Origin of the sequence: Erwinia persicina NBRC 102418 (assembly GCF_001571305.1) — a bacterium.
GTDB classification, from domain to species: Bacteria; Pseudomonadota; Gammaproteobacteria; order Enterobacterales; family Enterobacteriaceae; genus Erwinia; species Erwinia persicina.
In genome coordinates, this window is sequence record NZ_BCTN01000012.1 from 1 (window position 1) to 113,460 (window position 113,460).

At 54.9% G+C, this 113,460-nt stretch carries 108 protein-coding genes and 1 pseudogene (1 of these 109 only partly in view); 50 read left to right on the forward strand and 59 right to left on the reverse strand.

Going from position 1 to position 113,460, the window contains the following annotated elements; translation table 11 throughout:
* The first annotated feature begins 144 nt into the window (after positions 1-144).
* Complete coding sequence (gene xthA, locus EPE01S_RS13845) at positions 145-957, forward strand: exodeoxyribonuclease III (RefSeq protein ID WP_062746115.1); 813 nt, start codon at positions 145-147, stop codon at positions 955-957.
* A gap of 54 nt (positions 958-1,011) precedes the next feature.
* Here the strand turns inward: xthA and EPE01S_RS13850 are convergent, their stop codons facing one another.
* The 4 genes from EPE01S_RS13850 to EPE01S_RS13865 are packed head-to-tail and all read right to left on the reverse strand — an operon-like array spanning position 1,012 to position 4,879.
* Positions 1,012-1,329, reverse strand: a complete 318-nt coding sequence (locus EPE01S_RS13850) for a YnjH family protein (protein ID WP_062746116.1) — start codon at positions 1,327-1,329, stop codon at positions 1,012-1,014.
* On the reverse strand, positions 1,329-3,251 hold the full coding sequence (locus EPE01S_RS13855; RefSeq protein WP_062746119.1) for a DNA topoisomerase III: 1,923 nt from the start codon (positions 3,249-3,251) through the stop codon (positions 1,329-1,331). The genes EPE01S_RS13850 and EPE01S_RS13855 overlap by 1 nt, the downstream gene beginning before the upstream one ends.
* 18 nt (positions 3,252-3,269) lie before the next feature.
* Complete coding sequence (selD, locus tag EPE01S_RS13860; protein WP_062746121.1) at positions 3,270-4,316, reverse strand: selenide, water dikinase SelD; 1,047 nt, start codon at positions 4,314-4,316, stop codon at positions 3,270-3,272.
* Positions 4,317-4,327: 11 nt separating this feature from the next.
* Positions 4,328-4,879 carry an NAD(P)H nitroreductase gene (locus EPE01S_RS13865; RefSeq protein WP_062746123.1) on the reverse strand — a complete coding sequence of 184 codons (552 nt, stop codon included), beginning with the start codon at positions 4,877-4,879 and terminating at the stop codon, positions 4,328-4,330.
* 193 nt (positions 4,880-5,072) lie between these two features.
* Between EPE01S_RS13865 and sppA the strand changes: the two genes are divergently transcribed.
* From sppA to pncA, 3 genes are all read left to right on the forward strand, one after another.
* Positions 5,073-6,929 carry a signal peptide peptidase SppA gene (sppA, locus tag EPE01S_RS13870; protein ID WP_062746125.1) on the forward strand — a complete coding sequence of 619 codons (1,857 nt, stop codon included), beginning with the start codon at positions 5,073-5,075 and terminating at the stop codon, positions 6,927-6,929.
* A 102-nt stretch (positions 6,930-7,031) separates the two neighbouring features.
* The gene (gene ansA / locus EPE01S_RS13875; RefSeq protein WP_062746127.1) at positions 7,032-8,045 is read left to right on the forward strand and encodes an asparaginase; all 1,014 of its coding nucleotides are present in this window, start codon (positions 7,032-7,034) and stop codon (positions 8,043-8,045) included.
* Positions 8,046-8,047: 2 nt separating this feature from the next.
* On the forward strand, positions 8,048-8,662 hold the full coding sequence (gene pncA, locus EPE01S_RS13880) for a bifunctional nicotinamidase/pyrazinamidase (protein WP_062746129.1): 615 nt from the start codon (positions 8,048-8,050) through the stop codon (positions 8,660-8,662).
* 74 nt (positions 8,663-8,736) lie between these two features.
* Here the strand turns inward: pncA and EPE01S_RS13885 are convergent, their stop codons facing one another.
* Together EPE01S_RS13885 and msrB are read right to left on the reverse strand one after the other, a co-directional pair.
* A complete protein-coding gene (locus EPE01S_RS13885; protein WP_062746132.1) occupies positions 8,737-9,015 on the reverse strand; it encodes a YeaC family protein in 279 nt (92 codons plus the stop codon).
* Between the two features lie 8 nt (positions 9,016-9,023).
* On the reverse strand, positions 9,024-9,434 hold the full coding sequence (msrB, locus tag EPE01S_RS13890) for a peptide-methionine (R)-S-oxide reductase MsrB (protein WP_062746134.1): 411 nt from the start codon (positions 9,432-9,434) through the stop codon (positions 9,024-9,026).
* A 341-nt stretch (positions 9,435-9,775) separates the two neighbouring features.
* Here msrB and gapA point away from each other — a divergent pair, with 341 nt between their 5' ends.
* Together gapA and EPE01S_RS13900 are read left to right on the forward strand one after the other, a co-directional pair.
* The gene (gene gapA / locus EPE01S_RS13895) at positions 9,776-10,771 is read left to right on the forward strand and encodes a glyceraldehyde-3-phosphate dehydrogenase (protein WP_062746136.1); all 996 of its coding nucleotides are present in this window, start codon (positions 9,776-9,778) and stop codon (positions 10,769-10,771) included.
* Positions 10,772-10,841: 70 nt separating this feature from the next.
* On the forward strand, positions 10,842-11,720 hold the full coding sequence (locus EPE01S_RS13900) for a D-hexose-6-phosphate mutarotase (RefSeq protein ID WP_062746403.1): 879 nt from the start codon (positions 10,842-10,844) through the stop codon (positions 11,718-11,720).
* Between the two features lie 27 nt (positions 11,721-11,747).
* Here the strand turns inward: EPE01S_RS13900 and EPE01S_RS13905 are convergent, their stop codons facing one another.
* Both EPE01S_RS13905 and EPE01S_RS13910 read right to left on the reverse strand, forming a co-directional pair.
* Positions 11,748-12,599: an aldo/keto reductase gene (locus EPE01S_RS13905; RefSeq protein ID WP_062746139.1), complete on the reverse strand. Its 852-nt coding sequence runs from the start codon at positions 12,597-12,599 to the stop codon at positions 11,748-11,750.
* An 83-nt stretch (positions 12,600-12,682) separates the two neighbouring features.
* Positions 12,683-13,432, reverse strand: a complete 750-nt coding sequence (locus tag EPE01S_RS13910; protein WP_062746141.1) for a MipA/OmpV family protein — start codon at positions 13,430-13,432, stop codon at positions 12,683-12,685.
* 430 nt (positions 13,433-13,862) lie between these two features.
* Here EPE01S_RS13910 and yeaG point away from each other — a divergent pair, with 430 nt between their 5' ends.
* The 5 genes from yeaG to EPE01S_RS13935 all read left to right on the forward strand — a co-directional run bounded on the left by yeaG (position 13,863) and on the right by EPE01S_RS13935 (position 22,455).
* Positions 13,863-15,797 carry a protein kinase YeaG gene (yeaG, locus tag EPE01S_RS13915; RefSeq protein ID WP_062746143.1) on the forward strand — a complete coding sequence of 645 codons (1,935 nt, stop codon included), beginning with the start codon at positions 13,863-13,865 and terminating at the stop codon, positions 15,795-15,797.
* A 70-nt stretch (positions 15,798-15,867) separates the two neighbouring features.
* A complete protein-coding gene (locus EPE01S_RS13920; protein ID WP_062746145.1) occupies positions 15,868-17,148 on the forward strand; it encodes a YeaH/YhbH family protein in 1,281 nt (426 codons plus the stop codon).
* 335 nt (positions 17,149-17,483) lie between these two features.
* A complete protein-coding gene (locus EPE01S_RS13925; protein ID WP_062746147.1) occupies positions 17,484-19,211 on the forward strand; it encodes a potassium/proton antiporter in 1,728 nt (575 codons plus the stop codon).
* Positions 19,212-19,636: 425 nt separating this feature from the next.
* Positions 19,637-21,106, forward strand: a complete 1,470-nt coding sequence (gene wbaP / locus EPE01S_RS13930; RefSeq protein ID WP_062746149.1) for an undecaprenyl-phosphate galactose phosphotransferase WbaP — start codon at positions 19,637-19,639, stop codon at positions 21,104-21,106.
* 158 nt (positions 21,107-21,264) lie between these two features.
* Positions 21,265-22,455: a multidrug effflux MFS transporter gene (locus EPE01S_RS13935; protein ID WP_062746151.1), complete on the forward strand. Its 1,191-nt coding sequence runs from the start codon at positions 21,265-21,267 to the stop codon at positions 22,453-22,455.
* A 2-nt stretch (positions 22,456-22,457) separates the two neighbouring features.
* On the opposite strand, the gene dadX is transcribed toward EPE01S_RS13935, so the two are convergent.
* Together dadX and EPE01S_RS13945 are read right to left on the reverse strand one after the other, a co-directional pair.
* Positions 22,458-23,528, reverse strand: coding sequence for a catabolic alanine racemase DadX (gene dadX / locus EPE01S_RS13940; RefSeq protein WP_062746154.1), 1,071 nt, complete (start codon positions 23,526-23,528; stop codon positions 22,458-22,460).
* Between the two features lie 29 nt (positions 23,529-23,557).
* The gene (locus EPE01S_RS13945) at positions 23,558-24,859 is read right to left on the reverse strand and encodes a D-amino acid dehydrogenase (protein ID WP_062746157.1); all 1,302 of its coding nucleotides are present in this window, start codon (positions 24,857-24,859) and stop codon (positions 23,558-23,560) included.
* A 510-nt stretch (positions 24,860-25,369) separates the two neighbouring features.
* Here EPE01S_RS13945 and EPE01S_RS13950 point away from each other — a divergent pair.
* On the forward strand, positions 25,370-26,908 hold the full coding sequence (locus EPE01S_RS13950; protein WP_062746159.1) for a SpoVR family protein: 1,539 nt from the start codon (positions 25,370-25,372) through the stop codon (positions 26,906-26,908).
* 88 nt (positions 26,909-26,996) lie between these two features.
* Here the strand turns inward: EPE01S_RS13950 and fadR are convergent, their stop codons facing one another.
* Positions 26,997-27,716 carry a fatty acid metabolism transcriptional regulator FadR gene (gene fadR / locus EPE01S_RS13955; protein WP_062746161.1) on the reverse strand — a complete coding sequence of 240 codons (720 nt, stop codon included), beginning with the start codon at positions 27,714-27,716 and terminating at the stop codon, positions 26,997-26,999.
* A 309-nt stretch (positions 27,717-28,025) separates the two neighbouring features.
* On the opposite strand from fadR, the gene dsbB reads away from it, so the two are divergent.
* Entirely contained in the window at positions 28,026-28,556 is a 531-nt protein-coding gene (gene dsbB / locus EPE01S_RS13960; RefSeq protein WP_062746163.1) for a disulfide bond formation protein DsbB, read from the forward strand.
* 104 nt (positions 28,557-28,660) lie between these two features.
* On the opposite strand, the gene ycgN is transcribed toward dsbB, so the two are convergent.
* The 4 genes from ycgN to EPE01S_RS13980 all read right to left on the reverse strand — a co-directional run bounded on the left by ycgN (position 28,661) and on the right by EPE01S_RS13980 (position 31,323).
* Entirely contained in the window at positions 28,661-29,110 is a 450-nt protein-coding gene (ycgN, locus tag EPE01S_RS13965) for a cysteine cluster protein YcgN (protein WP_048915888.1), read from the reverse strand.
* Between the two features lie 76 nt (positions 29,111-29,186).
* Positions 29,187-29,846, reverse strand: a complete 660-nt coding sequence (locus EPE01S_RS13970) for a fumarylacetoacetate hydrolase family protein (protein WP_062746165.1) — start codon at positions 29,844-29,846, stop codon at positions 29,187-29,189.
* Between the two features lie 69 nt (positions 29,847-29,915).
* Entirely contained in the window at positions 29,916-30,959 is a 1,044-nt protein-coding gene (locus EPE01S_RS13975; RefSeq protein ID WP_062746167.1) for a lytic murein transglycosylase, read from the reverse strand.
* A gap of 88 nt (positions 30,960-31,047) precedes the next feature.
* Positions 31,048-31,323, reverse strand: a complete 276-nt coding sequence (locus tag EPE01S_RS13980; protein WP_062746169.1) for a YcgL domain-containing protein — start codon at positions 31,321-31,323, stop codon at positions 31,048-31,050.
* Positions 31,324-31,479: 156 nt separating this feature from the next.
* On the opposite strand from EPE01S_RS13980, the gene minC reads away from it, so the two are divergent.
* The 3 genes from minC to minE are packed head-to-tail and all read left to right on the forward strand — an operon-like array spanning position 31,480 to position 33,306.
* On the forward strand, positions 31,480-32,172 hold the full coding sequence (gene minC / locus EPE01S_RS13985) for a septum site-determining protein MinC (protein ID WP_062746171.1): 693 nt from the start codon (positions 31,480-31,482) through the stop codon (positions 32,170-32,172).
* A 42-nt stretch (positions 32,173-32,214) separates the two neighbouring features.
* Complete coding sequence (gene minD / locus EPE01S_RS13990; protein WP_062746173.1) at positions 32,215-33,027, forward strand: septum site-determining protein MinD; 813 nt, start codon at positions 32,215-32,217, stop codon at positions 33,025-33,027.
* Positions 33,028-33,030: 3 nt separating this feature from the next.
* Positions 33,031-33,306 carry a cell division topological specificity factor MinE gene (gene minE / locus EPE01S_RS13995; RefSeq protein ID WP_062746175.1) on the forward strand — a complete coding sequence of 92 codons (276 nt, stop codon included), beginning with the start codon at positions 33,031-33,033 and terminating at the stop codon, positions 33,304-33,306.
* A 51-nt stretch (positions 33,307-33,357) separates the two neighbouring features.
* Here minE and rnd read toward each other — a convergent pair whose 3' ends face one another.
* The 5 genes from rnd to yoaA form a co-directional block, all read right to left on the reverse strand.
* Entirely contained in the window at positions 33,358-34,467 is a 1,110-nt protein-coding gene (gene rnd / locus EPE01S_RS14000) for a ribonuclease D (RefSeq protein ID WP_062746406.1), read from the reverse strand.
* 118 nt (positions 34,468-34,585) lie between these two features.
* Positions 34,586-36,271 carry a long-chain-fatty-acid--CoA ligase FadD gene (gene fadD / locus EPE01S_RS14005; RefSeq protein ID WP_137269693.1) on the reverse strand — a complete coding sequence of 562 codons (1,686 nt, stop codon included), beginning with the start codon at positions 36,269-36,271 and terminating at the stop codon, positions 34,586-34,588.
* A gap of 213 nt (positions 36,272-36,484) precedes the next feature.
* A complete protein-coding gene (locus EPE01S_RS14010; RefSeq protein ID WP_062746179.1) occupies positions 36,485-37,081 on the reverse strand; it encodes a Slp family lipoprotein in 597 nt (198 codons plus the stop codon).
* Between the two features lie 59 nt (positions 37,082-37,140).
* On the reverse strand, positions 37,141-37,842 hold the full coding sequence (gene tsaB, locus EPE01S_RS14015; RefSeq protein ID WP_062746182.1) for a tRNA (adenosine(37)-N6)-threonylcarbamoyltransferase complex dimerization subunit type 1 TsaB: 702 nt from the start codon (positions 37,840-37,842) through the stop codon (positions 37,141-37,143).
* Positions 37,843-37,875: 33 nt separating this feature from the next.
* Entirely contained in the window at positions 37,876-39,810 is a 1,935-nt protein-coding gene (gene yoaA, locus EPE01S_RS14020; RefSeq protein WP_062746184.1) for a DNA repair helicase YoaA, read from the reverse strand.
* A gap of 133 nt (positions 39,811-39,943) precedes the next feature.
* On the opposite strand from yoaA, the gene EPE01S_RS14025 reads away from it, so the two are divergent.
* Positions 39,944-40,288, forward strand: a complete 345-nt coding sequence (locus EPE01S_RS14025) for a RidA family protein (protein WP_062746186.1) — start codon at positions 39,944-39,946, stop codon at positions 40,286-40,288.
* 35 nt (positions 40,289-40,323) lie between these two features.
* Here the strand turns inward: EPE01S_RS14025 and EPE01S_RS14030 are convergent, their stop codons facing one another.
* Positions 40,324-40,554: a YoaH family protein gene (locus tag EPE01S_RS14030; protein ID WP_062746189.1), complete on the reverse strand. Its 231-nt coding sequence runs from the start codon at positions 40,552-40,554 to the stop codon at positions 40,324-40,326.
* Positions 40,555-40,669: 115 nt separating this feature from the next.
* On the opposite strand from EPE01S_RS14030, the gene pabB reads away from it, so the two are divergent.
* From pabB to pdeD, 4 genes are all read left to right on the forward strand, one after another.
* The gene (gene pabB / locus EPE01S_RS14035) at positions 40,670-42,037 is read left to right on the forward strand and encodes an aminodeoxychorismate synthase component 1 (protein WP_062746191.1); all 1,368 of its coding nucleotides are present in this window, start codon (positions 40,670-40,672) and stop codon (positions 42,035-42,037) included.
* Positions 42,027-42,602: a CoA pyrophosphatase gene (locus EPE01S_RS14040; RefSeq protein WP_062746408.1), complete on the forward strand. Its 576-nt coding sequence runs from the start codon at positions 42,027-42,029 to the stop codon at positions 42,600-42,602. The genes pabB and EPE01S_RS14040 overlap by 11 nt, the downstream gene beginning before the upstream one ends.
* 191 nt (positions 42,603-42,793) lie before the next feature.
* Entirely contained in the window at positions 42,794-44,158 is a 1,365-nt protein-coding gene (locus EPE01S_RS14045) for an L-serine ammonia-lyase (RefSeq protein WP_062746194.1), read from the forward strand.
* Between the two features lie 242 nt (positions 44,159-44,400).
* Positions 44,401-45,963, forward strand: coding sequence for a cyclic di-3',5'-guanosine monophosphate phosphodiesterase PdeD (pdeD, locus tag EPE01S_RS14050; protein ID WP_062746196.1), 1,563 nt, complete (start codon positions 44,401-44,403; stop codon positions 45,961-45,963).
* A gap of 68 nt (positions 45,964-46,031) precedes the next feature.
* Here the strand turns inward: pdeD and EPE01S_RS14055 are convergent, their stop codons facing one another.
* Positions 46,032-47,594: a TerC family protein gene (locus EPE01S_RS14055; protein WP_062746198.1), complete on the reverse strand. Its 1,563-nt coding sequence runs from the start codon at positions 47,592-47,594 to the stop codon at positions 46,032-46,034.
* 516 nt (positions 47,595-48,110) lie between these two features.
* Between EPE01S_RS14055 and manX the strand changes: the two genes are divergently transcribed.
* The 4 genes from manX (at position 48,111) to EPE01S_RS14075 (ending at position 51,321) form a co-directional block, all read left to right on the forward strand.
* Positions 48,111-49,073 carry a PTS mannose transporter subunit IIAB gene (gene manX, locus EPE01S_RS14060; RefSeq protein ID WP_062746200.1) on the forward strand — a complete coding sequence of 321 codons (963 nt, stop codon included), beginning with the start codon at positions 48,111-48,113 and terminating at the stop codon, positions 49,071-49,073.
* Between the two features lie 57 nt (positions 49,074-49,130).
* Positions 49,131-49,931, forward strand: coding sequence for a PTS mannose/fructose/sorbose transporter subunit IIC (locus EPE01S_RS14065; RefSeq protein WP_062746202.1), 801 nt, complete (start codon positions 49,131-49,133; stop codon positions 49,929-49,931).
* 15 nt (positions 49,932-49,946) lie between these two features.
* The gene (locus EPE01S_RS14070) at positions 49,947-50,798 is read left to right on the forward strand and encodes a PTS mannose transporter subunit IID (protein WP_062746204.1); all 852 of its coding nucleotides are present in this window, start codon (positions 49,947-49,949) and stop codon (positions 50,796-50,798) included.
* 64 nt (positions 50,799-50,862) lie between these two features.
* Positions 50,863-51,321, forward strand: a complete 459-nt coding sequence (locus EPE01S_RS14075) for a DUF986 family protein (protein ID WP_062746410.1) — start codon at positions 50,863-50,865, stop codon at positions 51,319-51,321.
* On the opposite strand, the gene rlmA is transcribed toward EPE01S_RS14075, so the two are convergent.
* The 5 genes and pseudogenes from rlmA to EPE01S_RS14095 form a co-directional block, all read right to left on the reverse strand.
* Positions 51,302-52,159 (reverse strand): 23S rRNA (guanine(745)-N(1))-methyltransferase, encoded by an 858-nt coding sequence (gene rlmA, locus EPE01S_RS14080; protein ID WP_062746206.1) that lies wholly within the window; start codon positions 52,157-52,159, stop codon positions 51,302-51,304. The genes EPE01S_RS14075 and rlmA overlap by 20 nt on opposite strands.
* Before the next feature lie 174 nt (positions 52,160-52,333).
* Entirely contained in the window at positions 52,334-52,543 is a 210-nt protein-coding gene (gene cspE, locus EPE01S_RS14085; protein ID WP_001062678.1) for a transcription antiterminator/RNA stability regulator CspE, read from the reverse strand.
* A gap of 85 nt (positions 52,544-52,628) precedes the next feature.
* Positions 52,629-52,700: pseudogene (locus EPE01S_RS23485) on the reverse strand (DUF2627 domain-containing protein); the annotation flags it as partial.
* A gap of 551 nt (positions 52,701-53,251) precedes the next feature.
* Complete coding sequence (locus EPE01S_RS14090; protein ID WP_062746209.1) at positions 53,252-54,250, reverse strand: MBL fold metallo-hydrolase; 999 nt, start codon at positions 54,248-54,250, stop codon at positions 53,252-53,254.
* 18 nt (positions 54,251-54,268) lie between these two features.
* Positions 54,269-54,544, reverse strand: coding sequence for a YebO family protein (locus EPE01S_RS14095; protein WP_062746412.1), 276 nt, complete (start codon positions 54,542-54,544; stop codon positions 54,269-54,271).
* Positions 54,545-54,770: 226 nt separating this feature from the next.
* On the opposite strand from EPE01S_RS14095, the gene EPE01S_RS14100 reads away from it, so the two are divergent.
* Positions 54,771-55,007 carry a YobH family protein gene (locus tag EPE01S_RS14100; protein WP_062746211.1) on the forward strand — a complete coding sequence of 79 codons (237 nt, stop codon included), beginning with the start codon at positions 54,771-54,773 and terminating at the stop codon, positions 55,005-55,007.
* Between the two features lie 38 nt (positions 55,008-55,045).
* Here the strand turns inward: EPE01S_RS14100 and kdgR are convergent, their stop codons facing one another.
* Positions 55,046-55,837 (reverse strand): DNA-binding transcriptional regulator KdgR, encoded by a 792-nt coding sequence (gene kdgR, locus EPE01S_RS14105; RefSeq protein ID WP_062746214.1) that lies wholly within the window; start codon positions 55,835-55,837, stop codon positions 55,046-55,048.
* 187 nt (positions 55,838-56,024) lie between these two features.
* Between kdgR and EPE01S_RS14110 the strand changes: the two genes are divergently transcribed.
* Positions 56,025-57,398, forward strand: a complete 1,374-nt coding sequence (locus EPE01S_RS14110; protein ID WP_062746414.1) for an MFS transporter — start codon at positions 56,025-56,027, stop codon at positions 57,396-57,398.
* A 48-nt stretch (positions 57,399-57,446) separates the two neighbouring features.
* Here the strand turns inward: EPE01S_RS14110 and htpX are convergent, their stop codons facing one another.
* From htpX to msrC, 4 genes are all read right to left on the reverse strand, one after another.
* Positions 57,447-58,328, reverse strand: a complete 882-nt coding sequence (htpX, locus tag EPE01S_RS14115) for a protease HtpX (RefSeq protein ID WP_062746218.1) — start codon at positions 58,326-58,328, stop codon at positions 57,447-57,449.
* A 184-nt stretch (positions 58,329-58,512) separates the two neighbouring features.
* On the reverse strand, positions 58,513-60,558 hold the full coding sequence (gene prc, locus EPE01S_RS14120) for a carboxy terminal-processing peptidase (RefSeq protein ID WP_062746220.1): 2,046 nt from the start codon (positions 60,556-60,558) through the stop codon (positions 58,513-58,515).
* A 19-nt stretch (positions 60,559-60,577) separates the two neighbouring features.
* Positions 60,578-61,270: an RNA chaperone ProQ gene (proQ, locus tag EPE01S_RS14125; RefSeq protein WP_062746221.1), complete on the reverse strand. Its 693-nt coding sequence runs from the start codon at positions 61,268-61,270 to the stop codon at positions 60,578-60,580.
* A gap of 96 nt (positions 61,271-61,366) precedes the next feature.
* The gene (gene msrC / locus EPE01S_RS14130; protein WP_062746222.1) at positions 61,367-61,867 is read right to left on the reverse strand and encodes a free L-methionine (R)-S-oxide reductase MsrC; all 501 of its coding nucleotides are present in this window, start codon (positions 61,865-61,867) and stop codon (positions 61,367-61,369) included.
* Between the two features lie 222 nt (positions 61,868-62,089).
* Between msrC and yebS the strand changes: the two genes are divergently transcribed.
* From yebS to rsmF, 3 genes are all read left to right on the forward strand, one after another.
* The gene (gene yebS / locus EPE01S_RS14135) at positions 62,090-63,334 is read left to right on the forward strand and encodes a membrane integrity lipid transport subunit YebS (RefSeq protein ID WP_062746224.1); all 1,245 of its coding nucleotides are present in this window, start codon (positions 62,090-62,092) and stop codon (positions 63,332-63,334) included.
* Positions 63,303-65,936, forward strand: a complete 2,634-nt coding sequence (locus EPE01S_RS14140) for a PqiB family protein (protein WP_062746226.1) — start codon at positions 63,303-63,305, stop codon at positions 65,934-65,936. Before yebS ends, EPE01S_RS14140 begins: the two co-directional genes overlap by 32 nt.
* A gap of 158 nt (positions 65,937-66,094) precedes the next feature.
* The gene (gene rsmF, locus EPE01S_RS14145) at positions 66,095-67,534 is read left to right on the forward strand and encodes a 16S rRNA (cytosine(1407)-C(5))-methyltransferase RsmF (RefSeq protein WP_072277464.1); all 1,440 of its coding nucleotides are present in this window, start codon (positions 66,095-66,097) and stop codon (positions 67,532-67,534) included.
* A gap of 285 nt (positions 67,535-67,819) precedes the next feature.
* Here rsmF and yjbD read toward each other — a convergent pair whose 3' ends face one another.
* Positions 67,820-68,113: a DUF3811 domain-containing protein gene (yjbD, locus tag EPE01S_RS14150; protein ID WP_062746228.1), complete on the reverse strand. Its 294-nt coding sequence runs from the start codon at positions 68,111-68,113 to the stop codon at positions 67,820-67,822.
* A 303-nt stretch (positions 68,114-68,416) separates the two neighbouring features.
* On the opposite strand from yjbD, the gene EPE01S_RS14155 reads away from it, so the two are divergent.
* Together EPE01S_RS14155 and EPE01S_RS14160 are read left to right on the forward strand one after the other, a co-directional pair.
* Positions 68,417-69,205 carry a spermidine synthase gene (locus EPE01S_RS14155; protein WP_062746418.1) on the forward strand — a complete coding sequence of 263 codons (789 nt, stop codon included), beginning with the start codon at positions 68,417-68,419 and terminating at the stop codon, positions 69,203-69,205.
* 115 nt (positions 69,206-69,320) lie between these two features.
* Positions 69,321-70,499, forward strand: a complete 1,179-nt coding sequence (locus tag EPE01S_RS14160) for an AI-2E family transporter (protein WP_062746230.1) — start codon at positions 69,321-69,323, stop codon at positions 70,497-70,499.
* 58 nt (positions 70,500-70,557) lie between these two features.
* On the opposite strand, the gene EPE01S_RS14165 is transcribed toward EPE01S_RS14160, so the two are convergent.
* From EPE01S_RS14165 to copC, 6 genes are all read right to left on the reverse strand, one after another.
* On the reverse strand, positions 70,558-70,917 hold the full coding sequence (locus EPE01S_RS14165) for a bleomycin resistance protein (RefSeq protein WP_062746233.1): 360 nt from the start codon (positions 70,915-70,917) through the stop codon (positions 70,558-70,560).
* Positions 70,918-70,924: 7 nt separating this feature from the next.
* Positions 70,925-71,179, reverse strand: coding sequence for a hypothetical protein (locus EPE01S_RS14170; RefSeq protein ID WP_062746234.1), 255 nt, complete (start codon positions 71,177-71,179; stop codon positions 70,925-70,927).
* 402 nt (positions 71,180-71,581) lie between these two features.
* Complete coding sequence (locus EPE01S_RS14175) at positions 71,582-72,622, reverse strand: TIGR04086 family membrane protein (RefSeq protein WP_062746235.1); 1,041 nt, start codon at positions 72,620-72,622, stop codon at positions 71,582-71,584.
* 595 nt (positions 72,623-73,217) lie between these two features.
* Positions 73,218-73,556 (reverse strand): YebY family protein, encoded by a 339-nt coding sequence (locus EPE01S_RS14180; protein WP_062746237.1) that lies wholly within the window; start codon positions 73,554-73,556, stop codon positions 73,218-73,220.
* A gap of 65 nt (positions 73,557-73,621) precedes the next feature.
* The gene (gene copD / locus EPE01S_RS14185) at positions 73,622-74,500 is read right to left on the reverse strand and encodes a copper homeostasis membrane protein CopD (RefSeq protein ID WP_062746240.1); all 879 of its coding nucleotides are present in this window, start codon (positions 74,498-74,500) and stop codon (positions 73,622-73,624) included.
* 1 nt (position 74,501) lies between these two features.
* A complete protein-coding gene (gene copC, locus EPE01S_RS14190; RefSeq protein ID WP_062746242.1) occupies positions 74,502-74,864 on the reverse strand; it encodes a copper homeostasis periplasmic binding protein CopC in 363 nt (120 codons plus the stop codon).
* Positions 74,865-75,029: 165 nt separating this feature from the next.
* On the opposite strand from copC, the gene EPE01S_RS14195 reads away from it, so the two are divergent.
* From EPE01S_RS14195 to exoX, 3 genes are all read left to right on the forward strand, one after another.
* The gene (locus EPE01S_RS14195) at positions 75,030-75,260 is read left to right on the forward strand and encodes a DNA polymerase III subunit theta (RefSeq protein ID WP_062746245.1); all 231 of its coding nucleotides are present in this window, start codon (positions 75,030-75,032) and stop codon (positions 75,258-75,260) included.
* Positions 75,261-75,327: 67 nt separating this feature from the next.
* Positions 75,328-76,086 carry a carbon-nitrogen hydrolase family protein gene (locus EPE01S_RS14200; RefSeq protein ID WP_062746246.1) on the forward strand — a complete coding sequence of 253 codons (759 nt, stop codon included), beginning with the start codon at positions 75,328-75,330 and terminating at the stop codon, positions 76,084-76,086.
* A gap of 12 nt (positions 76,087-76,098) precedes the next feature.
* Positions 76,099-76,764, forward strand: coding sequence for an exodeoxyribonuclease X (gene exoX, locus EPE01S_RS14205; protein ID WP_062746249.1), 666 nt, complete (start codon positions 76,099-76,101; stop codon positions 76,762-76,764).
* Here the strand turns inward: exoX and EPE01S_RS14210 are convergent.
* Together EPE01S_RS14210 and EPE01S_RS14215 are read right to left on the reverse strand one after the other, a co-directional pair.
* Positions 76,761-78,818, reverse strand: coding sequence for a S9 family peptidase (locus EPE01S_RS14210; RefSeq protein WP_062746252.1), 2,058 nt, complete (start codon positions 78,816-78,818; stop codon positions 76,761-76,763). The two genes, exoX and EPE01S_RS14210, sit on opposite strands and share 4 nt — an antisense overlap.
* Positions 78,819-78,946: 128 nt before the next feature.
* Positions 78,947-79,600, reverse strand: coding sequence for a tellurite resistance TerB family protein (locus EPE01S_RS14215; protein WP_062746254.1), 654 nt, complete (start codon positions 79,598-79,600; stop codon positions 78,947-78,949).
* A gap of 200 nt (positions 79,601-79,800) precedes the next feature.
* Between EPE01S_RS14215 and EPE01S_RS14220 the strand changes: the two genes are divergently transcribed.
* Positions 79,801-80,622 (forward strand): sugar phosphate isomerase/epimerase family protein, encoded by an 822-nt coding sequence (locus EPE01S_RS14220; protein ID WP_062746256.1) that lies wholly within the window; start codon positions 79,801-79,803, stop codon positions 80,620-80,622.
* A gap of 104 nt (positions 80,623-80,726) precedes the next feature.
* Here EPE01S_RS14220 and EPE01S_RS14225 read toward each other — a convergent pair whose 3' ends face one another.
* Positions 80,727-81,032, reverse strand: coding sequence for a YebG family protein (locus EPE01S_RS14225; RefSeq protein WP_062746258.1), 306 nt, complete (start codon positions 81,030-81,032; stop codon positions 80,727-80,729).
* Positions 81,033-81,171: 139 nt separating this feature from the next.
* On the opposite strand from EPE01S_RS14225, the gene purT reads away from it, so the two are divergent.
* Positions 81,172-82,350 (forward strand): formate-dependent phosphoribosylglycinamide formyltransferase, encoded by a 1,179-nt coding sequence (gene purT / locus EPE01S_RS14230; RefSeq protein ID WP_062746260.1) that lies wholly within the window; start codon positions 81,172-81,174, stop codon positions 82,348-82,350.
* 41 nt (positions 82,351-82,391) lie between these two features.
* Here the strand turns inward: purT and EPE01S_RS14235 are convergent, their stop codons facing one another.
* The 3 genes from EPE01S_RS14235 to zwf all read right to left on the reverse strand — a co-directional run bounded on the left by EPE01S_RS14235 (position 82,392) and on the right by zwf (position 85,609).
* Positions 82,392-83,033: a bifunctional 4-hydroxy-2-oxoglutarate aldolase/2-dehydro-3-deoxy-phosphogluconate aldolase gene (locus tag EPE01S_RS14235; RefSeq protein ID WP_062746262.1), complete on the reverse strand. Its 642-nt coding sequence runs from the start codon at positions 83,031-83,033 to the stop codon at positions 82,392-82,394.
* 471 nt (positions 83,034-83,504) lie between these two features.
* A complete protein-coding gene (locus tag EPE01S_RS14240) occupies positions 83,505-83,909 on the reverse strand; it encodes a hypothetical protein (RefSeq protein WP_062746265.1) in 405 nt (134 codons plus the stop codon).
* A gap of 224 nt (positions 83,910-84,133) precedes the next feature.
* Positions 84,134-85,609: a glucose-6-phosphate dehydrogenase gene (gene zwf / locus EPE01S_RS14245; RefSeq protein ID WP_062746267.1), complete on the reverse strand. Its 1,476-nt coding sequence runs from the start codon at positions 85,607-85,609 to the stop codon at positions 84,134-84,136.
* Between the two features lie 386 nt (positions 85,610-85,995).
* Here zwf and EPE01S_RS14250 point away from each other — a divergent pair, with 386 nt between their 5' ends.
* From EPE01S_RS14250 to EPE01S_RS14260, 3 genes are all read left to right on the forward strand, one after another.
* On the forward strand, positions 85,996-86,868 hold the full coding sequence (locus tag EPE01S_RS14250; RefSeq protein ID WP_062746269.1) for a MurR/RpiR family transcriptional regulator: 873 nt from the start codon (positions 85,996-85,998) through the stop codon (positions 86,866-86,868).
* Between the two features lie 130 nt (positions 86,869-86,998).
* On the forward strand, positions 86,999-88,441 hold the full coding sequence (gene pyk / locus EPE01S_RS14255) for a pyruvate kinase (protein ID WP_062746271.1): 1,443 nt from the start codon (positions 86,999-87,001) through the stop codon (positions 88,439-88,441).
* A gap of 207 nt (positions 88,442-88,648) precedes the next feature.
* On the forward strand, positions 88,649-89,875 hold the full coding sequence (locus EPE01S_RS14260) for an MFS transporter (protein WP_062746273.1): 1,227 nt from the start codon (positions 88,649-88,651) through the stop codon (positions 89,873-89,875).
* Positions 89,876-89,920: 45 nt separating this feature from the next.
* On the opposite strand, the gene lpxM is transcribed toward EPE01S_RS14260, so the two are convergent.
* From lpxM to znuA, 3 genes are all read right to left on the reverse strand, one after another.
* Positions 89,921-90,892 (reverse strand): lauroyl-Kdo(2)-lipid IV(A) myristoyltransferase, encoded by a 972-nt coding sequence (lpxM, locus tag EPE01S_RS14265; protein WP_062746275.1) that lies wholly within the window; start codon positions 90,890-90,892, stop codon positions 89,921-89,923.
* Between the two features lie 135 nt (positions 90,893-91,027).
* Positions 91,028-92,353 (reverse strand): murein DD-endopeptidase MepM, encoded by a 1,326-nt coding sequence (gene mepM / locus EPE01S_RS14270; RefSeq protein ID WP_062746277.1) that lies wholly within the window; start codon positions 92,351-92,353, stop codon positions 91,028-91,030.
* A gap of 12 nt (positions 92,354-92,365) precedes the next feature.
* Positions 92,366-93,325 carry a zinc ABC transporter substrate-binding protein ZnuA gene (gene znuA, locus EPE01S_RS14275; protein WP_062746279.1) on the reverse strand — a complete coding sequence of 320 codons (960 nt, stop codon included), beginning with the start codon at positions 93,323-93,325 and terminating at the stop codon, positions 92,366-92,368.
* Between the two features lie 77 nt (positions 93,326-93,402).
* Between znuA and znuC the strand changes: the two genes are divergently transcribed.
* Both znuC and znuB read left to right on the forward strand, forming a co-directional pair.
* Positions 93,403-94,161 (forward strand): zinc ABC transporter ATP-binding protein ZnuC, encoded by a 759-nt coding sequence (gene znuC, locus EPE01S_RS14280; RefSeq protein WP_062746421.1) that lies wholly within the window; start codon positions 93,403-93,405, stop codon positions 94,159-94,161.
* Positions 94,154-94,939, forward strand: coding sequence for a zinc ABC transporter permease subunit ZnuB (znuB, locus tag EPE01S_RS14285; protein ID WP_062746280.1), 786 nt, complete (start codon positions 94,154-94,156; stop codon positions 94,937-94,939). Before znuC ends, znuB begins: the two co-directional genes overlap by 8 nt.
* Before the next feature lie 92 nt (positions 94,940-95,031).
* Here znuB and ruvB read toward each other — a convergent pair whose 3' ends face one another.
* The 6 genes from ruvB to aspS all read right to left on the reverse strand — a co-directional run bounded on the left by ruvB (position 95,032) and on the right by aspS (position 100,391).
* The gene (gene ruvB, locus EPE01S_RS14290; RefSeq protein ID WP_062746282.1) at positions 95,032-96,039 is read right to left on the reverse strand and encodes a Holliday junction branch migration DNA helicase RuvB; all 1,008 of its coding nucleotides are present in this window, start codon (positions 96,037-96,039) and stop codon (positions 95,032-95,034) included.
* A gap of 12 nt (positions 96,040-96,051) precedes the next feature.
* Positions 96,052-96,666 carry a Holliday junction branch migration protein RuvA gene (gene ruvA, locus EPE01S_RS14295; protein ID WP_062746285.1) on the reverse strand — a complete coding sequence of 205 codons (615 nt, stop codon included), beginning with the start codon at positions 96,664-96,666 and terminating at the stop codon, positions 96,052-96,054.
* 96 nt (positions 96,667-96,762) lie between these two features.
* Complete coding sequence (gene ruvC / locus EPE01S_RS14300; protein WP_062746288.1) at positions 96,763-97,284, reverse strand: crossover junction endodeoxyribonuclease RuvC; 522 nt, start codon at positions 97,282-97,284, stop codon at positions 96,763-96,765.
* Between the two features lie 31 nt (positions 97,285-97,315).
* Positions 97,316-98,059, reverse strand: coding sequence for a YebC/PmpR family DNA-binding transcriptional regulator (locus EPE01S_RS14305; RefSeq protein ID WP_062746291.1), 744 nt, complete (start codon positions 98,057-98,059; stop codon positions 97,316-97,318).
* Between the two features lie 110 nt (positions 98,060-98,169).
* Positions 98,170-98,604 carry a dihydroneopterin triphosphate diphosphatase gene (gene nudB, locus EPE01S_RS14310; protein WP_062746294.1) on the reverse strand — a complete coding sequence of 145 codons (435 nt, stop codon included), beginning with the start codon at positions 98,602-98,604 and terminating at the stop codon, positions 98,170-98,172.
* Positions 98,604-100,391 (reverse strand): aspartate--tRNA ligase, encoded by a 1,788-nt coding sequence (aspS, locus tag EPE01S_RS14315; RefSeq protein WP_062746296.1) that lies wholly within the window; start codon positions 100,389-100,391, stop codon positions 98,604-98,606. Before aspS ends, nudB begins: the two co-directional genes overlap by 1 nt.
* Before the next feature lie 311 nt (positions 100,392-100,702).
* Here aspS and EPE01S_RS14320 point away from each other — a divergent pair, with 311 nt between their 5' ends.
* The 6 genes from EPE01S_RS14320 (at position 100,703) to EPE01S_RS14345 (ending at position 105,750) form a co-directional block, all read left to right on the forward strand.
* Positions 100,703-101,272 (forward strand): hydrolase, encoded by a 570-nt coding sequence (locus tag EPE01S_RS14320; protein ID WP_062746423.1) that lies wholly within the window; start codon positions 100,703-100,705, stop codon positions 101,270-101,272.
* A gap of 114 nt (positions 101,273-101,386) precedes the next feature.
* Complete coding sequence (locus EPE01S_RS14325) at positions 101,387-102,211, forward strand: DUF72 domain-containing protein (RefSeq protein WP_062746299.1); 825 nt, start codon at positions 101,387-101,389, stop codon at positions 102,209-102,211.
* A gap of 76 nt (positions 102,212-102,287) precedes the next feature.
* Positions 102,288-102,683 carry an MAPEG family protein gene (locus EPE01S_RS14330; protein WP_062746301.1) on the forward strand — a complete coding sequence of 132 codons (396 nt, stop codon included), beginning with the start codon at positions 102,288-102,290 and terminating at the stop codon, positions 102,681-102,683.
* 84 nt (positions 102,684-102,767) lie between these two features.
* Positions 102,768-103,508, forward strand: coding sequence for a carboxy-S-adenosyl-L-methionine synthase CmoA (cmoA, locus tag EPE01S_RS14335; RefSeq protein WP_062746303.1), 741 nt, complete (start codon positions 102,768-102,770; stop codon positions 103,506-103,508).
* A complete protein-coding gene (gene cmoB / locus EPE01S_RS14340) occupies positions 103,505-104,473 on the forward strand; it encodes a tRNA 5-methoxyuridine(34)/uridine 5-oxyacetic acid(34) synthase CmoB (protein WP_062746425.1) in 969 nt (322 codons plus the stop codon). Before cmoA ends, cmoB begins: the two co-directional genes overlap by 4 nt.
* Before the next feature lie 179 nt (positions 104,474-104,652).
* Positions 104,653-105,750 carry a glycerol dehydrogenase gene (locus tag EPE01S_RS14345; protein ID WP_062746305.1) on the forward strand — a complete coding sequence of 366 codons (1,098 nt, stop codon included), beginning with the start codon at positions 104,653-104,655 and terminating at the stop codon, positions 105,748-105,750.
* Between the two features lie 42 nt (positions 105,751-105,792).
* Here EPE01S_RS14345 and EPE01S_RS14350 read toward each other — a convergent pair whose 3' ends face one another.
* Together EPE01S_RS14350 and cutC are read right to left on the reverse strand one after the other, a co-directional pair.
* The gene (locus EPE01S_RS14350; RefSeq protein ID WP_062746308.1) at positions 105,793-106,632 is read right to left on the reverse strand and encodes a hypothetical protein; all 840 of its coding nucleotides are present in this window, start codon (positions 106,630-106,632) and stop codon (positions 105,793-105,795) included.
* 218 nt (positions 106,633-106,850) lie between these two features.
* On the reverse strand, positions 106,851-107,606 hold the full coding sequence (gene cutC, locus EPE01S_RS14355; RefSeq protein ID WP_062746427.1) for a copper homeostasis protein CutC: 756 nt from the start codon (positions 107,604-107,606) through the stop codon (positions 106,851-106,853).
* 100 nt (positions 107,607-107,706) lie between these two features.
* Between cutC and EPE01S_RS14360 the strand changes: the two genes are divergently transcribed.
* Positions 107,707-108,852 carry a MalY/PatB family protein gene (locus tag EPE01S_RS14360; protein WP_062746310.1) on the forward strand — a complete coding sequence of 382 codons (1,146 nt, stop codon included), beginning with the start codon at positions 107,707-107,709 and terminating at the stop codon, positions 108,850-108,852.
* Here the strand turns inward: EPE01S_RS14360 and EPE01S_RS14365 are convergent.
* Positions 108,849-109,418 (reverse strand): VOC family protein, encoded by a 570-nt coding sequence (locus EPE01S_RS14365; RefSeq protein ID WP_373279682.1) that lies wholly within the window; start codon positions 109,416-109,418, stop codon positions 108,849-108,851. The two genes, EPE01S_RS14360 and EPE01S_RS14365, sit on opposite strands and share 4 nt — an antisense overlap.
* Before the next feature lie 657 nt (positions 109,419-110,075).
* Between EPE01S_RS14365 and argS the strand changes: the two genes are divergently transcribed.
* On the forward strand, positions 110,076-111,806 hold the full coding sequence (gene argS, locus EPE01S_RS14375) for an arginine--tRNA ligase (protein ID WP_062746316.1): 1,731 nt from the start codon (positions 110,076-110,078) through the stop codon (positions 111,804-111,806).
* Positions 111,807-111,988: 182 nt separating this feature from the next.
* Here argS and flhE read toward each other — a convergent pair whose 3' ends face one another.
* Together flhE and flhA are read right to left on the reverse strand one after the other, a co-directional pair.
* Positions 111,989-112,417 (reverse strand): flagellar protein FlhE, encoded by a 429-nt coding sequence (flhE, locus tag EPE01S_RS14380; protein ID WP_062746319.1) that lies wholly within the window; start codon positions 112,415-112,417, stop codon positions 111,989-111,991.
* Positions 112,417-113,460, reverse strand: the end of a protein-coding gene (flhA, locus tag EPE01S_RS14385; RefSeq protein WP_062746322.1) for a flagellar biosynthesis protein FlhA. The gene runs 1,047 nt beyond the window's last position; 1,044 of the gene's 2,091 nt are visible here — the last part of the coding sequence; its start codon lies beyond the right edge, outside the window; its stop codon occupies positions 112,417-112,419. Before flhA ends, flhE begins: the two co-directional genes overlap by 1 nt.

The window sequence follows — 113,460 nt, forward strand, 5'->3', positions numbered from 1 at the left end:
CTCGATGGGAAGGATGAGAAGCGTCGCCCCGAAGGTTTATGTCGAGCGCAGTAAGGCCACGCCATGTCTCACAGCAATATTTCTTTCTCTGCCTGAAACCTGCTACCATTCCGCCCTCTTAATTCACGCAAAATGGCCTGCGCTATGAAATTTCTTTCTTTTAATATCAATGGGCTGCGTGCTCGACCTCATCAGCTTGAAGCGATTGTTGAGCAGCATCAGCCGGACGTCATCGGTCTGCAGGAAACAAAAGTACACGACGATATGTTCCCGCTTGAGGACGTGGCTAAACTCGGCTATCACGTGTTTTATCACGGGCAGAAAGGCCACTACGGCGTCGCCCTGATGACGAAAGCAGAGCCTGTCGCCGTCCGCCGTGGCTTTGATGGCGATGATGAAGAGGCCCAGCGCCGGATGATTATGGCAGACATCCAGACCCCATCGGGGATTGTCACCGTGCTCAATGGCTATTTCCCGCAGGGAGAAAGCCGCGACCACCCGACGAAATTCCCGGCGAAAGAGAAATTTTATCGCGATCTGCAAAACTACCTTGAGCAGCAGCAGACTGCCGACAATAAAGTATTGATCATGGGTGATATGAATATCAGCAGCACCGACCTGGATATTGGTATCGGCGAAGACAGCCGTAAGCGCTGGCTGCGTACCGGGAAGTGTTCTTTCCTGCCGGAAGAGCGCGAGTGGATGGATCGCCTGATGAACTGGGGCCTGGTCGATACCTGGCGCGCCCAGAACCCGGACGTCAACGACCGCTTCTCATGGTTTGACTATCGTTCAAAAGGCTTTGATGACAACCGCGGGCTGCGTATTGACCTGGTGCTGGCCAGCCGACCGCTTGCAGAGCGCTGTGTGGCCACCGGGATTGACTATGCGATCCGCAGCATGGAAAAACCCTCTGACCATGCGCCGATCTGGGCAGAATTCAACCTGTCATCCTGACGGGTCAGCGTCGGGACGGGGAGCAACGCCCCCCCCTTCCCGACGCACTCCACGCTATTTTACAATCCGCCAGATAAGATTATTGGTGCCCAGTGACTTTTCGTCGCGCACGCACTGCAGCAGGACACCCTCACTTTTCAATACCGCGCCTTCGGTATAGCTGCGGTTCTCAAAGGTACAGCAGCGCTGACACGCGGGTGCACTGTCACGACCGCCCTGCGTCCAGACTTCTGGCGGCATATCCACCACCACGTCAGCATTACCGCCGCCACCGTATTGACCACTGTCGCCGTGACCGTTACTGATGTAACGCTCTGCCAGCGACGGGGCGCTGATGGCACACAGCAGCAGCATAGCCAGATGCACTTTCATCACTCACTTTCCTTCTCTTTCGCCGCCTTGCGTCGCGGCTTTTTCGCTTTGTTCGTTGCCGGAGCAGGCAGGCCCCGGAATGCGTGCGCAGCCGGCTGCTGCCGCGCCTGGTGGATCAGACTGTGCAGGGTTTCCACCAGCGGGAACATAAAGTCCTGATAGCGGCACTGCTTTTCACTGATTTTGGTCAGGGTAGACTCCCACTGCGCCGTCATATCTGGCCGCGCGGCCATCTCCGGCAGTGAATGAATCAACGCGCGCCCCGCCGGGCTGGAGTGAATATAGCGCCCCTTTTTATACAGGAAGGTGCGTTTAAACAGCAGCTCGATGATCCCGGCACGCGTCGCCTCAGTTCCTAAACCATCGGTCGCACGCAGCACTTTCTTTAGATCTTTATCCTGAACAAAGCGTGCAATCCCCGTCATGGCTGACAGCAGCGTGGCATCAGTGAACGGTCGCGGCGGCTGTGTTTGCTTTTCCACCACTTCCCCCCGCTCGCACAGCAGCTCATCATTTTTCTTTACCACCGGCAGCGGCGTGCCGTCATTCTCTTCATCGCGCTCTTTGCTGCCCAGCAGCGCACGCCATCCGGCTTCGGCAAGAAAGCGTGCCTTTGCGACAAATTTACCGCCAGCAATATCCAGTTCAATAACACATTTGCGGTACACGGCGTCCGGGCAGAACTGCATCAGATACTGCGTGGCGATCAACCGATAAATCTGCTGCTCATTATCGCTCAGATTCACCCGGCTGCTGCGGGCAGTGGGTACAATCGCATGGTGGGCATCGACCTTTTTATCATCCCAGCAGCGGTTCTTCTGGTCACTGTTGAAATCTGCCGGTGGCGCTAAATCCGGCTGATGTACCTTGATTGCATTCAGTACTGCCTGACGTCCGGCAAAGTGCTCATCTGGCAAATAGCGGCTGTCAGAACGCGGATAAGTGATCAGTTTGTGAGTTTCATAAAGTCGCTGGCAGGTGTCCAGCACCGTCTGGGCGCTCAGGCCGAAACGCTTCCCCGCCTCAATCTGTAAAGCCGACAGGGAAAAAGGCAGCGGTGCCGTGTCATTTTCCCGCTTATCGTTATAGCTGGTCACGTGGGCGGGCTGCCCGCCAATGCGCCCCACTACATGGTCAGCAAGAGTACGATGTAGCAGGCGTCCTTCTTCATCCTGATAAGGCTCACAGGCATCACTGGGCTGCCACAACGCCACAAAACGCTCATCCTTCGGGGTGATAATGTGCGCTTTAACTTCAAAAAAATCTTTGGCAACAAAATTTTCGATCTCTTCATCACGACGCACGACCAGCCCGAGCACCGGCGTTTGCACGCGGCCGACCGAGAGCACGCCATCATAACCCGCATTGCGGCCCAGCAGCGTATAGGCACGGGTCATATTAATGCCGTACAGCCAGTCAGCGCGGGATCTGGCCAGGGCAGAGACACAGAGCGGAATAAATTCGCGGTTTTCACGCAGGCGATCGATCGCACGCTCGACGGCCTGCGGGTTAAGATCGTTGATCAGACAGCGCTGCACCTGCGCCCGCTTTTCGGCGGGCAGAGTCAGGTAGTCCAGCACTTCATCGACCAGCAGCTGCCCTTCACGATCCGGGTCACCGGCATGGACCACCACGCTCGCCTGTGCCAGCAACCCTTTGATGACGTTGAGCTGCTTCGCTACGGAAGGCCGCGGCTGTAACTGCCATTTTTCCGGCACAATCGGCAGGTCGGCCAGCGACCAGCGGGCGTAGCGGCTATTATAACTGTCAGGCTGTGCCTGCTCCAGCAGGTGCCCTACGCACCAGGTCACCACCTGGTCCTGGCCACAGGCAATGTAACCGTCGCCCCGACGGTGGGGTTTTGGCAGGACATCCGCAATAGCACGGGCAAGACTGGGTTTCTCGGCAATAAACAAACGCATCCGGGGGTGAATTCCTGCTCAGGGTTTGACTTCAATAACGGCCCTGCCGGCCTGCGCCGTCAGGAGTTCGCCAATAGGTGTTAGCGAAATAGCGTGCGCAGCGGCAATAGCCTCGACCTCTGCCTCTGAACCGGGCAGCACCGCCAGCAACAGGCCGCCGGAGGTTTGCGGGTCACACAGCAGCTGACGTTGAGCGTCGCTCATCGTACCCACCAGATGCCCGTAGCTGGCAAAATTGCGTTCTGTCCCGCCCGGGACGCAACCGAGGGCAATATACTCGTCCACCCCCGACAGGCGTGGAATGGCGCTGAACCAGAGGTCGGCGTGCAGACCCGCGCCCTGGCACATCTCGCTCAGATGCCCCAGCAGTCCGAAGCCGGTCACGTCGGTCATCGCGCTGACGCCCGCAGCCGGGGCAAATGCTGCCCCAACCTGATTGAGCTGGCACATGGTTTCTGTCGCCACCCCGGTATGTTCAGGCCGCAGCAACGCTTTTTTCTCGGCGGTAGTCAGCACGCCGATGCCGAGCGGTTTGGTGAGATACAGGCGGCATCCCGGGCGTGCCTCGCTGTTGCGCTTGACCTGGTCAGTGGCCACGATGCCCGTCACTGCCAGCCCGAAAATCGGTTCCGGGGCGTCAATGGAGTGCCCGCCCGCCAGGCTGATACCCGCCTGCTCGCAGACACTTCGGCCTCCCTCAATCACCCGGCGGGCAATCTCCGGGGCCAGAACGTTGACCGGCCAGCCGAGAATAGCAATGGCCATAATCGGTTTGCCGCCCATCGCCCAGATATCACTGATAGCGTTGGTGGCAGCAATACGGCCAAAGTCGAAAGGATCATCGACGATCGGCATAAAAAAGTCGGTGGTACTGATCACCGCTGTTCCGTTACCGAGGTCGTAAACGGCAGCATCGTCACGGGTCTCGTTCCCCACCAGCAGGTGAGGATCGTGGCGCAGAGGGTGATCGCTGTGCAGAATTGTATCCAGCACCCGGGGGGATATTTTACAACCGCAGCCGGCTCCATGGCTGTACTGCGTCAGACGAAGGGGGGTTTCGTTCATCTTTCCATTACTCAGAAATAGCTGACAAACGGCGCAGTGTCGGACGGCAATACATTTGTCGAAGATTTAAGCTGCGGTGTGCCAAGGTAAAGGAAGCCCACGATGGCGTCCTGTGGGCGGCAGTGGAAGGCCTGACGCACGGCGTCGTTTTCTGTCCATGCCCCTGTTCGCCAGATGCCGTTAAACCCCTGTGCGGCTGCCGCCATCTGCATCGCCATCACGGCACAGCCGGCAGAAACGACCTGTTCCCAACGGGGCACCTTGTGATGTTCTTCGCAGTGCGCCACCACCGTAATGATCATCGGCGCGCGGAACGGTGCCTGCCGGGCTTTCTCGATGGCCTTATCGTCAAGTTGCCCCTCACGGGACACCTTTTCCAGCAGTGCGCTAAAGCGATCGCGCCCTTCCTCTTCGATAATAATAAAGCGCCACGGCTGCAGTGTGCCATGGTCGGGAGCACGCATTCCGGCGCGCAGAATATTTTCCAGTACCTCACCCGCCGGGGCGGGCGCGGCCAGACGGGATGCAGAACGACGGTTAACCAGCAATTCCAGAGCGTCCATTACTTCCTCCTGATAATGATTGGTATCCCGCTGAAACTAGCACAGGATGATGTTTTGTTACAGCATTGCACTTTTTCCTGCTGACAATTACGCCACTGCTAATTAGGATGTGGTCTATTACTGCCCGGTTTAGCGGTTACGTTGTCACCAACACGTGCCGCACCGGGCATTTCATTGCGATTATGGAGAGTGTATGCGCGTCTTGTGGCGAATTATCGCTAATATTTTCAGGTGGACATGGCGGGTGCTGAATTTTGTACGCGAATTTATTCTTAACCTTTTCCTTGTCCTGCTGATACTGGTCGGGGCCGGTGTCTGGTTCCAGTTTAACAGTGCAAACACCCCGGCCGACGTGCAGAAAGGAGCGCTAACCGTTGACCTCAGTGGTGTCGTGGTGGACAAACCCTCCGTCAGTAGCACCATGAGTAAACTGGGCCGCGAGCTTCTGGGCTCCAGCAGCGATCGTCTGAAAGAAAATTCCCTGTTTGACGTGGTCGATGCCATTCGCCAGGCGAAGGGTGATGCGAAAATTACCGGTATGGTGCTGGATTTACGTAATTTTGCCGGTGCTGACCAACCCTCACTGCAATACATTGGCAAGGCGTTACGCGAATTCCGCGACAGCGGTAAACCCATCTATGCGACGGGCGACAGTTACACGCAGGCGCAATATTATCTCGCCAGCTATGCCAGTAAGATCTACCTTTCGCCTCAGGGTACGGTAGACCTGCACGGTTTTGCGACCAACGGTCTTTACTATAAAACGCTGCTGGACAAACTTAAGGTCAGCTCGCACGTGTTCCGCGTTGGCACGTATAAGTCCGCCGTAGAGCCGTTCCTGCGTGACGATATGTCACCGGCAGCGCGTGATGCAGACAGCCGCTGGGTCGGTGAACTGTGGCAGAACTATGTTAATACGCTGGCGGCAAACCGTCAGATCACCGCCGATCAGGTCTTCCCGGGCGCCCAGGGGGTTCTTGATGGTCTGAATAAAGTCGGCGGCGATACAGCGCAGTATGCGAAGGACAGCAAACTGGTGGACGAGCTGGCTTCCCCATCCCTTGTCGATCAGCAACTGGTGAAAACCTTCGGCTGGGACAAGCAGGCAAAAGATTATAACGGCACCAGTATTTATGATTATCCGCTGAAAAATGCCCCCACCACCGATGGCAACATTGCAGTGATCACGGCAAACGGTGCCATTATGGATGGCGAAGAAACACCGGGTAGTGTCGGAAGCGATACCACCGCACTTGAGATCCGTGACGCCCGCCTTGATCCGAAAATCAAAGCCATTATTTTCCGCGTCAACAGCCCGGGTGGCAGCGTGACGGCATCAGAGATGATACGGGAAGAACTTGCCGCAGCGAAAGCCGCTGGTAAGCCGGTGGTCGTCTCTATGGGGGGAATGGCAGCATCAGGCGGCTACTGGGTTTCTACCCCGGCTAACTACATCATTGCCAGCCCGAACACCCTGACCGGATCTATCGGTATCTTTGGCGTGATTAACACCGTGGAAAATTCGCTGGATGCGATTGGCGTCCATACCGATGGCGTGGCCACCTCCCCGCTGGCAGACGTTGCCAGTACCAAGGCACTGCCGCCAGAAGTCCAGCAGCTGATGCAGTTAACCATCGAAAATGGTTACAAAAACTTCATCGGCTTAGTGGCGAAGTCACGCAATAAAACGCCGGAACAGATTGATCAGATCGCTCAGGGACATGTCTGGACCGGCAGTGATGCGAAAGCGAATGGCCTGGTGGATGCACTGGGGGACTTCGACGATGCCGTGGCGAAAGCCAAAGAGCTGGCGAAGCTGAACGAGGTGCAACTTGACTGGTATCAGAGCGAACCGGGGCTGCTGGAAGCGTTGTTCAGCCAGGTGGATGCTTCCGCACATGCGGCGCTGCCAGAGGCGCTGAAAGCGTACCTTCCCGCCCCGATGCTGGACGTCATGAAGGCTATGAAAGCGCAGCCAGGATTGATGGGAGAGTTAAATGACCCGCAGAACCGCTACGCTTTCTGTCTGACCTGCGGTAACGTCAAGTAGATGTGACCCGGTTCACTAATCAGCCCGACGCCATCTGGTCGGGCTGTTTTTCCTCCCGTTTCCCCTTATACTGCGCTTTTTTGGCAAGTCCTGAGTTTACTAATGCAAAAGAAATCCATTTATGTCGCCTATACCGGCGGGACGATCGGTATGCAACGCTCCGAACACGGCTTTGTTCCTGTGTCAGGCCACCTGCAGCGCCAGCTGGCGAACATGCCCGAATTTCACCGACCCGAGATGCCAGATTTCACCATCCATGAGTACCAGCCGCTGATTGACTCATCGGATATGACGCCGCAGGACTGGCAATCGATTGCTGATGATATTCGCCTGAATTATGACCACTACGACGGCTTTGTCATTTTACACGGCACCGACACCATGGCCTTTACCGCCTCAGCGCTGTCGTTCATGCTGGAAAACCTGGCCAAGCCGGTCATCGTCACCGGCTCTCAGATCCCGCTGGAGCAGTTGCGCTCCGACGGTCAGCAAAATCTGCTGAACGCCCTTTTCGTTGCGGCGAACTATCCGATCAATGAAGTCACGTTATTCTTCAACAATACCCTGTATCGCGGTAACCGCACCACCAAGGCTCATGCCGATGGTTTCAACGCCTTTGCTTCCCCTAACCTTGCCCCCCTGCTGGAAGCAGGTATCCATATTCGTCGCCTGAATACGCCGCCGGCCCCGGCAGGCCAGGGGGAGTTGATCGTTCATCCGATCACACCGCAGCCGATTGGTGTGGTGACGATTTACCCGGGCATTTCGGCTGAGGTGGTGCGTAATTTTCTGCAACAACCGGTTAAGGCCCTGATCCTGCGCTCTTATGGCGTGGGCAATGCGCCACAGAATAAGGAGTTCCTGCGGGAGCTGAAAGAGGCATCCGATCGCGGCATTGTCGTCGTCAATCTTACCCAGTGCATGTCGGGTAAGGTCAATATGGGCGGCTATGCCACGGGGAACGCACTGGCACATGCCGGGGTGGTGAGCGGGGCTGACCTGACTGTAGAGGCAACGCTGACCAAACTGCACTTTCTGCTCAGTCAGGATCTCTCCAGCGATGACATTCGCCGGTTGATGATGCAGAATCTGCGCGGCGAACTGACCCAGGACTGATCATGCGTGACCGCCAGGCACTGTTATTAATCGATTTACAAAATGATTTTTGCCCCGGCGGTGCACTGGCGGTCAGCGAGGGTGATCAAACGATTGCTCTCGCTAATAGGCTGGCTGCAACCTTCCACCAGCGCGGGCAGCCGGTCATTGCCACGCTCGACTGGCACCCCGCAGAACACGGCAGTTTTGCCAGCAATGCCGGTACACAGCCGGGAACGTGGGGCGAGCTGAACGGCCTGCCTCAGGTGTGGTGGCCGGACCACTGCGTGCAGCTCAGCCCGGGGGCTGAACTGCACCCCGGGCTCGATCGTTCACTGTTGACACTCCAGGTGCGCAAAGGCGAGGATCCGGATATCGACAGCTACAGCGCCTTTTACGATAACGGCCAGCGTCAGCAGACGCTGCTGCACGGATGGCTTCAGGCGCGGGGGATCACCGCCCTGACTGTCATGGGTCTGGCCACTGACTACTGCGTAAAATTCAGCGTCCTGGACGCTCTGACGCTTGGCTATCAGGTTGAGGTGATCAGCGCAGGCTGTCGCGGGGTCAATCTTCGGGAAAATGACAGTGAGCGGGCGCTGGCAGACATGGCGATGGCCGGGGCCGGGATCGTCTAGGACGTGACTAAACCGGCACGCAATAACGTGCGTCCCGGTGAAATAATAGCGCCGTTTATTCCTGCAGGAATAATTTATTGCAGTTTAATGCGCGTCACGGCATCGTCGGGGATGCCAAACTCTTCTTTCAGCTGTTTTTTACTTTTCGTCACTATCTCTCCCCCCCTGGCGATGGTCATATGTTGCGGATTGTCGTTGTGACGTGCCTGCCAGAGTAACACCAGTTGCAGGCTGTTCTCTTTCTGTTCCGGCGTCAGCGCCACACCATCGCCCCACTTGCCCGTTTCCACGGCCGTCACCAGTCGCTGGTACACTTCCGGCGTCATGCTGGCGATCATCTCTTCCAGTTCCATCGTGACTCCTAACCCTGAGTGCTGTGGCCGTCGTCGTCGGTGAAACTCAACGAGGCGGAATTGACGCAGAAGCGCTCACCGGTCGGCTGGGGACCGTCCGGAAAGACGTGGCCAAGGTGCGAATCGCAGCTTCCGCAACGAATTTCAATACGTTGCATACCGTGGGTGTTATCTTCCACGTAGCGGATTGCCTCATCGTTATAAGGCTGATAAAAGCTCGGCCAGCCACAGCCTGAGTCATATTTCGTTTTGGAAAGGAACAACGGCGCCTGACACACCAGGCAGTGATAGATGCCTTCGTTTTTGTTGTGCAGCAGTTTTCCCGAGTATGGTGGTTCTGTGCCGCGCTGCTGGGTGACATAGCGCTGCATCTCGGTTAACTCATTTTCGGGTGAGAAAGGTGTATTATCTTTAGCCATGCTAGACTCTCTGGCAGTGTTATTCTGAAAATATCGGTTAGTATTCTAACAAATACTTAACAAGATCAGGTGATTTTTTCTCATCGTCAGCACATCGTGATCCAGTCCACTCTGATTTTGTGACGCAGATCACCCTTTAAGGTGCTGACCCCTTTATATTCAGGCAACATGCCCCAAGATCAATGTTGTTCGTGCGTCAAGAATAAGGTTTTGTGTTGAATAATTCCTGTTCGACAGTTTGATTTGTCGCAACAATTGACACGATTCCGCTTGACGCCTGGTATGGTTTTTGTAATTTTACAGCCAACCTTTTATTCACTATCAACAAGCTGGTGGAATATATGACTATCAAAGTAGGTATCAACGGTTTTGGCCGTATCGGTCGCATCGTTTTCCGTGCTGCTCAGGAACGTTCTGATGTAGAAATCGTTGCAATCAACGATCTGCTGGACGCAGAGTACATGGCTTACATGCTGAAATACGACTCAACTCACGGCCGTTTCAATGGCACCGTGGAAGTCAAAGACGGCCATCTGGTTGTTAACGGCAAAACCATCCGTGTTACCGCTGAGCGCGACCCGGCTAACCTGAAGTGGGATGCAGTAGGCGTGGATGTGGTTGCAGAAGCGACCGGTATCTTCCTGACCGACGAAACTGCACGTAAACACATCGAAGCGGGCGCGAAGAAAGTTGTTCTGACCGGTCCATCTAAAGATGACACCCCAATGTTCGTTATGGGTGTAAACCACAAGTCTTACGCTGGCCAGGATATCGTTTCAAATGCTTCCTGTACCACCAACTGCCTGGCACCGCTGGCAAAAGTGATCAACGACAACTTCGGTATCGTTGAAGCACTGATGACCACTGTACACGCAACAACTGCGACTCAGAAAACCGTTGATGGCCCGTCTCACAAAGACTGGCGCGGCGGCCGCGGCGCATCTCAGAACATCATCCCTTCTTCTACCGGTGCAGCTAAAGCGGTAGGTAAAGTGATCCCTGAACTGAACGGTAAACTGACCGGTATGGCGTTCCGCGTTCCTACCCCTAACGTTTCCGTTGTTGACCTGACTGCACGTCTGGCTAAACCTGCTTCTTACAAAGAAATTTGTGCTGCAATTAAAGCCGCTGCTGAAGGCGAAATGAAAGGCGTTCTGGGTTACACCGAAGACGAAGTGGTTTCTACCGATTTCAACGGTGAAACACTGACTTCAATCTTCGATGCTAAAGCCGGTATTGCCCTGAGCGACACCTTCGTTAAACTGGTTTCCTGGTACGATAACGAAACTGGCTACTCCAACAAGGTCCTGGACCTGGTTGCTCACATCGCTAAATAAGCGACGTGAAATGATGATGAGGGCGACGATGTCGCCCTTTTTTTATGGTTAAATTTCAGAAGGCTGAATGATGAACGAAAAAATTTTTTCACTGCCGGTGATTAACCAGATTACTCCTTATCTCTCCCAGCGACAGATGGGCGACCTGCCCGTGGTGGTGGTGGCACATCCTAAAGTGCGTGCCGCGGTGACGCTACAGGGCGCGCAACTTATTGCCTGGCAGCCTGCCGGTGAAAAACCCGTCATCTGGTTAAGCGATAAAACGGCGTGGACACCGGGCAAGGCGATTCGCGGCGGCGTGCCGATCTGCTGGCCATGGTTCGGTCCCGCCGGTGAACCGGCACACGGCTTTGCCCGCACGCTCCCGTGGAACTTAACGGCGCATGATGAAAATGAGAGCAGCGTGATGCTGACCTTTGAATTAAAGAGCAGCGAACAAAGCAGGAAACTGTGGCCGCACGACTTTACGCTTCTTGCCCGCTTCCGCCTGGGTGACCGCTGTGAAATTGAGCTTGAAGCCCACGGAGACTTTGAAGCCACCGCCGCCCTGCACAGCTATTTTGCCGTGGCAGATATAGACGGCGTGGAAGTCAGCGGCCTGGGGCAGAGTTATATCGACAAGGTGAATAACGGCGTTACCGGCACCTCTGCGGACGGTAAGCAGACCTACCCTCAGCGCATCGACCGTATCTATACTCAACCTTCAGACTGCAGCGTGATTGAGGATAAGACCGGGCAGCGGGTCATTGAAGTACATCATCACTATCAAAGTGACGTTGTCACATGGAACCCCGGAGCTGAACTCTCCTGTAGCATGGGAGACATGGCGAATGAGGGCTTTAAAACGATGGTCTGCGTTGAAACGGCACATGTCAGCAAACCCATGATCAGCGCGGGTGAGCAACCCGCCCGCCTGGCCACCACCTTCCGCGTGCGTAACAGGCGTTGAGCATTATCGCTGCCCGGTCATGGTGCTTCAGACAACGTCCAGTGGCAGCTTTGAAGTGGGGGGTGGAAAAGCCTGATTCATCAGCGCCAGCTCCTCACTGCTGAGTGAGACGTCCAGCGCAGCGGCATTGTCGTCCACGTGCGCGACAGTGCCTGCTTTCGGGATAGCCATCACCCCTTCTTTACGGATCACCCATGCCAGCAGCAGACGGACGACGCTGATGCCCTTCTGCCGGGCCATGTCGAGAAGCAGGGGATGGTTCATCAGTTCACTGCGCAGTCGTCCCGCCTGCGCCAGTGGGCAGTAAGCCATCACCGGCATTGCCAGTTGCTGGCACTCTGGCAGCAAATCATACTCAATCCCCCGCGAGCCAAGATGGTAAAGCACCTGATTGGTCGCACAGCGCCCGCCCCCGTCCTCGGCCAGTAACTCCTGCAGATCGTCCGTATCAAAATTCGACACGCCCCAGCGACGGATCTTACCCTGCTGCTGCAGGGCTATCATGGCGCGTATTGTCTCTTCCAGGGGAATGTTACCGCGCCAGTGCAGCAGATAAAGATCGAGATAGTCGGTATTTAAGCGTGTCAGACTGCGTTCACAGGCTTCAACCGCATCAACCACACTGGCATTCCACGGATAGACTTTTGACACCACAAACGCGCGATCGCGACGCCCTTCAAGGGCCTTCCCCACCACCCGTTCGGCCCCGCCATCAGCGTACATTTCCGCCGTGTCAATCAGCGTCAGCCCGCGTTCAAGGCCGGCCTGCAGCGCGGCCACTTCCTGACCTTGCTGACCCGCGTCTTCTCCCATAAACCAGGTGCCCTGGCCTATCGCAGGCAAAACGGTACCATCGGCAAAAGTAATTTTCCGGTTCATTCGACTCTCCGTGCACGGTTTTAGCGCAGTTCATCTGACAAAAAGGGCGCAGAGCGCCCTTTTTTGGTGCAGAGCGATCAACCTCAGAAGGTATAGCTTACGCCGGTCCACAACAGCATTTGTGAACTGGTATCGACCATCGGGCTGTCTTTGATCTCATCACCCAGGCGGCTGTAACGGCCAGCCAGCGTGGCATTCCAGTGTTCACTGATGTTCCAGCCGGCGGTCAGCTCAACGTACGGGCTCCAGCTGCTGTCCGGATCGTAGCGATCCAGACCGCTGCGTCGTGATTCCGCAGACGAGATACCGTAATAATAGTTGTTCTGATTGGCGCTGCTCCACAATGCGCCAATCCCTGGTGTCAGGCTGAACTGGCCGAACTCGAAGCGATAAAGGTAGGTCAGATCCCAGATAATGCCGTTGCTGTTATCGAGCATATCCCCCACCAGCGTGGTGCGGACAATACCCCAGTCAGCGCTGTGACGGTAAGCCACACCGCCCATCAGAGTCATATGACGCTTACTCAATGACTTCATGTCACCGTCATCGGCGTCATCAGGATCGTAATTTTGCGGTGAGCCCAGCACGGTCAGAGAAAGCTGATCCTGCTGGTCTTTCCACAGATAGTAACCCGCCTGAAGACTGCGAATATAGAAGCTGTCCCCTTCGTAGTTAATGATCGGTACAGGGTAGTAACGATCCTGCCCACTTTTATAGGGGCTCTGGCTATAAAGAAGTGATGCGCCCAGCGTCAGCGGGTTAGCTTGTGCGAGGGGTGCAGCAAAACAGACAGGTATCAGAACAGTTAGCGCTGTAAGTTTGAATTGGTTCACAATTTATTCATTCCATTAATATAACAATCAACTAAACATTTTAAACAGTATGGGCGAAATGAGTCATAAATTCACATCATTCGTAGCACATATAATCAATTACCGACGCCATGCCTGACGTCTGGAGTTGTTGTTATTTTTTTATAAAGCCCTGTCAGGCCGCATCACACAAGGCATTTGTTTTGCTGATTTATGACTTTGTTATTGAAATTTCATCGAAAATGGCTGGCAGGTCAGGAAATTTCCTGAATGCGATCTACGCTTAATTATAAGACGCTAAATTCCAACGAGTAGAGTGAGCGGCAATGTTGTGTAGCCCGATAGCAAGTCAGGTTGGCATAAGGGTTGCTGTACTCACTTAAGTTCCTTCAGGAGCTCGCTCTTCTTAGGCTCCTGGTACCTGTGCTAAAAAAGAAAGGACGGGCATCCCATGAATATATTCGATCACTATCGTCAGCGTTATGAAGCTGCCAAGGACGAAGAGTTCACACTGCAGGAGTTTCTGACCATCTGTCGCCAGGATCGCAGTGCCTACGCCAACGCGGCAGAGCGACTGTTGATGGCCATTGGAGAGCCAGTGATGGTTGATACCGCGCTGGAGCCCCGGCTTTCCCGGCTGTTCTCAAACCGTGTAGTGGCCCGTTATCCAGCGTTTGAAGAGTTTTATGGCATGGAAGATGCCATTGAACAGATCGTTTCCTACCTGAAACACGCGGCACAGGGGCTGGAAGAGAAGAAACAGATCCTCTACCTGCTGGGGCCCGTCGGCGGAGGGAAATCTTCCCTCGCTGAACGTCTGAAATCTCTGATGCAGCGCGTGCCAATTTATGTGCTGACGGCGGACGGGGAACGCAGTCCGGTGAATGACCATCCGCTCTGCCTGTTCAATCCGCAGGAGGACGCCAATATTCTGGAAAAAGAGTACGGCGTACCGCGCCGCTACCTTGGCACAATTATGTCGCCGTGGGCGGCAAAACGCCTGCACGATTTCGGCGGCGATATCACCCGCTTTAAAGTCGTTAAAGTGTGGCCATCCATTCTGGAACAGGTTGCAATAGCAAAAACAGAGCCCGGAGATGAGAACAACCAGGACATCTCTGCCCTGGTGGGTAAAGTGGATATCCGTAAGCTGGAAAATCACGCGCAGAACGATCCGGATGCTTACGGCTACTCCGGGGCGCTGTGCCGGGCCAATCAGGGCATCATGGAATTCGTGGAGATGTTTAAAGCGCCGATTAAGGTGCTGCATCCCCTGCTGACGGCAACGCAGGAAGGGAATTACAACGGAACAGAGGGGATCTCAGCCCTGCCGTTCAACGGGATTATTCTGGCACACTCCAATGAATCAGAATGGGTGACTTTCCGTAATAATAAAAACAATGAGGCCTTCCTTGACCGTGTTTACATTGTCAAAGTCCCTTACTGCCTGCGGGTATCGGAAGAGATTAAGATTTACGACAAACTGCTGGTGAACAGCGAACTGACCCACGCACCGTGCGCGCCGGGCACGCTGGAAACCCTGGCCCGTTTCTCGATTCTGTCGCGCCTGAAAGAACCTGAAAACTCCAGCACCTATTCGAAGATGCGCGTGTATGACGGGGAAAGCCTGAAAGATACCGATCCTAAGTCGAAATCTTATCAGGAGTACCGCGATTATGCGGGCGTGGACGAGGGGATGAACGGTTTATCCACGCGCTTTGCCTTTAAAATTCTTTCCCGTGTGTTTAACTTTGACCACGCTGAGGTAGCGGCAAACCCGGTCCACCTGTTTTATGTGCTCGAACAGCAAATCGATCGCGAACAGTTCCCACAGGAACAGGCTGAAAAATATCTTGAGCATCTGAAAGGTTACCTGATCCCAAAATACGCTGAGTTTATTGGTAAGGAGATCCAGACGGCTTACCTGGAGTCTTATTCCGAGTACGGCCAGAATATCTTCGATCGCTACGTCACTTACGCGGATTTCTGGATCCAGGATCAGGAGTACCGCGACCCGGATACCGGCCAGCTGTTTGACCGTGAGTCCCTGAACGCGGAGCTGGAAAAAATCGAGAAGCCAGCGGGGATCAGTAACCCGAAAGATTTCCGTAATGAGATCGTCAACTTTGTGCTGCGTGCCCGGGCGCATAATAATGGCCGGAATCCGAACTGGACCAGCTATGAGAAACTCCGCACCGTTATTGAGAAGAAAATGTTCTCGAACACCGAGGAGCTGCTGCCGGTTATCTCCTTTAACGCGAAAACATCCACCGATGAGCAGAAAAAACACGACGATTTTGTCGACCGTATGATGGAGAAAGGCTACACACGTAAACAGGTTCGCTTGCTGTGTGAATGGTATTTGCGCGTGAGAAAATCATCCTGATTCGGAAGTCGCACCCGTCCGGGCCCGGGCAGCACAGGGGGGCCGGACGGCAACACTGTTTGGGGGAGCTATGGCCTATTTTATCGATCGGCGTCTTAACGGTAAAAACAAAAGCGCAGTGAACCGACAGCGCTTTTTGCGCCGCTATAAATCGCAAATCAAACAGTCGATTTCCGAGGCCATCAACAAGCGTTCGGTGACTGACGTAGACAGCGGTGAATCCGTCTCTATTCCTGTGGAAGATATCAACGAACCGGGATTTCATCAGGGCCGGGGCGGCGAGCGCCATCGTGTTCATCCCGGTAATGACCATTTTGTACAAAATGACCGTGTTGAACGCCCTCAGGGCGGTGGCGGCGGGAGCGGAAGCGGCCAGGGCAATGCCGGAAAAGATGGTGAAGGTCAGGATGAATTTGTTTTTAATATTTCCAAAGATGAATACCTGGATCTCCTGTTCGAGGATCTGGCCCTGCCAAATCTGAAAAAGAACCAGCACCGCCAGCTCAATGAGTATAAGACCCACCGGGCCGGATATACCGCGAATGGCGTGCCTGCCAATATCAGCGTGGTACGCTCACTGCAGAATTCGCTGGCGCGCCGTACCGCGATGACGGCGGGTAAACGTCGTCTGCTGGCTGAGCTTGAAGCCTCACTGCTGCGGGTGGAAAACAGTGAACCGGCGCAACTGCTGGAAGAGGAACGGCTCAGGCAGGAAATTGAGGAACTGCGCGCCCGCATCAAACGCGTCCCCTTCATTGATACGTTTGATCTGCGCTATAAGAACTTTGAAAAACGACCGGAACCTTCCAGCCAGGCGGTGATGTTCTGCCTGATGGATGTTTCAGGCTCGATGGATCAGGCCACTAAGGATATGGCTAAGCGCTTTTATATTCTGCTGTATTTGTTCCTCAGCCGGACGTATAAGAACGTTGATGTGGTGTATATTCGCCACCATACGCAGGCAAAAGAGGTCGACGAACAGGAGTTTTTCTACTCGCAGGAAACCGGCGGGACGATTGTCTCCAGCGCACTCAAACTGATGGATGAAGTGGTGAAGGAACGTTACGATCCGGCCCAGTGGAACATCTATGCGGCTCAGGCATCGGATGGCGACAACTGGGCAGACGATTCTCCTCTGTGCCATGAAATTCTGGCGAAGAGTATCCTGCCGGTGGTTCGTTACTACAGCTACATAGAAATCACCCGGCGCGCCCATCAGACGCTGTGGCGCGAATATGAACATCTGCAATCCACCTTTGACAACTTTGCCATACAGCATATTCGTGAGCCGGAAGATATCTATCCGGTGTTCCGTGCCCTGTTCCATAAACAGGTCGAAGAAAAATACTGATCCTGCCCTCAGCCGGCGCCCCTGTCGGCTGAGCTATTTCCACCCTCGCTTCGCATTAATAGCTGACCAGCAGCTGACACGTGGCATAATGTCTATTGTCAGCAGTGTTATCGCGTTTTAACCCCGTTTACTCAATGGCTCAGCGCTAATTCGTTAATTAAAGGCCATTTTGGTGACACTCAGCGGCATTTACTTCTGTCTGTTTTACGATATTTTATCCACACTGATATTTTTTCTGTCTGCACACGACGTGCGTTCAGATTTTGACCCTTTACCGGGGCGTTCCCCGCCCTGGTGAAACCGGTTTTTTTTACACGTCACAGGAGAGGTGCCTTTTGGAAGCCAGCGCGATTTATAGTCTGTTTATTATTGGTTCTGTGCTGGTTGCGTCGAGCATTCTCCTGAGTTCCTTTTCCTCCCGGCTGGGCATTCCGATTCTGGTGATCTTCCTGGTGCTGGGCATGCTGGCCGGTGTTGATGGCATCGGCGGGATTGCATTTGATAACTATCCCGCCGCCTATCTGATCAGTAACCTTGCGCTGGCCGTGATCCTGCTGGATGGAGGGATGCGTACTCAGGCCAGCTCCTTCAAAGTGGCGTTAGGTCCTGCACTGTCGCTGGCTACGGTGGGCGTGCTGATCACCGCCGGTCTGACCGGGCTGGCCGCGGCCTGGCTGTTCGATCTCAATCTGATGAACGGTTTTCTGGTTGGCGCCATTATCGGCTCCACGGATGCCGCTGCGGTATTTTCTCTGCTGGGTGGTAAAGGACTGAACGAGCGCGTCAGTGCCACGCTGGAAATTGAGTCCGGCAGCAACGACCCGATGGCTGTCTTCCTCACCATCACCCTGATTGAGATGATTCAGAATGGTGAAAGCGGCTTAAGCTGGATGTTTGTCGTGCATCTGGTGCAGCAGTTTGGCCTGGGCATCGTGCTCGGTCTGGGCGGCGGCTGGGCCCTGTTGCAGCTGATTAACCGCGTCTCTCTGGCGAGCGGCCTCTATCCTCTGCTCGCCGTCAGCGGCGGTATTCTGGTGTTTGCGCTGACTACCGTACTGGAAGGCAGCGGTATCCTGGCCGTTTATCTCTGTGGTTACGTACTGGGCAACCGGCCGATCCGCAACCGGCATGGCATTCTGCAAACCTTCGATGGTATGGCCTGGCTGAGCCAGATTGGCATGTTCCTGGTTCTTGGTCTGCTGGTCAATCCGACGGACCTCTGGCATATCGCCATCCCTGCCACCCTCCTGTCGCTCTGCCTGATTCTGGTTGCCCGCCCGCTGTCCGTGATGATCGGACTGCTGCCGTTTCGCGGCTTCAATATCCGCGAGAGGGTATTCATCAGCTGGGTCGGGCTTCGTGGTGCAGTGCCGATCATCCTCGCGGTCTTCCCGATGATGGCGGGGCTGCCCCATGCTTCACTGTTCTTTAATATCGCGTTCTTCGTTGTGCTGGTGTCGCTGATGGTACAGGGAACCTCATTGGGCTGGGCGGCGCGCAAGGCGCGCGTGGTGGTGCCGCCGATGGCCTCGCCCATTTCACGCGTGGGCCTTGATATCCACCCGGAAAACCCGTGGGAGCAGTTTGTTTATCAACTCAGCGCGGATAAGTGGTGTGTGGGTGCCGCGCTGCGCGACCTCGTGATGCCGCGGGAAACGCGCATTGCTGCCCTGTTCCGTGACAACCTGCTGTTGCACCCAACGGGCAGCACACGCCTGAGAGAGAACGATGTACTTTGCGTCATTGGTCGTGAGCGCGATCTCCCGGCGCTGGGTAAGCTCTTCAGTCAATTGCCGCCAGTTTCACTCGATCAGCGCTTCTTTGGTGACTTTATTTTGCAGGCCGATGCCCGCCTGCATGATGTCTCAGAGATTTACGGTATTGAGCTGGATGAAGACGCCGACACGCATCAGACGCTGGGCCAGCTGGTGCTGGGCCTGATTGGTGGCGCGCCTGTCGTGGGTGACCAGGTGGAGTGGAAAAACATGATCTGGACGGTGGCAGAAAAAGAAGCCAATGAAATTGTGAAGATTGGCGTCAAGGTTCAGGAAGAGAAAGAATAACCCCCTCCGCACCTCTGCCCGCTGTGAGCGGGCAGAGGTGCCTGGTCTTTAGAAAAAGTCTTAAAAGCCGACTATTTATCAATGTTTTTATCAGATTCATCAATCCGCCTTTATTCATTTATCACGCTGTCATAATTTTTATTTATTACGTTCTGGTTAAGATTAATCTGCTGTTTGATTTTTCACCTGCTTTTAGGATTATCCTGTATTACCTAAAACAAATAACTCCGGCATACTCGAATCTTGATTATGCGGCGGAATAGCGTGGCACCCTCTTTAACCACCACTTCGCTGCCCCGAAACCGTAACGATAATGGCCACATCACGTCAGTCTGATAAACCCACAGGGGTTAATGTAGAGACGCCTTGATACGGGGATTGCCCTCGACAGGTTATTGATTTCTCATTAAAAGAGAGCAGGCATTATGGCAAGTACTCTGGTACTCAACGACAGCCGCCGTACGTTTAGCGGTACACGTAAGAATGTTATTGCGAAAGTTGCGTTAAGTTTTTCAGATTTACTCTCAATCAATCTGGCCCTGTTTTTATCCGCTGCAACACTTCAGGGTATTTGGGGCACTCTGGATATTTTTATCCCGCCCCAGGAAGTCGATATTCGTTTTATTGCGCAGTTCGTGATGTCGGTATTATGTACCGCCTGGTTCTGGATGCGTCTGCGACATTATACTTACCGCAAACCTTTCTGGTTTGAATTAAAAGAAATTATTAAAACGCTGGTCATTTTTTCACTGTTAGATCTGGCACTGATTGCGTTTTCCAAATGGGATTTTTCCCGCATGTTATGGAGCTTCACCTGGCTGTATGCCTTAATCCTGGTGCCCCTCCTGCGCTCCTGCGTCAAGAATGCCATCCTGAAAGCCGGGCAGTGGCAGAAACACACGATTATCATTGGTTCCGGTAAAAATGCCCGTGAAGCCTATGCGGCGCTGCAAAGTGAAGAGCTGCTGGGCTACGACGTTAAAGCGTTTGTCGCCGCTTCCGGGGAGAAGGACAGCGCGGAGTCGTTCAACGGCATTCCCGTAATCACCCATAAGGATATCGTCTGGGACAGCGTCGACCTGGATAACACCCAGTTCATCGTTGCCATGGAGAACGACCAGCGCGCCAGTAGGGATAAATGGCTGAAGCTGCTGTCGAAGAAAAAATGTCGTTCTGTCTCAGTAGTGCCTACCCTGCGTGGCGTTCCCCTGTATGGCACCGACATGTCCTTTATCTTCAGCCATGAAGTGATGCTGCTGCGCGTCAGCAACAATCTGGCGAAACGCTCGTCGCGATTCCTCAAGCGTACCTTTGATGTCATCGTGGCCTCTTTACTGCTGCTGTTTCTGGCACCGGCCTTTGGCCTGATCTGCTGGATGGTCAGCCGTGATGGCGGCAGCCCGATTTACGGCCATGAGCGCGTCGGCCAGGACGGTAAAAAGTTTAAATGCCTTAAATTCCGATCGATGGTGATGAACTCCAAAGAAGTGCTGGAAACGCTGCTGGCCACCAGCGAAGAGGCGCGGGCCGAATGGGATAAGGACTTCAAACTGAAGAACGATCCCCGCGTAACAAAGATCGGTTCGTTTATGCGCAAGACCAGCCTGGACGAGCTGCCACAGCTGTGGAATGTGATCCGCGGAGAAATGAGTCTGGTGGGGCCGCGTCCGGTGATTGAGGCGGAGCTGGAACGGTACGCCGGGGATGTTGATTACTATCTGATGGCAAAACCTGGCATGACCGGACTGTGGCAGGTCAGTGGCCGCAATGATATCGATTATGATACCCGGGTTTACTTCGACTCCTGGTATGTCAAAAACTGGGCGCTATGGACAGATATTGCCATTCTGTTTAAAACCGCCGGGGTGGTGCTTCGCCGCGATGGTGCCTATTAACCGGCGACCAACCGACTTTCCTTCTGCGATCGTCATTGCCCTTCACTGGCAATGACGATTGACACCCTTCCCTCCCGCGTTTATCACTTTCCCCTTTTCTTTTCTGCCGGTTATCTTTACCCTGTCCGGCTTGCTTTACTCTGGACGCCTCACCTGCCATGCAAAAATTTACACTATTACTCCTCAGCCTGGTGCTGCTTGCGCCACTGGGTATTGATCTCTATCTGCCCACGCTGCCCGATATCGCTGTCGGTCTGAACACGCCGGTTTCTGCTATCCAGACCACCATCCCGCTGTTTTTACTGGTGATGGGTCTGGGTCAGATTATTGCCGGTCCGCTGGTCGATAATCTTGGCCGTAAACCTGTCGCGCTGACGGGGCTGCTGCTGTACGTCGTGGGCAGCGTGCTGGCGGCCACGGCCAGCGGCTGGCCCCAGTTCCTCAGCGCCCGCGTCATTCAGGGTTGTGCCGTATGCTGTACCGCCGTCGTGGCGTTCAGCGGCGTACGCGACCGTCTTAATGGCGATGAAGCTGCACGGGCCTATGGCTTTTTAAACGGTGCTCTGAATATCGTTCCGGCGCTGGCCCCTTTACTGGGTGGCGTGCTGGCCGGCGCGTTCGGCTGGCGGGCGAATTTCTGGTTTCTGACCGGCTATGCGCTGTTCATCACCCTGCTGGTGATCGTTTTCCTGCCGGAAACCCGTCCTGCCGATACACAGAAGGTGAAAAGCCTGCCGGTTCGGCAGTACTGGCAGATCCTGCGTCAGCCGCGCTTCCTTGCCTTCGCCTTTGCTAACGCCGGGGCACTCGGAATGGTACTGACCTATGTTTCCCTGGCCCCGCAGGTGCTGATGACCGAAGGGAAACTCAGCGCACTGCAGTTCTCTATTGCCTTCGGGGCCAACGGGTTCTGGATCATGCTGGTGAGCGTACTGGTGAATAAGATGATCCGCAAACTCGGTCGTCCTGTCTGCCTGGCAACAGGTGCGCTGGCGATGACGCTGGGGGCTGTGACATTAATGGCAGGAGTGATGCTGTTCCCTGTCGCCGCACAGACGCACTGGGCGCTGTATATGCTGCCCGTCGCCATCTCCGTTGCGGGGCTGGCCTTTACCGTAGGGCCGGCGACCAGCTATGCGCTGGAGCCTTACCAGCAGCAGGCGGGCGTCGCCTCGGCGCTGGCAGGCTTTATTCAAATGGCGGGCGGTTCGGCCGCCGGGCTGCTGGTTATGGCGCTGCCCATAGCAGAAAAATCTGCGCTGGCTCTGATGATGGTGGCCGGTGCCCTGCTGGCACTGACCGCATGGCGGATGAGTAAAAAAGTGCGCGGTACACTGACCGCGCTCTGAGATCAGACAACCTTCACCGGCACTCGGGGGGCGAGCGCGCACATGAGCTCATACCCTACGGTGCCGGATGCCGCAGCCACCTCATCAATCTTCACGTTATGCCCCCACAGCTCCACCTGACTGCCGATGCCCGCCTGTGGGCATGGCGTTAAGTCAACGGTGATCATATCCATCGAAATGGCACCCACAACCTGTGTTCGCACCCCATCCACCCAAACTGGCGTGCCGGTGGGGGCATGCCGGGGATAGCCGTCTGCATAACCACAGGCCACCACACCGATACGCTGCTCAGCCGTTGCCCGATAGCGACTACCGTAACCGACGCCACTACCGGCCGTCAGTTGCTGGATGCCGATGATCTCAGACGTCAACGTCATCACCGGCTGCAGACCGCTGCTGGCAATGTCCTGCCACTGCCCACTTGGGGAGGCACCATAAAGAATAATACCCGGACGAACCCAGTCGTGGTGGGTGTGAGGATGCCACAGCGTGGCGGCAGAATTGGCCAGTGAACGTGGACAGTTCAGGCCTTCGGACGCCTCATTAATACGCCTGACCGGTTCGGCAATGCCTTCCGCCGTTTCTGCTTCTGCAAAATGGGCCATCAGCGTCATCTCACCGACGTTATCGAGCGAATGCAGCTTCTGCCAGGCGTTGTGTACCTGGCCGGGCTGAAAGCCCAGTCGGTTCATCCCACTGTTCATTTTCAGATAGATATCCACAGGGGCAGAGAGGCTGGCTTTCGCCAGTGCCTGAATCTGCCAGTTACTGTGCACACTGGTGGTCAGGCGGTAGCGATCGATAATCGTCAGGTCTTCAGGATGGAAGAATCCCTCCAGCAGGAGGATCGGCTTTTTCCAGCCGCCCTCCCGCAGCAGGATCGCCTCTTCAAGATTTAACAGGGCGAAACCATCCGTTTCCGCCAGACTCTGCCAGACGCGGTCAATTCCATGCCCATAGGCATTAGCTTTCACGACTGACCACAGGCGTGAACGGCCCGCAGCCTGACGCGCTACTGACAGATTTTGCCGCAACGCGGCGCGGTTAATCGTTGCGACAATCGGACGAGCCATACCCTCTCCTTGTATAACAATGCAATAGGTTAACGAACGTTGGCACTGTGCAGCGTGCGCGCCGGGGTTGGAATAAACCCGGGCAGGTAGCGCATCACGGACAAATCATCAGCAGAAATCGCCGGAGTCACACCGGAAATAATATCCGCCAGAAGCTGCCCTGAACCGCAGGCCATCGTCCAGCCAAGAGTACCATGACCGGTATTAAGGAACAGGTTTTTCAATGGGGTACGCCCTACAACAGGGGTCCCATCCGGCGTCATAGGACGTAAACCGCTCCAGAACGTCGTCTGCTCAATGCTGCCGCCCTGGGGAAAAAGATCGCCGACCACCATCTCCAGTGTCTGACGCCGTGCAGGTAACAGCCGGGTATTAAAACCGACGATTTCGGCCATACCCCCCACGCGGATACGGTCATCAAATCGGGTGATGGCGACTTTGTAGGTTTCATCCAGCACGGTAGAAACCGGTGCAGCATCGGCATCCTTTATTGGGATCGTCAAAGAGTACCCTTTTAAAGGATAAACCGGCACGTTCACTATCCCGTCGAGCAGCGCCGTCGAAAATGAACCAAAGGCCACAACGTAGGCGTCAGCAGTGATCCGTTCGCTGCCACATCTGACGCCGGTGATACGATTCCCCTCCTGTTCCAGAGCATCCACTGTAGTGTTGTAACGGAAAGTCACTCCCGCCTCCGCCGCCATGGCTGCCAGACGCTGGGTGAAGAGCTGGCAGTCTCCGGTTTCATCATTCGGTAATCGCAGGCCGCCGGTCAGCTTATGCTGAGTGGTCGCCAGCGCCGGTTCGGCCTGTCGCAACTGTGCCGCCTCCAGCAGTTCATAGGGCACTCCTGCCTCTTTCAGTACGGCGATATCCTTCGCCGCACTCTCATACTGCTGGGCAGTGCGGAACAGTTGCAGCGTGCCGCCCTGCCGCCCCTCATAGGCGATGCCGGTTTCCTGACGCAGTGTTTTCAGGCAGTCGCGGCTGTATTCTGCAATGCGCACCATACGGCTTTTATTTAACTGGTAATGGGACATATCGCAGTTGCGCAACATCTGCCACATCCACGCCAGCTGGAATCGGCTGCCGTCCAGGCGGATGGCGAGGGGAGCATGACGCTGAAACATCCATTTTACGGCTTTCAATGGCACACCCGGGGCCGCCCAGGGGGCGGCATACCCTGGTGAGATTTGTCCGGCGTTGGCCGCGCTGGTTTCCAGCGCAGCGGCGGGCTGGCGATCGATAACTGTCACTTCATGTCCCGCCTGCGCCAGATACCAGGCGCTAGCCACGCCCACGACCCCACTACCCAAAATCACCACTTTCATAACCACCTCTCAGGGAGCCATTATAGAATTATTCACTGGATTTTACGCACGCAAGCGGAGTAAAAGACCGCCATCATCTTTTCACATTACGCTGACATATTTCACACATTCTTCACCTTAAAGCCGATTAAAAACAAGATGCCGCTCCCACTTCAGCTGATGAAACTGATTTTAGCCCTTTAAAAGCAGATAATTTTTTTTAAATAGCATAATCCATCAAGCACCAGCACAAACACGCCCTGCCATAACATTAGATTATAAACAGAATATTATGCTGTAAAAAGGCCGTCTGGTTGAATTTATCATTACGTAAAATTATTTTTTTAAACACGTCTGAATTTTATACCGAAAAATTCAATTGTTTTAACGAGAGGGATAAGAGACAGTGAACTATCATTGAGATATTGGCTTTAATTCCAGGCTTATCCGCGCCGCTGGCGTACGGACAGGTCGAGATGAAAACGGACATTCTGCAGCAGGATAATCCGGTTTTATAAAAAGGAGTGCGCTATGACCACGATCTTTGACGTTCCGATTAAGGACAGCAAACGCCTCGATGATGGACCAGACTGGACCTTCGACCTGCTTGACGTATATCTCAGCGAGATTGACCGCGTCGCAAAATCTTACCGACTGGATACCTATCCTCATCAGATAGAGGTCATTACCTCTGAACAAATGATGGATGCCTACTCCAGTGTAGGGATGCCCATCAACTATGCACACTGGTCGTTTGGTAAGAAATTTATCGAAACCGAACAGCGTTACAAGCATGGTCAGCAGGGGCTGGCATATGAAATTGTCATTAACTCCAATCCCTGTATCGCCTATCTCATGGAAGAAAACACGATGACCATGCAGGCGCTGGTGATGGCCCACGCCTGTTACGGTCACAACTCGTTTTTCAAAAATAATTATCTGTTTCGCAGCTGGACAGACGCCAGCTCTATTGTTGATTACCTGATTTTTGCGCGCAATTACATCACCGAGTGTGAAGAGCGTTACGGCGTGGAGAATGTCGAGCGTCTGCTGGACTCCTGCCATGCGTTAATGAACTACGGCGTTGACCGCTACAAACGTCCACAGAAAATCTCTCTGCAGGAAGAGAAAGCCCGGCAGAAGAGCCGCGAGGAGTACCTGCAAAGCCAGGTCAATATGTTGTGGCGTACCCTGCCGCGCCGTGAGCGCGAGGAGATTCACTCTGCCAGCGCGCGCTATCCTGCCGAGCCGCAGGAGAATTTGCTGTATTTTATGGAAAAAAATGCCCCGTTGCTGGAGCCCTGGCAGCGTGAGTGCCTCCGTATTGTCAGGAAGGTCAGCCAGTATTTTTACCCGCAGAAACAGACCCAGGTGATGAATGAAGGCTGGGCCACTTTCTGGCACTACACTATCCTGAATCATCTTTACGATGAAGGTAAAGTGTCTGAACGCTTTATGCTGGAGTTCCTGCACAGTCATACCAATGTGGTATTTCAGCCGCCGTACAACAGCCAGTGGTATAACGGTATTAACCCTTATGCACTCGGCTTTGCGATGTTCCAGGATATCAAGCGTATCTGCGAAGCGCCAACGGAAGAAGACCGCCACTGGTTCCCGGATATTGCCGGTTCAGACTGGCTGGATACGCTGCATTTTGCCATGAAGGAGTTCAAGGACGAGAGCTTTATCAGCCAGTTCCTGTCCCCCAAAGTGATGCGGGACTTCCGTCTCTTTACCGTGCTGGATGATGACCGCAATAACTTCCTGGAAATTGCCGCTATCCATGATGAGGCGGGATACCGGGCGATACGCCAGCAGCTTTCCGCCCAGTATAATCTGAGCAATCTGGAACCCAATATTCAGGTTTATGATGTCGACCTGCGCGGCGATCGTTCCCTGACGCTTCGCTACGTGCCACATCATCGTGCGCCTCTGGACAAGAGCCGCCGCGAAGTCCTCAAGCATGTGCACCGGTTGTGGGGTTTTGATATCACTCTGGAACAACAGAATGATGATGGCACCGTTGAGATCCTTGATCGCTGCCCCCCTCGTCCGGGTACGCCAATCTGATCGTCATTGGCGGGGACGTATACCGTTTAGAGGGATCTAAAAAAGGGCCGATCGTCATAACGAGCGGCCCTGTTAACACTGACGCGAATTAACGCCGTGCAGGGGGGAGATCGGTAGGCATACTGGTTTGCATGGAATGCCAGATTTCACCGCTGCGGCGGCCATAATCGCGGACACTGTCCAGAATTTTATCGTGCTGTTGCGTCTGCAGGATAGAAAGAAGCTGCTGATAAAAAGCCTGTGCCAGAGAGCGTGCTTCCGGGTTAGAGAAGTAATGGCGGCCCACGCGCGTATACAACCCTTTTAGCCCGTTAATGATCAAACCGTAAATGGGGTTACCTGAAGCGAACGCCAGACCACGAAAAATGTTGTAATCCAGATGCGTGTAGGCCTCTGCATGATCTTCAACGTGATTGGCGGTTTCCAGCACCTCTCGCGCTTTATCCGGGTAAGTGCGTATTGCACGACGGATAAAAATTGAGGAAATGTTGGTGCGTACGGAGAGCAGATTGTCCACCAGTTGCGGCACACTGTCATGATCGAGACGGGCCAGGGTTTCCAGAATACTGAGCCCGGAGGTCTCCCAGAAGTTATTCACCCGGGTCGGCTTGCCGTGTTGTATTGTCAGCCAGCCGTCACGTGCCAGTCTCTGTAAGACTTCGCGTAATGTGGTTCGGGTGACGCCTATCAGCTCGGAGAGTTCACGTTCAGCAGGTAAGATTGACCCCGGAGGGAAACGGCTGTTCCAGATACTTTCAATAATGTACTCTTCAGCGAAACCCGCCGGGCTCTGCGCCTTAATGACCATAGCGTTCTTTTTCCGTTGCGTTCATTTCTTCAATATTCAGCTCATCATACCAGACGCCCCAGGCATCACCTAGCTCACCCGGGAGGGAAAAGCCGATCGTCTGCAAAAAACTGACTATCTCTACTGCCCTTCAGACGATCGTTTCGGCCCTCCCCTCTGTGGCATTCGTCACAGCAAAGAAAAGCGACATTTATTCTCACCAGAATTATTTTAAGTCATTTTCCTGCTTAAATTTTTTATCTGTGCTGGCTGGATTGCGGCGGCTTTTCGTTTACACTGCCGTTTATTCTATTTTAGACGGACAGACGAATGTTGAGATATCTGAATAGCTGCTCTCGCGGCCGGGGTGCATGGCTGCTGATGGCACTGACCGCCTTCGCACTTGAGATGACGGCGCTCTACTTTCAGCATGTCATGATGCTGAAACCCTGTGTCATGTGTATTTATGAACGTTGTGCCCTGTTTGGCATTATGGGTGCTGGCATTGTGGGTGCTATCGCCCCCAGGACGCCGCTTCGCTGGGTGGCTATCCTCATCTGGCTCTACAGCGCCTGGCAAGGCGTACGGCTGGCATGGGAGCACACCATGATCCAGCTGCATCCGTCACCGTTCGCCACGTGTGATTTTGCCGCCCGCTTCCCGACCTGGCTTCCTCTGGATAAATGGCTTCCATCGGTCTTTGTTGCCAGTGGTGACTGTGCTGAAAAGTCCTGGTCATTCCTGACGCTGGGAATGCCGCAATGGCTGGTGGGGATCCTGGCTGCCTATCTGGTTATCGGGATACTGGTGCTGATCAGTCAGCCCTTTAAGCCGAAACGACGCGATCTGTTCTCTCGTTAATCACTACAAACGGGCGGTCGCCCACCTGTTGTGCCCTTCGATGAAGGGCACAAAAAAAGCCCCGACTCAGCGGAGCTTTCCCATCCAGTTCCAGTCCTGCCTGGTTATTTACCGTACCAGCGTGGCCGGTTAATAATGTGTTCCTCCCAGTCAACCACTTCACTTTCATGCACGGCGATATGACGCACCGAGATACGTGCGGCATGCATCGCGGCACGCGATCCGCTGCGCAGAGGGTGCCACGGCGGTAGCGTTTTCCCTTCAGCCAGCACGCGATAAGCACAGCTCGGCGGTAGCCACTGGAATGTCGGCAAATTATCGCGCGTCAGCTTGATGCAATCCTCTTCCAGTTCGAAGCGGGTTTCGTAGTTGCGGCACTGACAGGTCTTAATATTCAGCTGATTGCAGGCGACATTGGTAAAGTAGATCTCATCGGTGTCGGCATCCTGCAGTTTATTCAGGCAACACTGGCCACAGCCATCACATAAGGACTCCCATTCCTCGTCGCTCATTTGTTCCAGCGTTTTCCGCTGCCAGAAAGGGGTTTCAGTCATGTTGGGTGTCCGGTAAAAGTAAAAAGCCCCGCCCTTATAGAGGGTTTGGGCTTCAGTTGCAAGTTTTCAGCGGTCTTTATAGTACGCGGGTCGCAACACCGTGGCCGCCCAGCGACACTTCGAGGCGATCGCCTGAGACCATTGGCCCCACCCCTTCCGGGGTGCCGGTAAGGATCACATCGCCCGCGCGCAGGGTAAAGAACTGGCTCATATAAGCGATGAGTGGCAGAATTTTATGGATCATATCCGCCGTTGAACCCTGCTGGCGTACTTCTCCATTCACCGTCAGTTTCAGTTCCACATTCTGCGGATTCTGTTTAAATTCGCTGAGCGGAATAAACCCTGACAGTGGGCAGGAGTTATCAAAGGCTTTCGCTTTTTCCCACGGCTGCCCGGCTTTTTTACAACCCGCCTGAACATCGCGCAAGGTTAAGTCCAGCGCTACACCATAGCCAGCAATCGCCTGAGCGACATGCTGCTCTGTGGCCTGTTTCAGCGTGGAGCCGATCAGCACCGCCAGTTCAATTTCATGGTGTACTGCACCCAGATGTTTAGGGATGGAGAGTGGCTGGCGGATATCACAGATGGCACTCTCTGGCTTGATAAATAATACCGGCTCTGTCGGCGTAGCGCTGCCCATTTCTTTGATATGGTTAGCATAGTTGCTGCCCACACACACCACTTTACTTACCGGAAAATCTAACAGTGCACCCTGCCAGTTATGATGCTGATACATGCTTTACCTCTGCTGAGTGAGCGTGGCTGCGCTGGCATTATGCCATCGCAGCGATGGCTGATTGTCATGTTACTGCGCGGCAATGGCGTCTGCCATCATGCCAATACTGATAGCGAAATAGTATGAGCGATTCCAGTGCATCAATGTACGGAAATTGTCATAAACCATGAACGAACGCCCGCCGCCATCCTGAGGGGTGATAATCCAGGCCCGTTCGCCTGGCGCCCTATTCTTTGCAGGATCGATGACCTGAATCCCCATCTGCTGCCACTGGCCCGGGGTTTTCGCCTGTCCGGTTTTCAACCCGGTCTGCTGCGTATCAAATTCTGCGGGTAGCGTGACTTCAGTCCCCCAACCCTGCCCGGCACGCCAGCCTTCCCGTTGCAGATAGTTAGCTATGGAAGCAAAAACATCATCCAGGTTGTTCCAGATATCAATTTTGCCATCACCATCGCCATCTTTACCGTAGTTAAGGAAGGAGCTCGGCATGAACTGGCTTTGCCCCATAGCGCCAGCCCAGGATCCTTTCAGATCAGCGGCGGTGATCTGCTGACGTTGAATAATACGCACGGCGGCCATTAATTCTTTAGTGAAAAACGCTTCACGCCGCCCTTCAAACGCCAGCGTGGCCAGCGCAGACACCACCTCTTCTTTACCCTGTATCTTGCCGAAGTGGCTCTCCAGCGCCCACAGGGCAACGATATACTGCGACTGTACCCCTGATGCAGAAGCGATAGGCTGCAGGGCATTCTGATACTGTTGCCGGTACTCCCGGCCCTGGGCAATTTTTTCCGGGGTCAGCACCCTGGCAAGATAATCATCCAGTGTCACCTTATTCTCAAGCTGGCCACGGTCTGATTTAATCACCCGGTCGACAAAATGTATGCCGTCAAACGCCGTGTCGATGGTCGCCTGATCGAAACCCTGCTGCCGGGCCTGCTCTTTGAGCTGTAGCACATAGGCAGGAAACTGAGCGGGATCGCGCCCCTGCTCTGCCAGCGTAGTGCCAGAAGAGGCGGTACTGCCGGGCGGGTTGAGAAAACTGGCTTGGCTGAAAGGGCTGACTGCCACCATCACAGAACATACGAGGAACTTCAGGGCTAACGGCTTCATGCGGGCATCCTTTTATCGCTATCTCCACCGGCATTTATAATAAAAACGAATGCTGACGCGTGGAGATATATTTGCAGATGATTCCGAATTAATCTTTTTTTACATCGTTAAGATGTGTCTTAAGCAGACTTTCGAGTGGAGGCGGAAGTTGTAAATAAAAACCGTCTTCACGCAGCGCTGTTTTCACTTTCTCAATATCTGCCCCTACCAGCTTCTTACTCCCGTCCAGTGGCAACACCATAGCAAGCTTAGGTTTACCAAAGCCCTTGAGCAGCGCCTCCGGCACGCGAGAGAAATCGTCTTTTTTTTCAACATAGAGATAAGTCTGGTCGCGCTGGGGACTTCTGTAGATCACACAAAACATATTTTTTACTCGAATTAACAGGGATGGTCACTTGCCTGAATATTACAGTAACTATAACATGCTTGCAGAACTTCGGAATATTGCCTGTCTTGATTAAGCACCTGAAAGTGGTGCTGATTTAGCCGGGACAGGAAATAACAGGACTGAGCGGGACAGATGTCACAATCGCCAATCGAGTTAAAGGGCAGCAGTTTTACGCTGTCGGTCGTTCATTTGCATCACACCGATCCTGAAATCGTGCGTAAAGCTATCGAGGAAAAGGTCAGTCAGGCCCCGGCATTTTTGAAAAATGCCCCGGTGGTGATCAACGTTTCCTCGTTAACCAGCGATGTTAACTGGCGCCAGATGCAGCAGGCGATAGTCTCAGCGGGTTTGCACATTGTTGGCATCAGCGGCTGCAAAGATGAACAGTTAAAGCGGATGATTTCGCGCTCCGGGCTGCCCGTTTTAAATGAAGGAAAAGAACAAAAGCGCAACGCCGAGTTAAAGCCCGTGGCTATTCCCTTTGAACAGCCCGCTACGAAAACCCGGCTTATCGCTTCCCCGGTCCGTTCCGGACAGCAAATTTATGCAAAAAACTGCGATCTGATTGTCACCAGCAGCGTGAGCGCAGGTGCCGAACTGATTGCAGACGGTAACATCCACATCTATGGCATGATGCGCGGTCGCGCTCTGGCGGGTGCTTCAGGCGATAAAAACTGCCAGATATTTTGCACCAGTTTATCTGCAGAGTTGGTCTCCATTGCCGGAAACTACTGGCTGATGGATCAGATTCCTGCTGAATTTTTTGGAAAAGCGTCGCGTCTTTGTCTCAAAGACGGCGCATTGACTATACAAACACTGAACTGAGCCAGGCTCTCGAGCCCTTTCTTTTCTTAAGGAAATTATTATATGGCACGCATTATTGTTGTTACATCGGGTAAGGGAGGCGTTGGGAAAACCACGTCCAGCGCGGCCATCGCTACCGGCTTAGCGCAGAAAGGTAAAAAAACCGTCGTTATCGACTTTGATATCGGCCTGCGTAATCTTGACCTGATTATGGGTTGTGAACGCCGCGTAGTGTATGACTTCGTTAACGTCATTCAGGGTGATGCCACGCTGAATCAGGCGCTGATTAAAGATAAGCGTACGGAGAACCTGTTTATCCTTCCGGCTTCCCAGACTCGGGATAAAGATGCGCTGACCCGTGAGGGCGTTGAAAAAGTGCTGGATGATCTGGCGACCATGGACTTTGAGTTCATCGTCTGTGACTCCCCGGCCGGGATCGAAACGGGCGCGCTGATGGCGCTGTATTTTGCCGATGAAGCGATCATTACCACCAACCCGGAAGTCTCCTCCGTACGTGACTCCGACCGTATCCTTGGCATTCTCTCTTCCAAGTCACGCCGCGCGGAACGAGGCCAGGATGCAATTAAAGAACACCTGCTGCTGACCCGCTACAACCCGGGCCGCGTTAACCGTGGTGACATGTTAAGCATGGAGGACGTACTGGAAATTCTGCGTATCCCTCTGGCAGGCGTGATCCCGGAAGACCAGTCAGTATTACGTGCCTCGAACCAGGGTGAGCCTGTGATCCTGGATGCCGAATCTGACGCTGGTAAAGCCTATGCTGATACCGTTGACCGTCTGCTCGGTGAAGAACGCCCCTTCCGCTTCATTGAAGAAGAGAAGAAGGGTTTCCTGAAACGCCTGTTTGGGGGATAAACCATGGCCTTACTCGATTTCTTTTTATCCCGAAAAAAGAGCACAGCCAACATTGCCAAGGAACGGCTACAGATTATCGTGGCGGAACGCAGGAGGGGCGATAGCGAGCCCCACTATCTGCCACAGTTGAAAAGGGACATTCTGGAAGTAATCTGTAAATACGTGAAAATTGATCCGGAGATGCTGAGCGTTAAGCTGGATCAAAAAGATGACGATATTTCTATTCTCGAACTGAACGTGACGTTGCCGGAAACGGAAACGGAAGAAACACCGAAATGATCTTCTCCTGCTCATGATTTTCCCCTGCTATTGCAGGGGAAAATTGCAGGCCTACTCCGCCGCTAACAGTGCAGCGATGCCCTCTCCCAAGAGTGCCCCACGCCAGCCATCTACCAGTTCCGGTTTACCCGCTTGTGGCTTCAGCTTCCAGTGCCAGTTCAGCAACTGATTAATCTGACGACGTGATGCCAGCAGTTCCTGGCTGACGCCGTGCTTTTCTGCCGTTTCTGCCACCAGCGCCTTCAGACTTTTGAAAACCTGTTTGTAATGGGGATAATCGATCAGGTTTGGCACCGGCTCGGGCAGCCGATCCTCAGCCATTGCACTGGCTTCGGCCACCATGGCCACCATCGCTTTCCCATGGAAACGAATCTCCTGCCCTGGCAGACCCAGGTGGTCCAGTTCACCCAGAGAACCCGGCATATAGCGTGCCACCTTCCACAGGTTTTCTTCACGTACGACAAAATTAACCGCCATGTCCTTCTCACGGGCCAGCGTCAGACGCCAGGCCGCCAGCAGGCGCAGTGCGGCAAGCTGACGGGGACGCAGTTGCCAGGCATTGGTAATATCGCGATACGCCTCCTGCGGGTCTGTCACCGTGGTACGACGCTGGCACAGCAGTCGGCACTCATCAAGTGCGGCGGCCATCTGCCCTGCCGCTTCGGTTTCCGCCATCAGCTTTTCCGCTACGGGCAGCAAATAGAACACATCTGCGGCCGCATAGACGCACTGCTTTTCCGTTAACGGACGCGCCAGCCAGTCCGTGCGTGACTCGCTCTTATCCAGTGCGATGCCGGTAAAAGACTCAACGATGGTCGCAAAGCCACAGGACAGCGGACGACCGCTGAACGCCGCAAGGATCTGGGTATCAATCATCGGCTGCGGCAGGACGCCAAACTCGTGCTGGAACACTTCCAGGTCTTCGCTTCCCGCATGAAGATACTTGACGATTTGCTGATCCAGCAAAAGATCGCGAAACGGCGTCCAGTCTGTGATCGGCAGCGGGTCAATCAGAGAGATGGTTTCCCCGTCAAACAGCTGGATCAGGCCCAGGCGAGGATAATAGGTGCGGGTACGAACAAATTCAGTGTCCAGCGCCAGCGCGGAAACCTGACGGGCACGCTGGCACACGTCGGCCAGCGCTTCATTGGTGGTGATCATCATGTAATTCAAAATAGCGTTCTCTCGCCGCGGGCAGACAGGCCTGCGGTCAGTGGTCAGTGCGCAATAAAAATGCCGGGTAGCCCGGCATGATTCGTTATCGGTAAAACAGCCGTTGTCAGACGGACGGCTGTGGTGTTTTCATCGCTTCCTCGCGCAGTTCGCGGCGCAGGATTTTACCGACGTTCGTCTTCGGCAGCTCGTCCCGAAATTCAACAATTCGGGGGATTTTATACCCTGTCAGATGACGTTTACAGTGGGCGATCAGCTCGTCTTTGGTCAGTGAGTCGTCTTTCTTCACGACACAAATCTTCACTGTCTCACCCGCCGCGTCATTCGGCACGCCGATCGCGGCGGCTTCACGGACTTTCGGATGCAGCATCAGGACATCTTCAATCTCGTTAGGATAAACATTAAACCCGGAGACCAGAATCATATCTTTTTTGCGATCGATAATGCGCAGGAAACCTTCGTGGTCAACGGTAACAATATCACCGCTACGAAGCCATCCATTTTTTAAAACTTCCTCCGTCGCATCCTGTCGTTGCCAGTAACCCGCCATCACCTGTGGCCCTTTAATACAGAGCTCACCGGGTTCTCCCTCGGGCATCTCGTTACCTTCATCATCGACCAGCATAATATCCGTCGAAGGTACCGGCAGCCCGATGCTGCCGTTGTGGCACTGAATATCATAAGGGTTGACCGATACCAGCGGCGAGCACTCGGTCAGGCCGTAGCCTTCCAGCAGATAATGGCCGGTAAGTTTTTCCCAGCGTTCCGCCACGGCTTTTTGCACCGCCATTCCCCCCCCGGCTGACAGCGTCAGCGTTGAGAAATCCAGCTTGTTGAACCCCTCATCATTCAGCAGCGCGTTAAACAACGTGTTAACGCCGGTAATCGCGGTAAAGGGATACTTGCTCAACTCTTTGACCAGGCCTGGAATATCACGCGGATTAGTGATCAACAGATTCGCGCCGCCCAGCTCAATAAACAGCAGGCAGTTCACGGTCAGGGCAAAAATATGGTAAAGCGGCAGTGCCGTCACCACGGTCTCTTCTCCCGCCTTTAACAGAGAGCCGTAGGTGGCTTTGGTCTGTTCAAGATTCGCCTGCATATTACGGTGGGTAAGCATGGCGCCTTTCGCAACGCCAGTGGTGCCGCCGGTATATTGCAGAAAAGCGACATCCTCGTTCAGGATCTCCGGTCGGGTGTAGGTCATCTGCGCGCCGTTTTGCAGCACCTGACGAAAGGAAATGGCACCGGGCAGATAATATTTCGGTACCATCTTCTTAATATATTTCACCACGAAGTTCACCAGCGTGCCCTTCGCGGGAGAGAGCTGGTCGCCAAGGCGGGTCAGGACAACGTGTTTTACTGCAGTTTTAGCCACCACTTTTTCCAGCGTATGGGCAAAGTTGGAGACAATGACAATCGCACTGGCCCCGCTGTCGTTTAGCTGATGCTCAAGTTCGCGTGGTGTATAGAGCGGATTGACGTTCACCACAATCATACCGGCACGAAGCACGCCAAACAGCGCGATGGGATATTGCAGCAGATTGGGCATCATCAGCGCCACACGGTCGCCTTTCTTCAGCCCGAGGCCCTGTTGCAGATAAGCAGCAAATGCCCGGCTGCGCTCGTCCAGCTGGCGAAAGGAAAGGCTTTGTCCCATGTTAATAAAGGCGGTTTGCGCCGCGTAACGGAGCGCTGCATGCTCGAAAAGGTCAATTAAGGAGCCGTAACGATCGGGATTAATCTCAGCCGGAACATCGGCGGGGTAGCGGTTTAACCAAACCTTATGCAAGGAATCACCTCGAAAATTATTATTTGTTGTCATCGCAGCCTCGACCAGTCGGCATCTGTTAACATTATTTTAACTCAGCGTACCAGTTTGCTCAGGTCTCTGTTTTGAGGTTGCGAAGTCCATCACTAAATTTCTCTCGTCCGGAGAGGATCAAAAAAAAAGGCCGATCCGCTGAAATCCAGCGGACCCGCCGATTAATGTCTGACTTTTGATTTACTGGGTAAGGATGGTCTGTACCTGTGCCGGGCCGGTATTGTAGAAGCCCCAGGGGGCCGGCCCCCAATAGCCGCCGCGGTGACGTCCGTATCCCGGGCCATACCAGATCCACGGATCGATAGGCTGAGGCGGGGTCACAATCTGCTGCGTCATGTGCCAGCGCTGATAACCCGTTACGCTAATCACCAGGAACTGATACCGGGCTTCACCGATTTTACCCTTTTCCGTCCCTTTGATGGTGCCAACAACAGTGACCATCTGCTGGTTAAAGTCGACCGGGTCGATAAAGCCATTCACATCGGCAAAAATGCGGCCCATGGACGGTGAGCCCAGAATGGGCCTGGCCCCGTCGTCCAGCGGCATCGCGGCGATTTCCAGACGGGTCATCCCGTTGCGATTATCCACCTTGATCACTTTACCGCCAAAGCGTGACTCCTGGCCGGTAAACACCTCAGGCGCACTGAGCACCCGCACCAGATCCTGCTGTGGTGTCTCCGAGTGCCCCTTGATGGAGTCGGGCACGGTGACGCAGCCGCTTAACACCAGCGACGCTAAAAACAGAATGCTGCACTGCCAGACACTGGATTGACGCATAGACGCTCCCACGTTGTTATCCTACTTCGACTGTTGCCGGTTCAAATAGTTGCTCTGTACTACTCACGTCCGGGTAATTTTTTCCATGTCACTTCGTTACGAAGGTAGGTTGGCTCCGCATGTTCCGGCGCAACGGTCATGCCAGCGGCCAGCGCCTGCTGCGCCAGCGGCAGCATATCTTCCGCACAGGGCAACGTCACGTCCGAAGGCGTCAGTACCAGGCCACTGTTTTCCCCCATGAGCGGCCAGGCCTGCCAGCCCGTCCCCACGCAGGTCCACTCCCCGCTCAGGACTGCCATCCGCGCGGCTGCCGCTTCGGGTTTCAGCACGGCTTCGCTCGCCTCACCCACCCAGTTCCCCTGCCCGTCGCGCTGATATTCGGCCCAGTAAACCTCGCCCATCCGCGCATCAATGGCAGCCAGCACCCGGGTCGCCCCGTGCAGTCGCCACGCGCTTTGCGCCATGGTCATCAGTGTGGAGAGGCCAATTAGCGGTAACCCGGCTCCCAGTGAAAGGCCCTGCGCAATGCCAATGCCGATGCGGACCCCGGTAAAACTTCCCGGCCCCCGGCCAAAGGCCAGCGCATCCAGATCGTTCAGGGTGACGTCGCCTTCCTGTAAAATCTGCTGCACCATCGGCAAAATACGTTGCGTATGTTCACGCGCACAGAGTTCAAAATGTGCCAGCTGGCGCTGGTCATTCAGGAGGGCAACCGAGCAGGCTTCCGTGGCCGTATCAATGGCTAAAATTCGCGTGGACATAACAACCTCAGGGGAGAAAATTTTCGGCGCGCATCATAGCACATCACCGTCGGAATGATTACTGCCGCCGGTATTTTGCAGAAAGTCTATTGCCTTCTGCAGGTCACGCGTGCGGGGCGTGGGCGGCAGGCTGTTAACAAACACCGCGCCGTAGGGTCGCATCACCAGCCGGTTATCACAGATGACCAGCACGCCGCGATCGTCCACGTCACGGATCAGACGTCCGACGCCCTGCTTGAGCGCAATGACCGCATCGGGCAGTTGGACGTCATCAAAAGGTTCACCGCCGCGAACCTTACAGTCTTCCATACGGGCTTTCAGCAGCGGATCCTCGGGCGATGTGAACGGCAGTTTATCAATGATAACCAGCGACAGCGCATCACCGCGCACGTCCACCCCTTCCCAAAAACTGTTAGTCGCTACCAGCAGCGCATTACCCGCCGCCACGAATTGTTTAAGGATTTGCCCCTTACTGGTTTCTCCCTGTAGCAGCACCGGCAGTGTCATCGTGGCCCTGAACTCAGCGGCCAGTTCACGCATCACCTGATGGGAGGTGCACAGAAAGAAACAGCCACCGTTATTGGCTTCAATCAGCGGACGCATCATTCTGGCCAGCTGTCGGGCGCCCCCCGGCTGGTTAGGTGACGGCAGATTCCTTGGCACACACAGCAGGGCCTGACGGGCAAAGTCAAAGGGGCTGTTGAGGATCAGCGTTTCCGCTTTATTCACCCCCAGGCGCTCCACAAAGTGAGTCATCTGTTCGTTGACCGCGAGGGTGGCGGAGGTAAAGATCCAGCTCGCCGGGCGCTCATCCATCACCTCGCGAAAACGATCGGAGACGGACAGCGGCGTCAGTGCCAGCACAAAGTTGCGGGCGTTGCACTCATACCAGTAGCTGAAACCTGGCTGGGTCGTGTCTTTCAGCCGCTTAAGCCGTCCGCGATACAGGGCCGCCCGCTCAAAAGCCGCATCCAGCAGCGCAGAACGGCCCAGCGAGAGTTTCGCCACGTCGTAGCACAGCTCCAGTGCGTCATCGAGCAGCAGCAGTGCGCGCTGGATCTGCGGGTTACTCAACAGCTCACGCAGATTGCCGCGAAAACCAGGATCCCCTAACGACAGGCGGAAATCCTGGGCGCTTTGCGCCAGCCGATCCGCCGATTTTTGCAGTTGCTGCATATCACGCACCTCGGTGCGGTAAGCAATGGTGATATCTTTCGCCAGGTCGAGCAGTTGTCTGCTGGAGAGCTGCTGGCCAAAATACTGGCTGGCAATATCCGGAACCTGATGCGCTTCATCGAAGATCATCACGTCAGCGTCGGGGATCAGCTCAGCAAAGCCGCTCTCTTTAACGACCATATCAGCAAGAAAAAGGTGATGGTTCACTACCACCACGTCGGCATCCATTGCTTTACGCCGTGCCTTCACCACAAAACAGTCTTTGTACAGCGGGCAGTCGCTACCCAGACAGTTATCATTGGTGCTGGTCACCAGCGGCCAGATCGGACTGTCTTCAGCCACCCCACCGCAGGTGCTGATATCGCCATCGACCGTTTCATTCGACCAGCCACGCAGATGAACCAGATCGCTCATCGCCTGTACCGCCAGTTCACCACCGGCCATCGACTGCTGTTCAAGCCGCTCAAGGCAAAGGTAGTTCGATCGCCCTTTCAGCAGGGCCATGCTGCCTTTGAATTTCAGCGCCTTCGCCACCGTCGGCAGATCGCGGCTGTAGAGCTGATCCTGCAGGGCTTTGGAGCCGGTTGACACAATGACTTTTTTACCGGAACGCAGCGCCGGAGCAAGGTAGGCGTAGGTTTTCCCCGTGCCGGTGCCCGCCTCGACCACCAGCTCACTTTTACTGTCAATGGCATGTGCCACTGCCGCTGCCATCTCGCGCTGAGGTTCACGCGGCCGGAAACCGGGGATCGCCTGCGCCAGTGCGCCTTCTGCTGCAAAATCGTCTACCACATACCCTCACCACCTGGTCAATACTACTGTAATTATGTCAGTATCCGCCTGCGCACTCCACCCTTTAGGTGACAGAGAGCGGTAATCTGTGCCAGTCTGTCGCGGTTTTAAGCGCATTGAAAAAGGAGCTAATATGACCATCGAACGTATCGATCCTGAACACAGGATGTCAGAAGCCGTGATCCATAACGATACGGTGTATTACACCAGCGTGCCGGAAAATCTGGATGAGGATGCAGAAGCACAGACGGCCAATGCCCTGGCGGTGATCGATAACCTGCTGACCCGCGTCGGTTCAGATAAAAGCAAAATTCTGGATGCCACCATTTTCCTGGTGGATAAAGACGATTTCGCAGCAATGAATCGTGCGTGGGATGCGTGGGTGTCGCCGGGTAACGCGCCGGTGCGCTGTACGGTACAGGCCAACCTGATGAACCCGAAATATCGGGTAGAAATTAAAATTGTTGCCGCCAGATAATACGTTCCCCTGCCGATCTGGCAGGGGTTAACCACTTATTCGTCGTACTCTTCTTCTTCTTCGTCGTGGTTATTGTCACCCATATAATCTTCTTCATCCTCATCGAACATCACCGGGACGTGTCCACCGGTGTGATTCTCACGGATTTCTGCAGCAACCAGCGTTATCGCCTCGCCGCTGCTCATGCCCTCTGACATCAACTTCTGGATGCGTTCTACCGCGTCCTGCTGCTGCTCATGTGACAGTGCGGGTAATCCTGTAAACATAGTGACTCCTGAGGTAGTTTGCGGTGCGGATTATTCCACGGGCGACAAAGAGATGCCAGCGACATAAAAATATGTCACGCTTGGCGTATGAATGAAATTTCACTGCTGAAGAACCATGTCACCTGTTTATCACCGTCTCCATTATACCCCAGATGCCATTGAGCATCATTTTGCCCACCTCGCCCACCACCCCTGGGCGATGCTGCTGCATTCCGGATTTGCCGATCACAGCGATAATCGCTTTGATATCCTGGTGGCCGACCCCCGCGCCACGCTGACCACCCGCGGCAAAGTGACCACCATTGATGCGGATGGTGCGCAACAGCGCTCAGGCGACGATCCGCTGACGCTGCTGCAACAGCAGTTAGCTGCCTGCGGCTTGCAGGCAGAACAGCATCAGGATCTGCCGTTTCAGGGTGGCGCGCTGGGTCTGTTTGGCTATGACCTCGGCCGGCGTTTTGAGAAGCTCCCATCCACGGCAGAAGCGCAGCTGACCACGCCAGATATGGCTGTCGGGATTTATGACTGGGCGCTGATTGCTGACCATCACCAACAGACGCTGACGCTGGTGGTACATGGCGACCTCACGGCCCGCCTTCAGTGGCTTGAAGTACAGCAGCCCGCAACGGTTTCCGCTTTCCATCTGACCCACCCCTGGCGCGCAAATATGTCACGGGAAGAGTACGGTGAGAAGTTTCGCCAGATCCAGCAATGGTTACTTTCAGGCGACTGTTATCAGGTTAATCTGGCTCAGCGTTTTGCCGCGGGCTATCAGGGCGATGAATGGCAGGCCTTTTTGCGTCTGTGCCGGCAAAATCGCGCACCGTTCAGCGCCTTTATTCGCCTGCCGGACAGCGTGATCCTCAGCCTGTCGCCGGAGCGTTTTATTAAACTCACCGGGCAGCAGATTGAAACCCGGCCCATTAAAGGCACCCTGCCACGGCTGGCCGATCCCGAGGCCGACCGGCTGCAGGGAGAGAGGTTGGCACAGTCACCGAAAGATCGCAGTGAAAACCTGATGATTGTCGACCTGCTGCGCAATGATATTGGCCGGGTCGCCGTGCCGGGCAGCGTGAAGGTTCCCCAGCTGTTTGTCGTCGAACCCTTTCCGGCAGTACATCACCTGGTCAGTACCATTACGGCCGAACTGAAGTCAGACCTGACCGCCTGTGACCTTCTCCGCGCCTGTTTTCCCGGCGGATCCATTACCGGCGCGCCGAAAGTCAGGGCGATGGAAATCATTGAAACGCTGGAGCCCCAGCGGCGGAATGCCTGGTGCGGTAGCATTGGTTATCTCAGTGTCTGCGGTCGGATGGATACCAGTATAACTATCCGCACCCTGATCGCCGAACAGGGTACGCTCTACTGCGCGGCCGGGGGAGGCATCGTTGCCGACAGCGACGAAGCGTCGGAATATCAGGAAACGTTTGATAAAGTAAACCGCATTCTGCCGTGCCTGGAGTCGCCGCTTGATACGTTCTGAACCCTCCGTGCTGTCGCACTTCCTGACGCGTTTTCTCTTACAACCTCCGTCAGCAGGACAGCCTAATTTACCGCGCCGTCAGGCGGCAGTGCTGGTGCCGATTATTGCCCATCCTGAACCGACGCTGCTCCTGACCCGCCGTGCCGCCACGCTGCGCAAACATGCGGGTCAGGTCGCCTTCCCCGGGGGCATGATGGACAGTAGCGATACCTCCCTGGTGGCCACTGCGCTGCGCGAAGCCTGGGAAGAGGTGGCGATCCCACCCGATGCGGTTAACGTCATTGGCGTACTGCCTCCGGTGACCAGCAGCACCGGTTTTCAGGTCACGCCAGTGGTAGGCATCCTGCCCGCTGGCCTGCGCTGGCAGGCTAATGAGGGGGAAGTCGAATCTATCTTTGAAATGCCGCTGGAGGAAGCGCTTCGCCCCGGGCGTTATTCCGCTCTGGATATTCATCGCGCCGGCCAGACACATCGCGTATGGCTGTCCTGGTTCGATGACTACTTTATCTGGGGAATGACTGGCGGGATCATCCGTCAGTTGAGCCTGCAAGTGGCAAAATCCTGAGAGATCGGCTAAAATACAGGCATTAGTTGCATCAAAATCCGTCTTTACATTATTTTTCACCAGATTATTGCCAACGGGCGATCCAAATCACTGCAATACGGTGCTTTTTCATTTATATTTCTCGCAAATATGTGGGCACCCGTTCTTACCTCTCCCACAGCGTGATTAAAATCCTTACAGGAGCGTACAACGTGATTAGCGTTTTCGACATGTTTAAGATCGGCATTGGCCCGTCGAGTTCTCATACGGTTGGCCCAATGAAAGCCGGCAAACAGTTCGTCGACGATCTGGTGAACAATCGCCAGCTCTCTTCGGTGACGCGTATTGCTGTCGATGTCTACGGATCTCTTTCCCTTACCGGCAAAGGGCACCATACCGATATCGCCATTATTATGGGTCTTTCCGGTGCATCACCGGAAAGCGTGGATATCGACGGCATTCCTGCCTTCATTCGCGATGTGGAACAACGTCAGCGCCTGTTACTGGCTAACGGGGTTCACGAAGTGGATTTCCCGCGTGAAGGCGGTATGGTGTTCCGCAGCGACAATCTCTCCCTGCATGAAAACGGCATGACTATCCATGCCTTTGCCGGTGAACTGCGCATTTACAGCAAAACCTATTATTCCGTGGGTGGCGGATTTATTGTTGACGAAGAGAATTTTGGTAAGTCAGTCGTCAATGAAGTGTCCGTCCCTTACCCGTTTAATTCCGCAAAAGAGATGCTGGCCCACTGTCAGATGACCGGGCTGTCCCTGTCGGGCATGGTCATGAAAAATGAGCTTGCGGTGCACAGTCGCGCCGATATTGAACGCTACTTCACCGATATCTGGCGAACCATGCGTGAGTGTATCGATCGCGGTCTGAATACCGAAGGCGTACTGCCCGGGCCGCTGCGGGTTCCGCGCCGTGCTTCTGCCCTGCGCCGTCTGCTGGTGTCATCCGATAAAATGTCCAGCGACCCGATGATCGTCATCGACTGGGTGAATATGTTTGCGCTGGCAGTGAACGAAGAGAATGCTGCCGGTGGCCGTGTTGTCACTGCGCCAACGAACGGTGCCTGTGGTATCGTCCCTGCCGTGCTGGCGTACTACGATCACTTTATTGAACCTGTTACCCCGGAAATTTTCACCCGCTACTTTATGGCCTCAGGGGCGATTGGCATTCTGTATAAAATGAATGCATCGATTTCAGGTGCAGAAGTGGGCTGTCAGGGTGAAGTGGGCGTGGCGTGCTCAATGGCAGCCGCTGGCCTTGCAGAGCTGCTGGGCGCCAGCCCGGAACAGGTTGCCGTTGCCGCCGAGATCGGGATGGAGCACAACCTTGGCTTGACCTGTGATCCGGTCGCGGGTCAGGTGCAGGTGCCCTGCATTGAGCGCAATGCCATTGCCTCGGTAAAAGCCATCAACTCGGCCCGCATGGCGATGCGCCGCACCAGTGAGGCCCGCGTGTCACTGGATAAGGTCATTGAAACGATGTACGAGACCGGCAAAGATATGAATGCCAAGTACCGTGAAACGTCACGGGGTGGTCTGGCAATTAAAGTCCAGTGTGACTGATATCTTAACGCCACCCTCCCGGGTGGCGTTTCTCAATTTCACCGCAGTAAAAATAATTCAGCGCCCCGCTATCGTCGACATCAAGAAGTCGCTAAAGTGTTTTGGGCGCAGTTTCTGAGAGTAACTCTCTGTTTTTAAGCCATTCAGCTTTTCTCTTCAGCGCAACTAAACTAAATGCATCAGTTGCCGATAATTAGTATTCGGTCTCTATATACGCGTCTTGTTCTAAAGGGTGGTTACTGATGCAAATGTCCCAGGAAGTATTCGGACAGTTTCGCCGTAAGCGATTGCTAATCGCTGCGGTTGTTGCCGCGTTGGTGCTCATTCTCACATTAACTTTCCGCTTTGTGGAAGAAAAAAACCGAATAGAGCAACAGTCGCGTACCTTTGCCAATAACGCCATCCAGCGCTTTGATCGCATGTTCTCACCCCTGGACGTGGCCGCCAATAACACCATTGGATTGGTAGGCCTGACCTGTAGTGAAATCCGTTTTCCTTTGATTGAAAAACTCGCTTCATTACAGACAGTGCGTTCGATTCTTCTGGTCGACGAAGACCGGATTTACTGTTCAAGCATTTACGGCAGTTCAGATATCCCTTTTACTGACAGCTACCCTGAACTGGCAGTGAATAATCAGCGAATGATGCTGGCGGTGGATGAACACCTGATTAAAGGTTCGCCGGTTCTGTTGTTATGGACGCCGCGTTCGCTGGATAACCGTTCAGGGATTATCCAGGTCATTAATATTGAACTGATGACCAATTATCTGCTGGAACCCACCCTCCCCTGGGTCGAGCGGGCAATCTTCAACGTCGGGGGGAAAAGTCTTGAATACGGTAATCCGATGATTGAGCCAGCGGTGCCCTCGCCTGACGAAGTCAGTTACGAAGAGTCTTCGCTGCGTTACCCTTTCTCTATCACGCTGTTCGGCCCTTCACCCGCCCGTCTTTCTTTACTGACCGTACCGTCTCAACTGCCGCTGGCGCTGCTGCTCAGTTTACTGATGGGCTATATCGTCTGGCTTGCCACGGCCAACCGCATGAGCCTCTCCTGGCAAATCAGCTATGGCATTACCGCACGCGAGTTTATGGTCTACTGTCAGCCGCTAATTAATGCCCGTACCGGCGCCTGTGACGGCATTGAGCTGCTGCTGCGCTGGCACAATCCCAGACAGGGCTGGATACCACCCGATGTCTTTATCCCGCTGGCTGAGCGGCAGAATCTGATTGCTCCCCTCACACGCTTTGTTATCAGTGAGGCGGTCCGGCAGTTGCCCAATCTGCCCGGCTGCAATTCGTTTCACATTGCCATTAACGTGGCAGCCAGCCACTTCCATGAGCGGGCGATTATTGATGATCTGCAGCGTCTGTGGTGGCCCGCAAACCCTAAGCCTCAACTAATCGTTGAACTGACAGAGCGCGACTCTCTGCCAGTGGTGGATCAGCGTGTGGTGTCCCATCTGCATAAAATTGGCGTCAAGCTGGCGATCGATGACTTTGGTACCGGACACAGTTCGCTCTCCTACCTCAAAACACTCAGTCCGGACGTGCTGAAAATCGATAAAGTCTTTACCGCGGCTATCGGTACGGATGCCATTAATGCGACGGTGACCGATATGGTGATCTCCCTGGCACAGCGGCTGAATATCAGCCTGGTGGCCGAAGGGGTGGAAACGGCAGAACAGGCAGCCTATCTGCGCGAGAAAGGCGTGGATGTCCTGCAGGGGTATTTCTATGCCCGACCGATGCCATTAGGGGATTTCCCGGACTGGCTGATTAATCATGACGAGTCGCTGGACGCTTAAGTACGGTACTCAGCATAAAAAAAGCCGGGGGTATCCCCGGCTTTTTATTACCTGCACGTCAGTAAGGATTACTGATCGTCTTCATCATGCTCATCGCGCTCTTTGGTTACGCGCACCAGATCAATGCGATAGTCAGTGGCTTCGATAATCTGAAAACGCAGCGGCAACATCTCTATCACTTCACCCGGCTTAGGCAACTGCCCTTTCTGCTCAATCAGCAGACCGGCCAGGGAAGCGTGGTCGTCTTCCGGTCGAACCAGATCCTGCGTATCCAGCAACTGCTGCAGCGAGTGGAGATCGGTTCCGCCTTTCACCAGCCAGCCGTCACCGTCAGCAATGATATCCGGGGTTTCGTCTTCGTCCGGGAATTCCCCGGCAATAGCTTCCAGTACGTCCAGCGGCGTGATCAGCCCCTGCACAACGCCAAATTCATTGGTTACCACAACAAAGCTGCCTTTTGCACGCCGCAGGACACCCAGCAGGTTCAGCGGATCCAGCGTTTCCGGCACGATAATCGGCGGTGTGGCCGCAGCAAAGGTCACCACGTCAATCCCGTGCTCCAGGGCTACCAGTAGCTCCTTAGCACGCACCACGCCGATAATCTCATCCAGTTCGCCCCTGCATACCGGGAACAGGCTGTGCGGGGTGTCCAGCAGCTGGATGCGGATCTCATCCACCGGACGCAACGCATCTACCCACGAGATTTCACCGCGCGGGGTCATGATGCTGCGCACCGAACGGGAGGCCAGCGTCAGGACGCCGTTGATCATGTAGCGCTCTTCGTCCTTAAACGCCTGCTGCGGCATGATAGCGGCAACTTCACTGCTTTCACTGCTATGGCTTTCGTTCTGGCGACGTCCGCCCATCAGTCGCTGGATAGCCTCTGCGGTGCGTTCACGCATCGGACGCCGTTCCTGATGACGCATAAAGTTGTGACGGGCGATCTGGTTGAACAGCTCAATCAGGATTGAGAAGCCAATGGCGGCGTACAGGTAGCCTTTCGGAATATGGAAGCCAAAGCCTTCCGCCACCAGGCTGAGACCAATCATCAGCAGGAAGCTCAGACACAGCACCACCACAGTCGGATGCGCGTTAACAAAGTTCGTCAGCGGCTTGGACGCCAGCAGCATGACCCCCATCGCAATGATCACCGCGGTCATCATGATGGCCAGGTTGTTAACCATTCCAACGGCCGTAATTACCGCATCCAGGGAGAACACGGCGTCAAGAATGACAATCTGTACCACCACGGCCCAGAAACTGGCATATCCTTTATTACCGCCGGCGTTCATATCGCGGTTTTCCAGCCGTTCGTGCAGCTCCATGGTGGCTTTGAACAGCAGGAACAGTCCACCCACCAACAGGATCAGGTCACGGCCCGAGAAGCTGAAGTCTCCTACGCTGAACAAAGGACGGGTTAATGTCACCATCCATGAGATCAGCGACAGCAGGCCCAGACGCATAATCAGGGCCAGAGACAGGCCAATCAGCCGGGCTTTGTCACGCTGTTTTGGCGGCAGCTTATCGGCAAGAATGGCAATAAATACCAGGTTATCGATACCCAGCACGATCTCAAGAACGATGAGCGTAAAGAGACCTGCCCAGATTGAGGGGTCTAAGAGAAATTCCATGACAGACTCCGAAAAAAGGAACGGGAACAGGCAGCAAACGTTCGGATGAGCGTGCAGCAGGGATAACAACGAGTGGAATGTAAGGTGACGTCTGGCGACGTTGAAAACAAGACCGGGTAGCCCGGCGGCATGATTAAGCGACTTCGGTGACAGTCCATAGGGAGGGCTGAGGCCCGTTACTCCTGTATTGAAAAAGGATCATTACTTTAGCAGTTGAAACAGTAGCGTCAAAATAATTTCTTACACTCGGGCATGTTTTGCCACTTTCTGGATAATGTTTCATCAGGGTTCCTGAAATCCAGGTTAACGTCTAAATAACTGAGCACCGTCACAATATTTATTTTTTCGCATACTAAAATAAATCCCGTTTATGGCTGTGTGTTTAGAACTACTGATCCGTTTTGAGCACGTCGCAGTAAAAGTTGGACTTTAATCATACTGAATGCCTGTTGATTCAGATGACCCTTGCGCGGCTAGCTGGCTGTAGCCGTTGCCAACGTATAAAGGAGGTAGCAAGTGACTATTGCTATTATGATCGGCACACACGGCTGGGCGGCAGAACAACTACTGAAGACTGCCGAAATGCTGTTAGGGGAGCAGGAAAATGTCGGCTGGATCGACTTTGTCCCCGGGGAAAATGCCGAAACGCTGATGGAGAAATACCAGACGCGACTGGCAGAAATGGACAGTGCACAGGGCGTGCTGTTCCTCGTCGATACCTGGGGAGGCAGCCCGTTCAATGCGGCCAGTCGCCTGGTCGTCGATAAAGAGAATTACGACGTAGTCGCCGGGGTCAATATCCCGATGCTGGTCGAAGTACTGATGGCGCGCGACGATAATCCTACCTTTGATGAGCTGGTTGCTCTGGCGGTTGAAACCGGACGTGAAGGCGTGAAGGCACTGAAAGCGAAGCTGCCCGAGGCCACGCCTGTCGCCGCCGCCGTCAAAGCGCCCGCCCCTCCCCAGGCCCCCATGCAGCCCGGCGATCATATGAAAATTGGGCTTGCCCGCATCGATGACCGTCTGATCCATGGTCAGGTGGCTACCCGCTGGACCAAAGAGACCAACGTCACGCGCATTATCGTCGTGAGCGATGAGGTCGCCGCCGATAACGTGCGCAAAACGCTGCTCACTCAGGTTGCCCCTCCGGGTGTCACCGCGCACGTTGTCGACGTCGCGAAAATGGTACGCGTATGGAATAACCCTAAGTACGGCAAAGATAAAGTCATGCTGTTATTCACCAACCCGACTGATGTCCTGCGTCTGGTCGAGGAAGGCGTCAACATCACCACCGTCAATATCGGCGGCATGGCATTCCGTCAGGGAAAAACGCAGGTTAATAACGCGGTATCGGTCGACGCTAAGGATATTGAGGCGTTTAAAAAACTGAACGAGCGTGGTATCGAACTGGAAGTCCGTAAAGTCTCCAGCGACCAGCGACTGAAAATGATGGATCTGATCGACAAAATGACGCAATAGACCGTGGCCTGAAAACTCAGGTTGAACTCCGTTCTGGCATGAAAGAGGAAAAGTGTAATGGAGATTACCACGCTACAAATTGTACTGATATTTATCGTCGCCTGTATCGCAGGCATGGGTTCCATCCTCGATGAGTTTCAGTTTCACCGGCCCTTAGTGGCCTGTACGTTGATAGGTGCCGTACTGGGCGACATGAAAACCGGGATCATCATCGGCGGTACGCTGGAAATGATCGCCCTCGGATGGATGAATATCGGGGCCGCCGTGGCCCCCGATGCGGCCCTGGCCTCCATCATTTCCACCATTCTGGTTATTGCTGGCGGACAAAGCGTCGGTGCCGGTATCGCACTGGCTATTCCGCTTGCTGCTGCAGGCCAGGTGCTGACCATTATCGTGCGTACCATCACCGTGGCCTTCCAGCATGCGGCCGATAAAGCCGCCGAAAAAGGCAACCTGACCGCGATCTCGTGGATCCACGTTTCAGCACTGGTTCTGCAGGCGATGCGTATTGCTATCCCCGCGCTGATTGTGGCTGTCTCGGTCGGTACGCATGTGGTGCAGGAACTGCTTAACTCGATCCCGGATGTGGTCACCAACGGTCTGAATATTGCCGGTGGCATGATCGTGGTCGTCGGTTACGCTATGGTGATCAACATGATGCGTGCCGGATATCTGATGCCGTTCTTCTATCTGGGTTTCGTGACCGCGGCATTTACCAGCTTCAACCTGGTCGCGCTGGGCGTGATTGGCGTGGTGATGGCTATCCTGTATATCCAGCTGGCACCAAAATATAACCGTGTTGCGGGTGCACAGGCGTCAGGGCCGGCACATAACGACCTTGATAACGAACTCGATTAAGGAAAGGTGAGAGAAATGGTTGATACAACAGCTACCGCTACGCAAAAGAAACTGACGCCAGGCGATATTCGCGGTGTGTTCTTACGCTCTAACCTGTTTCAGGGTTCGTGGAACTTCGAACGTATGCAGGCACTGGGGTTCTGTTATTCCATGGTGCCGGTGATCCGCCGCCTGTATCCTGAGAATAATGACGATCGCAAACAGGCCATTAAACGCCACCTGGAGTTCTTTAATACCCACCCTTACGTTGCGGCCCCGGTGCTGGGCGTGACGATGGCGATGGAAGAGCAGCGCGCTAACGGCGCAGCCATTGATGACGCGGCAATTAACGGCATCAAGGTGGGCCTGATGGGGCCGCTGGCGGGTGTCGGTGACCCGATCTTCTGGGGGACCGTGCGTCCGGTCTTTGCCGCACTGGGTGCCGGCATTGCCATGAGCGGCAGCCTGCTCGGCCCGTTGCTGTTCTTTGTGCTGTTTAATCTGGTACGTTTACTGGTGCGTTATTACGGTGTGGCTTACGGCTACCGTAAAGGGGTGGATATCGTCAGCGATATGGGCGGCGGCTTCCTGCAGAAACTGACTGAGGGGGCGTCCATTCTCGGCCTCTTTGTTATGGGCGCGCTGGTGAACAAGTGGACGCATGTTAACGTTCCGCTGGTGGTGTCCAGGATCACCGACCAGACGGGTAAAACCACCGTCACCACCGTTCAGTCGATTCTTGACCAGCTGATGCCGGGTTTAATCCCTCTGCTGCTTACCTTCGGCTGTATGTGGCTGCTGCGCCGTAAAGTTAACGCGCTGTGGATTATCATGGGCTTCTTTGCGATTGGTATCTTCGGATACTGGATTGGTCTGCTCGGTGTCTGAAGTTAATTAGTTTTGTTTTCACTCCGGGGCCAGCACAGTCTGGCCCCTTTTTATGGGCTCTGATATGTTTTTGACTGATTATTGTATTGTGCTATTTATTGCATTAATTCTGCTTTATGCCATCTACGATGAATGGATTATGGACCGCCTTCACGGTCCGACGCGGCTGAAAATTCGCTTGCAGCGCCGTAATAAGATCGACAGCCTTATTTTTATTGGCTTGCTGGTTATCCTCATCTATAAGAACGTCAGTGATAGCGGCCCGCAACTCACCACCCTGCTGTTGATGGCGCTGAGTGCCCTGGCGGTATGGTTATTCTGGATACGTGCCCCCAAGCTGTTGCTCAAGCAGGCTGGCTTCTTCTACGCCAATGTTTTTATCCGCTGGGAACGTATCAGCGCCATCAATCTTTCGGAGGATGGCGTGCTGGTGATTGCCCTGGAAAACCGCCGGTTACTGATCCACGTTCGCCAGTTGGATGACCTTGAAAAAATTTATCAGGTTATGCTGGAAAGTCGTTAATTATCGGGGTGGTGGCCATGTCATTATCGCGCTGCCACAGGCGAAGCGTGAAGTCGGTTTCACAAGAAAACTGTTCTGTGGTGGCCAGAATGCCCCACACTTCCGGACGGGCGCGCCAGGCAAAAGGCGTCATCTGCAGCAACGCCCCGGACTCTTCACTGTTCAGCACCATGGGATAGGTGAGCTGCTCCTGCTGCACCAGCGTAAAGCCCGGCATCTTTTCCGGCGTGGTGTCGTGCAGTTGGACATCCTGGTAAATCAGCGCTTTATACTGCATCAGATGGCGCGGGCCTGGCGTCACCGTCAGAACATAACCCTGGGATTTCACCACCCGGGCCAGTTCCTGAGCCTTACAGGGAGCATAGATACGCAGAACCGCATCAAACAGGCTATCGCTGAAGGGCAGGCGATGACTGGAGGCGACGCAAAACGCCACGTTGTGGTAACGCTTCGCCCCGGCGCGAACGGCAATTTTAGCGACGTCCAGTCCGTACACTCTGGCATCCCCTTTCTCTGCCAGACGTTGGGCGACATGGTGGGTGTAATACCCTTCCCCGCAGCCAATATCCAGAACGTTTACCCCGTCCTCTGGCAGCACGCCCGCCAGCAGCTCACTGACCCGCTCCTGTAACGGCTGATAGTGACCGGCATCAAGGAAAATACGCCTCGCCTGCATCATATCGGCACTGTCACCAGGTTGCTTTGAACGCTTATGCTGTACCGGCAACAGATTCACATACCCCTCTTTGGCCTGATCAAATTGATGCTGATTTTCACAGCGCCAGGTACGCTGAGTTAATGACAGCGGCTGCTGGCAGAGAGGACACTGGTACGACATAGACAACACTCCATAAATCTGACGACGCAGCAGTGTACTGTAAACGCCAGCTAAAATCCCGCTGTCACGCCGCTTAACGCAGACAAAAAAGCCCCGTCATTTCTGACGAGGCTCAGTATTCAGATTTCAGCCTGGATTACGCACAGGGCGTCATTGACAGGCTCAGATCGAAAATTAGATAGCGGTGACGTTCACAGCAGCAGGGCCTTTCTGGCCGTCCTGAATTTCGAACTCAACGTTCTGGCCTTCAGCCAGAGTTTTGAAGCCATTACCCTGGATTGCAGAGAAGTGTACGAATACATCTTTGCTGCCGTCTGCTGGGGTGATGAAGCCAAAACCTTTAGACTCGTTGAACCACTTAACCTGACCTTTAATCTTTGCCATTTTGCAAATTCCTTAGAGTGTTTATTCGCCCGTGGGCTTTACGTACAGAAAAACCAGAGACATTACTGCATGAGGCACTAAATTAAGGCTCGGCAAGGAAGCGGTATTCAACGTCAACGTCTTTACTCAGAACTTCTTTACTGAAGATGCCATACATAAACAGAACTGTACCTCGTTTTACCCGAATGTTTTATCACATATCCGTTAATTAATGGCAAGTCATTTTTAAACGGGGATAGAGATGTCGCACACATTTAAATCGATACCCGGCACAGAATGCACTTTCATGCATGATGCGACATCAGCAACGAACACTTCTTTGCCACACAGAACCCTTTCACCACCTGCACAGTCTGCTGATATCTTAGACCGCACACAGTATGAAGTCTATGCCGATACTGCGTAAAAAGAATATTTACTGCTGAAATTATTGCATAATTATGGCAAAGCTTTTTCAGTTCTTATCGATGGTCAGGCAAGGTTCTCACACTAATACCGCTTCTGGTTGTATGAAAATCAGACATTAGCACCACTGAATAATAGCGTTGCACCAAAATCAGGAAAATGAAAAACACAATGCCCCATTTAAATGCATTGATCTGAATATGGGTATTATCAATATTATGTTCATGGGGACTGAATAATTAGACACCGTTCTCTTAACTTGTTATTTCTGCTTTGATTCGGAATTTAACATTAGGATAATTCTTAATTTATATTATCGAGAAGGATATGAGCCCCTATCCTCAAGGCGTTAAAGCGGGTTGTATCAAGACCGGCTGACTGCATGGCCGTTTCCAGCGCCTGCGGCGGCTCGTCCAGTGACTCGTCAGCAAGCTCAAACACGCCCCAGTGGATGGGGATCGTATAAGGTTGTCCAATCGCATGATGCAGGGACACGGCCTGGTCAGGATCCATATGCTGCCCTGCCATGAACCATTTAGGTGCATAGGCTCCTACCGGTAAGGCCGCAAGGTTGAATGGCCCTAAACGACGCGCGATCTCTAACAGATTTTCTGAATATCCACTGTCACCGCTAAACCAGAAATTCAGAGCGACATGCTGGATAACCCAGCCGCACCACAGGGAACGGTTACGGTCCCACAGGGTACGCATACTCCAGTGCCGGGCGGGCACGGCATGTATTGTCAGTCCGGCAACCTCTGTCTGCTGCCACCAGTCCAGTGGCACGACCTGACGGGCACCGAGCCGCTGAAACCACGCCTGCAGCCCCAGCGGCACCACAAAAGTGACCTGCGGAAAACGACGCAGGATTTTCTTTATGGTTTCGCGGTCAAGGTGATCGTAATGATTGTGCGAAATCAGTACCACATCCAGGGCGGGCAGATCTTCCACGGCGAGCGCTGGCGGGGTTTTACGCGCAGGCCCGATGAAACTCAGCGGTGATGCCCTGTTGGAAAGCACCGGGTCAATCAGCGTGTAGCGCCCTGCGGTGCGCAACATCAGGCAGGCGTGACCGAGCCACCAGACGGCGTCTGCTTCGCCGCTCAGGCTGGCAGGCTGCCACCACTGGTGGATAAACTGCTTATACCCTCCGGACGGCGGCAGCGGCAGCCCCTGCTGTTTACGTTCCCGCCGCCAGCGCCTCAGGTCACCGTCCTGACGCATATCCGCTTCGGCGTTGCGGAATCCCTCACGCGTATGGTGCGGGAGGGACGGATTATACCAGGGGTTCTGCCAGGCCATGACGGCTCCTTTTTTGACTCAGCGCTCAGGGATCAGGCGGGTGAAGTCTTTGTTATCGCCTGCATCGCTGGCTTTTTCAGCCTGCTCTTTTCCGGCCACCGCATTGGTCAGCCGCAGCAGCATCACATTCTGCCGTTTCTGCTCCTCCAGCAGCGATTCCAGCAGCTGTATCTGCTGATTCGCTCTGACGCTGGCGCGATTAACAAAAAACCAGACCAGCAGACCGGCCAGCACCAGTACCGCTCCCATACCCATCGATACGACATCCATCGTACCCGTTGTCATCTCGTTCATACCTGCCTCAAAAGCTGAAAAATGGGCGGCCAAATGATGGCCGCGCCGCAGGCATGATTTTACCTGCCCGAAGGATAATTGATAGCGGCATCACACAAATCTTATTGCGCCGGCCGGACGCGGATTCAGCATCCTCTTATCGATTTTAACGACAGTGCGTATCATGCTGTTATGATGAACGCGGACGGTGAGAACACCGCCTGAAAAAAATAATAAGGGGATATAAATGAAGTTCTTGCTACGCATCGTTGCCCTGCTGGTCATTATCTGGCTGGCTATGCTGTTGACAGGCTATGGCGTCCTGACGGGCAGCACTAAAAATGTCGCAGGAATGGGTCTGCAGTGCCAGTATCTGACGGCGCGCGGGATGGTTATTGCACAGTATCTGCATACCGACAGCGGAATTGTCGGTGTGACCGACTGCCCCCTGCTGAGAAAAAGTACGGAAGTGGTTGATAACTGAGTGATCGCACGGGCCGGCTTGCTGCCGGCCCGTTTCACTCAGAAGGGGTAGTTGTGAAAACCCATCTGCTCAGAAATGTTTTTTGCTGCCTGATGCAGCATCGCCACATAATCTTTTTTGTGTTCTTCGGAAAAACGGATCGTCGGGAAGGAGATGCTCAGGCCGGCAATCACCACACCAAAACGGTCAAACACGGGGACAGCAATACAGCGTAACCCCTCTTCCTGCTCTTCATTATCTTCGCCGAAACCCTGAGAACGCACCCTGTCGAGCACCGGTAGCAATGCCGCACTGCTCTCCAGCGTTTTAGAGGTGCTGCGGGTAAACTCCACGCCACTCAGGATCGCTTCAACCTCGGCACGATCGCGCCAGGCCAGCAGGACTTTGCCTATTGCTGTACTGTGTAGCGGGTTACGGCGACCTATACGTGAATACATACGCAGGTTATACAACGAGTCGACCTTATGAATGTAGACAATGCTGTCTTCTTCCAGCGCGCCGAGGTGAATGGTCTCTTTGGTCTGACGGGAAATATCGCGCATCTGCACGTCCGCACTGCGGATCAAATCCACATTTTCCAGCGCCTTCGCACCCAGTTCAAACAGCTTGAGGGTCAGCGCATACTTCTCGGACTCCCCCTCTTGCGACACGTAGCCAAGACTTTTCATGGTTTGCAGAAAACGGTAAACGGTGCTTTTCGACATCATCACCCGCTGCGACAGTTCGGTAATACCATTTTCACGCTCTTCACCCAGTGCCTGCAAAATGCCGAACACTTTCATTACCGAAGAGACGGAATCGGGTTGCTTATCAGTATCGGCACTGGTCATGTTTATCCTTTGTTGTTTTATAAAAAGTGGAACGCTATTTCCAGTATACGGTTGAGGCTATCCGGGTGCAATGCTGACGGCACACAGGCCGACACATCCATTGATAGTTTTCAGTCATTTACAGACTGGAAAATTCCGTAAAATCCATTAGCATGATGATATTCGCTCCCCTGATTATTTCATGAACATGCCTCCTGATTCCCCGAACGACGGCTTACCTTTACCCCAGCGCTACGGTGCGATCATGGCCATTGCGCTGGGTATTACGGTCGCCGTGCTGGATGGTGCGATTGCCAATGTCGCCCTGCCCACCATTGCCCGTGAACTCCGGGCCAGCCCGGCGCAGTCTATCTGGATTGTGAACGCCTATCAGTTGGCGATCATAATGTCACTGCTGTCACTGTCCTTCCTCGGCGATATGATTGGCTATCGTCGTATTTACCAGGCCGGACTGGTGCTGTTTACCTGCACGTCACTGTTCTGCGCGCTTTCAGACTCGCTGACGATGCTGACCGTGGCCCGCATTTTGCAGGGTTTCGGGGGAGCGGCGCTGATGAGTGTGAACACGGCGCTGATACGCATTATCTACCCACAACGCCTGCTGGGCCGGGGGATGGGGATCAACTCGCTGATTGTGGCCGTCTCCAGCGCTGCCGGGCCTACGGTGGCTGCCGCCATCCTTTCCGTGGCCTCCTGGAAGTGGTTGTTCCTGATCAATATCCCGGTGGGCATTGTCGCGCTCTTTCTGGCGCTGCGCTTCCTGCCCGACAATCAGCAGAAGGCCCAGGGGCAACGTTTTGATGTGACCAGCGCGGTGATGAACGCCCTCACCTTCGGCCTGCTGATTTCGCTGCTGAGTGGCTTTGCGCAGGGCGTTAACGGCTCGCTGCTGCTGGTACAACTGCTGCTGCTGCCCGTTGTCGGCACCCTGTTTATCCGCCGTCAGTTGAGGATGACGTTCCCGCTCCTGCCGGTGGATCTGTTCCGCATACCAGTGTTTGCACTTTCCATCGGCACGTCGATCTGTTCTTTCTGCGCCCAGATGCTGGCGATGGTCTCTCTGCCCTTCTTTCTGCAGGGCGTGCTGGGCCGCAGCGAAGTCGTCACCGGCCTGTTACTGACCCCATGGCCACTGGCGACGATGGTGATGGCCCCGGTTGCCGGCAGGCTGATTGAGCGTTTCCACGCGGGGCTGCTGGGTGCTGTCGGGCTGGCCCTGTTTGCCACCGGGCTTTTTGCCCTGGCGCTGTTGCCTGCGACCCCCACAGATGCTGATATTATCTGGCGTATGGTGCTGTGTGGTGCCGGGTTCGGACTGTTTCAGTCGCCAAATAATCACACGATTATTTCCTCGGCCCCGCGCCATCGCAGCGGCGGTGCCAGTGGGATGCTGGGAACAGCACGCCTGTTTGGTCAGTCGAGCGGTGCTGCACTGGTGGCGCTGATGTTTAATCTGTTTTCCACCCAGGGCACCCACCTCTCTCTGCTGCTGGCAGGCTGCTTTGCCGCCCTGGCTGCACTGATCAGCGCCCTGAGAATGACGCAGCCAGGAAACGCCTGACATAAAAAAACCCGCCAGCGGCGGGTTTTTACAGAACAGCGGTCAGGGCTATTTCAGGTACTCACCGCTGCGCAGCGCTTCAATACGTTTGTCCAGCGGTGGATGCGACATAAACAGCTCGCTCATCGATTTGGACTTACCATTGATGCAGAATGCCATCATGCTGCTGGCTTCCTGCGGCTCATAGCTGGTTTTCAGACGTTGCAGTGCAGCAATCATCTTCTCACGCCCAGCCAGACGCGCTGCGCCTGCATCCGCATGGAATTCACGGTGACGAGAGAACCACATGGTGATGATACTGGCGACAATACCGAAGACCAGTTCCAGCACCATGGACACCGCGAAATAAACCATCGGATTACCGTTGCTGCTCCCCTCTTCATCGCGGTTGCCGGACATAAAGCCTGCGGCCAGCTGCGCCAGGATACGCGAGATAAAGATCACGAAGGTGTTCACAATCCCCTGAATCAGGGTCATGGTCACCATATCGCCGTTAGCAATGTGACTGACTTCATGCGCCAGCACGGCCTCAGCTTCATCACGGCTCATGTTCTGCAGCAACCCGGTAGACACCGCAACCAGTGACGCATCGCGGCGCGCGCCGGTAGCAAAAGCATTGATGTCCGGGGCATGGTAAATGGCGACCTGCGGCATGGCGATACCCGCCTGCTGCGCCTGACGTCCCACGGTTTCCATCAGCCAGCGTTCGGTTTCGTTGCGCGGCTGTTCAATCACTTCACCGCCAACGGAGCGTAGCGCCATCCATTTCGACATCAGCAGTGAAACAAACGCACCGCCAAAGCCAAACAGACCTGCCATGATCATCAGGCCCATAACACTGCTTGACTGGATCCCTGTCAGGCTGAGGATCAGCCCGAAAACCACCATTACCCCAAGGTTGGTTAACAGGAAAAGAGCAATACGCATCATAAAATTTATTCTTCCTCAGTTATTCCGCTTTTCGCGTAACACTATCGTAAGGTCAATACTGCGCTTTTCAAGCACTCTTAATCTTTAAGTGTTTAAAAAGACATAACTTTACACTTTGTCTTACTTTTTGGGCCCCACAGAAGGAGATAAAAAAAAGGCACAGCGATTGCTGTGCCTGTGGCGTTTATTTGGCCGCTGCCGGAGAGGCCGGCGGCTGCTGTTTTTCCAGCTGCGCCAGGTCATTGGCAATTTTCACCGTTTCATCAAGATACGGATCCGGCTCTTTATAATCTTTTGGCAGATCGTCCACCTTCGCCAGCGGTTTTTTCCCTTCCGCTTTCAGGCGGGCATTGATGCGTTCCAGACGCAGGGCATCATCTTCCCGATTCTCTTTCTCGCGTTCAGCAAGATTAAGTGAAATGATATTGCGCTTGTCTTTGTTGGCATTAAAGCGGGCGATATCTTTAATGATGTACTGGAACTCAGCATCTTTCGCGATACGATCCTGATGCGCTTTGATCAGCTGCGGTTCAAAGGGCTTGAGGTCACCTGTTTTAACGTAGCTTGCCGCATTCACGCTGTCCCACGGCAGGGCGTTATCCTCAAACTTCTCACCGGTTTCGACCGCTTCCACGCCGGTAGGCATCAGCAGATCCGGAGTCACCCCTTTGCGCTGAGTGCTGCCGCCGTTGATGCGGTAGAATTTCTGAATGGTGTACTGTACAGACCCCAGGGCCGGCCACTCAGGGCGCAGCATCTGATCGTAGATGCGGTTCAGCGAACGGTACTGCTGCACAGTACCTTTACCAAAGGTCGGCTCACCGACAATCAGCGCACGGCCATAGTCCTGCATGGCCGCAGCAAAGATCTCTGATGCCGACGCGCTGAAGCGGTCAACCAGCACCACCAGCGGCCCTTTGTAGTAAGTGACACCATCGGTGTCGCTATCCTGACGAATTTTGCCATTGTTGTCACGAACCTGTACTACCGGGCCACTTGGGATAAACAGGCCGGAAAGCGATACCGCTTCCGTCAGTGCCCCACCGCCGTTGGTGCGCAGGTCGATAACAATGCTGTCAATATTCTGCTTCTGCAGCTTCTGCAACTGCACTTTAACGTCGTCGGTCAGTCCCACGTAGAAACCAGGAATGTCCAGCACGCCAACCTTCTGCTTGCCGACGTTGTGCACGGTCATTTTCACCGCACGATCTTCCAGGCGAATTTTTTCACGCGTCAGCGTTACGGTGCGGGTTTTTGTGCCTTTTCCGGCCGGAAGGATCTCAAGGCGGACTTTACTGCCCTTCGGTCCTTTGATTTGGGCAACCACATCATCCAGACGCCAGCCAATGACATCAACGACAGGTTTACCCGGCTGGCCGACACCGACAATGCGGTCACCGACGGTGATCGCTTTACTCTTCGCCGCCGGGCCTCCGGCGACCATGGAATTGATGACCGTATAGTCATCATCCATCTGCAGGACCGCACCAATACCTTCAAGCGACAGGCTCATTTCGGTATTGAACTGTTCAGTATTACGTGGTGACAGGTAGTTAGTGTGGGGATCGATTTCGTGGGCAAACGCCGTCATCGCCAGCTGGAACACATCCTCGCTGTTGCTCTGCGCCAGGCGACGCACGGCAAATTGATAACGTTTGGTCAGAACCTCACGGATCTCTTTCTCATCTTTACCGGCCAGCTTGAGGCTCAGCTCATCATATTTAACCTTGGCATCCCACAGGTCATTCAGCTCTGAGGTACTTTTGGGCCATGGCGCTTTGCTACGGTCGATATCAATGGTGTCATTGCCGGAGAAATTCATCGGCTTATTCAGTACGGAAAGAGCGTACTGATAACGTTCGAAACGGCGTTTTTGCGTCAGATTATAGAGATCGTAAAACGCCGAAAGCTGGCCGCTTTTAAATTCTTCGCCCAGCGTGGTTTTTTTGTCCGCATATTGCGCAATATCCGACGCCAGCAACACATTGTGGCTGTAGTCGAGCAGGTTCAGATAACGCTCAAAGATTTTAACGGAAAAATCTTTGTTGAGATCGAACTGGCGATAGTGGGAGCGGGTAAAACGGGAGGTGACACGCTCACTGACAGTGGCATGCTGTGCTTCCTGATGTAACTGCGGGATTTGATCGGCGCGCGTAATATTATCCGCCGCAAAAACGTTGCCCGCTATCAGCAGGCCCGCAACGATAGTGCTTTTAAAAAGAGTGTTCATGCCCTGATTAGCCTCCGTATCAGAACTGCAAGTGTTCTGCGCGTACTATCATTGCCAGGCCGGAAGCTAACTGTACCCGAACGCCATCTTTGGAAATTTCCAGAATGGTGGCATCCATCGCACTTTTACCTGCGGTGACTTTAATATTTTGGCCGACTTGCAATGCTGAGGTGTCGGTAACCGGCTTACGCGGTTCCGGCTGGGTCTCGGTACGAGGAGCGGAAGCAGTCTGTTCTGCCTGTGGACGTGCAGGTTTGCTGCGCACTTTACGTGGCTGCTCACCTTCTGCCGCAGGTTTACGAACAGGTTTACGCGGACGACGCGGGGTGGTTTCTTCACCCGCTTCACGCTTTTTCGCCTGCTGCTGTTCGCGCTGTGCCTGCACGCGCGCTTTCGCTTCTTCAAGCTGCTTGCGCGCATGTTCAACATGCTGTTCGTCCAGTTGACCACACGCATTGCCATCAAGATCGACGCGCGTTGCGCCCGCTTTGATGCCATACAGATAGCGCCAACTGGAAGTGTAAAGACGCAGTGCAGAACGAAGCTGAGTTTTACTCAGGCTCATTTCGCCCTGCACGCGGTCGACGAGATCCTGAAATATTCCGATTTTCAGTGGTCGTGCTTCGCCTTCGGCGCTAAAGCATTGTGGGAAACGCTCCGCCAGAAAGGCGATGACTTCTTTGGTGCTATTCAACTTAGGTTGATTTTCCATGAAATTTCCTGATTACAACGGGTTTGCCAATCAGCGCAGGCATGAACAGGCGACATTATAATGACCCCATCAGCAATTGCTACGTGATCCAGCGCTTTAGGTGCGTTTCATGTGAATAAATTTTTCCACATCCGATCCGGCAAGCACCTCGCAAAGCCCGTCCGTTAACGCTTTCAGCCCCGCTTCATCCTCACTATCAAAGCGGTTATATTCAACACTATCAATATCCAGAACACCGATAACGCTGCCATTAACCACCAGCGGCAGCACAATTTCAGCGTTGCTGGCCGCATCACAGGCAATGTGTCCGGCGAAAGCGTGAACATCAGCCACACGCTGCACGGTCTTTTCAGCCACCGCCGTACCGCAAACGCCGCGCCCGACAGGAATGCGCACACAGGCGATTTTCCCCTGGAACGGCCCGAGGACCAGCGTATTCTCTTCCGTTAACAGATAAAAACCCGCCCAGTTAACCCCATCAAGACGTTCATATAAAAGCGCGCTACAATTGCCCATCACTGCCAGGAAACTGGTTTCACCGCTCAGAAGAGCACGCATGTCACGATTGAGGTCGGTATAAAATTCTGCTTTTGTCATTGTTTAACCATTGTAGAAACTGAAACGAAGCGCAGTGGCGCTTCGCCTGATAAAATTAAGCATTAAAAAACCAGTCGGCGAGGTGAATCATTCTTTTAGTTGCTATAACCTTAGAATTATCCGAACACTAAAGCATGGCTATACTGAGTCTAGCTCTCCTGGCGTTAACCAGCCTAACCTGCCCTGTACCTGCACTGTCTGGGCTAAAGCACGATCGGGAATATGAAAATAAACGCCATTAGTCATGCTCTGCCACAGGCACGTTATCAGCGATGTCCCCAATGTGATACCCTTTTTTCCTTACCAGATGTGAAATCACGCCAGTCAGCGCACTGCCCTCGTTGCAACGCGCTTATCCTTAACGGGCGCGACTGGTCAATGACACGTCTGACAGCGATGGCCGTCACCATGTTGCTGCTGATGCCCTTTGCATTTAATGAATCGCTGATGTCGATCCGACTGCTGGGCACCAATATTTACGCCAGCCTGCTGGGGGGGATCGTGCAAATGACCCAGCAGGGGGACGTGATCACCGCCTCGATGGTCGCCTTCTGTACCATCGGTGCCCCGGTGACCCTGGTGGCGTCGATTGCCTACCTCTATTTTGGTCATAAACTGGGCATGAACCTGCGCCCGGTGCTGCTGATGCTGGACAGGTTAAAAGAGTGGGTCATGCTGGATATTTATCTGGTGGGTGTTGCCATCGCATCAATTAAGGTTCAGGAATATGCGGATATTACCCCCGGGATTGGGCTGGTGGCCTTCGTCCTGCTGACAGTGCTGAGCCTGGTGACGCTGATTCATCTTAATGTGGAGCAGCTGTGGCATCGCTTCTATCCGCAGCCCCATCCTCACGTCGCCCCTGACAAGCTGCGGGTCTGTCTGAGTTGTCACCACACGGGTCTGGCTGACGATCGGGGACGCTGCCCACGCTGCCATACGCCCCTGCGCTATCGCCGCCGCTTCAGTCTGCAAAAATCTTGGTCATCCCTGATAGCCTCGATTATTTTATTGATCCCGGCGAATCTGTTACCGATTTCGATTATCTATCTGAACGGTGCCCGTCAGGAGGATACTATCCTCTCTGGAATACTTTCTCTGGCCTCCGGTAATATCCCTGTGGCTATCGTGGTGTTTATTGCCAGTATATTAGTACCTTTTACGAAAGTTATCGTGCTGCTGACGCTGCTTGTCAGCATCCACTTCAAGTGTGAACAGGGTCTGAAAACCCGCATCCGCCTTTTGCGCGTGGTGAAATGGGTGGGCCGCTGGTCGATGCTCGATCTGTTTGTCATTTCATTAACGATGTCGCTGGTCAATCGCGACCAGTTACTGGCTTTTACTATGGGACCGGCTGCCTTCTATTTTGGGTCAGCAGTCATACTCACTATCCTTGCCGTTGAGTGGCTGGATAGCCGTTTACTTTGGGATGCACATGCAACAGGAAACGCCGACTACACCGACTAGCGCACGCATCAAAAACCGGCGCAAAATATCGCCGTTCTGGTTGCTGCCGTTTATCGCTTTGCTGATTGCCGGCTGGCTAATCTGGACGAACTATCAGGAGCGTGGCACAACGGTCACCATCGACTTCGCGACGGCGGACGGCATTGTGCCCGGCCGCACCCCGGTTCGCTATCAGGGGGTGGAAGTGGGTCTGGTACAGGGCATCAGCATGACCGATGACCTGCGCACCATTAAGATCAAAGCCAGTATCAAGAGCGATATGCGTGATGCCCTGCGCAAAGATACACAATTCTGGCTGGTCACGCCGAAAGCCTCTCTGGCCGGTGTTTCTGGACTTGATGCGCTGGTCGGCGGTAATTACATCGGCATGATGCCTGGCAAAGGGGAACCGAGTGAAAACTTTGTCGCCCTTGATACCCAGCCTAAGTATCGTGTGAATACCGGCGAAATGATGATCCACCTCCATGCCCCCGATCTGGGTGCGCTGAACAGCGGATCGCTGGTCTACTTCCGTAAAATCCCGGTGGGTCGTGTCTATGATTACAGCCTGAATTCCGGCAATCAGGGCGTCACCATCGACGTCCTGATTGAACGCCGCTTCACCAATCTGGTGAAAAAAGAGAGCCGATTCTGGAATGTCTCCGGCGTAAAGGCCGATGTTGGTCTGAGCGGGGCAAAAGTCCAGCTGGAGAGTCTGGCGGCCCTGGTCAACGGGGCGATTGCCTTCGATTCGCCGGAAACCTCGCAGGCGGCTAAATCGGATGACAGTTATTCCCTTTATCCCGATCTGGCCCAGAGCCAGCGCGGCGTGATGATTTCACTCGACCTGCCTGACGGCAAAAACCTGAAAGAAGACAGTACCCCGCTGATGTACCAGGGGCTTGAGGTGGGTACGCTGACCAAAATGACGCTACTGGACAATGGCAAAGTCAGCGGCGAACTGACGCTTGATCCTTCGGTGACCGGTCTGATGCGCACCGGTACGCGTATTGAAATGCGCAGCCCGAAAGTCAGCCTGAGCGACACCAGCCTGAGCAGCCTGCTGACCGGTAATACGCTGGAGCTGATCCCGGGCGAAGGCGCGCCGCAGACTCATTTTGTGGTTCTGCCAGACAATGAGGCCCCTCTGCAACAGCCCAATGTGCTGGAGCTGACACTGACCGCCCCGGAGAGCTATGGCATTGATGCCGGCCAGCCGCTGATGCTGCACGGAATGCGCATCGGTCAGGTGGTGAAACGTACGCTGACCGAGAAAGGGGTGAATTTCAAGGTGGCCGTGGCCGCGGAATATCGCGATCTGGTGCATGCGGACAGTAAATTTATTATTAACAGTCGTCTTGACGTTAAGCTGGGCATTGACGGCATGGAAGTCCTTGGAGCCAGCGCACGTGAATGGGTAGACGGCGGTATCCGCCTCGATCCCGGTAAAAAGGGCGAACCCAAAACCGATTACCCCCTTTATGCCAACAGTGAAAAAGCGCAGGAAGGCATCACTGGCGATACACTGCCTACCACGCTGACGCTCACTGCCAGCAGCCTGCCCGATATTCAGGCCGGATCGGTGGTGCTGTTCCGCAAATACCAGGTGGGTGAGATTGTCAGCGTGAAACCGCTAGCCGATTCGTTTGATGTGAACGTTCATATTAAACCTGAGTATCGCCGCCTGCTGACACAGAGCAGCGTCTTTTGGGCCGAAGGTGGTGCAAAAGTGCAGCTGAATGGAAGTGGGTTAACGGTGCAGGCGTCACCGCTGAATCGGGCCCTGAAAGGGGCGATCAGCTTTGATAATCTGTCCGGTGCTGGGGTAGGCTTAACCCGCAAAGATAAACGTATGCTGTATGACTCTGAAACGGCCGCGCGCGCTGTCGGCAGTCAGATTACGTTGCGCACCTATGATGCCAGCAAGCTATCGCCGGGAATGCCAATCCGCTATCTGGGCATCACCATCGGACAACTGGAATCACTGGCCTTAGGCGAAGGGAATAAGCAGGTCATTGCGAAAGCGGTGCTCTATCCGGAATACGTGCAGGATTTCGCCCGTCTGGGTACGCGTTTCTCAGTCGTTTCTCCGCAAATTTCTGCTGCCGGGGTAAACCATCTTGAAACCCTGCTGCAGCCGTACATTAATGTCGATCCCGGTAAGGGGCGCGGTCAGCGTAGCTTTGAACTGCAGGAGTCAACCATCACCGATGCCCGCTACCTTGACGGTCTGAATGTGGTGGTCGATGCACCGGAAGGCGGTTCGCTCTCGGTAGGCACACCGGTATTATTCCGTGGTGTGGAAGTCGGGACGATCACCGGAACGTCACTCGGTGCCATGGCCGATCGCGTGCAGATCACGCTGCGGATCAGCAAGAAGTATCAGCATCTGGTTCGTAATAACTCGGTGTTCTGGCTGGCTTCCGGCTATAACCTGAAGTTTGGCCTGATCGGTGGGGTCGTGAAAACCGGCACCTTCCAGCAGTTTATTCAGGGCGGCATCGCCTTCGCCACACCGCCTACGGTACCGCTGGCACCACAGGCATCATCCGGTAAACACTTCCTGCTGGAAGATGAAGAACCAAAAGACTGGCGTAAATGGGGCACCGCCCTGCCGCAATAATCGCTGATACCGCTGTCCCGGAGCCTTATGTTGCCGCATAAGGCTCCGTTCTTTCTCTGCAATGATTGACAGGAACAGACTACTTTTTTGGACTCTGCTTTTTCCACCCGCCCTGAGCATGCTAAACTGGCCGAACTTTTTCCTCCTGGATCCAGCCTGTGTCTCACTCTTCCCGCGTCTTTTTTCCGCAAGCCTTTCTCGATCAAATGCAGCAGTTACTTCCTGACAGCGTCGAATTTGAACGTTTTATTGCCAGCAGCCAGACCCCGCTGCGCCGCAGTATACGCGTCAACACGCTGAGGATTAGCGTCGGGGACTTTCTCGCCCTGGTCGCCCCCTGTCAGTGGACGCTGACGCCCATTCCCTGGTGTGAAGAAGGTTTCTGGATCAGCCGTGACGACGCCGATACGCTGCCGCTGGGCAGTACCGCCGAACATCTTGCCGGACTGTTCTATATTCAGGAGGCCAGCTCCATGCTGCCGGTCACCGCACTGTTCAGCGGGAATGCCTCGCCGGAGCGCGTCATGGACATGGCCGCGGCCCCTGGTTCGAAAACCACCCAGATGGCGGCCTGTATGCATAACCGGGGCACGATCCTTGCCAATGAGTTCTCCGCCAGCCGCGTTAAGGTACTGCATGCGAATCTCAGCCGCTGCGGTGTCAGCAATACGGCAATGACCCACTTCGATGGCCGTGTTTTTGGCCCGGCGCTGCCAGAGTGTTTCGATGCGGTTCTGCTGGATGCGCCCTGCTCGGGCGAAGGCGTCATTCGTAAAGATGCCGACGCCCTGCGCAACTGGTCTGAAGCCAGCACCGCAGAGATTGCGGCTACCCAGCAGGATTTAATCAACAGCGCATTTCACGCTCTGCGTCCGGGTGGCACACTGATTTATTCGACCTGCACCCTGAACCGCACTGAAAATCAGGCGGTCATTGCCTGGCTGATGGCGCAGTACCCGGACGCCGTAGAAATTGAGCCTCTGGGCGGATTGTTTGACGGCGCAGACCGGGCCGTGACACCGGAGGGCTTCCTCCATGTATTCCCGCAGCTTTTCGACAGCGAAGGTTTTTTTGTCGCCAGACTGCGCAAAACAGCCAGCGTGCCGCCGCTACCGGTGCCCGGCTACAAGGTCGGTAAGCCGCCATTTACGCCGCTTAACCGTAAGGAACAGCAGGAAGTGACGGCTGCCGCTGCACGCTCGGGCCTGCGCTGGGACGAGGCGGAACTGGCCTTATGGCAGCGTGATAAAGAACTCTGGCTCTTCCCGCGCGCGATGGAGTCTCTGCTGGGACGGGTCCGTTTTTCACGAATCGGACTGAAACTGGCCGAAACCTTCCCGAAAGGCTACCGCTGGCAGCATGAAGCGGCGATTGCGCTGGCTGATATTACGGTCGCCCATGCCATTGAACTGACCGCCAGCGAGGCAGAGGAGTGGTATCGCGGTCGGGATATCTACCCGGACCGTGACCTGCCGGGAAATGAATTGATCATCTGTTATCAGCAGCAGCCGATTGGCCTGGCCAAAAAGGTGGGCAACCGCATCAAAAATAACTATCCCCGCGATCTGGTTCGTGACGGGAAATTATTCAGTCTGTAAACGCCGGGCGGCTTTTCGGAGCCGTTCCCCTGCTATTATCTGAATTTTACCGCACGTATTGACGCCCGGTTTAATGCCAGAGGGTTAAACTGGTTCTTTTCTGACCTTCACGGATTCGAAAGCCATGAACAACCGCACGCAGTTTTACTTTACGCTGGCGCTGATAACGGCAGGCAGTCTGTTAATCATTGAAGTGCTGGCCAGGCTGGTACATTTGATCATCGTGGGATAGCACAAAGGAAGCCGACAGGAAGTGCCAGGGCCACCACAGCCCCGGTAACTGAATTATTTCAACGCGCGCGGGTTCTTACGCAGCGAGGCACTCCAGTTAAAATCTTTAATTTCACTCTCTTTCGCCGCAGAGGGTTTACGCGGTTTTTTCGCCAGCACGACTTTGCTGCTTTCACGCACCACACGCTCTTTCATCACCAGTCGCTTAGCTTCTTTCAGGATCTCTTTCTCTTCTTTCTTACTGGCAACGTGACTCAGTTTATCGGTCAACGTCTTAACCCGCTGCTCCACCAATACTTTTTCTTCATCCGTAAACTGGTCGATGGAAATTTCTTTCTCGCTTTTCATGCAACAGGCTCCTGGCCAGTTAGCAGTGCCACGGGTATCCGAAACACTGGGCCACCTGCCATCGTAAAGTGCCGGGCGCTTGTAAACAAGACTCGATGGAAGAATTTGAGATATGTTTACGTCGCTGACTTCACTTACGGGTAAAATAGAGGCATGTTGCTGAAAAATGCATCCGTGGCAAAAATTTCCTGCCGATCCGACCTGCACCGCACGACCATTGCTCTGCACGGCGGTAAAATGCAAACATGGCACCTGGATAAATTAAGGAACTCAGCTCAGGCTGAAGGTCACGGAGTTATCACTATGTCCGATATCGATCTGTACACCTCTTCCCCCCTCTTTCGTATCCGTGGCCACATCGTTACTACGGTGAAAGATGATCATGGCGAAGTGATCGTCATCGATAATAAAACGTTCCGCATTATGAGTTTTGACCGCATATTCGAACAAAGCAAAATGCAGAAGAACCATTCCGCTCTGCCGGTCCATTTTTATATCCGGGCGATGCTGATGGCAGTGGCACTGACGCCGGCTAAACGGGTATTGCTGCTTGGGCTGGGCGGCGGCAGCCTGGTGCGGGCGCTCTTTGCCCGCGACCCGGATATCGTAATAGACGTGGTCGAACTCCGGCACGCTGTGCTGGCCGTGGCGCAGGACTACTTCCATCTGCCAGTCAGCGAGCATATTCACTATCAGGTGGCGGATGCGGGTGAAGCCATAGCACGTGAAACCGGTCGCCGTTACTCGCTGATCTTTTCCGATCTCTATTCCGCCAATGCGATTGCGCCGCTACAGACATCAGAGAGCTTTCTTCGTCACTGCGCCGCTAAACTGGAAGACGGAGGGTGGCTGGTGCTGAATCATGCCCATAAGCCGGAGGCGAACTCCCCCTTTTCCTGTGCCCTGACCGCGCTTTTCACGACCGTGCTCTATTGCACTACACCGACCGGTAACGTCGTGATTTATGCCAGCTCGTCGCAATCATCCCATCCGCTTGCTGGCTGGCAACAGCAAATGAAAGAGACGGGCAGCGACTTTGCCACCGATATGAGCCCGCTGGCGCAAAAGCTGACTTTCTGGCCTGGCCCTTAGCGGCGGCCACCATTTGACTTTCTTACGGCTAAATGACGCATAACCATTGCTGCTAACCCAGACGTGGTCTATTTTTAGCGCGGGCAAGGAATAAGTTAATTACCGAGACAATAAAATGATTATTAAGGGCATTAGTAAGGGATTCTTTATTTTTATACTGGCCGTCACCACGCTGGCTTTTTTTCACATCCTGGGACCGTATTTTTCCGCCATCCTCTGGGCTGCTATCCTGGCGATTATTTTCCATCCGCTGAAAACTAAAATCAGAAAACACCTCGGCGACAGAAACGGGCTCTCCTCGCTGCTGACGCTGCTGGTCATCTGCCTGATTGTGTTTATTCCGCTGGCTATCGTCGCCTCCTCACTGGCGGTAGAGTTCAACGCGCTGTACAACCGGCTGCAGGGCAACCAGACCGAGCTGACCACGGTCGCAGCAAGTATTGTTAACCACCTGCCGGACTGGCTGCGTCACTTCCTGGCAGAAAACAACATGAACGATGCCGGGGCCATTCAGGAGAAACTCTCCGGCGTGGCCATGAAAGGCGGCCAGTTCTTCGCCGGCAGCCTGATGATGATTGGTAAAAGCACTTTCAGCTTCACCATCGGTTTTGGCGTCATGCTTTATCTGCTGTTCTTCCTGCTGAAGGACGGTGCCTACCTGGTCGGCCTGACGCTGGACGCGATCCCATTGTCGCAGTTTGTAAAACAGCATCTGTTCGTCAAATTCGCGGCTGTTTCCCGCGCGACGGTGAAGGGCACGGTCGTGGTCGCCGCCGTACAGGGTGCGCTTGGAGGGATTGCCTTCTGGTTCGCGGATATTCAGGGCAGCATTTTATGGGGGTCGCTGATGGCCTTCCTGTCCCTGATCCCGGCAGTGGGATCAGCAATCATCTGGCTGCCGGTAGTGCTGTACTTCTTCTTCTCCGGCGCGTTGGTGAAAGCGCTGGCGTTGACCTTCTTCTTCGTCGTGGTGATTGGTCTGATCGACAATATCCTGCGCCCGCTGCTGGTGGGCAAAGATACCAAGATGCCGGATTACCTGATCCTCATCACCACCCTTGGCGGGATGGAAATCTACGGTCTGAACGGCTTTGTCATCGGGCCGCTGATCGCCGCCCTGTTTATCTCCTGCTGGAACCTGTTGTCCGGTAAAGATCACAAGGGGAATACCGACGAGATTGATCCTGACTTTATCGAGGAAGGTCAGACGCATCAGGAAAACCAGGAGCGGGAACTGCTGGAGAAAGAGGCCCTGCAGAAAGAAGCAGCACTGCAGAAAGAGAGCCAGTCGTAACCCTCAACGGGGCTCACTGAGCCCCGTTTTTATTTTCCCACAGATGACGCCCACCGTTTCAGTTGCCGATTAAGCGTATCAGCGTACCGTCAACATCCAGCAGCGCGCCGATCTTCATGCCAGAGGGTTGGGCTTCAGGTGGGTGAAGACGAGGCAGACCAGACCTCTTCTCCTCTATTCCTGCCGCCAGCAAGACAGCATAAAACGTATCGACATCATCAAGCCGAAGACAGCAGCTAAACCAACTGGTGTCAGGGTCAAGCCCGGGATGTGGGAAAAACTCCAGCGTCAGTTCACCCCGAACCATGATTAACCAGTGAGCGTCTTTAAAGGTGGTGGTGAAGCCCGCCCGGCAATAAAAGGTTTCTGTATCAGTAAAATTGCGCGAAGGCAGATTAGGGGTAGCGCGATCGGTCATTATGGTTTCACTCTTCCCGGGCTGCAGCCTCGTTATACAGGCGGTTCCCGTACCACACTGCCGCAGCCCCCATCAGCATCGCCACGATGGCGTAAGGGATCTTATCTTCTTCAGTGCCGCCGATCCCCCCCGCGGATAAAAAGTACAGCCCGGCAATCAGTGACAGGGTCACTTTTTTAATGTTGCCCATCGGCTTCATACAGATACTGCGTACCGCCCACGCCCCGAGCATTAAGCCCAGTAGCCCTAACATGGTTCCCATTACAACACCTTTTTAGTCGAGGCTCAGTTAATAGCGGGCAACGGTGCCCACGGCGGCTGAATAACGTCCGGATAACAGGTTACAGTAAGCCGTTGAAGATAGTGCGATAAGGCACCGGTAAAAGCAAACGCAGGCTCCGGGTTTACACAAGTTTAATCTGGGTGGCGTTTCTGTGCTGTGGCGAATAAGGACAATGGGGTCGCCGCCCAGCGCCTTATCGACAAGTTGCACACAACCTGCCTACCGGAGTGGGTTGCCGGCAAAGATATCCGGGTGGGATGGCTGACCCAGCGTTACCCTGGAGGGCAACCGGGAACCGACCGCTGACGACCGCAGGCAGCACGGTATCAGCACCGCCAGACGAAAAAAAGGCCCCAAAGGGGCCCTGATAGCACTGAACGATCAGGCTCTGACTTTACGGTATTCAGGATGCGTATTGACGCCCCAGAAACCACTCAGCGTACTGACAATCGCGCCAATTAATAATCCGATGAAGGACCAGAGAGCAATTTTCGCGCCTGCCTTAGCGGCGGCATCGGCTTTCTCTTTGGCTTTTTCTTTAAACTCTGCATATTTCACCTTCGCTTCGTTCACATTCTTTTCTAACTGCGACAGACGCTGATTCACTTCCTGTACAGTTTTATCGCGAGTCTGAATAAAGTTTTCGACCGCTTTGTCCGCTTCTTCAGGCGTCATGCTGGTATTCTGCACCAGCGCCTGCTTCACCTCATTTTTATCAATCGCCTGGCTAAGGGCTTCCGCCCGGCTTTTAAGTTTATCTGTTAATCCCTTAATAACGGCATCACTGTTATCAGGATTTACCGCCAGGTTTTTCACCGCGCTGGCAACATCTTTACCCGCTTCTTCCAGCTGTGTCTGCAGATATTCCGGCTGCAGCTCTTTAATACCGCTTTTTTTCAGGGCCTGAACAACCTGATCGTCGGCATTATCCGGATTGAGTTTGGTATCCAGGCCAAGATCACCATAGATATTCTGGCCGATGCTGGCGGCCCCCTGTGCGGCCTGACCGGCCACGCTGCCCATTCCACTGGCCAGGCTGCCGGTGGCTGACGCCACGCTGCCCACGGCGCTTCCGGCCGTATTCAGGATCCCGCCTACGGCGGCAAATCCCAGCACCGTGGCCACCAGCAGGGATGTGGCCCAGATAAGGAAACCGTGGATGGCACCGTCCGTGCCAGCCAGACGGCCGGTAATAAAGCCACCGCACGCCAGACTGATCACCACCCCGATAACGGACCAGGCTAATACCGCCGTGTCGGCCCCATTGACGATGTCATCCGACTTGGGCGACAGCATGGATAGACCCAGGCTGGTGCCCAGCATGGTTAAAAGAAGAGAGATCGCCATCGCCGTTACCACACCGGCAATAATACTTCCCCACGAAACACGTTTGGTGAGCGCCAGCTCATTTCTCAGTTCCATTTTTAGACTCCAGTCTGAAATTACAGGAATTATTGCCGTTTGCGTTTTGAGTATAGGTGGCAGTTCAGACTATTGGCGATATTAATAAAATAAATAAGCAAAGTTATAGGCATCAGTCAGTTAGCAGGGAGATATTTGTAACACCCCTTCCCTTTTCATTTACAACAAAAACAACACCCCTGAAAAGACGCGTGTATTATCTCTCGGGTAAGTTAAAGCCGCGTTTTAAATACCGCTATTCCATAGAGCAGAAACCCGCATTACGCCATATTAATAAAAATGATGCATTCAGAAATGAGTAAAACTATTTCGGGTGGAAATGATATAAAAAAAGACCAAAGACGATTCCTGTCTTTGGTCCAGGGAAATGGCTCTTTTCAGAGCCGTGCGCTAAAAGTTGGCATTATTGCAGGCGATTCGCCTTGCACTTTAAAAGATAGACCAGGCGCAGGGGTTTTCCAGCGACAGGCAGCCCAACCAGTGGACGGATTATCAGCGTTGTGATCGCGGCGGCAGAAACGGACAGGCGGGGTTCAGCGTAGTGAATGCCAACGGGTTGCAGGCACCTCCTGTGGGAGATGCCTGCTCAGGGCGGTCAGCGACAGAGTTTTTCCGCACGGGCCACGATCGGGGCCAGGCTCTTTTTATGTCCCGGATTGGCCGGATCATCCGCAAGGATTTTTTCAATCGGGAATCCCGCTTTAATCTGCCCGGATTTCACCTTTTCTTCCGCGGCGGCGTTAAGCGGATACTGCACCAGCGTGCCGTCATTAATCGCCAGCAGCACGTTCCCTTTCTCGCAGCTCAGCATCATCTCTTCACGCACGAACGGCCAGTTATCTTTGCCCATATCGAACCGGCTAACGGTTTCAATACCGGCTGCGGCACTGCCGCTGATGCCAAGAGCGATGCATAAAAATGCCAAATTTTTCATTTAGTTAACACCTCAAACGATAAAACACTTACTGAACAGGAATAACGTGTCGGGCCATTGCCCGCTCAGGCAGGCTCCAGCGTGGCGAACACTCCGACCACCAGCAGTACTGCCGCCGCCAGGCCAACCTCCACCAGCGTGCTGGTGATAAACCGCTGCTCCGCCCCCCCCGCACTGCGCTGAAAGCGCGGCACCAGGCAGTAGCGGTTATAAAGGGCAACCGCGACCATCACGCCGACCAGCAGCGTTTTCACCACCAGCAGCTGGCTGTAAAGCCGGAAGCTGGCAGGCGGCCAGCCTAACAGCAGCAGCGCGTTGATCGCGCCGCTGACCACCACCAGCGTGACGGCCAGGTGCCCGTAACGCGAAAAGCGCATCATGGTCACCACGGCATCGTGACGCTGCCCCGGCCTTCGGGCGTCGCGCATCAGGATAATCAGCGGCAGCAACCCGCCCGCCCAGAAGGCGGCACTGAGCAGATGCACCATCTGATTCACGCGCTGAAACAGGCCGCCCCAGCCGTCCAGCATCGCCGCGTGACCGGTAAAAGCCAGCCCGGCAAGCTGAAACAGCGCGCAGATCAGCAGCGTGCGCTGGCGTGGCTCGCCCTGTAACGTCAGGCTCAGGCAGCCAAGGATCGCCAGCGCCAGCTGTCCCTGCCAGACGCGACCAAACTGCGTCTGCAGGACGGCCAGCCAGACGTCGGGATCCAGCGTATCCTGCCAGCCGTCGCCCATCTGGCCGGTCTGTGCTGCCAGCAGCAGCACCGCACTCAGCAGCACCAGCCAGCAGGCGACGATGGCTGACGGCATCAGCCGCTGCGCAAGGTGGGTCCGGTAACGCTCCGGGGCCAGCCACGCGATATATATCGCTGTTCCGGCCAGCGACATCAGTGCAGCAAAATGCAGCCAGCGGCACAGAATATAGAAGCTGGTCAGCGCCATCTTATTTCACGCTAAAGGTGTAATTCCCTTTCGTCTTATGGCCGTCCACCGACAGCACGTGCCATTTCACCGCATACTCCCCACGGGAAAGCGGCTGCTTAAACTGCACGCGCAGCGTGTTGTGCTGTTGCGGGTCGCGCGCGGCTTTGAGCTGCTCGACGGGCTGTTTGTCCGTACGACTGATCTCTACGCCACTGAACGCGGGTTCAATATCTTCGCTGAAGGTGATGGTCAGCGATTCAGGCCATTCGCTGCCGGCCGGATTCACCGCCGTATACTGGCTTTTCAGATGGGCGTGGGCGGAAGCCTGCTGGGCAAAAAGAGCGGCGATCAGTACGCCGGAAACCCTGAAGAAGTGTCGCATATGTCGCAATGTTCCTTAGCGGGACGCAGCCCCTGGCTGCTGAGGCCGAAAGGATACCCCGCTTAAAAACAGGTGTCGAGGTAAGAGCGACGATCAATGGCTCACCGGGCTTGCTAATCCGTGTCTTCTGCATTATTTTTTGCCCCTTAACAGGGGGAGAAAACCATGAGCTACAATCTGGCCACGCTGCCGCAGGACGAAAAAGACAAGGTCAATGTCGATCTGGCGGCCGCTGGGGTCGCATTTAAAGAGCGCTACAATATGCCGGTTATCGCGGAAATGGTGCTGCGTGAGCAGCCCGAAGCGCTGCATGACTGGTTTCGTGAACGGTTAACCCACTATCGCCAGGCTTCGCTGTCTCTCTCACGTCTGCCGTATGAACCGAAGCCAAAATAGTGGCTTGTATTTTATTACCGCTTCGGTTGAGATAAGACATTAAACATCCCTTTAACGGTGAGCTTTTATGTCCCAGTGGACTATCGCAGCAGCACAGTCAGGTTCGCGTCCGGGTGACCTTTCCTGGAATATCCAGCACCATCTTGATTTTGTAGAACAGGCTGCCACCCAGGGGGTGGATCTGCTGATGTTTCCCGAACTGTCCCTGACGGGCTACGAGCTCCCGCTGGTGGCCGATCTGGCCCTCTCGGTAGACGATGCGCTGCTGCACCCTTTTGCTGTGGCGGCGCAGGAGCATCAGATGGGGATCAGCATCGGACTGCCGTTAAAAGCAGACGATAACGTTCGTCTTTCCGCCCTGACTTTCCTGCCGGATGGTACCCGCATTGCCTACAGCAAACGTAACCTTTTTGGTCCGGAGAAAGAGATTTTCACCCCCGGCAATACGGTGCCGATTTTTGGCTATCAGCATCATCAGGTCGCCATGGCCATCTGTGCCGATATCAGCGTTGAAGAGTTTGCCCGGGATGCTTCAGTTCGTGGAGCCGACCTCTATGCCACCAGCGTGCTGGTCTCAGAGAAAGGGTATGACACCGACTGCGGTCATCTGGCCCGCTGGTCACGGGAGTATAAAATGGCGGTACTGATGGCAAACCACGCCTGGCCTACAGGTGGTTATCAGTGCGCCGGAAAAAGTGCCTTCTGGGATGCGCAGGGCCACCAGGTGATCCGGGGTGGCGAGGGAGAGCAGCTGATTATCGCCCGCCGTGACGGTAATCATTGGCAAGGGGAGGCGCATTCGTTACCCTGCCCGTCGGTTCTGTAAACGGGAGAAATTATGTTACGCGTGATAGACACGGAAACCTGCGGCCTGCAGGGGGGGATTGTCGAGGTGGCGTCGGTGGACGTGATTGCCGGGCAGATCGTCAATCCGATGAGCGATCTGATCTCACCCGACCGGCCTATCAGTCATCAGGCGATGGCGGTACATAAGATTACGGAAGCGATGGTGCGGGGCAAACCGACGATTGAACAGGCCATCAGCCGTTATCACGGCAGCCCCTATTACGTCGCACATAATGCCAGCTTCGACCGGCGTATGCTGCCGGAAATGCACGGGGAATGGATCTGCACCATGGCCCTCTCCCGCCGCCTGTGGCCGGGTCTGAAATACAGTAACCAGGCACTGCGCGAGGCCCTGCAGCTGGAGGTTACCCCGCCTGCCGACCTGCACGCACACCGCGCCCTGTACGACTGTTATGTCACCGCCGCGCTGCTGATCCGTATTATGTCGTTCAGCGGCTGGGATGCGCCGGAAATGATCCGCCGGATAAACGTCAAGGGGTCGTTCAATACGTTCCCGTTCGGGAAATATCGTGGGCAGAAAGTGGATGATGTAGCGAAGTCAGACCCGGGATATCTAAAGTGGATGTTAAAAAACATCCCGGATCTGAAACCCGACTTACGCAGCGCGATGCAGCGGGCGTTAAGCGCGGTAGATTAAGCGGTTGCCGGCAGCAGGCCGGTTGCCAGCGCGATCAGAAACGCATATTCCAGCGCCACCCCTTCATAGGCTTTGAAACGCCCTGATTTACCGCCGTGGCCGGCATCCATATCGGTATGCAGCAGCAGCAGATGGTCATCGGTTTTCAGTTCCCGCAGTTTTGCCACCCATTTTGCCGGTTCCCAGTACTGCACCTGTGAGTCATGCAGGCCGGTGGTTATCAGCAGATGCGGGTAGTCCTGCGCCGTGACGTTGTCATAGGGGCTGTACTGCTTAATGTAGTGATAATACTGCTCTTCCGCCGGGTTGCCCCACTCGTCATATTCGCCGGTGGTGAGCGGAATACTTTCATCCAGCATCGTGGTGACCACGTCAACAAACGGCACCTGAGCGACGACGCCGCGAAAACGCGCCGGGGCCATATTCAGCACCGCACCCATCAGCAGGCCACCCGCGCTTCCGCCCATCGCGTACAGTTTTTCCGGGTCACCGTACTGTCTTTCGATCAATGCATCGGTGATATCGATAAAGTCGTGGAAAGTGTTCATCTTGTTCAGCAGGCGGCCATCATCGTACCACTGCTGTCCCATCTCACCGCCGCCGCGGATATGGGTCAGTGCGAAAACAAAGCCACGATCCAGCAGGCTGAGGCGGCTGGCGCTAAAATCGGCATCCATACTGCTGCCGTACGAGCCATAACCATAGACCAGCAGCGGGTTCGTCCCCGGCAGATAGCGATCCTTACGGTAAACCAGTGATACCGGTACGTCCACGCCGTCACGCATGGTGATCCAGTGGCGTTCACTGCGATAGCTACTGGCATCAAAGCCTTTAACCTCGGTCTGCTTCAGCACCTCACGTTCACCGCTGTCCAGATCCAGTTCAAACAGCGTATCCGGGGTGGTCATGGAAGAGTAGCCGTAACGTACCTTGCTACTGTCGGGCGTCGGATTATGGCCAATCCAGGTCACGTAGGCCGGGTCGTCAAAGGCGATACTGCGGCTTTCTTTACTCGCCCAGTGGATCTGGCGCAGACGGGTCAGCCCCTGCTCACGCTCTTCCACCACCAGCCAGTCGCGGAACAGCGTATAGCCTTCCAGCACCACCGCGTCACGCGGGGCTATCAGGGCCTGCCACTCCTGCTCTTCCACCTTGTCGGTGCGGTACAGCCCGAAGTTCTTGCCCTCACGGTTGGAGCGCACGTAAAAGTGGTCCTGGTAGTGGTCAACGCTGTACTCGTGATCTTTACGGCGCGCACAGAACAGACGGGGTTGGGCATCGGCCTGTGCCGCATCCAGCAGCAGGATCTCGCTGGTGGTGCTGCTGCCAAGGGCAATCGCCACGTACGCTTCTGACGTGGTTTTATAGACGCTGACATAAAAGGTGTCATCCTGCTCTTCATAGACCAACTGGTCCTGCTGCTGCGGCGTACCCAGTGTATGCCGCCAGACCTGGTAAGGCAGCAGCGTCTGTTTGTCCTTCAGTACATAGTAGAGGGTTTGTGAATCACTGGCCCACGCCATTGCGGAGGATACCCCTTCCAGCACCTCCGGATACCACTCCCCGCTCTGCAGATTACACAGCCGAATGCCGTATACCCGACGCGAGAGAAAATCTTCCGCCACCGCCATGATCTGATTATCCGGGCTGATGGCCACACCGCCGAGCGTATAGAACTCGTGTCCCTCTGCCCGCAGGTTGCCATCAAGCAGCGTATCCCACTGCTCAGGCGTCGTCGTCCCGGCAGGCTGGCGGGCGTAAATAGTGTACTCGTTCCCCTCTTCATAGCGGCTCTGATAGCGGTAGCCACGCTTAACGTAAGGCACCGAGTGGTCACGCGCCGGAATGCGATCGATAATCTCCTGCAGCAACTCAGCCTGTAGCGTCTTCTGCGGCTGCAACTGCTGCTCGCAGAAGGCGTTCTCTTCACGCAGGTAGGCCAGCACCTCAGGATCTTCACGCTCGTCGTCGCGCAGCCAGTAGTAGTGGTCAGTTCGTGTATCGCCGTGCAACGACAGGGTATGGGGGATTTTTTTCGCTTTTGGAGGTGTCATGGTCTCTTCGCTGTTGCTGTGCCTGTCTGTAAGGTTGGCAGCAAGCGCGCTGATTGCCAAGCAGTTATCGAGACTGGCCGCAATTTTTAACGGGGCTACGCGGACGACGTTAACCGTCCGCGTCCGGATCAGGCGGGGAGTTTTTGTTTCTCGGCGCGAATGTCAGTTTCAATCGACTCACGCACATCCTGTGGAATTTTCAACGCATCACCCAGCGCCTGCAGATAGCTGCGCTCCATAAAATGGTCAACGTCGATCACCAGATTGCTGAGGAAATAGACCTCGAGCGCCTCTTCTTCATTTTTCACGTCCACGGCCAGCTTCTGTGGATCGAGCGGAGAATCGATGGCGCGCTGCACCAGCTGTTCACCCTGCGCCCCCAGCCCGGACTGATGGATATGTTCATCAATGGCTTTACGTTCATCGCTGTCGATGTGCCCATCGCTTTTGGCGGCGAACACCAGCGCCTCGATCAGTCGCTCAGCCCGGCGATCAACGGGAGAACTCTGCTGGCCGAAACCAGGCTGATCCTGATGCGTTTCACTGACGCGCTGCTTGTATTTATTCCACAGTAGTGCACCTGCAGCAGCGCCGCCACCGATGATGACGGCATTTTTGCCATACTTCATCAGCAGGTTGCGTGAGGATTTGCTGGCAATCAACAAACCAGCCAGCCCCCCAAGCGCTCCGGGTGCCAGCATTTTACTCAGCCCTTCGCCGCCGCCGGAAGATTTACCTGTTTTACCTAATACCGTCTGAATCTGTTGCAGCCAGTTACTCATAAGTCAGTCCTTTTTTGCCCTAAAACACCACAATAGAACAGCCCACGTCAGGAAACGTCAAACGATGCAAAGGCTGTAAAATTTCCGGTTATTACGGACTCATTCCGCCACCTCTGTCCCCTGGCAGGCGTAAGGTTTGTTAAAACAGTCGAATGCACCTACCCTGAAACGGCATCAACCGCAGAGGAGAAACGGTAACCATGGCACTTACAGCAAACCCGTTATTTATTAATACCATCCTGCTTGGTGGCAGCAGCGAAGAGAAACTGCGGGCGGCGGCCCTGGCCGGCTTTGACCAGGTGGAACTGTGGCAACAGGACGTGGACCATGCGGCCGGAGGGACCCCTGCACTGGCTGATTTGTGCCAGGCGCTGTCGCTGGGGCTGACAGACTATCAGGTCCTGCTGGATTTTGACGGTGCCCCTGACGGCCTGCGCGATGATAAGCGTCGGGAAGCACTGACGATGATGAAGACGGCGCAGCATCTCGGTGCCACGACGCTGCTGGTCCCCGCCTCGACACACCCACTGAGTTGCGAAGATCGCATTGACGAGGATTTGCGCTGGCTGGTCCGGCAGGCGGCAGAGCATGACCTGCGTATCGCCTATGAAGCGATGGCCTGGAGTCGTCACGTCACTAATCCCGCCGAAGCATGGCAGCGCGTGCGGCAGATTGACGCCGAGAATCTGGGGCTGGTGGTGGATGCGTTTCACCTGTTTGTGCGGCAGAGAACTCTGGCAGATCTTGCGGGAATTCCGGCAGACAGGATCTTTCTGGTGCAGCTCTCAGACCTGGACTGGCAGCCGGATGCGCAACAGCTGGTCGATACCGCCCGTCATCAGCGCCTGTTACCCGGTGAAGGACACTACCCCCTGAAGGCGTTATTGCAGCATTTGCAGCAGATCGGCTATCAGGGGCCGCTGGGGCTGGAGGTGTTTAACGATGCCCGTCAGGCGGCCTGTCCGGCGCAGACGGCAGACGCGGCGATGGCATCGTTACAGAATTTACTGCAGGAAGGGTAACGGGCTTTCGTTCGGCACTGGCGGGCAGCGGAAAATAACGTCAGGGAGGCTGACCGAAATAAAGTCAGCCACTGTACAGGGATAGATTTGATGTCATGGGCGAATCAGGCCGATTTAACCGCCCGCAGCTTGCCTTCGGCATTCTCTTCACTGTCACCGGCAACGGAATTGTCTTCCGGCAGCTTTCCGCTACGCAATATTTGCTGCAGGGCATCTTTGTTTTCTGCCATAAACAGGCCCAGCGCTTCGCCCTGCTGCTCTTCCATTTCCAGCTTGCTGCCGATTAGCCAGTCGGCGAAGACTTCTGCCAGGTCGAGCATCTTGTCGTAAGCATCCGCTTCTTTTTTGCTGGCAAATGTCATCTTTTCCTCACCTTTTCTGACGACAACGTACTTGATTTCAACAGCCATGATTTCCGTCCTGTTTAACTGTATTTTTATACAGTATATCAGCGCCGCTTTTCTGACTCAACCCTAAACTGCGGGATGCGTACGCAAACGTTTTCGTTTATACTGCGGCCGATTTTTTCAATCCATTCAGGTATCGATTATGACAACTCTTGGAACGGCGCTACGCCCTGAAGCCACACGTGTAATGCTGTTAGGATCGGGTGAGCTGGGGAAAGAAGTGGCGCTGGAATGCCAGCGTCTGGGTGTGGAAGTGATTGCCGTGGATCGCTATGCCGACGCTCCGGCCATGCACGTTGCCCACCGCAGCCATGTGATCAATATGCTGGATGGTGCCGCGCTGGCCGCACTTATTGCCCGGGAAAAACCCCACTTCGTGGTGCCGGAGATTGAGGCTATCGCTACCGATATGCTGGTTGAACTGGAAAAGCAGGGTCAACACGTTGTGCCCACCGCCCGTGCGGCTAAGCTGACCATGAACCGTGAAGGCATCCGCCGTCTGGCAGCGGAAGAGCTGGCGCTACCGACCTCCAGCTACCGTTTCGCCGACAGCCGCGAGACCTTCCTGACGGCAGCAGAAGAAATTGGCCTGCCGTGCATCGTTAAACCGGTAATGAGTTCGTCCGGCAAAGGCCAGAGCTTTATTCGTGACGCTTCTCAGCTTGATTCCGCCTGGGACTATGCTCAACAGGGTGGCCGTGCCGGTGCCGGACGCGTGATCGTCGAGGGCGTGGTGAAGTTTGATTTTGAAATTACCCTGCTGACTATCAGCGCGGTGGACGGCATCCACTTTTGTGCGCCCATCGGCCATCGCCAGGAAGACGGTGATTACCGGGAGTCCTGGCAGCCCCAGCAGATGAGTGACCTCGCCCTGCAGCGGGCGCAGGAGATTGCGCGCAACGTGGTAAACGCGCTGGGTGGCCGGGGTCTGTTTGGCGTTGAGCTGTTTGTCTGCGGTGATGACGTGGTGTTTAGCGAAGTCTCGCCGCGCCCGCACGACACCGGGATGGTGACCCTGATCTCTCAGGACCTGTCAGAGTTTGCCCTGCACGTTCGGGCTTTTCTCGGCCTGCCGGTTGGCGGTATCCGTCAGTACGGCCCGGCTGCTTCGGCGGTGATCCTGCCAGAACTGAACAGCAGCAACGTGCAGTTTGCCAATCTCTCTGCCGCACTGGGCGCAGGGTTACAGCTGCGCCTGTTCGGTAAGCCAGAGATTCAGGGTAAGCGTCGGATGGGCGTGGCGCTGGCAACCGGCAGCGACATTGATGATGCAGTACAGCGCGCCATTCGTGCCGCTGCCAGCGTCAACGTCATCGGTTAATCCGCACACGCTTCAGGGGCGGATTAACCGCCACTGCTGACTCAACGCGTGGCGCCTGCCACCGCTTCCTGCGCCAGGCGGGTAATGCGGTCATAGTCGCCGGCTTCCAGCGCATCGGCGGGCACCAGCCAGGATCCGCCAATACACAGCACGCTGTTCAGCGCCAGATAGTCACGGTAGTTAGCGGGCGTTATGCCCCCCGTCGGGCAAAAACGCACCTGAGGGAAAGGTCCGCCAATAGCCTGCAAGGCTTTCACTCCGCCGTTGGCTTCCGCCGGGAAGAATTTAAACTCACGCAGACCGTAATCAAGACCGGTCATCAGTTCAGATACGGTACTGATGCCGGGGATCAGCGGAACAGAACCGTCTAAAGCGGCCCGGAGCAGCGGCTCCGTCAGCCCAGGGCTGATGATAAACTGTGCCCCGGCATCAGTCACTTCTTTAAGCTGCTGCGCGTTAAGCACCGTACCTGCACCGACAATCGCTTCCGGAACTTCTCTGACCATCGCTCTCAGTGCATCCATCGCACAGGGAGTACGCAACGTCACTTCCAGCACCCGCACCCCACCGGCTACCAGCGCTTTTGCCATCGGCACCGCATGCTCAAGCTTGTTCACCACTATCACCGGAACGACCGGCCCGGTGGTGAGGATCTGTTCTGCACTTGTTTTCCAGTAACTCATCGGTGACCTTCTCCTGTCTGACCTGCCCGCCGCCAGGATGGTGCGCTGCAGGAAAAAAGTGACACATCTTGCGTCAAGACTATCGCTGTGTCCGTTACCTTACAGCAGAAAGGCCGCAGGCGTCTACGCCCCGATGTATTTTCCTAAAATGCAGGTTCATTTTTTATGAACTATTATTTTATTAAAGACAACAGGCCGGAGTGCTGCGGCAACAGCATCGTGAAGATCAGGGCCAGCAGGGAAATTATGCCTGCGTGCCGTGCGATGTTGTTAGTAGCGCGATACTACGATGAAGGTAAACTGACAGGTGACGCAGGTTCAGGGTAGCCGTTAACGCCGCGCCAGGCCAGCAGACCATCGGCACCCGGTGGTGACGCTCCGTATGGCGGTTCCCCGCTATCAGCCAGCCTGGGTAAGGGATCGGCTCGGGTGCCTGCAACACTGACCGGGAGCAGACTGAGAGTGTTCCGCCTAATCAAAAAAATGTTTCCGCAAACTGATATTGACCAGCAGTATCAAAAGATAGCCAATCGGACCAATACCGGCAAAAAAAACGCCGAAAACATTGCCGATATATATCATCTTCAATCCCGCATCAACATTATCCAACGATATGCCCAGGGTTAAGCTGGCCACAACCCCTAAGATAAACAAAAATACGTTCATCGACAGGAAAAAGACCACACTCCGGGATAGCCACCCTTTGCATCGGTTAAGGGCAGGATATTGCAATACCACCACGATGAGGATGCTGATCAAAGAACAGACGAAAAACTTCAGGGAGGCAAATATCATACAGACGATTAGCATGATGAAGCTGGCCGTAAAAAAATTCACCACGGTGAAAGCCACATACTTATCCACATTCACAGACATGTTATGTCCTGTTAAAAACGGCAGTCCAGGGCAGAAACTAGCACTGGTATAATGACCGGCGTAGGCATTACGTGCCAAAAGAAGAGTTAAGCAGGAGAGTAACAGAGAGAAGCAGGCGAAAAGTGAACAGTGAAGCCAGCGGATCATCGCAGAGTGACTGGCGGAAAAAAATGGCCCTGCCTGGACAAGGCAGAGCCACGCGCTTATTTCAGCCGCAGAGGCAATTACTCGATTTCATTCCAGGAGCGACCGTCCCGGGTGATCATGGCCACGGAGGCCACCGGCCCCCAGGTGCCCGCCTGATAAGGCTTCGGTGGCTCTTTATCCGATGCCCACGCATCCATAATGGAGTCGACCCACTTCCAGGCTTCTTCCACTTCATCACGACGCACGAACAGCGCCTGAATACCGCGCATCGTTTCCAGCAACAGTCGCTCGTAGGCATCGGCCAGATGTGACTGGTTGAAGGTTTCGGAGAAGCTCAGATCCAGCTTAGTCGTTTGCAGATTGTGTTTATGATCCAGCCCCGGCACTTTGTTGAGGATCTGAATGTCCATACCTTCGTCCGGCTGCAGACGAATAGTCAGTTTGTTCTGCGGCAGTTCCTGCCAGGTTTCTTTAAACAGGTTCAGCGCCGGATTCTTGAAATAAACCACGACTTCTGAGCACTTAGCCGGCAGACGTTTACCGGTACGCAGATAGAAAGGAACCCCCGCCCAGCGCCAGTCGTCGATGTCCACGCGGATAGAGACGAAGCTTTCCGTGGTGCTGGATTTATTCGCGCCCTCTTCTTCCAGATAGCCCGGTACTTTTTTGCCCTGCACAAAACCGGAGGTGTACTGACCACGCACCGTTTTCTCACGCACATTAGTGTGGTCAATGCGGCGCAGGGAGCGCAGCACTTTCACCTTCTCGTCACGAATACGATCCGCAGACAGGTCGGCCGGTGGCGACATGGCGACCATGGTCAGCACCTGTAACAGGTGGTTCTGGATCATATCGCGCATCTGACCGGCCTGGTCAAAGTAACCCCAACGGCCTTCGATGCCCACTTCTTCCGCCACGGTGATCTGCACGTGGTCAATCGTGCGGTTATCCCAGTTGGAGGCAAACAGGGAGTTGGCAAAGCGCAGTGCCAGCAGGTTGAGCACCGTCTCTTTGCCCAGATAATGGTCAATACGGAACACCTGGTTCTCTTCGAAGTATTCACCCACCTGATCGTTGATTTCCTGTGAGGTGGCCAGCGAGGTACCCAGTGGTTTTTCCATCACGACACGCGCCGGACTGGCATTCAGTTTTGCCTGGCCCAGGCCTTTACAGATTGCACCAAAGGTGCTTGGCGGCATCGCGAAGTAGTTAATGGTGACGCGTTTTTTCTGGTCCAGCATCTTACCAAGGCGGGGGAAATGACCGCTGTCATTGACATCCAGGTTGCAGAAATCGAGGCGGTTGCTGAGTTTGTCCCACAGCGCTTCGTCGATTTTCTCCTTCATAAAGGTTTCCAGTGCCTCGCGTACCACTTTGGTATAGGCAGCCTTATCCCACTCGGCACGACCTACGCCGATAATGCGGGAGTCTTCATGAATCTGACCGGCTTTTTCCAGTTGGTACAGTGAGGGCAACAGTTTCCGGCGCGCAAGATCGCCTTTGGCACCGAAAATCACCAGATCGCATGCCTGGGCTGTTTGTGTAACCGCCATTTCATTCTCCTCGTTGCAGGATTAGCCTGTCCCTGAAATTCCGTAGTCGGACAGACTCTTATTGTAATTTTGTTTCAATACAATGTACTGCTTTTGCCTGCTCCGCGTAAACCAGACGAAGCCGCTGCGGCACAATGTATTCAGTCAGTGCTTAATTTAGAGGCAATCTTCCCCGGTCGGCCAGCAGTTTATGCGTAATTTTTCGTCATTTTTGTTACTGTTCTTACCATTCTGAAAATCAGACACAGCTCAAACTCTGGCAATAAATGTCAATGAATGTCGTTATGCTACTGCCACCCGGGCTGCCGTGCATTGTATATTCTCTACAAAATGACATCGATTTCTCCTTTGATTGAAATCGTCAGAATGTATGAACAGGTAGCACTATGAATATGCTGGAAAAAATCCATGCCGAGCTGGAAAATCTGAGCAAGTCAGAACGGAAAGTGGCCGAGGTAATCCTCGATTCTCCTGCCACAGCGATGCACTCCAGCATTGCCCTGCTGGCCCGGGCAGCGGCCGTCAGCGAACCGACGGTAAACCGCTTCTGCCACCGGCTGAAAACGAAAGGATTCCCGGACTTCAAATTACAGCTGGCGCAGAGTCTGGCCAGCGGAACGCCCTATGTCAGCCGTCACGTCGAACAGGATGACAGCGTGGAGGCATATTCCGGGAAAATTTTCGAATCAGCGATGGCCGGGCTCGATCGGGTGAAACAGGGTCTGGATATGGGGGCCGTCAATCGCGCTGTTGATTTGCTGACCCAGTCAAAAAAAATTGCCTTCTTTGGCCTGGGGGCCTCCGCCGCCGTGGCCCATGATGCGATGAATAAATTTTTTCGTTTCAATGTGCCGGTGATCTATTCCGATGATATTGTAATGCAGCGCATGAGCTGTATGAATAGTGGGGAAGGCGACGTGATGGTGCTGATTTCCCATACCGGACGCACCAAAAGCATGGTTGAACTGGCGATGATCGCGCGGGAAAATGATGCTACCGTACTGGCCATCACCTCGCCTGACTCACCGCTGGCCCGAGAGGTAACGTTAGCTCTGATGCTGGACGTTCCCGAAGATACCGATATTTATATGCCGATGGTTTCCCGCCTGGCGCAGTTAACATTAATTGATGTCCTGGCCACCGGCTTTACTCTGCGTCGCGGCACGAAATTTCGCGATAATCTCAAACGAGTCAAAGAGGCACTGCGAGAGTCCAGGTTTGATAAAGACAGCGCTCTCTCACTTCTTCCCGGCCAGTAACAACGTGATTTTTAAATGGGTCTTACCGACGTGAGGGGTGTTTGCATCCCCTCTCTGTCTTCTAACCAGATTTACAGCCTTAGTAGTGCTTGCTCCTGCAACACCACTCTCAAAGTCAATGGAGTCATACATGTCACGACGTCTCAGAAGAACCAAGATTGTAACCACGTTAGGCCCCGCCACCGATCGCGATAATAACCTTGAAAAAGTCATCGCTGCCGGCGCCAACGTTGTTCGTCTGAACTTCTCACATGGCACCGCTGAAGATCACCAAATGCGCGCAGATAAAGTGCGTGAAATTGCCGCTAAACTGGGTCGCCATGTGGCCATCCTCGGTGACTTACAGGGCCCCAAAATTCGTGTTTCAACCTTTAAAGAGGGCAAAGTTTTCCTCAATATCGGTGAGCGTTTCCTGCTGGATGCCAGCCTGGGCAAAGGGGAAGGCGATCGTGAGAAAGTCGGTATCGACTATAAAGGTCTGCCTGCTGACGTGGTTCCTGGCGATATTCTGCTGCTCGACGACGGCCGCGTACAGCTGAAAGTGCTGGAAGTTCAGGGCATGAAAGTCTTTACCGAAGTGACCGTCGGTGGCCCACTGTCCAATAACAAAGGGATTAACAAACTGGGCGGCGGCCTGTCGGCAGAAGCCCTGACGGAAAAAGACAAAGCGGATATTCTGACCGCCGCTAAAATTGGCGTCGACTATCTGGCGGTATCATTCCCGCGCTGTGGTGAAGACCTGCACTATGCCCGCCGTCTGGCGCGCGAAGCTGGCTGTGAGGCTATGATTGTCTCCAAGGTAGAGCGCGCAGAAGCCGTAGCCAGCCAGGAAGCGATGGATGACATTATCCTGGCCTCTGATGTGGTGATGGTCGCCAGGGGCGACCTGGGTGTTGAAATTGGCGATCCTGAGCTGGTCGGCATCCAGAAAGCCCTTATCCGCCGCGCCCGCCAGTTAAACCGTTCCGTGATCACCGCCACTCAGATGATGGAGTCGATGATCACCAACCCGATGCCGACCCGTGCGGAAGTGATGGACGTGGCCAACGCCGTGCTCGATGGCACCGATGCGGTGATGCTGTCAGCAGAAACCGCAGCAGGCCAGTATCCCGCCGAAACCGTTTCTGCCATGGCGAAGGTCTGCCTGGGCGCGGAGAAGATCCCCAGTATCAACGTTTCCAAGCACCGCCTTGACGTGCAGTTCGATAATATTGAGGAAGCAATTGCCATGTCGGCCATGTATGCGGCGAACCATCTGCAGGGCGTGACCGCGATTATTACTATGACCGAATCCGGCCGTACCGCGCTGATGACCTCACGCATTACCTCTGGTCTGCCGATTTTTGCCATGTCTCGCCACGAGCGCACGCTGAACCTCACTGCGCTGTATCGCGGTGTGACGCCGGTATTTTTCGACAGCAACAGTGACGGCGTGGCGGCGGCGCACGATGCGGTCAATCTGCTGCGTGAGAAAGGATTCCTGATGTCAGGCGATCTGGTTATCGTCACTCAGGGCGATGTGATGAGCACCACGGGTACAACCAACACCAGCCGCGTGCTGCGCGTTGAGTAATACGATCTGACCTGCCCGGGCACTGTCAGCCCGGGCAGGAAGTGTCCTCCTCTTTCCCCCTCGTTTTTCTATCGCCCTGTCCGTGCGCTGTCACCACGCTTTTATTCACATTAGTGCAGTCTGCACAGGTGAAAATGCGGTATGTTAGCGAGCCTGTTCAGGCGACTGCACGTTTTGAATGTTTTGAACACCCTGGAGGGAGCCAGAATGGCGTCATATGTCCCCGTGTCGACCCTAACCCGTCGACACCTTATTTTTCCCCTGTCATTAGTTTTGTTCGAATTTGCGACCTATATTGCTCACGATATGATCCAGCCGGGAATGCTGCTGGTGACCAGTGAGTTCGGTGTAGGGCCGGAATGGGTGTCAGCCTCGCTGACCGCCTATCTGGTCGGCGGCATTGTTCTACAGTGGCTGCTGGGGCCGCTGTCGGACAAGCTGGGCCGGCGGCCGGTGATGCTGGCTGGCGTCACCTTCTTTATGCTCACCTGCATGGCCACCCACTGGGTACAGAGCATTGAACAATTCATTCTACTGCGCTTTCTGCAGGGGATCAGCCTGTGCTTTATCGGCGCGGTAGGCTATGCCGCCATTCAGGAAGCCTTCAATGAAGCTCTGAGCGTACGAATGATGGCGCTGATGGCCAACGTCGCCCTGCTGGCTCCGCTGGCGGGCCCGCTGGCAGGAGCCGCTTTTCTGGAGGTCAGCGACTGGCGCACCATGTTCTGGCTTTTCGGTATCGTCACCGCTGTCGCGCTGATTGGACTGTGGCGCACCATGCCGGAAACCGCCGGGGATAAGCAGGTTTCGATCTCCCTGTCATCCCTGGGTAAAGGCTATCTCGCGCTGTTTAAAGACCGTCAGGTAATGAGCGGTTCGCTGGCTATCGGCCTGGTGAGCATCCCCTGCCTCGCCTGGGTGGCGCTCTCACCGGTGATCCTGATCCATGATGAAGGGCTGTCCCGCCTTGATTATGCCCTGCTGCAACTGCCGGTGTTTGTTGCCATGATTGCCGGTAACCTGACGCTGGGCAAGCTGGCATCACGCTTACCCATTGATCGCCCGCTACGTTTTGGTGCCTGGCCGATTTTGCTGGGTCTGGGCATCGCTGCGCTGGCTTCGGTGATCGATAATCACAGCTACCTGTGGCTGACGGCCGGTCTCAGCCTGTATGGCTTTGGCACCGGCCTGGTCAACGCCGGGCTCTATCGCCTGACGCTGTTTTCCAGCGAGGCAGGAAAAGGCAGCGTGGCTGCCATGCTCGGCATGATCAGCATTCTGGTGTTTGCCCTGGGAATAGAACTGGCAAAATTTGCCTATTTCAGCGACGGATCCCGCGCTTTCAGCCTGGTCAACCTGGCCTTTGGCGTGGTGTGGTTTGTTCTGGTGAGGGCCTTTCTGAGAGAGTGGCAGCGCCGGTCGGCACTCAACTAAAAAGCAGGGGGTAACGGGCAGATGTGTTGCCCCCTGTACCGCATGTCACTTCTTTGGATAAAGCTCCTGGCGATCGTAAGGCTCTTTCTCGCCGGGTTTACGGGTTTTCAGCAGCTTCAGTATCCAGGTGTACTGTTCTGGGTGAGGACGGACAAAGACTTCCACCTCTTCATTCAGACGCCGGGCCTGAGAAGCATCATCAGAATCAGGTAAATCGTCCATCGGCGGGCGCAGGTAGATGTCCAGACAATGAGTTTTACTGTCATAGGACGGGAATAACGGCACCACCCTGGCGCGACAGACTTTCATCATTCTTCCTACCGCAGGCAGTGTGGCCTTATAGGTATCAAAGAACTCAACAAACTCACTCTGCTCCGCGCCGTGATCCTGGTCAGGCAGGTAATAGCCCCAGTATCCCTGGCGGATAGACATGATAAAGGGTTTTATCCCATCGTTACGTGCATGCATACGTCCGCCAAAACGACGGCGTACCCGGTTCCAGACATAATCCATCACCGGGTTACTCTGGTTGTGGAACATGGCCGCCATTGGCTGCCCCTCCGAGGCCAGCACCATCGCAGGCAGGTCAACGGCCCAGGCATGCGGCACGAGGAAAATCACATTCTTCCCGTCACGCTGTAATTCTTCGATAATTTCTCTGCCGTGCCAGCGGATACGCTTTTTGGCGTGTTGCGGGCGAAGCGCAAGTTCGGCCATCATCGCCATCGACTGCGGTGCAACAGCAAACATCTCGTCGATGATCGCTTCACGCTCACTTTCTGATTTATCGGTCATGCAATACAGCAGATTAATCTGCGCACGACGGCGCGCGCTGCGGGCGAACTTCCCCGCCAGTCGGCCAAGTGAACCCAACAGTGGGTCACGCAGACGTGGCGTCAACAGGGCGAGGCCAACAAACGCGCCTACTCCTAACCAGCTTCCCCAGTATCGCGGTAATAAAAAGCTTCGTTTAAAAGTGGGAATAAATTCGATCTGACTTTTTTTTGGGTTTTCCATGCACTCGCCTCGGACAATAACCGGCATATGATAGTGCTGACATGGCATTTTGCAAAGTTATTGACAAGAATGCTCATTCTTTACTAAAAAAAAGCCGATGGAATCACCCATCGGCTTTTTTATTGTGCAGCAGGATTACTTAAAACGTAACTGTGGCACAACCTCACGTACTTTAGCGATGTAATCGCGGCGATCTTTACCCGACAAGCCTTCCATACGCGGCATTTTCGCCGTAAGCGGGTTCACGGCCTGGTTATTGATCCAGATTTCAAAGTGCAGGTGTGGCCCTGTAGACCGACCGGTGTTACCGGAAAGCGCAATTCGATCGCCACGTTTGACCTTCTGCCCCGGTTTCACCAGCAGTTTTTTCAGGTGCATGTAACGCGTCATATACTGACGGCCATGACGAACAGCAACGTAGTTACCTGCCCCACCGCTGCGTTTCGCCACGATCACTTCACCATCACCGACAGCCAGCACCGGCGTGCCGACAGGAATGGCGAAATCAACGCCTTTATGAGGAGCAACACGCCCGGTAACCGGGTTCACACGACGCGGATTAAAGTTTGATGACACGCGATACTGTTTAACCGTCGGGAAACGCATAAACCCTTGCGCCAGCCCGGAGCCGTTGCGGTCATAAAATTTCCCGTCCTCTGCGCGAATAGCATAGTAATCCTTACCACCGCTGTTCAGCCGCACGCCAACCAGTTCACTCTGTTCACTCTTGCCGTCCAACACTTCACGGGACATCAGCACGGAGAACTGGTCGCCATTACGCAGCTTACGAAAATCCATCTGCCACTGCAGTGATTTGATCACCGCACTGATTTCACTACTGGTGAGCCCCGCTTTTTTGGCGCTGCTGACAAAACTGCCGTTGACGACGCCTTTCAGAACATTGTTCTGCCACTCGCCCTGTTGCATCACCGAAGAGGATTTGAAACCATTGCCCGAACGATCGTAAGTTCGGGTTTCACGGCGGGACACTTCCCAGCTCACGCGTTGCAGTTCACCGTTATCATTCAGCGTCCACGAAAGCTGCTGACCAATTTGCAGGTTACGCAGATCTTTATCGCTCTTTGCCAGCTGGCTGATATCAGACATATCAATGCCGTACTGGTTAAGCACGCTACTGAGGGTATCACCGGTGGAGATAACGTAATCGTGCGTGCCGCTTTCATCCGCGACATCCTCATCAATTTCATCTTTTGGCAGATCGTCAGCGGGAGACGGCGTATCCTGATCGATGGGTTCGCTGGCTTCCGGAAGAAGGGTTCGAAGCTGGTTTTTCTCAAGTTCGACCGTTTTAACAATCGGACTTTCATTGCCTGGATGATAAACGTAAGGCCGCCACAGGGTGACGGCCAGCGTCACCACGGTCAAAGACCCCAACATAATACGATGGGGCCGCGGAAGGTTGTTAAACGCCAGGGCGACAGCGCGGGATATCTGCTGCACTTAAATGATCCTCTATTCTCCTTTCAGGCAGCTCGCATACTGGCTGGACAGCTGTGAGAGGAATGTCACATAGCTGTCTTTACCTGGGGTGATGTCCGTCCCGAGTGGATCCAGTGTGCCCGAACGCACGGTGGTCCCTCTGGCAACGGCTTCAATCACGGCCGGCCTGAATTGTGGCTCAGCAAAAACGCAGGTCGCTTTTTGCTCAACCAACTGTGTTCGTATTTGATGTAAACGTTGTGCGCCGGGCTGGATCTCAGGGTTGACGGTAAAATGACCTAATGGAGTCAGACCGAAGTGTTTTTCAAAGTATGTGTATGCATCATGAAAAACGAAATACCCTTTTCCTTTGACCGGGGCTAACTGATTACTGATTTTCGCATCGGCTGACGCCAGTTCTGCCTCAAAGTGCTGCAGGTTTGCGTCTAGTTTGTCCTTGCTTTGCGGCATAAGTTCCAATAATTTTGCATGGATTGCAATCGCAGTTTTCTTGGAAATTTCCGGCGACATCCACAGATGCATATTATATTCACCATGGTGGTGGTGATCGTGGCTGTCAGCGGTCCCGTGTGAGTGCCCTGAATGCGCCTCATGCTCTTCTTCTTCTTCGTCTTCTCCGCCCTTCAGTAACAGGGGTTTCACCCCGGGAAGATCGCTCATCTGAACGTTCTTAGCAGCAGGTAAGGCGGCGGCAGATTTGGTCATGAACGCTTCCATTTCCGGGCCGACCCAGACGACTAAATCCGCACTCTTCAAGCGTTTAATGTCAGATGGACGTAAGGCGTAATCATGTTCGGAAGCACCGTCCGGAAGCAGAACCTGAACGGGCGTGACGCCATCAGCAATGGCTGCCGCGATAAAACCAACAGGCTTAACGGAGGCGACCACATCAGCCTGGGCAGGAAGCGCAAGCGAAGCGGCGATACTCAGGCCGGCCAGCGTTGAAAATACACGCGTTTTTTTATGTAACATAATGATTCAATCCATCGTGAAGTGTCGATGGATTGTGATATTATAACATTCGTAAATTTCTGCAACCCGTAATGAACATGTCATCTTTGATTGCCCTTGATAAAATTTCTGTGAGCTTTGGTCAACGCCGTGTGTTGTCCGATGTCTCACTCTCGCTGCAGCCCGGTCGGATCCTGACTCTTTTGGGGCCGAACGGTGCCGGTAAATCGACGCTGGTGCGCGTCGTGCTTGGGCTGATTGCGCCGACCTCAGGCACGCTGTTGCGTCCGGCACAGCTGCGCATCGGCTACGTACCGCAAAAGATTCATCTTGATGTCACCCTGCCCCTGACCGTAGACCGCTTTATGCGCCTGCGTTCTGGCGTGAAACGGGGGGACATTCTGCCTGCGCTGAAACGAGTCCAGGCAGCCCAACTGCTGGAGTATCCGCTGCAGAAACTGTCAGGCGGAGAGATGCAGCGCGTCCTGCTGGCGCGTGCATTGCTTAATCAGCCGCAGCTACTGGTGCTGGACGAACCCACCCAGGGCGTGGATGTGAATGGCCAGGTCGCGCTGTATGACCTGATTGACCAGTTGCGTCGTGAGCTGAACTGCGGCGTCCTGATGGTTTCCCATGACCTGCACCTGGTGATGGCCAAAACCGACGAGGTACTCTGTCTCAATCATCATATCTGCTGTTCGGGTACCCCGGAGGCCGTATCTAAACATCCGGAGTTTATTTCGATGTTTGGTCCGCGCGGTGCGGAACAGCTGGCCATTTATCGCCACCATCACAACCACCGTCACGATCTCCAGGGACGAATTATCCTGCGCAAAGGAACCGGCCGTCATGATTGAACTGTTATTACCGGGCTGGCTGGCGGGCGTACTGCTGGCTCTGGCCGCCGGGCCGCTGGGCTCGTTTGTTGTCTGGCGCAGGATGTCCTATTTTGGCGATACGCTGGCGCATGCCTCACTGCTGGGGGTGGCCTTTGGTCTGCTGCTGAACGTCAGTCCTTTTTACGCGGTGATCGCCGTGACGCTGCTGCTGTCGCTGGTGCTTGTCTGGCTGGAGCGGCGCCCGCACCTGGCTATTGATACCCTGCTGGGGATTATGGCGCACAGCGCGCTGTCGCTGGGTATGGTAGTCGTCAGCCTGATGTCTGACGTGCGGGTTGATCTGATGGCGTATCTGTTTGGCGATCTGCTGGCAGTGACCCCCACCGACCTGTGGACGATTGTGGCCGGGGTGGTCGTGGTGCTGCTGCTGCTGGCCTGGCAATGGCGCGCGCTGCTGTCGCTGACCATCAGTCCTGAGCTGGCACAGGTTGACGGCGTCAATATTCAGCGCACGAAAATGATCCTGATGCTGATCACCGCCCTGACTATCGGCGTTGCCATGAAGTTTGTCGGGGCGCTGATAATCACCTCCCTGCTGATTATTCCGGCGGCGACCGCAAGGCGCTTTGCCCGCTCACCCGAGCAGATGGCTGGACTGGCCGTGGTGTTCGGTATTCTGGCGGTGACGGCGGGCCTGACGTTCTCTGCGTTTTACGATACACCCGCCGGCCCGTCCGTGGTACTGGGCGCGGCAGTGATGTTTATCATCAGTATGGTGAAGAAGCCGGCTGTGTAATCATGATGGTGACGGGCTGACCGGAAAAGGGGCAGCCCCTCGCCCACCCGGGAGGAGACCTTTCCGGTCGCCTCGTCCCCGGGGTTTGCTACCTACTGCTCTTCGCGGGTGATGCCGAAATGTTTATACGCGTGTCCGGTCGCCATACGGCCACGTGGGGTGCGTTGAATAAACCCCTGCTGGATCAGATACGGCTCCAGCACGTCCTCGATGGTTTCGCGCTCTTCACCTATTGCTGCCGCCAGGTTATCCAGCCCTACCGGCCCCCCCATAAACTTATCGATGATCGCCAGCAGCAGCTTACGGTCCATATAGTCAAAGCCTTCGGTATCAACACTCAGCATATCCAGCGCCTTTGAGGTGACGTCACCGCTCATATTGCCGGCTGCACGAACCTCGGCAAAGTCGCGCACCCGCCGCAGCAGACGGTTAGCAATACGCGGCGTTCCCCGTGCCCGGCGGGCGATTTCCAGCGCGCCGTCATCGCTCAGCGGCAGGCCCAGACAGGCAGCGCTGCGGCCGACGATATGCTGCAGGTCTTCCACCCGGTAAAACTCCAGGCGCTGCACGATGCCAAAGCGGTCACGCAGCGGTGAGGTCAGGGACCCGGCGCGCGTGGTGGCCCCAATCAGGGTGAACGGTGGCAGGTCAAGTTTGATTGACCGGGCGCCCGGCCCTTCGCCAATCATAATATCCAGCTGATAATCTTCCATGGCCGGATAAAGGACTTCTTCCACCACCGGTGAAAGACGGTGGATCTCATCGATAAACAGCACGTCGTGCGGTTCGAGGTTGGTGAGCATGGCCGCCAGATCGCCGGCTTTTTCCAGCACCGGCCCGGAGGTAGTCCGCAGATTCACACCCATCTCGTTGGCGACAATGTTCGCCAGCGTGGTTTTCCCTAAGCCTGGCGGGCCGAAAATCAGCAGATGGTCGAGGGCATCACCGCGATTTTTGGCGGCTTCAATGAAGATTTCCATCTGTTCGCGCACCACCGGTTGGCCGACATACTCCGCCAGCATTTTCGGTCGGATCGCGCGGTCAATGACTTCTTCTTCGGTAACAACCCCGGCGGAAACGAGGCGATCGGCTTCAATCATGCTCTACCTCAGTCAAATAGCAGCGCGCAGGGCTTCGCGGATCAGCGTTTCGCAGTCTGCGGTCGGTTTTCCAACCTTACTGATCATACGGCTGGCTTCCTGAGGCTTATAGCCCAGGGCCACCAGCGCAGAGACGGCTTCGCTTTCAGCATCATTGGCAGCTTCGGCCGGCATTTCGCTGGTCAGTGCAAACGGCGCATCGGTGGCAAACAGATCGCCGTGCATCCCTTTGAAGCGGTCTTTCATCTCCACGACTAAGCGCTCGGCAGTTTTCTTGCCCACGCCGGGCAGTTTGACCAGTGCGGCGATCTCTTCGCGCTCAACGGCGGTGACAAACTGCTGGGAAGACATGCCGGAGAGGATCGCCAGCGCCAGCTTCGGCCCGACGCCATTGACCTTAATCAGTTCACGGAACAGCGCACGCGCCGGTTTACTGTTAAAGCCAAACAGCAGCTGCGCATCTTCACGCACCACAAAGTGGGTGAAGATAATCGCTTCTTGATTGAGGTCGGGAAGCTCATAAAAACAGGTCATTGGCATCTGCACCTCATAACCCACGCCGCCCGCCTCCAGCAACACCACAGGCGGCTGTTTTTCCAGGATAATGCCTCTCAGACGACCTATCACATTCGCTTCCTTCAGATAACTATTCAGAGTGGTGTTTATAGCATAAAAAAGGCTGGATGAATATCCAGCCTGAATATGATTCGCGGACTTCCCGAGTTAACTGAGACGCCCGCGTGCAAGGTTCAGTTTTCCCTCACCAATACGGTTAACGTTCTGGCTCAGGTGGCAGTGCGTGATGGCAATTGCCAGCGCATCGGCCGCATCCGCCTGCGGATTCGCAGGCAGTTTGAGCAGCGTCCGCACCATATGCTGCACCTGGCTTTTCTCGGCGCTGCCGATGCCCACCACGGTCTGCTTTACCTGGCGCGCGGCATACTCGAACACCGGCAAATCCTGATTGACGGCGGCCACGATCGCCGCCCCGCGTGCCTGACCCAGCTTCAGCGCGGAGTCTGCATTCTTCGCCATAAAGACCTGTTCTATCGCGAAGAACTCCGGCTGAAACTGGGTGATGATTTCGCTCACCCCGGCATAAATCAGTTTCAGCCGCGTCGGCAAATCAGTCACACTGGTTCGAATACAGCCGCTACCCAGATAGGTTAACTGCCGCCCCGCCTGCCGGATCACACCGTAACCGGTGATGCGCGAACCGGGGTCGATCCCCAAAATAATAGCCATTACGCGCTCACCAGATGTGATGGTCGGTGTATCACAGGGTTTCCGCTACCTCGTCAGAAATTTCACCGTTATGGTAAACCTCCTGCACGTCGTCGCAGTCTTCCAGCATATCAATCAGACGCAGCAGCTTAGGCGCTGTTTCGGCATCCATATCCGCTTTAGTAGACGGGATCATGGTGACTTCGGCGCTGTCTGCCTTCAGCCCTGCCGCTTCCAGCGCCTCTTTCACTGCGCCCAGATTTTCCCAGGCGGTAAACACGTCAATCGTCCCGTCATCATAGGTCATCACGTCGTCTGCGCCGGCTTCCAGCGCCGCGTCCATCACCGTATCTTCCTCCAGGCCCGGTGCAAAAGTGATCACACCCTTTTTGGTGAAGAGATACGCTACGGAACCATCGGTGCCGAGATTGCCGCCGGTTTTGGTGAAGGCATGACGGACTTCAGACACGGTACGGTTGCGGTTGTCGCTCAGGCACTCGACCATGACCGCCGTACCGCCGGGGCCATAACCTTCATAGATAATGGTTTCCATGTTGCTGTCATCGTCACCGCCCACGCCGCGTGCAATGGCACGGTTCATGGTGTCACGGGTCATATTGTTTGACAGCGCTTTGTCCATCGCCGCACGCAGGCGTGGGTTAGAGTTCGCATCACCGCCGCCCAGTTTGGCAGCGGTCACCAGTTCACGAATGATTTTGGTGAAAATTTTACCGCGTTTAGAATCCTGGGCCGCCTTGCGGTGCTTGGTGTTTGCCCATTTACTATGTCCTGCCATTTACTCTTGTCTCCAAATCAACGCTGAACAGGTTATCTTGCCGGCTGCCATCTCGCTGCGCCGACAGACGCCTGAACGTTTGGCTAAGTTCAAAAGATAAAAAACAAAAATTACACTACAAATTCTTCAATTGCCTGGCGGTTACTCCAGGACTTGGTGAGCGCCGCGGCGGCCGGGGCATCCAGCCACTGAAAAGCCAGATGTTCGCTCAATGTGATGTTGCATTCCGCAGGGAGCGCCAGAGTAAACCAGTGCTCCCGGTTGTGGGTAATGTCCGGCGCATAGCGGTGGCGAAAGTGCGCAAAGATTTCGAATTCTATATGACGCTGGCAGTCCACGAATGTGAGCTGCCCAGCGTTAATATCAATCCCGACCTCTTCCTGCACTTCCCGCTGCGCGGTCTGTAGCAAACTTTCGCCGGGCTCCTGGCTGCCGGTGACCGACTGCCAGAAATCCACATCATCACGTCGCTGCAACATCAGCACCCGCCGGGTGTCCAGGGCATAAATCACCACCAGAACCGAAACCGGATGCTTAAACGCCATTATTCGTTCTCTGACGGCTGATCTTTCACTTTCTTAACCACTTCAATGCCCAGTTCAGCCAGCGAAGCCGGGTTAGCAAAGTTTGGCGCTTCGGTCATCAAACAGGCCGCTGCGGTGGTTTTCGGGAAGGCGATGACGTCGCGAATATTATCGGTGCCGGTCAGCAGCATCACCAGACGATCCAGACCAAAGGCCAGACCGGCGTGCGGTGGCGTACCGAACTTCAGCGCATCCAGCAGGAAGCCAAACTTCTCGCGCTGCTCCTGCTCGGTGATCCCCAGAATACCGAACACGGTCTGTTGCATCTGGCCGTTATGAATACGCACGGAACCACCGCCCACTTCATAACCGTTGATCACCATGTCGTAAGCGTTGGCAATCGCCAGTTCAGGCTGTAATGCGAGCTCACCAGGGGACATATCTTTTGGCGCGGTGAACGGGTGGTGCATGGCCGTCAGGCCGCCTTCACCGTCTTCTTCAAACATCGGGAAGTCAACCACCCACAGCGGAGCCCAGGCGGCTTCGTCGGTGATTTTCAGGTCACGACCCAGCTTCAGACGCAGCGCGCCCAGCGCATCAGCCACCACTTTCGCACTGCCCGCGCCGAAGAAGATGATATCCCCGTCGGCCGCGCCGTTACGCGCCAGGATCTCTTCAACAATACTGGCATCAAGGAACTTGGCGACCGGACTGGCAACCCCTTCCAGACCTTTAGCGCGTTCGTTGACCTTCATCCACGCCAGGCCTTTAGCCCCGTAGATTTCGATAAACTTGGTATAGTCGTCAATCTGCTTGCGGCTCAGCTGTGCGCCACCCGGTACACGCAGTGTCGCCACACGGCCTTTGGCATCATTGGCGGGGCCGGAGAAAACGCTGAACTCCACTTTTTTCACCAGATCGGCCACGTCCACCAGCTCCATCGGGTTGCGCAGATCGGGCTTATCAGAACCGTAGCGACGCATGGCTTCTGCGAAGGTCATGGTCGGGAAATCACCCAGCTCAACCGACTTCACGTCGACCCACAGATTGCGCACCAGACGTTCCATGATGTCACGCACCTGCGGTGCGGTCATAAAGGAGGTTTCCACATCGATCTGGGTAAATTCAGGCTGACGATCCGCACGTAAATCTTCGTCACGGAAGCATTTTACAATCTGATAGTAACGGTCAAAGCCGGACATCATCAGCAGCTGTTTAAACAGCTGAGGTGACTGTGGCAGGGCATAGAACTTGCCTTTATGCACGCGGCTGGGCACCAGATAGTCACGGGCGCCTTCCGGCGTCGCCTTGGTCAGCATCGGGGTTTCGATATCCAGGAAACCGTGCTCGTCCATAAAGCGGCGCACGAAGCTGGTGATTTTCGCACGGGCTTTCAGGCGGTTCGCCATGTCCGGACGACGCAGGTCAAGATAGCGATACTTGAGACGCGCTTCTTCACTGTTGGCCATATTGGAGTCTAATGGCAGCGGTTCAGAGCGGTTGATGATGGTCAGATCGGTGGCGAATACTTCGATCTCACCGGTCGCCATATCGCTGTTTTTGTTCTTCTCATCACGCGCGCGGACGGTGCCGGTTAACTGGATGCAGAACTCGTTACGCAGTTCAGAGGCCAGTTTGAAGGCCTCCTGGCGATCCGGGTCAAAGAACACCTGCACGATGCCTTCACGGTCACGCATATCAATAAAGATCAGGCTGCCGAGATCGCGGCGACGGTTAACCCAACCGCACAGTGTCACTTGCTGGCCTACATGAGACAGATTGATCTGCCCACAATACTCAGTACGCATAATGATATCCTTTTAACTTCAGCGCTGCTGGCACAGCTTTATGGTCAATATCCTGCTCTGAGGAGCGCTGCTGCCGCGAAAAATGGCTGCCATTATAATGGAAAATGGCTCACAGGATAAGTGCTGTCGGCGCGGGAAAGGGGCAGAAAAACCCCGATATCCCCTCTCACTGGAGCAGATGGTTAACAAAACATCATCACCTCGACATAACCGCTAACAAAACACTGCGCTTTACCGACATCATTTTCATCGCCGCCTGAGGCCTTTCCTTTGTATTCTTGACGGTTTCCTACCTTCTCGCGGAGATTCTGATAGTGAAACTTAACCCCAACACCACTGCTTTGGTTCTGATCGATCTGCAGGAAGGCATTTTGCCCTTCGGCCATGCTCCGCATTCCGCCGATGACGTCGTCCGCCGATCGGCCACGCTGGCCGCGCATTTTCGCGCTGTTAATGCCCCTGTGGTGCTGGTGCGCGTTGGCTGGTCCGCCGATTTTGCAGAGGCACTGAGACAGCCGGTGGATGCCGCCCATGCCGGCGGTGCGCTGCCGGACAACTGGTGGGACTACCCTGAGGCACTGAATGCCCGGGCCACCGATTTGTCCGTTATCAAACGCCAGTGGGGGGCCTTTTACGGCACGGACCTGGAGTTACAGCTACGCCGACGCGGCATTGACACCCTTGTCCTGGGCGGCATTGCCACCAATATTGGCGTGGAGTCGACCGCACGCAATGCCTGGGAGCTGGGCTTCAATCTGGTGATTGCCGAAGACATCTGCAGCACCGCGACGGCGGAACAGCATCAGGCCAGCGTCGAATGGATCTTCCCCCGCATTGCCCGCGTTCGTCAGAGCGATGAGATCCTGGCGGCATTGCAGTAGTGCGTCAACGACCGGAGGGAACCGGTCGTACATTTTCCTCCTCCGCAATCTGTGTTGCGCTCCTCCCTCTCCCCACGTTACAGTCGCCCGCAGTTCACCTAAACAGGAAATGCGATGACGCCGTTGTACCTTGGCCTGCCGCAATGGCAGCACCCACAATGGAAAAAACTGGGAATGACCACCCTGGAAGATTATGCCCGCTACTTTAACTGTGTCGAAGGCAACACCACGCTGTACGCGCTGCCGCGCCCGGAAGTGGTTCAACGCTGGCGGGCCATGACCCATGATGACTTCCGCTTCTGTTTTAAATTCCCCGCCACCATCAGCCATCAGGCATCGCTGCGACAGTGCGGCGATCTGACCGCAGAATTTTTTGATCTGCTCTCCCCGCTGGCCGATCGAATGGGACAGTTCTGGCTGCAGATGCCGTCAGCGTTTTCACCCGCTGACCTGCCCGCACTCTGGCAGTTTCTGGACGGTTTGCCGACGGCGTTTCGCTACGGGGTAGAGGTACGGCACCCGGAGTTTTTCGCCAAGGGCGAGGCTGAACAGGCGCTGAACCGTGGACTGCACCAGCGTGGCGTCAATCGGGTGATCCTGGATACGCGTGGGGTTCACAGCGCCATCCCCTCCTCTCCGGCGATTATCGAAGCACAGCGTAAAAAACCCAAATTGCCCGTTCACGCCGTGATGACGGCAGATGCCCCAATGATCCGCTTTATCGGGGGCGATGATCTCTCGGCCAATGCAAAGTGGTTTGACGCCTGGCGACAGCGCCTGCCGCAGTGGTGCGCCGCAGGCCAGCCCTGGCTGTTTATTCACACTCCGGATGTCGGGTTTGCTCCCGAGCTGGTTCGCGCACTCTGGCCTGGCCTGCAGCAGGCCGTGCCCGGCATCGGTGAAGTCCCCAACTGGCCACAGCAGGAGATGCTGTTTTGATCGGCGGGCAGGCGACAGCCTGAGTTTTCTTCGCTACCCTGTTCGGCAAGATAATTCTTACATCATGGAGTGAGAGATGGTCAGTGCACTTTACGTGGTAGTTGGTTCGCTGTTTATTCTGAAGTTTTTACTCGACGTCGTGCGTTTACGTCGGCAGTACAGGGTTTCGATTGGCGACGGCGGCGTTTCCGATCTGCAACTGGCCATTCGCATCCACGGCAATGCGGTAGAAAATATTCCCATCGCGATGTTTTTGCTGGTGATGATGGAGATGAACGGCGCCGATATCTGGATGCTGCACCTGCTGGGCCTGTTTTTCTTCTTTGGTCGCATGATGCATGCGTGGGGCCTGCGCAGTCGTACCGTGCTGTGGCGACGAAATGGCATGCTGCTGACCCTTCTTTCCCTGGCGGGGATGGTGCTGGTGAATCTGTTGTTCCTGCCCTGGGACCTGGTGTTTGGCCTTTCCTGACGGCCAGGCTGGCAGAAAAGGTGCAGCCCCCATCACTTTCTGCCAGAATATGCCCTTTCCGTTAGCTTCCCCGGACTTACCACTATGTCTAACCGCGATACGCTGTTCTCCGCGCCAATTGCCAAACTGGGCGACTGGACGTTTGATGAGCGCGTTGCTGAAGTGTTTCCCGACATGATTCAGCGCTCCGTGCCCGGCTATTCCAATATTATTTCAATGATTGGTATGTTAGCCGAGCGCTTTGTTCAGCCCGACTCCCGGGTTTATGACCTTGGGTGTTCGCTGGGCGCGGCCACCCTGTCGGTGCGTCGTCATATTCAGGCACCTGGCTGTCAGATCATTGCCGTGGATAACTCCCCGGCAATGGTTGAGCGCTGCCGGCGCCATATAGATGCGTTCCGCGCCGACACCCCGGTGGAGGTGATCGAGGACGATATTCGCCAGATCCCGATAGAGAATGCGTCCCTGGTCGTACTGAACTTCACCCTGCAGTTTCTTGCCCCTGAAGAGCGTCAGCAGTTGCTGAACACGATTTATCAGGGCCTGCGCCCCGGTGGGGCGCTGGTGCTGTCAGAAAAATTCAGCTTTGCCGACCCTGAGATGGGTGAGCTGCTGTTTAACATGCACCACGATTTTAAACGGGCCAACGGCTACAGCGAACTGGAGATCAGTCAGAAGCGCAGCATGCTGGAAAATGTGATGCTGACGGACAGCGTGGAAACCCACAAGCAGCGCCTGCATACAGCCGGTTTCCAGCACGCCGAACTGTGGTTCCAGTGTTTCAACTTTGGCTCTCTGGTGGCCTTAAAAGCAGGTCACGCCTGATGGATTTTGGAAATTTTTACCAACTTATTGCTAAAAGCCCCCTCTCACACTGGCTGGAAACCCTGCCCGCGCAGATCGCGGCCTGGCAGCGGGAAGCCCTGCACGGGCACTTTAAAAACTGGGATCGCTCGGTTGAACATCTGCCTGCACTCACGCCCGAAACACTGGATCTGCTCCACAGCGTGACCGCTGACAGCAGCCAGCTGTCGGCCCGCCAGCGCGAGGGAATTGAAAAACTGCTGCGGAACCTGATGCCATGGCGTAAAGGTCCGTTTTCACTTTACGGGGTCAGTATTGATACCGAGTGGCGTTCTGACTGGAAATGGGAGCGTGTTTTACCGCATATTTCCCCGCTGGCCGGACGCACAGTGCTGGATGTCGGTTGCGGCAGTGGTTATCACATGTGGCGAATGCTGGGGGCCGGCGCGCAACTGGTGGTGGGTATCGATCCCATGCAGCTGTTCCTCTGCCAGTTTGAGGCGGTGCGTAAACTCCTGGGCAACGATCAGCGTGCGCACCTGCTGCCCCTGGGTATTGAGCAGTTACCGGAGCTGAAAGCGTTCGATACCGTTTTCTCCATGGGCGTGCTGTACCATCGTCGCTCTCCGCTCGATCATCTGTTCCAGCTAAAAAATCAGCTGGTCAGCGGCGGTGAGCTGGTGCTGGAGACGCTGGTGGTGGAAGGTGATGACCAGCAGGTGCTGGTGCCGGGTGAACGATACGCCCAGATGCGTAACGTTTACTTTATTCCCTCCACCGGCGCGCTAAAAAACTGGCTGGAAAAATGCGGTTTCGTCGATGTGCGCATCGCCGATTACTCGCTGACCAGCACGGAGGAACAGCGTCGCACCAGCTGGATGACCAGCGAGTCGCTGGCCGAATTCCTCGACCCGAATGACCCGACGAAAACCGTTGAGGGTTACCCTGCTCCGCTGCGTGCGGTGCTGGTCGCGACCAAACCCTGACCACGCCAGGGCCGATCGTCACACGACGGCCCTGCGTTTCCCTTGCGCCCCTTTTCTGATCCCCGTCAAGCAACCTGCCCTTTTTTTCTTCAATACCTCTTTTTGGGTAACAAGCTTAATACTAAGGAATTAGTCTACAGTCAGTTATGCGTTCATTTCACCTGAAAGGAGTAACTGGTATGAGTAAATTTGTTTTTTCATCACCACGGAAATACATTCAGGGCGCCGGGCAGCTTGCTCACCTGGGCGAATATCTGGCAGAGCTGGGAAGCAGTGCCTTCGTGGTGGCCGACGATATCGTCTGGGGCCTGACTGGCAAAGAGGTCGAGGCATCACTGGCAGCCAGCAATATTGGCTGCCACTACGCAGCGTTTAATGGCGAAGCTTCCAGCAATGAAATTACCCGTCTGGCTAATCTGGCAAAAGAGAAAGGCACCCACATCGTGGTCGGTCTGGGCGGCGGTAAAACCCTTGACACGGTGAAGGCGGTTGCCGACGAACTGAAGCAGCCGGTTGCCGTCGTGCCGACCATCGCCTCCACCGATGCCCCCTGTAGCGCACTGTCGGTCATCTATTCCGACAGCGGCGTCTTCGAAAGCTACCGTTTTTACAGCAAAAACCCGGATCTGGTGCTGGTGGATACGCAGGTCTGCGTCCGGGCACCGGTGCGTCTGTTTGCCTCCGGCATCGCTGACGGGCTGGCCACTTACGTTGAAGCCCAGGCGGTGAAGCGTTCTCACAGCAAATCAATGGTCAATGGTGATCCGACGATTGCCGGGATGGCGATTGCGGAAGCCTGTGAGAAAACCCTGCTCACCTGGGGCCTGAGCGCCTGTCAGGCAGTGGAAAAACAGCTGGTGACACCGGCAGTGGAAGCGGTAGTGGAGGCCAACACGCTGCTTTCTGGCCTTGGCTTCGAAAATGCCGGCCTGGCTGGTGCGCACGCTATTCATAACGGGTTTACGGCGATTGAAGGCGATATCCATCACCTGACGCACGGAGAAAAAGTCGCCTACGGCACGCTGACGCAGATGATCCTTGAGCAGCGCCCGGACGAAGAAATTGCCCGTTACGTCCGTTTTTACCGCGCGATAAACATGCCAACCACGCTCAAAGAGATGCATCTGGATAAAGAGAGCTGGGAAAACCTGGTGAAAATTGGCGCGCTGGCCGGTAACGAGGGTGACACGCTGAAAAACCTCAATCCGGGACTGAGCGCGGAGGATGTCGCTCAGGCCATTCTGGCTGTGGACGCCTTCAGTCAGTCGGTGAAGTAAGCACGCCCCCGACAGGCCGGCCACTCAGGCCGGCCTTCTCAGTCAGCGACCGGGCGATTTCCAGTACTCATAGCGGTAAGCTGCCGTGATATTTCGCCGGACAATTCCTCCGGGAAACACTTCCATCTCACGGGCATAACTTAACGTACAGTTGTCACGATCGTCCCAGAGCTGGCACTCGTCCTGCGTCGTCATACTGCTTATCGGACTGTCAGACCGCGTATTCAGACGGAGTTCACGCCCTTCCCTGTCATAGTCCCAGGTCATTTTCTGTCGCTCAGAGTCTGACGCCACCAGCTGATTCTTTTTATTCCAGCGGTACGTCAGGACGCCGTTACTGTTGGCGTCAGTTCCGCGGGAGGTGCTGCGGATCAGTCGCGACTTCCGGTCGAAAAAGTGCGTGGTTTCAGTAAACCCGCTCTCACCCTTAAGCATAAATGCGTCGGCAGAACTGACAATCATCCCGCGATTGTTAGTACGGTAGTGCGTCGTGCCACGTTTGTCGTTGATGACCGTGGCCGCTCCGCTTCCCAGTTCTGACACCGTCATCGTATAGCTGGAAAGCCAGCCATCACTGACGCGCTCAAAATTTTGCACCAGTTCAATCTGCAGGCGGCCTTCCTGTTTGTCGTAACGAATATCGGCACGTTGCAGAACGCCACAGGGGTCAAATTCACCGATCATGCGCTTTTGCTGATTAACATCCTTACCAAATTCGCCAAGCACAAACTGTTTAATCGGTCCTTGTGCCGTTCCGCCCAGCATGACGATGCTGTTATTACTGTTGATCTGCTGATAGCCGGGCTGGCAGGCCTGTGCCGCCGGGGCCAGCAGCAACGCCAGCGATGCCATCAGGGAATAACTCAAAAACTGAATCTTCATCACGGCTTCCATGACAGAGTAAAGAGAAGCATGCAGTGTAGAGTTTTTTTGCCCCCTGGCGCACCTGTAACACGCGTCTGAGTCAAAAAAAACCCCAACAAAGGTAGCTGGGGTCTGGTACTTGCAAACATCACGTCACGTTTCGGCGTGCTGCGCGGCAAAATCAGTAGGTTACTGTGAATGAGAACCGCCAGTATCGGTGTAAAAGGAGAACCGCATCAGGCCACTTTCACCGGAGCCCCGAATGACATCACACTCTTCATCGCGGCCACCACATCACCATCCACACTGGTACGGGTAAATTCATCGTTTTCCGCCTCAGAACACATGGAGACACCGGCTTTGCGGTAACGCATGGGTGACGCAGTTCGCTGGCTGGCGGAGCTGTGAAGCTCAATAACGCCGGCATCGATAAATTTTTGAACGTTGCTCAGACGGACACCCGCACCGGCCATGACTTTCAGACCCCGGGCCTTATGGGTAAGTTCCCGTAAAAGAGGTAAACCACTCTCCGCACTCTGCTGCTGGCCGGAGGTGAGAATACGCGCCACGCCTAAGTCAGTCAGTTGGGTCATCGCCAGCAACGGGCTGTGGCACAGATCGAAAGCGCGATGAAACGTCACCGCCATCCCCTGACAGTGCTTCATCACTTGCTGCATGCGTGGCAGATCAATATGGCCATCAATGTCCAGCAGGCCCACCACCAGTCCGGGGAAACCCAGCTCGCGGATAAAGTCGATATCTGACTTCATCTGCTCGAATTCAATCTCACTGTAACAGAAATCGCCGCCGCGCGGCCGGACGATAGGATGTACCGGTATGGACACACGCTGTCGAGCTGACATCAGCGTTCCCGCCGATGGCGTCAGCCCCCCCTCTGCCGGAGCAGCACAGAGCTCCACCCTGTCCGCCCCTGCCTTCTCTGCCGTGACTGCACATTCCACTCCATAGCAGCATATTTCCAGTTTTCGCATCCCATCCTCCGGTTTATCACTGCTGGCTGGTTGTTTATTTCGATGCCGATGATTAGTCTGATCGGTATTACAGGTATTTATTTTAACGGGAATCAGCATCATGGCATTCAATTTTGACCAACGGATAGACCGCCGTCACAGCGATAGCCTGAAATGGCGAAAATATGGTGATCGGGATATCCTTCCACTGTGGGTCGCCGACACCGATTTTCGCGTAGCAGACTGTATTACCGAAGCATTACAGACACGTATCTCACACGGGATCTTTGGTTATGGTGTGCCGCCCGATGAGCTGATTCATCTTGTCGTCGACCGCATGAGTACGCGCTACGGCTGGCATATTCAGCCGGAATGGCTGGTATTTTTACCCGGCGTGGTGACCGGTCTGAATCTGAGCGTACGCGCCTTTACCGAACCCCACCAGGGTACTGTCGCGCCCACCCCGATTTATCCGCCTTTCCGTCAGGCCGCCAGACTCGCCAGTCGTACCCAGCTTAGTGCCCCGCTGCAGCTTAAGGATCAGCGCTGGGTGGTGGATTTTGATGACCTGAACGACCAGATGACCGGCAACGAAAAACTGTTATTACTGTGCAACCCGCAAAACCCGGGCGGTACGGTCTATCGGCGTGATGAGCTGGAGGCCCAGCTCCGTTTCGCCCAACGCCATAACCTGGTGGTGTGCTCCGATGAAATCCACTGCGACCTGCTGCTGGAACCCGGCGTCAGGCATATCCCCTTTGCCAGCCTGAGCGAGGATGCCGCGCAACGATCCATTACCCTACTGTCACCGTCAAAAAGTTTCAACATTGCCGGTCTGGGCGCATCGCTGGCGATTATTCCCAATCGGGACCTGCGTGACCGGTTTAATCGCGAGCGTAAAGGCCTGGTGCCGGATGTGGATGTGCTGTCCTTTGTGGCGGCTACCGCCGCCTGGCGTGACGGTCAGCCCTGGCTGGAGGCACAGCTGGACTATCTGCGTGGCAACCGTGACTGCCTGACTCAACATATCAATAAGTTGCCTGGCCTGAGTGTGGCCGCACCGGAAGCCAGCTATCTGGCCTGGATTGATGCCAGCAAACTGAAAGTCGCCAGCCCGGCGCTGTTCTTTGAAAAACACGGGCTGGGTTTCTCACCGGGACGTGACTTTGGTGACGATAAGTTTATTCGCTTCAATTTTGGCTGCCAGCGCGCAATGTTAGATGAAGCATTACGTCGCATGACGCTGGCGCTGGCGATCGGGCACTAGCGCTGACGCGCTCTTTCACTCCCGACAATCTCTTTCAGACTCCAGGGATGGAATTTGATGGTCACCAGCCCGTCACTGACGGCCAGTGTCGGGTTAGGCAGGCGTTCCCCTTCCCCTTTAGGTGCACTGTTTTTAACGGAAATCCCCTGCTGTATCAGTCCTTCGTCGCTCATCAGGGCGAGTGCACGAGCCCCCAGCGTCTGCTCATCGCCTCGCAGTAACACTTCCACATGTTCCCAGCCTTCATGGCGATAGCGCCGCTCCCCCGGCCAGGGAAGTTCAACCACGTTAATCTGCCACGGCCCCACCTGCAGTGGGGTGGCTAAATCAAACAGCGCAACAGGACGTCCCCCAATCTCTTTTTCAGAAAAAAGGGTGCCACAGCGGAGTAATCCCTGCTTCCATCGTTCTGCCGTGGTGTTTTGATGGCATCTGACAGCGATATGGTCGACCTCTAAATCATCAAGCTTTAGCCCTAAACGCTGAGAAAGGTGGTTAAGGCATTGTAAAAAACGGGGTAAATCATTAGCCAGATCGCTTAGTTCCTCGGCGTTTTCGATGATCATCATGCTCAAATCCTTCATTTACAGTAATTTCTCTTATTAATATCAACGCCTGTGAGCGACTTTAAAGACCAATAGATTGAATAGAATAAGCCGTAATTATCGGAATTATTCATATTAATTGCCTGCTTACTCAGACAGACATCCAGCCCTCACTGGTTCAGTACCAGCTTTTTTTTTAGAAAACAGCCTTTAAGTTTATGTTTTAGTTTAGTTAAATTTATACAATGCGACAATTCCTAAATCGCACAGGGTGCATTGTAGGCTATTCTGCTTTCTTATAGATTTGTCCCGACCATCCACACGAGGAAAAGCCCAATGCTGATGATACTGCTTGTCGCCGTCCTGATCGCGATGATGGCGTTGGCGATTGTACGCCACTGGCGGGTTCGAAGCGGGAAAACGACTGTTGCCAGTCCCCACCGCCCTCAACGCCGACGTTAATCCCGCCTCGCGGAAAACAGCCCCGCAGTACGCTATCTCCATGCTCATTCAGCAAGTTATCCAGGCATGCAGGTTCCTGGATAACTTGTTCCTAAATGCAGTATACTTTTCCCCTTCTTTTTTAAGCGCTGACGCCATGAGTGACTTACACCCTGATGACGGCGGCGCGGTGACAACGGCCTGCTCACAGGCTTTCAGAAAAATTAAGGTAACTCGGTGAATATTCAGGCTCTTCTCTCAGAAAAAGTCAGTCAGGCGATGATCGCAGTGGGTGCTCCCCTGGATTGTGAACCTCAGGTGCGCCAGTCGGCAAAAGCACAGTTTGGTGATTACCAGGCTAACGGCATGATGGCCGTCGCCAAAAGCCTGGGAATGCCGCCGCGACAACTGGCTGAAAAAGTGCTGGAGCAGTTGGATCTCACGGGTATTGCCAAAAAGGTCGAAATCGCCGGTCCCGGATTTATCAATATTTTCCTGGCACCCGAGTGGCTGTCCACCCAGATCGACAGCGTGCTGGCTGCCCCCAAACTGGGTGTGGCCCCCGTTAATCCTCAGACAGTGGTGATTGACTACTCTGCGCCGAACGTCGCGAAAGAGATGCACGTCGGCCACGTTCGCTCAACGATTATTGGCGATGCCGCGGTGCGTACGCTGGAGTTTCTCGGCCACAATGTGATCCGGGCAAACCATGTCGGCGACTGGGGTACCCAGTTCGGAATGCTGATTGCTTTCCTTGAGAAACAGCAGAACGAGCAGCATGAAGAGATCGCCCTGGCGGATCTGGAAGTGTTCTACCGCGAAGCGAAACGTACCTACGACGAAGATCCCGCTTTTGCCGAGCGGGCGCGTGGTTATGTGGTGAAACTGCAGGGCGGCGACGAGTACTGCCGTAAGATGTGGAAGCGCCTGGTGGATATCACGATGGCGCAGAATCAGCTGATCTATGACCGTATGAACGTGACCCTGACGCGTAACGATGTGATGGGCGAGAGCCTGTACAACGACATGCTGCCGGGTATCGTTGCCGACCTGAAAGCCAAAGGCCTGGCCGTCGAGAGCGAAGGCGCGACGGTCGTATTCCTTGATGAGTATAAGAACAAGGAAGGCGAGCCGATGGGGGTGATCATCCAGAAAAAGGATGGCGGCTATCTCTACACCACCACGGATATTGCCTGCGCTAAATACCGCTATGAAACCCTGAAAGCAGATCGCGTGCTGTACTACATCGATTCACGTCAGCACCAGCATCTGATGCAGGCATGGACTATCGTACGCAAAGCTGGCTATGTTCCGGCCTCTGTTCCTTTAGAACACCATATGTTCGGCATGATGCTGGGCAAAGATGGCAAGCCGTTTAAAACCCGCGCCGGGGGCACAATCAAGCTTTCCGACCTGCTGGATGAGGCCATTGAGCGTGCAACAAAACTGGTCTCTGAAAAGAACCCGGATATGCCCGCAGATGAGCTGAAAGCGCTGGCGAATATTGTCGGTATCGGTGCCGTCAAATATGCTGACCTGTCGAAAAGCCGCACCACTGACTACATCTTCGACTGGGATAACATGCTGGCGTTTGAAGGTAACACAGCGCCCTATATGCAGTACGCCTATACGCGTGTGCTGTCCGTGTTCCGTAAGGCCGGCATTGATGAGCACGGCGTTACGGGTGCAACCGCCATCGCCGAAGATCGTGAAGCGGCGCTGGCCGTCCGGCTGTTGCAGTTCGAAGAAACGATTACTCAGGTTGCCCGCGACGGGATGCCGCACGTGATGTGTAGCTATCTGTACGATCTTGCCGGGCTGTTCTCCGGCTTTTACGAGCACTGCCCGATCCTGACCGCAGAAGATGAGGCGACAAAGCAGAGCCGCCTGCGCCTGGCGCTGCTGACGGCGAAAACCCTGAAGCAGGGTCTGGATACGCTGGGTATTGAAACCGTAGAACGGATGTAAGCGCTCAGGGGCGGCCGGAACACGGGTCGCCCCTGAGGGAGCCCTCAGCTTTTCCTCGCTAAACGTTCAGCGGTAAGTCTGAGTCTGGCTTCATCCCACGGGCGTTGTGCTGGCTTTCAGCTGCAAACAGCGACAACTCCGCCAACAGGTGAAGGGGGAAATCTGTCATCAGGCCTTACTGATCAGTGCAGATCAACCGCAGGAAGCGCCGATGCCTGGCGGTAATTCACCATCACCTCATTACTGACCACCCGCAACACCGGAAACACCCGCCCTTTTCCCTCTACCTGATAGATAAAGCGTAGCGTCTCACCGGCCGCCACGTTGGTCAGCCCGCGCGTTGAACCGCTGGCTCCCTCAATTGGTACACAGCGACTCTCTGAGCATAAGCGAACCTGCAATCCGGCAGGGGCAGGCGCGCTGAGCGTATAGCGCCACACCACATCGGTCATCGTCCCGGGCAGCGCTTCAGGCGGGCTGAGAGGGCGCGATGATGCCTGCACGCCCCGGTTGGAGAGTGCCGGGCCCGTTGCGCTCGCCTGCCAGCCACCATCAGCCGCCAGACTCAGGCCCGGCAGCATCAGCAGCAACACTCCTGCCAGCGCCTTCATCAGTGGCCTCCAATGGTGGACGTCATACGGATATTGCGGTTGTCAGTCAGTTCCATATTCGAAATGACCATCAGCTGTGGCAGCGAGCGGCGCAGGAAGCGGGCCAGTAACGCACGCAGCGGATGATTCACCAGCAGCACCGGCGGTGCACCCAGCCCTTCCTGATGCTGCAGCGCCGTTTGCGCCTGTGCCAGCAGGCGATCCGCCAGCCCCGGTTCCAGGCCACCACCGCCCTGCAGCGCCTGCAGCAGCAGACGTTCAAGCGTGGTATCCAGGCCAATCACCTGCACTTCTCCGTTGCCCGGGAACCACTGCTGGGTAATGGCGCGGCCCAGTGCCACACGTACCACCGAGGTCAGCTCCTGGGGATCGGTCTGCACCGCAGCATGTTCCGCCAGCGTTTCAATAATGGTGCGCATATCGCGGATAGAAACACGCTCTGCCAGCAGATTCTGCAGCACCTTGTGCAGCGTGGTCAGGGTGATCACGCCAGGGATCAGATCTTCCGTCAGCTTCGGCATTTCCTGGGTGACGCGATCCAGTAGCTGCTGCGCTTCCTGACGACCGAACAGCTCGCTGGCATACTGGCCGATCAGATGGTTAAGATGCGTGGCCACTACGGTACTGGCTTCCACCACGGTGAAGCCCTGAATCTGTGCCTGCTCTTTCAGCGCGCTGTCGATCCAGATCGCCTCCAGACCAAAGGCCGGGTCAACGGTCACTTCTCCCGGAAGTGTCCCTGCCGCCGTACCGGGGTTAATCGCCATCCAGCGCCCCGGATAGGCGTCACCGCTGCCGATCTCCACCCCTTTCATCAGAATACGGTAGCGGGCCGGCGTCAGATCCATGTTGTCACGGATATGCACCACCGGCGGCAGGAAGCCCATCTCCTGCGCAAATTTCTTACGGATGCTGCGGATACGTCCCAGCAGTTCGCCATCCTGAGCGCTGTCGACCATCGGGATCAGCCGGTAACCCACTTCCATCCCCAGAGAATCTTCCAACTGGACATCGCCCCAGGTGGCTTCAACGCTGGCGGCACT

Excerpts from the sequence above, each read along its gene's own strand:
- xthA (WP_062746115.1), top strand. The coding sequence starts at position 145 with ATGAAATTTCTTTCTTTTAATATCAATGGGCTGCGTGCTCGACCTCAT.
- EPE01S_RS13850 (WP_062746116.1), bottom strand. The coding sequence starts at position 1,329 with ATGAAAGTGCATCTGGCTATGCTGCTGCTGTGTGCCATCAGCGCCCCG.
- EPE01S_RS13855 (WP_062746119.1), bottom strand. The coding sequence starts at position 3,251 with ATGCGTTTGTTTATTGCCGAGAAACCCAGTCTTGCCCGTGCTATTGCG.
- selD (WP_062746121.1), bottom strand. The coding sequence starts at position 4,316 with ATGAACGAAACCCCCCTTCGTCTGACGCAGTACAGCCATGGAGCCGGC.
- EPE01S_RS13865 (WP_062746123.1), bottom strand. The coding sequence starts at position 4,879 with ATGGACGCTCTGGAATTGCTGGTTAACCGTCGTTCTGCATCCCGTCTG.
- sppA (WP_062746125.1), top strand. The coding sequence starts at position 5,073 with ATGCGCGTCTTGTGGCGAATTATCGCTAATATTTTCAGGTGGACATGG.
- ansA (WP_062746127.1), top strand. The coding sequence starts at position 7,032 with ATGCAAAAGAAATCCATTTATGTCGCCTATACCGGCGGGACGATCGGT.
- pncA (WP_062746129.1), top strand. The coding sequence starts at position 8,048 with ATGCGTGACCGCCAGGCACTGTTATTAATCGATTTACAAAATGATTTT.
- EPE01S_RS13885 (WP_062746132.1), bottom strand. The coding sequence starts at position 9,015 with ATGGAACTGGAAGAGATGATCGCCAGCATGACGCCGGAAGTGTACCAG.
- msrB (WP_062746134.1), bottom strand. The coding sequence starts at position 9,434 with ATGGCTAAAGATAATACACCTTTCTCACCCGAAAATGAGTTAACCGAG.
- gapA (WP_062746136.1), top strand. The coding sequence starts at position 9,776 with ATGACTATCAAAGTAGGTATCAACGGTTTTGGCCGTATCGGTCGCATC.
- EPE01S_RS13900 (WP_062746403.1), top strand. The coding sequence starts at position 10,842 with ATGAACGAAAAAATTTTTTCACTGCCGGTGATTAACCAGATTACTCCT.
- EPE01S_RS13905 (WP_062746139.1), bottom strand. The coding sequence starts at position 12,599 with ATGAACCGGAAAATTACTTTTGCCGATGGTACCGTTTTGCCTGCGATA.
- yeaG (WP_062746143.1), top strand. The coding sequence starts at position 13,863 with ATGAATATATTCGATCACTATCGTCAGCGTTATGAAGCTGCCAAGGAC.
- EPE01S_RS13920 (WP_062746145.1), top strand. The coding sequence starts at position 15,868 with ATGGCCTATTTTATCGATCGGCGTCTTAACGGTAAAAACAAAAGCGCA.
- wbaP (WP_062746149.1), top strand. The coding sequence starts at position 19,637 with ATGGCAAGTACTCTGGTACTCAACGACAGCCGCCGTACGTTTAGCGGT.
- EPE01S_RS13935 (WP_062746151.1), top strand. The coding sequence starts at position 21,265 with ATGCAAAAATTTACACTATTACTCCTCAGCCTGGTGCTGCTTGCGCCA.
- dadX (WP_062746154.1), bottom strand. The coding sequence starts at position 23,528 with ATGGCTCGTCCGATTGTCGCAACGATTAACCGCGCCGCGTTGCGGCAA.
- EPE01S_RS13945 (WP_062746157.1), bottom strand. The coding sequence starts at position 24,859 with ATGAAAGTGGTGATTTTGGGTAGTGGGGTCGTGGGCGTGGCTAGCGCC.
- EPE01S_RS13950 (WP_062746159.1), top strand. The coding sequence starts at position 25,370 with ATGACCACGATCTTTGACGTTCCGATTAAGGACAGCAAACGCCTCGAT.
- fadR (WP_062746161.1), bottom strand. The coding sequence starts at position 27,716 with ATGGTCATTAAGGCGCAGAGCCCGGCGGGTTTCGCTGAAGAGTACATT.
- dsbB (WP_062746163.1), top strand. The coding sequence starts at position 28,026 with ATGTTGAGATATCTGAATAGCTGCTCTCGCGGCCGGGGTGCATGGCTG.
- ycgN (WP_048915888.1), bottom strand. The coding sequence starts at position 29,110 with ATGACTGAAACCCCTTTCTGGCAGCGGAAAACGCTGGAACAAATGAGC.
- EPE01S_RS13970 (WP_062746165.1), bottom strand. The coding sequence starts at position 29,846 with ATGTATCAGCATCATAACTGGCAGGGTGCACTGTTAGATTTTCCGGTA.
- EPE01S_RS13975 (WP_062746167.1), bottom strand. The coding sequence starts at position 30,959 with ATGAAGCCGTTAGCCCTGAAGTTCCTCGTATGTTCTGTGATGGTGGCA.
- EPE01S_RS13980 (WP_062746169.1), bottom strand. The coding sequence starts at position 31,323 with ATGTTTTGTGTGATCTACAGAAGTCCCCAGCGCGACCAGACTTATCTC.
- minC (WP_062746171.1), top strand. The coding sequence starts at position 31,480 with ATGTCACAATCGCCAATCGAGTTAAAGGGCAGCAGTTTTACGCTGTCG.
- minD (WP_062746173.1), top strand. The coding sequence starts at position 32,215 with ATGGCACGCATTATTGTTGTTACATCGGGTAAGGGAGGCGTTGGGAAA.
- minE (WP_062746175.1), top strand. The coding sequence starts at position 33,031 with ATGGCCTTACTCGATTTCTTTTTATCCCGAAAAAAGAGCACAGCCAAC.
- rnd (WP_062746406.1), bottom strand. The coding sequence starts at position 34,467 with ATGATCACCACCAATGAAGCGCTGGCCGACGTGTGCCAGCGTGCCCGT.
- EPE01S_RS14010 (WP_062746179.1), bottom strand. The coding sequence starts at position 37,081 with ATGCGTCAATCCAGTGTCTGGCAGTGCAGCATTCTGTTTTTAGCGTCG.
- tsaB (WP_062746182.1), bottom strand. The coding sequence starts at position 37,842 with ATGTCCACGCGAATTTTAGCCATTGATACGGCCACGGAAGCCTGCTCG.
- EPE01S_RS14025 (WP_062746186.1), top strand. The coding sequence starts at position 39,944 with ATGACCATCGAACGTATCGATCCTGAACACAGGATGTCAGAAGCCGTG.
- EPE01S_RS14030 (WP_062746189.1), bottom strand. The coding sequence starts at position 40,554 with ATGTTTACAGGATTACCCGCACTGTCACATGAGCAGCAGCAGGACGCG.
- pabB (WP_062746191.1), top strand. The coding sequence starts at position 40,670 with ATGTCACCTGTTTATCACCGTCTCCATTATACCCCAGATGCCATTGAG.
- pdeD (WP_062746196.1), top strand. The coding sequence starts at position 44,401 with ATGCAAATGTCCCAGGAAGTATTCGGACAGTTTCGCCGTAAGCGATTG.
- EPE01S_RS14055 (WP_062746198.1), bottom strand. The coding sequence starts at position 47,594 with ATGGAATTTCTCTTAGACCCCTCAATCTGGGCAGGTCTCTTTACGCTC.
- EPE01S_RS14065 (WP_062746202.1), top strand. The coding sequence starts at position 49,131 with ATGGAGATTACCACGCTACAAATTGTACTGATATTTATCGTCGCCTGT.
- EPE01S_RS14070 (WP_062746204.1), top strand. The coding sequence starts at position 49,947 with ATGGTTGATACAACAGCTACCGCTACGCAAAAGAAACTGACGCCAGGC.
- EPE01S_RS14075 (WP_062746410.1), top strand. The coding sequence starts at position 50,863 with ATGTTTTTGACTGATTATTGTATTGTGCTATTTATTGCATTAATTCTG.
- rlmA (WP_062746206.1), bottom strand. The coding sequence starts at position 52,159 with ATGTCGTACCAGTGTCCTCTCTGCCAGCAGCCGCTGTCATTAACTCAG.
- cspE (WP_001062678.1), bottom strand. The coding sequence starts at position 52,543 with ATGGCAAAGATTAAAGGTCAGGTTAAGTGGTTCAACGAGTCTAAAGGT.
- EPE01S_RS14090 (WP_062746209.1), bottom strand. The coding sequence starts at position 54,250 with ATGGCCTGGCAGAACCCCTGGTATAATCCGTCCCTCCCGCACCATACG.
- EPE01S_RS14095 (WP_062746412.1), bottom strand. The coding sequence starts at position 54,544 with ATGAACGAGATGACAACGGGTACGATGGATGTCGTATCGATGGGTATG.
- EPE01S_RS14100 (WP_062746211.1), top strand. The coding sequence starts at position 54,771 with ATGAAGTTCTTGCTACGCATCGTTGCCCTGCTGGTCATTATCTGGCTG.
- kdgR (WP_062746214.1), bottom strand. The coding sequence starts at position 55,837 with ATGACCAGTGCCGATACTGATAAGCAACCCGATTCCGTCTCTTCGGTA.
- EPE01S_RS14110 (WP_062746414.1), top strand. The coding sequence starts at position 56,025 with ATGCCTCCTGATTCCCCGAACGACGGCTTACCTTTACCCCAGCGCTAC.
- htpX (WP_062746218.1), bottom strand. The coding sequence starts at position 58,328 with ATGATGCGTATTGCTCTTTTCCTGTTAACCAACCTTGGGGTAATGGTG.
- prc (WP_062746220.1), bottom strand. The coding sequence starts at position 60,558 with ATGAACACTCTTTTTAAAAGCACTATCGTTGCGGGCCTGCTGATAGCG.
- proQ (WP_062746221.1), bottom strand. The coding sequence starts at position 61,270 with ATGGAAAATCAACCTAAGTTGAATAGCACCAAAGAAGTCATCGCCTTT.
- msrC (WP_062746222.1), bottom strand. The coding sequence starts at position 61,867 with ATGACAAAAGCAGAATTTTATACCGACCTCAATCGTGACATGCGTGCT.
- yebS (WP_062746224.1), top strand. The coding sequence starts at position 62,090 with ATGAAAATAAACGCCATTAGTCATGCTCTGCCACAGGCACGTTATCAG.
- EPE01S_RS14140 (WP_062746226.1), top strand. The coding sequence starts at position 63,303 with ATGCAACAGGAAACGCCGACTACACCGACTAGCGCACGCATCAAAAAC.
- yjbD (WP_062746228.1), bottom strand. The coding sequence starts at position 68,113 with ATGAAAAGCGAGAAAGAAATTTCCATCGACCAGTTTACGGATGAAGAA.
- EPE01S_RS14155 (WP_062746418.1), top strand. The coding sequence starts at position 68,417 with ATGTCCGATATCGATCTGTACACCTCTTCCCCCCTCTTTCGTATCCGT.
- EPE01S_RS14160 (WP_062746230.1), top strand. The coding sequence starts at position 69,321 with ATGATTATTAAGGGCATTAGTAAGGGATTCTTTATTTTTATACTGGCC.
- EPE01S_RS14165 (WP_062746233.1), bottom strand. The coding sequence starts at position 70,917 with ATGACCGATCGCGCTACCCCTAATCTGCCTTCGCGCAATTTTACTGAT.
- EPE01S_RS14170 (WP_062746234.1), bottom strand. The coding sequence starts at position 71,179 with ATGGGAACCATGTTAGGGCTACTGGGCTTAATGCTCGGGGCGTGGGCG.
- EPE01S_RS14175 (WP_062746235.1), bottom strand. The coding sequence starts at position 72,622 with ATGGAACTGAGAAATGAGCTGGCGCTCACCAAACGTGTTTCGTGGGGA.
- EPE01S_RS14180 (WP_062746237.1), bottom strand. The coding sequence starts at position 73,556 with ATGAAAAATTTGGCATTTTTATGCATCGCTCTTGGCATCAGCGGCAGT.
- copD (WP_062746240.1), bottom strand. The coding sequence starts at position 74,500 with ATGGCGCTGACCAGCTTCTATATTCTGTGCCGCTGGCTGCATTTTGCT.
- copC (WP_062746242.1), bottom strand. The coding sequence starts at position 74,864 with ATGCGACACTTCTTCAGGGTTTCCGGCGTACTGATCGCCGCTCTTTTT.
- EPE01S_RS14195 (WP_062746245.1), top strand. The coding sequence starts at position 75,030 with ATGAGCTACAATCTGGCCACGCTGCCGCAGGACGAAAAAGACAAGGTC.
- EPE01S_RS14200 (WP_062746246.1), top strand. The coding sequence starts at position 75,328 with ATGTCCCAGTGGACTATCGCAGCAGCACAGTCAGGTTCGCGTCCGGGT.
- exoX (WP_062746249.1), top strand. The coding sequence starts at position 76,099 with ATGTTACGCGTGATAGACACGGAAACCTGCGGCCTGCAGGGGGGGATT.
- EPE01S_RS14210 (WP_062746252.1), bottom strand. The coding sequence starts at position 78,818 with ATGACACCTCCAAAAGCGAAAAAAATCCCCCATACCCTGTCGTTGCAC.
- EPE01S_RS14215 (WP_062746254.1), bottom strand. The coding sequence starts at position 79,600 with ATGAGTAACTGGCTGCAACAGATTCAGACGGTATTAGGTAAAACAGGT.
- EPE01S_RS14220 (WP_062746256.1), top strand. The coding sequence starts at position 79,801 with ATGGCACTTACAGCAAACCCGTTATTTATTAATACCATCCTGCTTGGT.
- EPE01S_RS14225 (WP_062746258.1), bottom strand. The coding sequence starts at position 81,032 with ATGGCTGTTGAAATCAAGTACGTTGTCGTCAGAAAAGGTGAGGAAAAG.
- purT (WP_062746260.1), top strand. The coding sequence starts at position 81,172 with ATGACAACTCTTGGAACGGCGCTACGCCCTGAAGCCACACGTGTAATG.
- EPE01S_RS14235 (WP_062746262.1), bottom strand. The coding sequence starts at position 83,033 with ATGAGTTACTGGAAAACAAGTGCAGAACAGATCCTCACCACCGGGCCG.
- EPE01S_RS14240 (WP_062746265.1), bottom strand. The coding sequence starts at position 83,909 with ATGTCTGTGAATGTGGATAAGTATGTGGCTTTCACCGTGGTGAATTTT.
- zwf (WP_062746267.1), bottom strand. The coding sequence starts at position 85,609 with ATGGCGGTTACACAAACAGCCCAGGCATGCGATCTGGTGATTTTCGGT.
- EPE01S_RS14250 (WP_062746269.1), top strand. The coding sequence starts at position 85,996 with ATGAATATGCTGGAAAAAATCCATGCCGAGCTGGAAAATCTGAGCAAG.
- pyk (WP_062746271.1), top strand. The coding sequence starts at position 86,999 with ATGTCACGACGTCTCAGAAGAACCAAGATTGTAACCACGTTAGGCCCC.
- EPE01S_RS14260 (WP_062746273.1), top strand. The coding sequence starts at position 88,649 with ATGGCGTCATATGTCCCCGTGTCGACCCTAACCCGTCGACACCTTATT.
- lpxM (WP_062746275.1), bottom strand. The coding sequence starts at position 90,892 with ATGGAAAACCCAAAAAAAAGTCAGATCGAATTTATTCCCACTTTTAAA.
- znuA (WP_062746279.1), bottom strand. The coding sequence starts at position 93,325 with ATGTTACATAAAAAAACGCGTGTATTTTCAACGCTGGCCGGCCTGAGT.
- znuC (WP_062746421.1), top strand. The coding sequence starts at position 93,403 with ATGTCATCTTTGATTGCCCTTGATAAAATTTCTGTGAGCTTTGGTCAA.
- znuB (WP_062746280.1), top strand. The coding sequence starts at position 94,154 with ATGATTGAACTGTTATTACCGGGCTGGCTGGCGGGCGTACTGCTGGCT.
- ruvB (WP_062746282.1), bottom strand. The coding sequence starts at position 96,039 with ATGATTGAAGCCGATCGCCTCGTTTCCGCCGGGGTTGTTACCGAAGAA.
- ruvC (WP_062746288.1), bottom strand. The coding sequence starts at position 97,284 with ATGGCTATTATTTTGGGGATCGACCCCGGTTCGCGCATCACCGGTTAC.
- EPE01S_RS14305 (WP_062746291.1), bottom strand. The coding sequence starts at position 98,059 with ATGGCAGGACATAGTAAATGGGCAAACACCAAGCACCGCAAGGCGGCC.
- nudB (WP_062746294.1), bottom strand. The coding sequence starts at position 98,604 with ATGGCGTTTAAGCATCCGGTTTCGGTTCTGGTGGTGATTTATGCCCTG.
- aspS (WP_062746296.1), bottom strand. The coding sequence starts at position 100,391 with ATGCGTACTGAGTATTGTGGGCAGATCAATCTGTCTCATGTAGGCCAG.
- EPE01S_RS14325 (WP_062746299.1), top strand. The coding sequence starts at position 101,387 with ATGACGCCGTTGTACCTTGGCCTGCCGCAATGGCAGCACCCACAATGG.
- EPE01S_RS14330 (WP_062746301.1), top strand. The coding sequence starts at position 102,288 with ATGGTCAGTGCACTTTACGTGGTAGTTGGTTCGCTGTTTATTCTGAAG.
- cmoA (WP_062746303.1), top strand. The coding sequence starts at position 102,768 with ATGTCTAACCGCGATACGCTGTTCTCCGCGCCAATTGCCAAACTGGGC.
- EPE01S_RS14345 (WP_062746305.1), top strand. The coding sequence starts at position 104,653 with ATGAGTAAATTTGTTTTTTCATCACCACGGAAATACATTCAGGGCGCC.
- EPE01S_RS14350 (WP_062746308.1), bottom strand. The coding sequence starts at position 106,632 with ATGAAGATTCAGTTTTTGAGTTATTCCCTGATGGCATCGCTGGCGTTG.
- cutC (WP_062746427.1), bottom strand. The coding sequence starts at position 107,606 with ATGCGAAAACTGGAAATATGCTGCTATGGAGTGGAATGTGCAGTCACG.
- EPE01S_RS14360 (WP_062746310.1), top strand. The coding sequence starts at position 107,707 with ATGGCATTCAATTTTGACCAACGGATAGACCGCCGTCACAGCGATAGC.
- EPE01S_RS14365 (WP_373279682.1), bottom strand. The coding sequence starts at position 109,418 with ATGATCATCGAAAACGCCGAGGAACTAAGCGATCTGGCTAATGATTTA.
- flhE (WP_062746319.1), bottom strand. The coding sequence starts at position 112,417 with ATGAAGGCGCTGGCAGGAGTGTTGCTGCTGATGCTGCCGGGCCTGAGT.